The organism is Nonomuraea purpurea (assembly GCF_042650645.1).
Taxonomy (GTDB): Bacteria; Actinomycetota; Actinomycetes; order Streptosporangiales; family Streptosporangiaceae; genus Nonomuraea; species Nonomuraea purpurea.
In genome coordinates this window covers 1-108,294 of the sequence record NZ_JBHSBI010000027.1, presented here as the reverse complement: position 1 = coordinate 108,294, position 108,294 = coordinate 1, and the positions used below count along the sequence as shown (strand labels likewise).

Annotated in this window: 120 protein-coding genes, 2 tRNA genes and 1 pseudogene (1 of these 123 only partly in view); 73 read left to right on the top strand and 50 right to left on the bottom strand. The window is 67.6% G+C overall.

All coding sequences use genetic code 11. From position 1 onward, the window contains the following. Nucleotides 1-635 carry the 3' portion of a phosphoglyceromutase gene (locus ACFOY2_RS39765; RefSeq protein ID WP_379533281.1) on the top strand. Its footprint begins 109 nt before the window's first position, so only the last 635 of its 744 coding nucleotides appear in the window; the start codon falls outside the window, past its left edge; its stop codon occupies nt 633-635. A gap of 145 nt (nt 636-780) precedes the next feature. Here ACFOY2_RS39765 and ACFOY2_RS39760 read toward each other — a convergent pair whose 3' ends face one another. Both ACFOY2_RS39760 and phoU read right to left on the bottom strand, forming a co-directional pair. After that, nucleotides 781-1,047, bottom strand: a complete 267-nt coding sequence (locus ACFOY2_RS39760) for a hypothetical protein (RefSeq protein ID WP_379533280.1) — start codon at nt 1,045-1,047, stop codon at nt 781-783. 18 nt (nt 1,048-1,065) lie between these two features. Then, entirely contained in the window at nt 1,066-1,716 is a 651-nt protein-coding gene (gene phoU, locus ACFOY2_RS39755; RefSeq protein ID WP_357825153.1) for a phosphate signaling complex protein PhoU, read from the bottom strand. A 133-nt stretch (nt 1,717-1,849) separates the two neighbouring features. Here phoU and ACFOY2_RS39750 point away from each other — a divergent pair, with 133 nt between their 5' ends. Both ACFOY2_RS39750 and ACFOY2_RS39745 read left to right on the top strand, forming a co-directional pair. Next, the gene (locus ACFOY2_RS39750) at nt 1,850-3,022 is read left to right on the top strand and encodes a sensor histidine kinase (RefSeq protein ID WP_379533331.1); all 1,173 of its coding nucleotides are present in this window, start codon (nt 1,850-1,852) and stop codon (nt 3,020-3,022) included. Then, the gene (locus tag ACFOY2_RS39745; protein ID WP_379533279.1) at nt 3,019-3,711 is read left to right on the top strand and encodes a winged helix-turn-helix domain-containing protein; all 693 of its coding nucleotides are present in this window, start codon (nt 3,019-3,021) and stop codon (nt 3,709-3,711) included. The genes ACFOY2_RS39750 and ACFOY2_RS39745 overlap by 4 nt, the downstream gene beginning before the upstream one ends. 53 nt (nt 3,712-3,764) lie before the next feature. Here ACFOY2_RS39745 and ACFOY2_RS39740 read toward each other — a convergent pair whose 3' ends face one another. Further along, nucleotides 3,765-4,409 carry a copper chaperone PCu(A)C gene (locus ACFOY2_RS39740; protein WP_379533278.1) on the bottom strand — a complete coding sequence of 215 codons (645 nt, stop codon included), beginning with the start codon at nt 4,407-4,409 and terminating at the stop codon, nt 3,765-3,767. A 223-nt stretch (nt 4,410-4,632) separates the two neighbouring features. On the opposite strand from ACFOY2_RS39740, the gene ACFOY2_RS39735 reads away from it, so the two are divergent. The 4 genes from ACFOY2_RS39735 to ACFOY2_RS39720 all read left to right on the top strand — a co-directional run bounded on the left by ACFOY2_RS39735 (nt 4,633) and on the right by ACFOY2_RS39720 (nt 6,469). After that, complete coding sequence (locus ACFOY2_RS39735; protein ID WP_043624891.1) at nt 4,633-5,115, top strand: CarD family transcriptional regulator; 483 nt, start codon at nt 4,633-4,635, stop codon at nt 5,113-5,115. A 17-nt stretch (nt 5,116-5,132) separates the two neighbouring features. After that, nucleotides 5,133-5,606, top strand: a complete 474-nt coding sequence (gene ispF, locus ACFOY2_RS39730) for a 2-C-methyl-D-erythritol 2,4-cyclodiphosphate synthase (protein ID WP_379533277.1) — start codon at nt 5,133-5,135, stop codon at nt 5,604-5,606. A 184-nt stretch (nt 5,607-5,790) separates the two neighbouring features. After that, a complete protein-coding gene (locus ACFOY2_RS39725; RefSeq protein WP_379533276.1) occupies nt 5,791-6,102 on the top strand; it encodes a GlsB/YeaQ/YmgE family stress response membrane protein in 312 nt (103 codons plus the stop codon). Nucleotides 6,103-6,199: 97 nt separating this feature from the next. Next, nucleotides 6,200-6,469, top strand: coding sequence for a GlsB/YeaQ/YmgE family stress response membrane protein (locus ACFOY2_RS39720; protein ID WP_379533275.1), 270 nt, complete (start codon nt 6,200-6,202; stop codon nt 6,467-6,469). Nucleotides 6,470-6,515: 46 nt separating this feature from the next. On the opposite strand, the gene ACFOY2_RS39715 is transcribed toward ACFOY2_RS39720, so the two are convergent. Continuing rightward, nucleotides 6,516-7,442, bottom strand: a complete 927-nt coding sequence (locus tag ACFOY2_RS39715) for a DUF2637 domain-containing protein (RefSeq protein ID WP_379533274.1) — start codon at nt 7,440-7,442, stop codon at nt 6,516-6,518. 55 nt (nt 7,443-7,497) lie between these two features. On the opposite strand from ACFOY2_RS39715, the gene ACFOY2_RS39710 reads away from it, so the two are divergent. The 4 genes from ACFOY2_RS39710 (at nt 7,498) to ACFOY2_RS39695 (ending at nt 10,438) form a co-directional block, all read left to right on the top strand. Next, complete coding sequence (locus tag ACFOY2_RS39710) at nt 7,498-7,884, top strand: PPOX class F420-dependent oxidoreductase (RefSeq protein ID WP_379533273.1); 387 nt, start codon at nt 7,498-7,500, stop codon at nt 7,882-7,884. A 65-nt stretch (nt 7,885-7,949) separates the two neighbouring features. Further along, nucleotides 7,950-9,341 carry a cysteine--tRNA ligase gene (gene cysS, locus ACFOY2_RS39705; protein ID WP_379533272.1) on the top strand — a complete coding sequence of 464 codons (1,392 nt, stop codon included), beginning with the start codon at nt 7,950-7,952 and terminating at the stop codon, nt 9,339-9,341. 38 nt (nt 9,342-9,379) lie between these two features. Beyond that, the gene (gene rlmB / locus ACFOY2_RS39700; protein ID WP_379533271.1) at nt 9,380-10,345 is read left to right on the top strand and encodes a 23S rRNA (guanosine(2251)-2'-O)-methyltransferase RlmB; all 966 of its coding nucleotides are present in this window, start codon (nt 9,380-9,382) and stop codon (nt 10,343-10,345) included. 20 nt (nt 10,346-10,365) lie between these two features. Next, nucleotides 10,366-10,438 (top strand) — tRNA-Thr (locus ACFOY2_RS39695). Between the two features lie 53 nt (nt 10,439-10,491). On the opposite strand, the gene ACFOY2_RS39690 is transcribed toward ACFOY2_RS39695, so the two are convergent. From ACFOY2_RS39690 to ACFOY2_RS39680, 3 genes are all read right to left on the bottom strand, one after another. Beyond that, on the bottom strand, nt 10,492-10,659 hold the full coding sequence (locus ACFOY2_RS39690; protein WP_379533270.1) for a hypothetical protein: 168 nt from the start codon (nt 10,657-10,659) through the stop codon (nt 10,492-10,494). A gap of 79 nt (nt 10,660-10,738) precedes the next feature. After that, nucleotides 10,739-11,935: a helix-turn-helix domain-containing protein gene (locus ACFOY2_RS39685; RefSeq protein ID WP_379533330.1), complete on the bottom strand. Its 1,197-nt coding sequence runs from the start codon at nt 11,933-11,935 to the stop codon at nt 10,739-10,741. Nucleotides 11,936-11,937: 2 nt separating this feature from the next. After that, complete coding sequence (locus ACFOY2_RS39680; protein WP_379533269.1) at nt 11,938-12,234, bottom strand: putative quinol monooxygenase; 297 nt, start codon at nt 12,232-12,234, stop codon at nt 11,938-11,940. A gap of 186 nt (nt 12,235-12,420) precedes the next feature. Here ACFOY2_RS39680 and ACFOY2_RS39675 point away from each other — a divergent pair, with 186 nt between their 5' ends. Next, a complete protein-coding gene (locus ACFOY2_RS39675) occupies nt 12,421-12,849 on the top strand; it encodes an ATP-binding protein (RefSeq protein ID WP_379533268.1) in 429 nt (142 codons plus the stop codon). Between the two features lie 355 nt (nt 12,850-13,204). On the opposite strand, the gene ACFOY2_RS39670 is transcribed toward ACFOY2_RS39675, so the two are convergent. Beyond that, on the bottom strand, nt 13,205-13,936 hold the full coding sequence (locus tag ACFOY2_RS39670; protein ID WP_379533267.1) for a hypothetical protein: 732 nt from the start codon (nt 13,934-13,936) through the stop codon (nt 13,205-13,207). A 498-nt stretch (nt 13,937-14,434) separates the two neighbouring features. Here ACFOY2_RS39670 and ACFOY2_RS39665 point away from each other — a divergent pair, with 498 nt between their 5' ends. Continuing rightward, complete coding sequence (locus tag ACFOY2_RS39665) at nt 14,435-14,893, top strand: hypothetical protein (RefSeq protein WP_379533266.1); 459 nt, start codon at nt 14,435-14,437, stop codon at nt 14,891-14,893. Nucleotides 14,894-14,932: 39 nt separating this feature from the next. Here the strand turns inward: ACFOY2_RS39665 and ACFOY2_RS39660 are convergent, their stop codons facing one another. The 5 genes from ACFOY2_RS39660 to ACFOY2_RS39640 form a co-directional block, all read right to left on the bottom strand. Beyond that, nucleotides 14,933-15,136: a hypothetical protein gene (locus ACFOY2_RS39660; RefSeq protein ID WP_379533265.1), complete on the bottom strand. Its 204-nt coding sequence runs from the start codon at nt 15,134-15,136 to the stop codon at nt 14,933-14,935. Nucleotides 15,137-16,190: 1,054 nt separating this feature from the next. Next, the gene (locus ACFOY2_RS39655) at nt 16,191-17,582 is read right to left on the bottom strand and encodes an SAVED domain-containing protein (RefSeq protein WP_379533264.1); all 1,392 of its coding nucleotides are present in this window, start codon (nt 17,580-17,582) and stop codon (nt 16,191-16,193) included. 54 nt (nt 17,583-17,636) lie between these two features. Then, the gene (locus tag ACFOY2_RS39650; protein WP_379533263.1) at nt 17,637-18,077 is read right to left on the bottom strand and encodes a Mov34/MPN/PAD-1 family protein; all 441 of its coding nucleotides are present in this window, start codon (nt 18,075-18,077) and stop codon (nt 17,637-17,639) included. Nucleotides 18,078-18,091: 14 nt separating this feature from the next. Further along, nucleotides 18,092-19,654, bottom strand: a complete 1,563-nt coding sequence (locus ACFOY2_RS39645; RefSeq protein ID WP_379533262.1) for a ThiF family adenylyltransferase — start codon at nt 19,652-19,654, stop codon at nt 18,092-18,094. Beyond that, a complete protein-coding gene (locus tag ACFOY2_RS39640; RefSeq protein WP_379533261.1) occupies nt 19,651-20,664 on the bottom strand; it encodes an SMODS domain-containing nucleotidyltransferase in 1,014 nt (337 codons plus the stop codon). The genes ACFOY2_RS39645 and ACFOY2_RS39640 overlap by 4 nt, the downstream gene beginning before the upstream one ends. 348 nt (nt 20,665-21,012) lie before the next feature. Between ACFOY2_RS39640 and ACFOY2_RS39635 the strand changes: the two genes are divergently transcribed. Continuing rightward, on the top strand, nt 21,013-22,650 hold the full coding sequence (locus ACFOY2_RS39635) for a hypothetical protein (RefSeq protein WP_379533260.1): 1,638 nt from the start codon (nt 21,013-21,015) through the stop codon (nt 22,648-22,650). A 324-nt stretch (nt 22,651-22,974) separates the two neighbouring features. Here the strand turns inward: ACFOY2_RS39635 and ACFOY2_RS39630 are convergent, their stop codons facing one another. After that, on the bottom strand, nt 22,975-23,562 hold the full coding sequence (locus tag ACFOY2_RS39630) for a hypothetical protein (RefSeq protein WP_379533259.1): 588 nt from the start codon (nt 23,560-23,562) through the stop codon (nt 22,975-22,977). 710 nt (nt 23,563-24,272) lie between these two features. On the opposite strand from ACFOY2_RS39630, the gene ACFOY2_RS39625 reads away from it, so the two are divergent. After that, nucleotides 24,273-25,700, top strand: coding sequence for a hypothetical protein (locus tag ACFOY2_RS39625; RefSeq protein WP_379533258.1), 1,428 nt, complete (start codon nt 24,273-24,275; stop codon nt 25,698-25,700). Nucleotides 25,701-25,940: 240 nt separating this feature from the next. Here ACFOY2_RS39625 and ACFOY2_RS39620 read toward each other — a convergent pair whose 3' ends face one another. From ACFOY2_RS39620 to ACFOY2_RS39600, 5 genes are all read right to left on the bottom strand, one after another. Next, a complete protein-coding gene (locus ACFOY2_RS39620) occupies nt 25,941-26,423 on the bottom strand; it encodes a DUF3885 domain-containing protein (RefSeq protein ID WP_379533257.1) in 483 nt (160 codons plus the stop codon). 525 nt (nt 26,424-26,948) lie between these two features. Next, entirely contained in the window at nt 26,949-27,578 is a 630-nt protein-coding gene (locus ACFOY2_RS39615; protein ID WP_379533256.1) for a carbon-nitrogen hydrolase family protein, read from the bottom strand. A gap of 199 nt (nt 27,579-27,777) precedes the next feature. Continuing rightward, on the bottom strand, nt 27,778-28,617 hold the full coding sequence (locus ACFOY2_RS39610; RefSeq protein WP_379533255.1) for a S1 RNA-binding domain-containing protein: 840 nt from the start codon (nt 28,615-28,617) through the stop codon (nt 27,778-27,780). Between the two features lie 122 nt (nt 28,618-28,739). After that, entirely contained in the window at nt 28,740-29,393 is a 654-nt protein-coding gene (locus tag ACFOY2_RS39605; RefSeq protein ID WP_379533254.1) for a maleylpyruvate isomerase family mycothiol-dependent enzyme, read from the bottom strand. Nucleotides 29,394-29,505: 112 nt separating this feature from the next. After that, on the bottom strand, nt 29,506-30,156 hold the full coding sequence (locus ACFOY2_RS39600) for a tyrosine-type recombinase/integrase (protein ID WP_379533253.1): 651 nt from the start codon (nt 30,154-30,156) through the stop codon (nt 29,506-29,508). Nucleotides 30,157-30,187: 31 nt separating this feature from the next. Between ACFOY2_RS39600 and ACFOY2_RS39595 the strand changes: the two genes are divergently transcribed. After that, nucleotides 30,188-30,871 (top strand): GNAT family N-acetyltransferase, encoded by a 684-nt coding sequence (locus ACFOY2_RS39595; RefSeq protein ID WP_379533252.1) that lies wholly within the window; start codon nt 30,188-30,190, stop codon nt 30,869-30,871. A gap of 7 nt (nt 30,872-30,878) precedes the next feature. Then, nucleotides 30,879-31,664 (top strand): DUF5984 family protein, encoded by a 786-nt coding sequence (locus tag ACFOY2_RS39590; RefSeq protein ID WP_379533329.1) that lies wholly within the window; start codon nt 30,879-30,881, stop codon nt 31,662-31,664. Nucleotides 31,665-31,708: 44 nt separating this feature from the next. Here the strand turns inward: ACFOY2_RS39590 and ACFOY2_RS39585 are convergent, their stop codons facing one another. The 6 genes from ACFOY2_RS39585 to ACFOY2_RS39560 all read right to left on the bottom strand — a co-directional run bounded on the left by ACFOY2_RS39585 (nt 31,709) and on the right by ACFOY2_RS39560 (nt 36,347). Further along, a complete protein-coding gene (locus ACFOY2_RS39585) occupies nt 31,709-31,921 on the bottom strand; it encodes a hypothetical protein (protein ID WP_379533251.1) in 213 nt (70 codons plus the stop codon). 109 nt (nt 31,922-32,030) lie between these two features. Beyond that, complete coding sequence (locus ACFOY2_RS39580) at nt 32,031-32,726, bottom strand: hypothetical protein (protein ID WP_379533250.1); 696 nt, start codon at nt 32,724-32,726, stop codon at nt 32,031-32,033. A gap of 481 nt (nt 32,727-33,207) precedes the next feature. Next, nucleotides 33,208-33,537 carry a helix-turn-helix domain-containing protein gene (locus ACFOY2_RS39575; RefSeq protein WP_379533249.1) on the bottom strand — a complete coding sequence of 110 codons (330 nt, stop codon included), beginning with the start codon at nt 33,535-33,537 and terminating at the stop codon, nt 33,208-33,210. Beyond that, a complete protein-coding gene (locus tag ACFOY2_RS39570; RefSeq protein WP_379533248.1) occupies nt 33,534-33,920 on the bottom strand; it encodes a type II toxin-antitoxin system RelE/ParE family toxin in 387 nt (128 codons plus the stop codon). The genes ACFOY2_RS39575 and ACFOY2_RS39570 overlap by 4 nt, the downstream gene beginning before the upstream one ends. A 195-nt stretch (nt 33,921-34,115) precedes the next feature. After that, nucleotides 34,116-34,673, bottom strand: a complete 558-nt coding sequence (locus ACFOY2_RS39565; protein ID WP_379533247.1) for a DUF4037 domain-containing protein — start codon at nt 34,671-34,673, stop codon at nt 34,116-34,118. Nucleotides 34,674-35,036: 363 nt separating this feature from the next. Next, nucleotides 35,037-36,347, bottom strand: a complete 1,311-nt coding sequence (locus tag ACFOY2_RS39560) for an outer membrane protein assembly factor BamB family protein (protein ID WP_379533246.1) — start codon at nt 36,345-36,347, stop codon at nt 35,037-35,039. An 891-nt stretch (nt 36,348-37,238) separates the two neighbouring features. On the opposite strand from ACFOY2_RS39560, the gene ACFOY2_RS39555 reads away from it, so the two are divergent. Together ACFOY2_RS39555 and ACFOY2_RS39550 are read left to right on the top strand one after the other, a co-directional pair. Continuing rightward, complete coding sequence (locus tag ACFOY2_RS39555; protein WP_379533245.1) at nt 37,239-37,898, top strand: SDR family NAD(P)-dependent oxidoreductase; 660 nt, start codon at nt 37,239-37,241, stop codon at nt 37,896-37,898. Between the two features lie 345 nt (nt 37,899-38,243). Next, nucleotides 38,244-39,188 (top strand): RCC1 domain-containing protein, encoded by a 945-nt coding sequence (locus tag ACFOY2_RS39550; protein ID WP_379533244.1) that lies wholly within the window; start codon nt 38,244-38,246, stop codon nt 39,186-39,188. A gap of 238 nt (nt 39,189-39,426) precedes the next feature. Here the strand turns inward: ACFOY2_RS39550 and ACFOY2_RS39545 are convergent, their stop codons facing one another. From ACFOY2_RS39545 to ACFOY2_RS39535, 3 genes are all read right to left on the bottom strand, one after another. Next, nucleotides 39,427-40,542 carry a PQQ-dependent sugar dehydrogenase gene (locus ACFOY2_RS39545; RefSeq protein WP_379533243.1) on the bottom strand — a complete coding sequence of 372 codons (1,116 nt, stop codon included), beginning with the start codon at nt 40,540-40,542 and terminating at the stop codon, nt 39,427-39,429. A gap of 233 nt (nt 40,543-40,775) precedes the next feature. After that, nucleotides 40,776-41,543: an SDR family NAD(P)-dependent oxidoreductase gene (locus ACFOY2_RS39540; protein ID WP_379533242.1), complete on the bottom strand. Its 768-nt coding sequence runs from the start codon at nt 41,541-41,543 to the stop codon at nt 40,776-40,778. 157 nt (nt 41,544-41,700) lie between these two features. Beyond that, complete coding sequence (locus tag ACFOY2_RS39535) at nt 41,701-42,723, bottom strand: zinc-dependent alcohol dehydrogenase family protein (RefSeq protein ID WP_379533241.1); 1,023 nt, start codon at nt 42,721-42,723, stop codon at nt 41,701-41,703. Nucleotides 42,724-42,901: 178 nt separating this feature from the next. On the opposite strand from ACFOY2_RS39535, the gene ACFOY2_RS39530 reads away from it, so the two are divergent. After that, a complete protein-coding gene (locus ACFOY2_RS39530; RefSeq protein ID WP_379533240.1) occupies nt 42,902-43,816 on the top strand; it encodes a helix-turn-helix transcriptional regulator in 915 nt (304 codons plus the stop codon). 30 nt (nt 43,817-43,846) lie between these two features. Here ACFOY2_RS39530 and ACFOY2_RS39525 read toward each other — a convergent pair whose 3' ends face one another. Continuing rightward, nucleotides 43,847-44,728: an NAD(P)-dependent oxidoreductase gene (locus tag ACFOY2_RS39525; RefSeq protein WP_379533239.1), complete on the bottom strand. Its 882-nt coding sequence runs from the start codon at nt 44,726-44,728 to the stop codon at nt 43,847-43,849. A gap of 46 nt (nt 44,729-44,774) precedes the next feature. On the opposite strand from ACFOY2_RS39525, the gene ACFOY2_RS39520 reads away from it, so the two are divergent. After that, on the top strand, nt 44,775-45,113 hold the full coding sequence (locus ACFOY2_RS39520; protein WP_379533238.1) for a winged helix-turn-helix transcriptional regulator: 339 nt from the start codon (nt 44,775-44,777) through the stop codon (nt 45,111-45,113). An 82-nt stretch (nt 45,114-45,195) separates the two neighbouring features. On the opposite strand, the gene ACFOY2_RS39515 is transcribed toward ACFOY2_RS39520, so the two are convergent. Further along, nucleotides 45,196-46,566, bottom strand: coding sequence for a serine hydrolase (locus tag ACFOY2_RS39515; protein ID WP_379533237.1), 1,371 nt, complete (start codon nt 46,564-46,566; stop codon nt 45,196-45,198). Between the two features lie 8 nt (nt 46,567-46,574). After that, nucleotides 46,575-46,829 (bottom strand): hypothetical protein, encoded by a 255-nt coding sequence (locus tag ACFOY2_RS39510; protein WP_379533236.1) that lies wholly within the window; start codon nt 46,827-46,829, stop codon nt 46,575-46,577. A gap of 128 nt (nt 46,830-46,957) precedes the next feature. Here ACFOY2_RS39510 and ACFOY2_RS39505 point away from each other — a divergent pair, with 128 nt between their 5' ends. The 3 genes from ACFOY2_RS39505 to ACFOY2_RS39495 are packed head-to-tail and all read left to right on the top strand — an operon-like array spanning nt 46,958 to nt 49,679. Then, on the top strand, nt 46,958-47,926 hold the full coding sequence (locus tag ACFOY2_RS39505) for a MarR family transcriptional regulator (RefSeq protein ID WP_379533235.1): 969 nt from the start codon (nt 46,958-46,960) through the stop codon (nt 47,924-47,926). 29 nt (nt 47,927-47,955) lie between these two features. Beyond that, the gene (locus ACFOY2_RS39500) at nt 47,956-48,516 is read left to right on the top strand and encodes an RNA polymerase sigma factor (RefSeq protein WP_379533234.1); all 561 of its coding nucleotides are present in this window, start codon (nt 47,956-47,958) and stop codon (nt 48,514-48,516) included. Continuing rightward, nucleotides 48,516-49,679: a CU044_5270 family protein gene (locus tag ACFOY2_RS39495; RefSeq protein ID WP_379533233.1), complete on the top strand. Its 1,164-nt coding sequence runs from the start codon at nt 48,516-48,518 to the stop codon at nt 49,677-49,679. The genes ACFOY2_RS39500 and ACFOY2_RS39495 overlap by 1 nt, the downstream gene beginning before the upstream one ends. Nucleotides 49,680-49,691: 12 nt before the next feature. On the opposite strand, the gene ACFOY2_RS39490 is transcribed toward ACFOY2_RS39495, so the two are convergent. Beyond that, nucleotides 49,692-50,432, bottom strand: a complete 741-nt coding sequence (locus tag ACFOY2_RS39490) for a ZIP family metal transporter (RefSeq protein ID WP_379533232.1) — start codon at nt 50,430-50,432, stop codon at nt 49,692-49,694. Nucleotides 50,433-50,558: 126 nt separating this feature from the next. On the opposite strand from ACFOY2_RS39490, the gene ACFOY2_RS39485 reads away from it, so the two are divergent. The 4 genes and pseudogenes from ACFOY2_RS39485 (at nt 50,559) to ACFOY2_RS39470 (ending at nt 53,552) form a co-directional block, all read left to right on the top strand. Next, entirely contained in the window at nt 50,559-51,272 is a 714-nt protein-coding gene (locus ACFOY2_RS39485; RefSeq protein WP_379533231.1) for an SDR family NAD(P)-dependent oxidoreductase, read from the top strand. A gap of 21 nt (nt 51,273-51,293) precedes the next feature. Beyond that, nucleotides 51,294-51,702, top strand: a pseudogene (locus ACFOY2_RS39480) (IS5/IS1182 family transposase); the annotation flags it as partial. 144 nt (nt 51,703-51,846) lie between these two features. Then, nucleotides 51,847-52,359 (top strand): hypothetical protein, encoded by a 513-nt coding sequence (locus ACFOY2_RS39475; RefSeq protein WP_379533230.1) that lies wholly within the window; start codon nt 51,847-51,849, stop codon nt 52,357-52,359. A 158-nt stretch (nt 52,360-52,517) separates the two neighbouring features. After that, complete coding sequence (locus ACFOY2_RS39470; RefSeq protein WP_379533229.1) at nt 52,518-53,552, top strand: hypothetical protein; 1,035 nt, start codon at nt 52,518-52,520, stop codon at nt 53,550-53,552. A 50-nt stretch (nt 53,553-53,602) separates the two neighbouring features. Here ACFOY2_RS39470 and ACFOY2_RS39465 read toward each other — a convergent pair whose 3' ends face one another. Next, on the bottom strand, nt 53,603-53,944 hold the full coding sequence (locus tag ACFOY2_RS39465) for a hypothetical protein (protein ID WP_379533228.1): 342 nt from the start codon (nt 53,942-53,944) through the stop codon (nt 53,603-53,605). Nucleotides 53,945-54,267: 323 nt separating this feature from the next. Continuing rightward, complete coding sequence (locus tag ACFOY2_RS39460) at nt 54,268-55,047, bottom strand: class I SAM-dependent methyltransferase (protein ID WP_379533227.1); 780 nt, start codon at nt 55,045-55,047, stop codon at nt 54,268-54,270. A gap of 73 nt (nt 55,048-55,120) precedes the next feature. On the opposite strand from ACFOY2_RS39460, the gene ACFOY2_RS39455 reads away from it, so the two are divergent. Further along, on the top strand, nt 55,121-55,690 hold the full coding sequence (locus tag ACFOY2_RS39455; RefSeq protein ID WP_379533226.1) for a CGNR zinc finger domain-containing protein: 570 nt from the start codon (nt 55,121-55,123) through the stop codon (nt 55,688-55,690). Nucleotides 55,691-55,901: 211 nt separating this feature from the next. Here the strand turns inward: ACFOY2_RS39455 and ACFOY2_RS39450 are convergent, their stop codons facing one another. Together ACFOY2_RS39450 and ACFOY2_RS39445 are read right to left on the bottom strand one after the other, a co-directional pair. Continuing rightward, nucleotides 55,902-56,267: a ClpX C4-type zinc finger protein gene (locus tag ACFOY2_RS39450; RefSeq protein WP_379533225.1), complete on the bottom strand. Its 366-nt coding sequence runs from the start codon at nt 56,265-56,267 to the stop codon at nt 55,902-55,904. Between the two features lie 17 nt (nt 56,268-56,284). Next, entirely contained in the window at nt 56,285-56,644 is a 360-nt protein-coding gene (locus tag ACFOY2_RS39445) for a hypothetical protein (RefSeq protein WP_379533224.1), read from the bottom strand. Nucleotides 56,645-56,966: 322 nt separating this feature from the next. On the opposite strand from ACFOY2_RS39445, the gene ACFOY2_RS39440 reads away from it, so the two are divergent. The 8 genes from ACFOY2_RS39440 (at nt 56,967) to ACFOY2_RS39405 (ending at nt 64,238) form a co-directional block, all read left to right on the top strand. Then, complete coding sequence (locus tag ACFOY2_RS39440; RefSeq protein WP_379533223.1) at nt 56,967-58,781, top strand: glycosyltransferase family 2 protein; 1,815 nt, start codon at nt 56,967-56,969, stop codon at nt 58,779-58,781. 71 nt (nt 58,782-58,852) lie between these two features. Then, nucleotides 58,853-59,854, top strand: a complete 1,002-nt coding sequence (locus tag ACFOY2_RS39435) for an energy-coupling factor ABC transporter permease (RefSeq protein WP_379533222.1) — start codon at nt 58,853-58,855, stop codon at nt 59,852-59,854. Nucleotides 59,855-59,857: 3 nt separating this feature from the next. Continuing rightward, complete coding sequence (gene cbiQ / locus ACFOY2_RS39430) at nt 59,858-60,613, top strand: cobalt ECF transporter T component CbiQ (protein WP_379533221.1); 756 nt, start codon at nt 59,858-59,860, stop codon at nt 60,611-60,613. Beyond that, the gene (locus tag ACFOY2_RS39425; RefSeq protein ID WP_379533220.1) at nt 60,610-61,356 is read left to right on the top strand and encodes an energy-coupling factor ABC transporter ATP-binding protein; all 747 of its coding nucleotides are present in this window, start codon (nt 60,610-60,612) and stop codon (nt 61,354-61,356) included. The genes cbiQ and ACFOY2_RS39425 overlap by 4 nt, the downstream gene beginning before the upstream one ends. Before the next feature lie 205 nt (nt 61,357-61,561). Then, nucleotides 61,562-61,900, top strand: a complete 339-nt coding sequence (locus ACFOY2_RS39420) for an STAS domain-containing protein (RefSeq protein ID WP_043624827.1) — start codon at nt 61,562-61,564, stop codon at nt 61,898-61,900. Nucleotides 61,901-61,947: 47 nt separating this feature from the next. Next, complete coding sequence (locus tag ACFOY2_RS39415; protein ID WP_379533219.1) at nt 61,948-62,721, top strand: SDR family NAD(P)-dependent oxidoreductase; 774 nt, start codon at nt 61,948-61,950, stop codon at nt 62,719-62,721. A gap of 21 nt (nt 62,722-62,742) precedes the next feature. After that, nucleotides 62,743-63,507, top strand: coding sequence for a crotonase/enoyl-CoA hydratase family protein (locus ACFOY2_RS39410; protein ID WP_379533218.1), 765 nt, complete (start codon nt 62,743-62,745; stop codon nt 63,505-63,507). Nucleotides 63,508-63,614: 107 nt separating this feature from the next. Further along, the gene (locus tag ACFOY2_RS39405; RefSeq protein WP_379533217.1) at nt 63,615-64,238 is read left to right on the top strand and encodes a rhomboid family intramembrane serine protease; all 624 of its coding nucleotides are present in this window, start codon (nt 63,615-63,617) and stop codon (nt 64,236-64,238) included. 6 nt (nt 64,239-64,244) lie between these two features. Here ACFOY2_RS39405 and ACFOY2_RS39400 read toward each other — a convergent pair whose 3' ends face one another. The 3 genes from ACFOY2_RS39400 to ACFOY2_RS39390 all read right to left on the bottom strand — a co-directional run bounded on the left by ACFOY2_RS39400 (nt 64,245) and on the right by ACFOY2_RS39390 (nt 67,287). Further along, on the bottom strand, nt 64,245-64,835 hold the full coding sequence (locus ACFOY2_RS39400; RefSeq protein WP_357830861.1) for a TIGR00645 family protein: 591 nt from the start codon (nt 64,833-64,835) through the stop codon (nt 64,245-64,247). Nucleotides 64,836-64,948: 113 nt separating this feature from the next. Continuing rightward, entirely contained in the window at nt 64,949-66,088 is a 1,140-nt protein-coding gene (gene serC, locus ACFOY2_RS39395; protein ID WP_379533216.1) for a phosphoserine transaminase, read from the bottom strand. A gap of 92 nt (nt 66,089-66,180) precedes the next feature. Further along, nucleotides 66,181-67,287, bottom strand: a complete 1,107-nt coding sequence (locus ACFOY2_RS39390; RefSeq protein WP_379533215.1) for a citrate synthase 2 — start codon at nt 67,285-67,287, stop codon at nt 66,181-66,183. Between the two features lie 180 nt (nt 67,288-67,467). Here ACFOY2_RS39390 and pdxH point away from each other — a divergent pair, with 180 nt between their 5' ends. From pdxH to ACFOY2_RS39365, 5 genes are all read left to right on the top strand, one after another. Further along, complete coding sequence (gene pdxH / locus ACFOY2_RS39385; RefSeq protein ID WP_379533214.1) at nt 67,468-68,121, top strand: pyridoxamine 5'-phosphate oxidase; 654 nt, start codon at nt 67,468-67,470, stop codon at nt 68,119-68,121. Nucleotides 68,122-68,131: 10 nt separating this feature from the next. Next, nucleotides 68,132-69,364: an MFS transporter gene (locus ACFOY2_RS39380; protein WP_379533213.1), complete on the top strand. Its 1,233-nt coding sequence runs from the start codon at nt 68,132-68,134 to the stop codon at nt 69,362-69,364. A gap of 322 nt (nt 69,365-69,686) precedes the next feature. After that, complete coding sequence (locus ACFOY2_RS39375) at nt 69,687-70,391, top strand: metal-dependent transcriptional regulator (RefSeq protein WP_379533212.1); 705 nt, start codon at nt 69,687-69,689, stop codon at nt 70,389-70,391. A gap of 123 nt (nt 70,392-70,514) precedes the next feature. Beyond that, nucleotides 70,515-72,737 (top strand): ATP-binding SpoIIE family protein phosphatase, encoded by a 2,223-nt coding sequence (locus ACFOY2_RS39370; RefSeq protein ID WP_379533211.1) that lies wholly within the window; start codon nt 70,515-70,517, stop codon nt 72,735-72,737. A 16-nt stretch (nt 72,738-72,753) separates the two neighbouring features. Further along, on the top strand, nt 72,754-73,524 hold the full coding sequence (locus tag ACFOY2_RS39365) for an alpha/beta fold hydrolase (protein ID WP_379533210.1): 771 nt from the start codon (nt 72,754-72,756) through the stop codon (nt 73,522-73,524). Here the strand turns inward: ACFOY2_RS39365 and ACFOY2_RS39360 are convergent. Then, a complete protein-coding gene (locus ACFOY2_RS39360) occupies nt 73,505-73,864 on the bottom strand; it encodes a helix-turn-helix domain-containing protein (protein ID WP_379533209.1) in 360 nt (119 codons plus the stop codon). The two genes, ACFOY2_RS39365 and ACFOY2_RS39360, sit on opposite strands and share 20 nt — an antisense overlap. 20 nt (nt 73,865-73,884) lie before the next feature. Here ACFOY2_RS39360 and ACFOY2_RS39355 point away from each other — a divergent pair, with 20 nt between their 5' ends. Beyond that, nucleotides 73,885-74,397 (top strand): MarR family winged helix-turn-helix transcriptional regulator, encoded by a 513-nt coding sequence (locus tag ACFOY2_RS39355; RefSeq protein WP_379533208.1) that lies wholly within the window; start codon nt 73,885-73,887, stop codon nt 74,395-74,397. A gap of 113 nt (nt 74,398-74,510) precedes the next feature. Here ACFOY2_RS39355 and ACFOY2_RS39350 read toward each other — a convergent pair whose 3' ends face one another. After that, a complete protein-coding gene (locus ACFOY2_RS39350; protein ID WP_379533207.1) occupies nt 74,511-75,656 on the bottom strand; it encodes an acyl-CoA dehydrogenase family protein in 1,146 nt (381 codons plus the stop codon). Between the two features lie 187 nt (nt 75,657-75,843). Between ACFOY2_RS39350 and ACFOY2_RS39345 the strand changes: the two genes are divergently transcribed. Together ACFOY2_RS39345 and ACFOY2_RS39340 are read left to right on the top strand one after the other, a co-directional pair. Continuing rightward, nucleotides 75,844-77,202, top strand: a complete 1,359-nt coding sequence (locus tag ACFOY2_RS39345) for a hypothetical protein (RefSeq protein ID WP_379533206.1) — start codon at nt 75,844-75,846, stop codon at nt 77,200-77,202. Beyond that, entirely contained in the window at nt 77,199-77,981 is a 783-nt protein-coding gene (locus ACFOY2_RS39340) for a class F sortase (protein ID WP_379533205.1), read from the top strand. The genes ACFOY2_RS39345 and ACFOY2_RS39340 overlap by 4 nt, the downstream gene beginning before the upstream one ends. A 427-nt stretch (nt 77,982-78,408) precedes the next feature. On the opposite strand, the gene ACFOY2_RS39335 is transcribed toward ACFOY2_RS39340, so the two are convergent. Continuing rightward, on the bottom strand, nt 78,409-78,555 hold the full coding sequence (locus ACFOY2_RS39335) for a hypothetical protein (RefSeq protein ID WP_379533204.1): 147 nt from the start codon (nt 78,553-78,555) through the stop codon (nt 78,409-78,411). On the opposite strand from ACFOY2_RS39335, the gene ACFOY2_RS39330 reads away from it, so the two are divergent. The 4 genes from ACFOY2_RS39330 to ACFOY2_RS39315 all read left to right on the top strand — a co-directional run bounded on the left by ACFOY2_RS39330 (nt 78,554) and on the right by ACFOY2_RS39315 (nt 81,644). After that, nucleotides 78,554-78,985: a hypothetical protein gene (locus ACFOY2_RS39330; protein ID WP_379533203.1), complete on the top strand. Its 432-nt coding sequence runs from the start codon at nt 78,554-78,556 to the stop codon at nt 78,983-78,985. The genes ACFOY2_RS39335 and ACFOY2_RS39330 overlap by 2 nt on opposite strands. A gap of 5 nt (nt 78,986-78,990) precedes the next feature. Continuing rightward, on the top strand, nt 78,991-79,749 hold the full coding sequence (locus tag ACFOY2_RS39325; protein ID WP_379533202.1) for a class F sortase: 759 nt from the start codon (nt 78,991-78,993) through the stop codon (nt 79,747-79,749). 24 nt (nt 79,750-79,773) lie between these two features. Continuing rightward, nucleotides 79,774-80,436 (top strand): hypothetical protein, encoded by a 663-nt coding sequence (locus tag ACFOY2_RS39320; protein WP_379533201.1) that lies wholly within the window; start codon nt 79,774-79,776, stop codon nt 80,434-80,436. 62 nt (nt 80,437-80,498) lie between these two features. Beyond that, nucleotides 80,499-81,644 carry an acetyl-CoA C-acetyltransferase gene (locus ACFOY2_RS39315; RefSeq protein WP_379533200.1) on the top strand — a complete coding sequence of 382 codons (1,146 nt, stop codon included), beginning with the start codon at nt 80,499-80,501 and terminating at the stop codon, nt 81,642-81,644. A gap of 73 nt (nt 81,645-81,717) precedes the next feature. On the opposite strand, the gene ACFOY2_RS39310 is transcribed toward ACFOY2_RS39315, so the two are convergent. After that, nucleotides 81,718-81,849 carry a hypothetical protein gene (locus ACFOY2_RS39310; RefSeq protein ID WP_379533199.1) on the bottom strand — a complete coding sequence of 44 codons (132 nt, stop codon included), beginning with the start codon at nt 81,847-81,849 and terminating at the stop codon, nt 81,718-81,720. A 239-nt stretch (nt 81,850-82,088) separates the two neighbouring features. Here ACFOY2_RS39310 and ACFOY2_RS39305 point away from each other — a divergent pair, with 239 nt between their 5' ends. Continuing rightward, nucleotides 82,089-82,361: a hypothetical protein gene (locus ACFOY2_RS39305; protein ID WP_379533198.1), complete on the top strand. Its 273-nt coding sequence runs from the start codon at nt 82,089-82,091 to the stop codon at nt 82,359-82,361. A 99-nt stretch (nt 82,362-82,460) separates the two neighbouring features. On the opposite strand, the gene ACFOY2_RS39300 is transcribed toward ACFOY2_RS39305, so the two are convergent. Then, the gene (locus ACFOY2_RS39300) at nt 82,461-83,045 is read right to left on the bottom strand and encodes a TetR family transcriptional regulator (protein WP_379533197.1); all 585 of its coding nucleotides are present in this window, start codon (nt 83,043-83,045) and stop codon (nt 82,461-82,463) included. 97 nt (nt 83,046-83,142) lie between these two features. Here ACFOY2_RS39300 and ACFOY2_RS39295 point away from each other — a divergent pair, with 97 nt between their 5' ends. Beyond that, on the top strand, nt 83,143-83,607 hold the full coding sequence (locus ACFOY2_RS39295; RefSeq protein ID WP_379533196.1) for a hypothetical protein: 465 nt from the start codon (nt 83,143-83,145) through the stop codon (nt 83,605-83,607). 30 nt (nt 83,608-83,637) lie between these two features. Here ACFOY2_RS39295 and ACFOY2_RS39290 read toward each other — a convergent pair whose 3' ends face one another. Both ACFOY2_RS39290 and ACFOY2_RS39285 read right to left on the bottom strand, forming a co-directional pair. Next, nucleotides 83,638-85,047 carry a serine hydrolase domain-containing protein gene (locus tag ACFOY2_RS39290; RefSeq protein WP_379533195.1) on the bottom strand — a complete coding sequence of 470 codons (1,410 nt, stop codon included), beginning with the start codon at nt 85,045-85,047 and terminating at the stop codon, nt 83,638-83,640. A gap of 93 nt (nt 85,048-85,140) precedes the next feature. Continuing rightward, nucleotides 85,141-85,596, bottom strand: a complete 456-nt coding sequence (locus ACFOY2_RS39285; RefSeq protein ID WP_357830819.1) for an Lrp/AsnC family transcriptional regulator — start codon at nt 85,594-85,596, stop codon at nt 85,141-85,143. An 82-nt stretch (nt 85,597-85,678) separates the two neighbouring features. Here ACFOY2_RS39285 and ACFOY2_RS39280 point away from each other — a divergent pair, with 82 nt between their 5' ends. From ACFOY2_RS39280 to ACFOY2_RS39260, 5 genes are all read left to right on the top strand, one after another. After that, entirely contained in the window at nt 85,679-86,917 is a 1,239-nt protein-coding gene (locus tag ACFOY2_RS39280) for an APC family permease (protein WP_379533194.1), read from the top strand. 42 nt (nt 86,918-86,959) lie between these two features. After that, on the top strand, nt 86,960-88,831 hold the full coding sequence (locus ACFOY2_RS39275; RefSeq protein ID WP_379533193.1) for an acyl-CoA dehydrogenase family protein: 1,872 nt from the start codon (nt 86,960-86,962) through the stop codon (nt 88,829-88,831). Nucleotides 88,832-89,035: 204 nt separating this feature from the next. Further along, nucleotides 89,036-90,301 carry an extracellular solute-binding protein gene (locus ACFOY2_RS39270; RefSeq protein WP_379533192.1) on the top strand — a complete coding sequence of 422 codons (1,266 nt, stop codon included), beginning with the start codon at nt 89,036-89,038 and terminating at the stop codon, nt 90,299-90,301. Between the two features lie 61 nt (nt 90,302-90,362). Further along, the gene (locus ACFOY2_RS39265; protein ID WP_379533191.1) at nt 90,363-91,247 is read left to right on the top strand and encodes a carbohydrate ABC transporter permease; all 885 of its coding nucleotides are present in this window, start codon (nt 90,363-90,365) and stop codon (nt 91,245-91,247) included. After that, nucleotides 91,247-92,131: a carbohydrate ABC transporter permease gene (locus ACFOY2_RS39260; protein ID WP_379533190.1), complete on the top strand. Its 885-nt coding sequence runs from the start codon at nt 91,247-91,249 to the stop codon at nt 92,129-92,131. The genes ACFOY2_RS39265 and ACFOY2_RS39260 overlap by 1 nt, the downstream gene beginning before the upstream one ends. On the opposite strand, the gene ACFOY2_RS39255 is transcribed toward ACFOY2_RS39260, so the two are convergent. Beyond that, nucleotides 92,124-92,867 carry a class I SAM-dependent methyltransferase gene (locus ACFOY2_RS39255; RefSeq protein ID WP_379533189.1) on the bottom strand — a complete coding sequence of 248 codons (744 nt, stop codon included), beginning with the start codon at nt 92,865-92,867 and terminating at the stop codon, nt 92,124-92,126. The two genes, ACFOY2_RS39260 and ACFOY2_RS39255, sit on opposite strands and share 8 nt — an antisense overlap. A 186-nt stretch (nt 92,868-93,053) precedes the next feature. Between ACFOY2_RS39255 and ACFOY2_RS39250 the strand changes: the two genes are divergently transcribed. Then, on the top strand, nt 93,054-93,596 hold the full coding sequence (locus ACFOY2_RS39250; protein ID WP_379533188.1) for an RNA polymerase sigma factor: 543 nt from the start codon (nt 93,054-93,056) through the stop codon (nt 93,594-93,596). Continuing rightward, on the top strand, nt 93,583-94,350 hold the full coding sequence (locus tag ACFOY2_RS39245) for a hypothetical protein (RefSeq protein WP_379533187.1): 768 nt from the start codon (nt 93,583-93,585) through the stop codon (nt 94,348-94,350). The genes ACFOY2_RS39250 and ACFOY2_RS39245 overlap by 14 nt, the downstream gene beginning before the upstream one ends. Here the strand turns inward: ACFOY2_RS39245 and ACFOY2_RS39240 are convergent. Then, on the bottom strand, nt 94,339-95,361 hold the full coding sequence (locus tag ACFOY2_RS39240) for an adenosine deaminase (protein WP_379533186.1): 1,023 nt from the start codon (nt 95,359-95,361) through the stop codon (nt 94,339-94,341). The genes ACFOY2_RS39245 and ACFOY2_RS39240 overlap by 12 nt on opposite strands. Before the next feature lie 213 nt (nt 95,362-95,574). Here ACFOY2_RS39240 and ACFOY2_RS39235 point away from each other — a divergent pair, with 213 nt between their 5' ends. Beyond that, nucleotides 95,575-96,201, top strand: coding sequence for a hypothetical protein (locus ACFOY2_RS39235; protein WP_379533185.1), 627 nt, complete (start codon nt 95,575-95,577; stop codon nt 96,199-96,201). A gap of 62 nt (nt 96,202-96,263) precedes the next feature. After that, a complete protein-coding gene (locus ACFOY2_RS39230; protein WP_379533184.1) occupies nt 96,264-96,779 on the top strand; it encodes a hypothetical protein in 516 nt (171 codons plus the stop codon). 25 nt (nt 96,780-96,804) lie between these two features. Here the strand turns inward: ACFOY2_RS39230 and ACFOY2_RS39225 are convergent, their stop codons facing one another. Further along, on the bottom strand, nt 96,805-98,013 hold the full coding sequence (locus ACFOY2_RS39225) for a pyridoxal phosphate-dependent aminotransferase (protein WP_379533183.1): 1,209 nt from the start codon (nt 98,011-98,013) through the stop codon (nt 96,805-96,807). 168 nt (nt 98,014-98,181) lie between these two features. Here ACFOY2_RS39225 and ACFOY2_RS39220 point away from each other — a divergent pair. The 9 genes from ACFOY2_RS39220 to ACFOY2_RS39180 all read left to right on the top strand — a co-directional run bounded on the left by ACFOY2_RS39220 (nt 98,182) and on the right by ACFOY2_RS39180 (nt 104,298). Continuing rightward, nucleotides 98,182-98,254, top strand: a tRNA-Trp gene (locus tag ACFOY2_RS39220). A 78-nt stretch (nt 98,255-98,332) separates the two neighbouring features. Next, nucleotides 98,333-98,578 (top strand): preprotein translocase subunit SecE, encoded by a 246-nt coding sequence (secE, locus tag ACFOY2_RS39215; RefSeq protein WP_357830789.1) that lies wholly within the window; start codon nt 98,333-98,335, stop codon nt 98,576-98,578. Nucleotides 98,579-98,644: 66 nt separating this feature from the next. After that, the gene (gene nusG, locus ACFOY2_RS39210; protein WP_379533182.1) at nt 98,645-99,406 is read left to right on the top strand and encodes a transcription termination/antitermination protein NusG; all 762 of its coding nucleotides are present in this window, start codon (nt 98,645-98,647) and stop codon (nt 99,404-99,406) included. Nucleotides 99,407-99,568: 162 nt separating this feature from the next. Continuing rightward, on the top strand, nt 99,569-100,000 hold the full coding sequence (gene rplK / locus ACFOY2_RS39205) for a 50S ribosomal protein L11 (RefSeq protein WP_379533181.1): 432 nt from the start codon (nt 99,569-99,571) through the stop codon (nt 99,998-100,000). 58 nt (nt 100,001-100,058) lie between these two features. Then, a complete protein-coding gene (gene rplA, locus ACFOY2_RS39200; protein WP_379533180.1) occupies nt 100,059-100,778 on the top strand; it encodes a 50S ribosomal protein L1 in 720 nt (239 codons plus the stop codon). Nucleotides 100,779-101,805: 1,027 nt separating this feature from the next. After that, on the top strand, nt 101,806-102,627 hold the full coding sequence (locus tag ACFOY2_RS39195; protein ID WP_379533179.1) for an LppX_LprAFG lipoprotein: 822 nt from the start codon (nt 101,806-101,808) through the stop codon (nt 102,625-102,627). A gap of 239 nt (nt 102,628-102,866) precedes the next feature. After that, a complete protein-coding gene (gene rplJ / locus ACFOY2_RS39190) occupies nt 102,867-103,391 on the top strand; it encodes a 50S ribosomal protein L10 (protein WP_379533178.1) in 525 nt (174 codons plus the stop codon). A gap of 72 nt (nt 103,392-103,463) precedes the next feature. Further along, nucleotides 103,464-103,853 (top strand): 50S ribosomal protein L7/L12, encoded by a 390-nt coding sequence (gene rplL / locus ACFOY2_RS39185; RefSeq protein ID WP_379533177.1) that lies wholly within the window; start codon nt 103,464-103,466, stop codon nt 103,851-103,853. 196 nt (nt 103,854-104,049) lie between these two features. Then, nucleotides 104,050-104,298, top strand: coding sequence for a hypothetical protein (locus tag ACFOY2_RS39180; RefSeq protein ID WP_379533176.1), 249 nt, complete (start codon nt 104,050-104,052; stop codon nt 104,296-104,298). A gap of 59 nt (nt 104,299-104,357) precedes the next feature. Here the strand turns inward: ACFOY2_RS39180 and ACFOY2_RS39175 are convergent, their stop codons facing one another. Beyond that, on the bottom strand, nt 104,358-104,750 hold the full coding sequence (locus tag ACFOY2_RS39175) for a nuclear transport factor 2 family protein (protein ID WP_379533175.1): 393 nt from the start codon (nt 104,748-104,750) through the stop codon (nt 104,358-104,360). 86 nt (nt 104,751-104,836) lie between these two features. Here ACFOY2_RS39175 and ACFOY2_RS39170 point away from each other — a divergent pair, with 86 nt between their 5' ends. The 4 genes from ACFOY2_RS39170 (at nt 104,837) to ACFOY2_RS39155 (ending at nt 107,779) form a co-directional block, all read left to right on the top strand. After that, nucleotides 104,837-105,403 carry a TetR/AcrR family transcriptional regulator gene (locus ACFOY2_RS39170; protein ID WP_379533174.1) on the top strand — a complete coding sequence of 189 codons (567 nt, stop codon included), beginning with the start codon at nt 104,837-104,839 and terminating at the stop codon, nt 105,401-105,403. Between the two features lie 88 nt (nt 105,404-105,491). After that, on the top strand, nt 105,492-106,493 hold the full coding sequence (locus ACFOY2_RS39165; RefSeq protein ID WP_379533173.1) for an ABC transporter ATP-binding protein: 1,002 nt from the start codon (nt 105,492-105,494) through the stop codon (nt 106,491-106,493). A 291-nt stretch (nt 106,494-106,784) separates the two neighbouring features. Beyond that, a complete protein-coding gene (locus ACFOY2_RS39160; protein ID WP_379533172.1) occupies nt 106,785-107,285 on the top strand; it encodes a hypothetical protein in 501 nt (166 codons plus the stop codon). Then, nucleotides 107,282-107,779, top strand: a complete 498-nt coding sequence (locus ACFOY2_RS39155) for a hypothetical protein (RefSeq protein WP_379533171.1) — start codon at nt 107,282-107,284, stop codon at nt 107,777-107,779. The genes ACFOY2_RS39160 and ACFOY2_RS39155 overlap by 4 nt, the downstream gene beginning before the upstream one ends. The last annotated feature ends 515 nt before the right edge of the window (nt 107,780-108,294 follow it).

The window sequence follows — 108,294 nt, the reverse complement described above, 5'->3', positions numbered from 1 at the left end:
GACGCGGCGGCAAGCTGCTCCTGGAGGCCGGGCTGCGGCCCGACGTCGTCCACACCAGCCTGCTGACCAGGGCCATCCAGACGGCCCAGTTCGCGCTGGGGGAGGCCGACCTGCTCTGGCTCCCGGTGCGGCGGAGCTGGCGGCTCAACGAGCGCCACTACGGTGCCCTGCAGGGCAAGAACAAGGCCCAGACCAGGGAGGAGTTCGGCGACGAGCAGTTCATGTTGTGGCGCCGCTCCTACGACGTGCCCCCGCCCCCGATCGCCGACGACGACGAATACTCCCAGGCCGGCGACCCCCGCTACGCCCTGCTGCCCCCGGAGCTGATGCCCCGCACCGAGTGCCTGAAGGACGTCGTCGAGCGCATGCTGCCCTACTGGTACGACGCGATCGTGCCCGACCTGTCGGACGGCCGCACGGTCCTGGTCGCGGCCCACGGCAACTCCCTCAGGGCCCTGGTCAAGCACCTCGACGGCATCGGCGACGACGAGATCTCCGGGCTCAACATCCCGACGGGCATCCCGCTGCGCTACGAGCTCGACGCCGATTTCCGGCCCGTCAAGCCCGGCGGCGAGTACCTCGATCCCGAGGCGGCCAAGTCCGCGATCGAGGCCGTGGCCAACCAGGGCCGCTGAACCACGCGTGCGCGCCGTCGGCCGAACAGGCCTGTTCGGCCGACGGCGGCCTCCCGGAGAGCGTCGAACGCTGAGAGCGGGGCGGCGTCGACCTGCCGCCGCGACCCCGCGCTGAACGAGCGATGGCCGTCCGGCGCTGAGCTCGTCACGGCCAGGTGGGGAAGGGAGGCGGGTCGTCTGCGGCTTTCAGGGATGCGGCCCGGTCCACGCAGGCGGGGCAGACGGGCTGGTCGGCCGACCTGGCCACGGCCTCGGGCCCGGCCGGGCGCAGGGTGCCGAGGACGGAGAAGCCCGGCGGCAGGCCGGTCTGGGGGTCGATCAGGACGGTCATGACCTCGCCCGGGTCATAGGTGAACGTGCGTCCGCACGCGCAGCACCGGCCCGTCTCCGTTTTGCCCGGCTTGTCGGCCATCTGCCCCTCGAACGGTGGTCAGCTCTTCTCGGGACGGGACCCCGTGACCAGGTAGACGACGTCCTGCGCCACCCGAACCGCATGGTCGGCATACCGTTCGTAATACCGCCCGATCAACGTGATGTCGATGGCCGGCTCGACCCCGTGCTCCCAATCCTTGGACAGGATATTCCTGAACAGCCTGCGGTGCAGCCTGTCCATGGCGTCGTCGTCCTGGTCGAGTTCGAGCGCCGAGTCCACGTCCCGCGTGGCCACGCAACTGCCGGCCTTCGTGACGATGTTCTCGGCGATCTGGCCCATCTCCAGGATCGTCGAGCGGATCTGCGGCGGGATCGCCGAGTCGGGGTGGCGGAGGCGGGCGACCTTGGCGACGTGGACGGCGAGGTCGCCCATGCGCTCCAGGTCCGTGCCCATGCGCAGCGCCGTGATGACCGACCGCAGGTCCACCGCCACCGGCTGCTGCCTGGCCATCAGCTCGAAGATCGACGCCTCGATGTCGGCGAAGACCGCGTTCACCTCGGCGTCCCGGGAGATGACACTCTCGGCGAGCTGGAGATCGGAGTCGAGCAGGGCCGTGGTGGCACGGGAGATGGCCGAGCGGACAAGCCTGGTCATCTCCACAAGCTTGTCCGTCAGTGAATCAAGTTCTTCATGGTACGCGTCGCGCATGAGATCACCGTACGTGGCTCTCGATGAACGAACCCCTACCGCCAGATGAACTTTCCAGGAAAGGGCTGTTCATCCCCTGATGAGGGGGTCTGTCCCTGGGGAAACGCCGCCTACCATCAGAGGCATGAGTGAGATGGCCATGAGCTTCGCTGCCCTGGCCGGGTTCGTCGTGGGCGCCCTGGCGGTCCTTTTCTACCGCAATCAGATCGAAGCACCTCGCAGGACCGATACGACCGACGACGTCGAGTCAGGCGCGGCGCTTCCGCAGGGCGTCGCCTCCGTGCTGGCCGTGCTGCCCTCGTCCGCCGTGGTGCTCGACGCGCATGACCGCGTCCTGCGCGCCAGTTCGGCGGCTCGGGCGTTCGGGCTGGTCAAGGGCGATCGCCTGATGGCCGCAGAACTGCTCGCCCTGGCCCGGCAGGTGCGCCGCGACGGAGAGATCCGCGAGAGCGAGATCGACGTCGCCGGACACAAGTTCGGCCAGGAGACCACCAACTTCGCCGTCCGCGTGGCACCGCTCGGCACCTACGGCCAGGTGCTGGTGCTCGCCGAGGACCAGACAGAAAGCCGCCGCGTGGAGGCCGTGCGGCGCGACTTCGTCGCCAACGTCAGCCACGAGCTCAAGACCCCGGTCGGCGCCATGAGCCTGCTGGCCGAGACCATCCAGGACGCCGCCGACGACCCCGAGGCGGTCAGCCGCTTCGCCGGGCGCATGCAGCACGAGTCCGCCCGGCTCAACTACCTCATCCAAGACCTGATCACCCTCAGCAGGATCCAGGGTGCGGAACCCATCCCGACCCCAGGACAGGTCTCCATCGACGAGGCCATCCACGACGCCATCGACCACTGCAACACCAAGGCCGTCGCCAAGGACATCGCGCTCGTCTCCGGCGGCACCGAGGGTCTGCGCATCTGGGGCGACGACGAGCTGCTCGTCACCGCCCTGCGCAATCTGATCGACAACGCCGTCGCCTACAGCCCCGACCACACCAGGGTCGTGGTCAGTGTGCGGCCGGCCGGCGACTCCGTGGAGATCAGCGTCAGCGACCAGGGGATCGGCATCCCCGAAGAGGCGCTGGAACGCATCTTCGAACGCTTCTTCCGCGTCGACGCGGCCAGGTCGCGCGCCACCGGCGGCACCGGGCTCGGCCTGGCCATCGTCAAGCACGTCGCCGCCGCACACGCCGGCGAAGTGTCCGTTTGGAGCAAGGAAGGGTCCGGCTCCACGTTCACACTCCGTCTGCCCGCTTTCGGCGGGACGGCGGTGGCAGTACCACCCTCGATTCCCCTGGAGACAGCCAAATGACCCGAGTTCTAGTAGTCGAGGATGAGGAGTCCTTCTCGGACGCCCTGTCCTACATGCTGCGTAAAGAGGGCTTCGAGGTGTCGGTCGCGGCGACCGGACCCGAGGCGCTCGACACCTTCGACCGCGACGGCGCCGACCTGGTGCTGCTCGACCTGATGCTGCCCGGCCTGCCCGGCACGGAGGTGTGCAGGTCGCTGCGGCAGCGCTCCAAGGTCCCCGTGATCATGCTGACCGCCAAGGACAGCGAGATCGACAAGGTCGTGGGCCTGGAGCTGGGCGCCGACGACTACGTGACCAAGCCGTTCTCCTCGCGCGAGCTCGTCGCCCGCATCCGTGCGGTCCTGCGCCGCCAGGGCGACGTGCCCGAGGAGCTGGAGACCGCGGTGCTGGCCGTCGGCCCGGTGCGGATGGACGTCGACCGGCACGTCGTGGCCGTCCGCGGGGAGCAGGTGCAGCTCCCGCTCAAGGAGTTCGAGCTGCTTGAGGTGCTGCTGCGCAACGCGGGCCGCGTGCTCACCAGGGGCCAGCTCATCGACCGCGTCTGGGGCGCCGACTACGTGGGCGACACCAAGACGCTGGACGTGCACGTCAAGCGCCTGCGGGCGAAGATCGAGTCCGACCCCTCCAACCCCCGGTGCATCCTGACGGTGCGCGGCCTGGGCTACAAGTTCGACGCGACAGAAGAGTGAACAACCCTTGTTCCGGTGCGTTGGACGCGCCGGAACAAGGGTTTCTGCGTGTCTCAGTGACCTTCCGCCGCCTGCGTGGCCGACGGGGACGCCGAGGGCGTCGCGGCGGGGGTGGCGTTCGGGGCCGGGGGGTAGTCCTTGAACTCGCGGCTGCGCGTGACCACAGGCACGTTCAGGGACACGACACCGGCGTTGGCGAACTGGAGGTCCAGCTTGATGGTCTCGCCGCCCCTGAGGCTCCTGGGGATCGCCTCGAGCATGAGCTGAGGGGTGGGCTTGCCGGTGTTCACGAGCTGGTTGGCCGGGAGCGGCACCTGGGCCGTCATCTTCACCTTGCCCATGTTGCCCGCGGAGACGGCTTGGAGCGTGTCGGGGGCGCCGTTGGTGTTGAGGATGTTCAGGTAGATCGGGGCGGAACCGAGCCAGGCGAGCTGCGCTCCGCTGTCGGGGCCGAGGACGAACGCCTGCGGGATGTGAATGCCGCTCTTGCCGTAAGCGCCGTTATCCATCAACACTTGCGCTTCGTTGGGGGCGTACGGCTTGTTGGTGTTGGCGTCGAATCCGGCCCCGCAGCCCGCGAGCACGGGGGCTGTCAAGAACGCGGCGGCTACGACAATCCAGCGAGGGCGGGTCACGAGCGGGTACTCCTTGATCTCGCGCAGATCGCGCGCGTGCGTGATGAGCAGGCTCTCTCGCACGTTTCGCGCGTGCGTGAGCGCAGCGCCAACCATATCCACCCGAATGCATGGTCATATCCACACCCCCGCAGGTCATTAGCTATGTCCGCAATTGCCATTCATAGAGTTGAGCGCTTGTCAAGCCCTAATATGCGGCTTTGACCTGCAGTTATGATGATTTCACTGTTCCGGGAGGCTGTGGATGCGTGGTACCCTGGAGTACAGCGGAAGGGGTACTTGTCACATGACTTTCCAGGTCGGCGACACGGTCGTCTACCCCCACCATGGGGCTGCTCGGATCGAAGCAATCACGAAGCGATCCATCAAGGGTGAGGAAAAGACCTACCTGGTGCTCAAGGTCGACAAGGGCGACCTTACCGTCCAGGTGCCAGCGGAAAACGCAGAACTCGTCGGTGTGCGCGATGTTGTCGGCCAGGAAGGCCTTGAACGGGTTTTCGATGTCCTTCGGATGCCGCACACGGAAGAGCCGACCAACTGGTCTCGTCGTTACAAGGCCAATCTGGAGAAGCTTGCCTCCGGCGATGTGAACAAGGTCGCCGAAGTGGTTCGCGACCTGTGGCGGCGTGACCGCGAGCGCGGTCTGTCCGCGGGGGAGAAGCGCATGCTCGCCAAGGCGCGCCAGATCCTGGTCAGCGAGTTGGCACTGGCCGAGAAGACCAACGAGGACAAGGCTGAGGCCCTGCTCGACGAGGTCCTCAACTCCTGAACACGAACCTTCCACGGGTGGGCGTCGGAGTCGATGTCCACCCGTTCGCTTCAGGACGTCCTCTCAACCTCGCCGGCCTGCACTGGCCCGGTGAGACCGGGCTCGCCGGGCACTCCGACGGCGACGCCGCCGCGCACGCGGCCTGCGACGCCCTGCTGTCCGCGGCCGGTCTGGGTGATCTGGGCAGGTTGTTCGGCACCGCCGACCCGCGCTGGGCGGGCGCCTCGGGTGTCACGCTGCTGGAGGAGACCGCGCGCCAGGTGCGCGCCGCCGGCTATGAGATCGGCAACGTGGCCGTCCAGGTGATCGGCAACCGGCCCAAGCTGGCGCCGCGCCGTGAAGAGGCCGAGAAGACGCTCAGCGCCGCCGTGGGCGCCCCTGTGAGCATCAGCGCCACCACCACCGACGGGCTCGGGCTGACGGGCCGGGGCGAGGGCATCGCGGCGCTCGCGACCGCGCTGGTCGTCCAGGTCGACGCCAACCTTTCCTGAACCGTGCGCGTCTTATAGAGGGATACGTGAGGGTGTCCCGGCGGGCCGTCATCACGCCCGCCGAATCCGAAGGCGGCGGTTCGTCACTGGCGCGGTACGGGCCGCCGCCTTCTCTCGGGTAGTTTGCCTGCTCAGCGGGTAGATGGCCCCCCAAGACATGTGAACGTCCCGGGGGGAGATACGCATGATCGGCGCGATCATTTCCGCGATAATCATCGGCGCCATAATCGGCGCGCTGGCTCGGCTGATAGTGCCTGGCAAGCAGAACATGTCCGTCGGTCTCACGATCATCGTGGGTATCGTGGCCGCCCTGATCGGCACGCTGATCGCACAGGCGGTCGGCCTGGCGAACACGCGGGGGATCAACTGGCTCGAGCACATCATCCAGCTCATCCTCGCCATCGCCGGCGTCCTCCTCGTCACGCGGCTCGGCCCGAGGCGCACCGGCGGCACCCGCGGAACCGGGCCTGGTAGCGGACCTGGAACACCCACCTGACCTGTAGTTTCGTAAAATCGGCGCATAATCGCCGTAGATCGGGTAGCGAGCATCCCCGTGGGAGTGAACCGCTCACTCTCACGAGGAGGTTCCTGTCATGACAATCGAATCCATCCTGGGCGCCATCGTCATCGGCGCTGTGATCGGCGCAATCGGCCGGCTGCTGCTTCCCGGCAGGCAGGCCATCGGGTGGATCCTCACCATCGTCGTCGGCATCGTGGCCGCCCTGCTGGGCACCGCGCTCGCGCAGGTGCTCGGCGTGGCGACGACCCCTGGCATCGACTGGATCGAGTTGGTGATGCAGGTCGTCCTGGCGGTCGTCGGCGTCGGTGTGGTCGCCGGGCTACGACGCGGCACCAGCGCTTAGGCGGGATAGATGAACCCGCCCGGGCTCCGTGCCCGGGCGGGTTCCTTCACTCTTCTTCCGGGGGGCGGGGAGTGCTGCGGAGGCGGCCCGAGGGGGCCGGAGCGTCTTCCTTGATCACGGGGTGGGGAACGGTGTCCTCCAGCTCGTCGCCCTCTTTGTCATCGGTGACGACCGGGTGGGGCTGGGTGTCAGCGTCCTCTTTATCCTCTTTGTCGTCTGGCCGGGGGTGGACGAGGACATCGGTCGGCTTGACCCGGTCACCCCAGCGGACGGGACGCGTCTCGGGCTCTGGCTTCTCCTCCGCCTTGTCCTCCTCCCGCACCGACCATTCGCTGACCCGAGCGGAAACCGGCGGGCTCTCCTGGGACGGATGCTCCTGCTCCTGGGACGGGCTCTCCGGGGACGGTGTGGGCTCTGGGACGAGGTGGACCGGCGTCGTCGTCGTCTTCGGCGTCGGCTTCGGTGTCGTCTCGCTCGGCTGCCGGGTCCGGTGGAAGGGCACGATGTCCTGCTCCGCCGGGCGTTCGCCGTCTTCGTCGCGGGCGGAACCCCGATGGGCCTGCACGTGTTTGATCAGCAGCAGCCAGAGCCACAGCGCCACGGCCAGCATGACCCACGGCGCCAGGGCCACGCCCACGGCCGTCTGCCGCACGTCGAACCCGAACCGCACCGACGTCGCCACGTTCACCGCCGCGGCCGCCACGATGAGCAGGACCAGCACGAACGCCGCCTGGACGCGCACCACCGGTCTGGCCGAGCGCAACAGCAGCACGGCGGTCAGCGCGACCACCAGCAGCGCGTCGAAGGCGGCCGGGTAGAGGAAGGCGAGGTCCGGCCTGGCCTCGCCGGTGACGGCCAGCGTGCGCAGGTCGTCGAAGGAGAGCGCGCACGCGGCCCCGGTGAGGGCGGCGACGGCGAGCCCGGCGAGGGCGATGCCCAGGCGGCGGAGCACAGAGGGGGGAGTCACGTCCATGGCGGATTCGAGCCTACAGAAGAATGGAGGGCCAAGACCGATCAAGGGGAGAGACATGGCCGAGCTGTCCAAAGATGCCCGCGAACTCCTGGATGCCCCGAACTTTGCGACCGTGACCAGCCTCAACCCCGACGGCGGGCCGCAGTCGAGCGTTGTGTGGGTGCGTACGGACGGCGACGACGTGCTGTTCTCGACCGTGAAGGGGCGCAGGAAGCCCCTGAACTTCGAGCGCGACCCGCGGGCCAGCCTGCTGGTCATCGACCCGGCGGATCCGTACCGCTACCTGGAGGTGCGGGGACGCGTGACCGTGACGTCCGACCCCTCGGGCGCGCTCATCGAGGAGCTGTCGCAGAAGTATCGGGGACAGCCATGGGAGGACAATCCGGGCGTCGAACGGCTCATCGTACGGATCTCGCCGGACAAAGTCATCGTCCGAGGCTGAAATATCCGGCCTGACGGCGGGATTTATCGGCGTGATGACGCCTCCGAGGCGTTAGCCTTGCCATCGTGAGCCTGCACATCCACGACACCAGCACGCGCGCCATCCGTGAATTCGTTCCGGTCGAAGCCGGCCGGGCGTCGATTTACCTGTGTGGGGCGACCGTGCAGGCTCCTCCGCACATCGGGCACATCCGCTCGGGCGTGAACTTCGACGTGCTCAGGCGCTGGCTGACGCGTTCTGGCTATGACGTGGTGTTCGCCCGCAACGTCACCGACATCGACGACAAGATCATCAGGGTGGCCGCCGAAGAGGGCGTGCCCTGGTTCGCCGTCGCCGAACGCAACCAGCGGGCCTTCACCTGGGCGTACGACACCCTGGGCTGCCTGCCGCCGACCGTCGAGCCGCGCGCCACCGGGCACGTCCCCGAGATGATCACGCTCATGGAGCGGCTGATCGCGCGCGGCCACGCCTACGCCTCCGGCGGCGACGTCTACTTCGACGTCCAGTCCTACGCCGACCGCTACGGCTCGCTCTCGAACCAGAAGCTGGAGAACATGCGGGCCGCCGCCGACGCCGACGACGAGTCCTGCAAGCGCGACCCCCGCGACTTCACCCTGTGGAAGGGGGAGAAGCCGGGCGAGCCGACCTGGCCGACCCCGTGGGGCCCCGGGCGTCCCGGCTGGCACCTGGAGTGCTCGGCCATGGCGACGAAGTACCTGGGGCCGACGTTCGACATCCACGGCGGCGGCATCGACCTGATCTTCCCGCACCACGAGAACGAGCTCACCCAGTCCCAGGCCGCCGGCGACGGCTTCGCCCGCTACTGGATGCACAACGGGATGCTCAAGATCGGTGCCGAGAAGATGAGCAAGTCGCTCGGCAACTCCCTGCTGATCCCCGAAATGGTGCAGAAAGTGCGGCCCGTGGAGCTGCGCTACTACCTGGCCGTCCCGCACTACCGCTCCTCGATCGATTACTCGGAGGAGGCGCTGCTCGAGGCCGCCGCCGCCTACCAGCGGATCGAGGGCTTCGTCACCCGCGCCGCCGAGGTCATCCACGACGTCGACGCCGACGCGCCGCTGCCCCAGGGGTTCGTCGACGCCCTCGACGACGACCTCGGCACCCCGCAGGCCCTGGCCGTCGTCCACGAGGTCGTCCGCGAAGGCAACGTCGCGCTGTCGCGGGGCGACAAGGAAGCGGTGGCGCGGCTGCTCGCCGAGACGCAGAACATGCTCGACGTCCTGGGCCTCGACCCGCGCTCGCCGCAGTGGCGCGGCACCGGCTCCGACCTGACGCCGGTGGTCGACGCGCTGGTGGCGGTGGCGCTGGAGCAGCGCAAGGCGGCGCGCGAGCGCAAAGACTACGCGGCCGCCGACGCGATCAGGAACCAGCTCACCGAGGCGGGCATCGTCGTCGAGGACACCTCGCACGGAGCCCGCTGGGAGCTGAGCCGCTAGGTTCCTGGCGGTGCGCGCGCCCGAGTACCCTTGATGCCATGGCAGCAGGCGGTAGGGCATCAGGCAGGCCCGCGAAGAAGAAGGGCCCGGCCAAGGGCACCGGCGGGCAGAAGCGCCGCTCTCTCGAAGGCAAGGGTGCGACCCCGCCTGCCGAAATGCGCCACTGGTTCAAGGACAAGGCGCGGGCGCAGCGCATCGCCAAGGAGGAGCAGGGGGGCGGCAGACGTCCCACGGCCTCGCCCAGGCAGAGGCGCTCAGAAGACGCCCCCGAATACATCGGCGGCCGCAACCCGGTGCTCGAAGCCCTCCAGGCGGGGGTGCCCTCCAGCGCCCTGTACGTCGCCCAGCGCATCGACAACGACGACCGCGTACGCGACTCCATCAAGATCGCCACAGAGCGCGGCATCGCCCTGCTGGAGGCCTCCCGCGACAAGCTCGACCGCCTGACGGAAGGCGCCGTCCACCAGGGCATCGCGCTCCAGATCCCCGCCTACGACTACGCCCACCCATCGGAACTGGTGGAGCTCGCCCAGGACGCCGCCGAGACCCCCCTGATCGTGGCCCTCGACTCGGTCACCGACCCCCGCAACCTCGGCGCCATCGCCCGCTCCGCCACCGCCTTCGGCGCCCACGGCCTGCTCATCCCCTCCCGCCGCTCGGCCGGAGTCACCGGCGGAGCCTGGAAAACCTCCGCGGGCACCCTCGCGAACCTGCGCGTCGCCCGCGCCTCCAACCTGACGGCCGCACTCCGCGAATACCGCGACGCGGGCCTGTTCGTCATCGGCCTCGACGGCGCCGGCGAAACCGACCTCAGCGACGTCGAACTCCTGACCGAACCCCTGGTGGTCGTCATAGGCTCCGAAGGCAAGGGCCTGTCCCGCCTGGTCCGCGAGCACTGCGACGTCGTCACCCGCATCCCGATGCGTGCGGCGGCCGAGTCACTCAACGCGGGAGTGGCGGCCGGGGTGGCATTGTACGAGGTCGCTCGTCACAGACGCCTCTAGCGTCTACACTGATAGGCCGTGCCGACGTAGCTCAATCGGCAGAGCATCTGTCTTGTAAACAGAAGGTCAGGGGTTCGATTCCCCTCGTCGGCTCTGCAACAAGAAGCCCCTGAACTGGTGTTTCCGGTTCAGGGGCTTCATGTTTGTCATGACAATGTCGCGATCTTGCTAACACGGTGGGCGCCTCCGTCAGCGTTGACGGCTCTGGCGAAGGCGTCCGCCGCCGTCGCTGCCTGTTCGTGGACGGCGTGGGCATAGCCGCGCAGGCTGATCGCCGGGTCGGCGTGGCCGAGGCGGGCCGCGACGACCTGCACGGGGACGCTGGCCAGTAGCAGGGTCGTGGCGTGGATGTGGCGGAGAGTAATCGCTAGTACTTAAAGGGGACGTACTCTTCTACGCCCCCACTCGATCGGCCAGTTCCCGCAGTTCAGACGACGTTGGATCCTGCATCGACAGCAGGTCGGACACGAGCTGCCGCACGACCCGATGGTTACGGACCTGCTCAGGCGTGATGCTCTCGGCCTCCAGCAACTGAGCCATCGCCTCATCCACCTGACGACGCTGCGCATGCGCCCGCGCGAGTTCCATAGCCAGCCGCGCCCGCCGTTCCGCCGACAGCGTGGAGGTGTCCATCGCGGCCCCGACGCGCAGCGCATGTCCGGCGTCGCCGACCTCCACCGCTACGGCCACCTCATGCAGCGCCACGTTCGCCGGCCCGAACTCGGTGTTGTAGTCGTTGCGCCCCTCGCCGACCCGCGCCGCCATCTCACGGGCACGCGACAGGTGCTCGTACGCCACGTCGGCCTGATTTAGCTGCGAGGCGGTCACTGCCCGCTGCAAGGTGAGCCCACCCCACAGCGACATCGCCTCCACGTTGCCCTGATCGGTCAGGAACCACAGCGCTTCAGCGGCGGTGCGCGCCGTCTCCTCCAATTGATCGAAGTGACGCGCTCCCAGGAAGACGAATCCCAGCCGGAACGCCCCGGCCGCCATCATCAACGGATTGCCCGCCCGCTCGGCCGCGCCGATAGCCCGATCAGCCGCGATCCACGCCGCCTCCGGCTCGCCCAGCTTGGCGAGCGACGCCGAACACGCCTGATAGGTCACCGCCAGCAGCTCGAACAACTCGGCCTGCCGCTCTGCGGGGGCGGACCGTACCGCGCTCTCCAGGGTCGGTACGAGCCCGCGCAACAGTTCCGTCAGCTCGACGTAGCGGCTCTCGTGCGCCAGCTCCCACGCGTGGTCCACCCGCGGTTTGAGCTGGTCGGTGGCCGGTACTGGCGTGGTGTGCAACATGGCCTGTAGCGAATGGGCGCCGGACAGCACCAGCCGCAACCCGGCTGTCCCCGGCATCTCCTCGTTGGTGGCGGCGACCACGGGCGCTTCGGCGGCCAGCTCCGAGAGTGGCACATCCAGCGTCTCGGCGACCTTCTCCAGCACGGACATGCGATCGACCTTGCGCACGCCCCGCTCCACCTGCGAGATCCACGCGACCGACCGATCCACCAGCCGGGCCAGCTCGGCCTGCGACAGGCCACGCCGCTTGCGCTCCTGGGCGATACGCCGTCCGAGCGCCCGCTGATACTCCATGCTCACGACGTCGTGCCCTTCCCACTCTGCAGTCTCAGCCAGTCGACCTCAACCGAGGCCAACAGGTCTTCGCGAGCCGCGAGGAAGCGCCTGGTGTGCTCGGTCTGCTCGTGGGCGTCGAAGGCGTCCCGGTCTCGGTACAGCTCGTAGAAGATCCGCTGGAGCGGCTGGCCGTCCACCTGGTGCGAGGCGTACACGATCGTTCCCGGCTCGTGCTGGCGGATCGCCTCGATTGTCTCACCGACGAGCGCGTCGAACGCCGTAGTACTCGCCTCGTCCTTGCAGGTGAATCGAACCATTAGTCCGAACATGTACGCCCTCCTGGCTCGCCGTCACGGTCTGGGATCTCGCTGTCTTCACTCGATCAGTACTTATTGTGCGGCGCAAGTACATCAAGTCGCTTGTACTTGAAGTATAGCACTAGTACTTTAAGTACTGATAGCGGTTGGCAGTGCTTTGACCTGCACGAACGCGAGGAAACGGCGATGTCCCCAACGCTGAACAGCCCCAAAGAGATCCACCGGTGGTGTCGCAACTTCCCCGGCACCAGACCCCAGGTCCGCGAGGCACGCCAGTTCGTCATGAGCTACCTGGGCGACCGCCCCGAGACCGACACCGCCCAACTGGTCGTGTCCGAGCTGGCCACCAACGCCATCCGCCACACCCGAAGTGGACTTCTCGGTGGCCGATTCGGCGTCACCCTCCACGCGGGCAGCACTCTGCTGATCCTCGCCGTCCTCGACGAAGGCGGCCCCACCGCCCCACATCTACGCCAAGCCGAAAACGACGACCAGAGCGGACGCGGCCTCCACCTGGTGGAGACCCTGACCACGCGTTGGGGCGTCCATGGAGACGAAGTCGGCCGCACAGTCTGGGCCCTCATCCCGCTCGCCCCCGCCGGCCAAGCCGCATGAACGACTGCCTGTCTCCCCACCTGCCCGAGCCGCAACCGAACTGCACACGGCTCGTATGGCTCACCGCCCGCAAGGAGCCACGACGCAGGACACTCCTCTGGACCTGCCACTGCGATGGCGACATTTACGAACTGTGCGCCACCGGTGGCCAAGCGTTCCTTAGGCGTACCGACCCAGACTCCGGAAAGGCCTTCGAGACCCACCGCATGAGCACGCGAGAGGGGCATGCCACGTGGCAGGCCCTACTCGAAGGGTGCGTATGGTAGCCACGTGTGCGAGCGACTCATCCTCATGGAATGTGATGAGGATCCGGGCCCCAACACCGTCACCGGTCGTGGTGGGTTGGCAGATCCAGTTAGTCGCTCTGAAGAGTTTCGGCCTCGTCGTGGAGATGCCGCACCTGTTCATAGGTCAGCCGTCGGACGTCCCAAATCAACCCCGCCAGATCGGCCGCCGCTGGGTATGCCGGTGGGGGGCTCTCGGGAGGAGCGATGCCGGTCACGGCGGCCAGGTCGCCGACCGGAATGCCCAACACGGTTGCGAATCTGGCAAGCAGGTCAGGGCTCAGTTCCTTGACGCCGCGGCCGATACCGCCGATTGTGGCGCCGGCCAATCCCAGACCGGTGAGGCACAGCAGGCACTTGGCCGCACTCGTCCAGCCAAGGTTCCGATACGCGAGCATCCGGACGAGCGCCGCACCGAAGCTCGGCTCGTTCTGCTCCCACGGATGCGGCGGCGGAAACGGGCGCGTGCGGGGACGCTGCGGAAGTGACCGGGCGCGTTGCCGTAACTCGTCAACGTGTTCCGATGGCAGGCACCTGGCCTGGTTGATCAGAGACGCAACCCAACTCCCGGCACGGGCGTCCAAGGGAGTGAGTTCGTCAGGCACAGGCATCCCGGCAAACGCGAAAAGGTCCACATCGTGCCAGCCAAGCGCCGGAGCAAGCCGCAGGAGCAGCGAGGAACTAGGCTCCGCGCCGTCACGCACCTCCTGCACCTCGGCCTCAGAGACCTCGGCCAGACGGGACAGGTCATCAGGGCTCAGCCCTCGATAATCGGACAACCGCGCCAACAACACGCCGAGCATTGGGTATCCCATCATCCCGCCAACTCTGATCAGGGCATCACCGGGCAGATAGTTCGCTTGCGATCATGCCACCGTCATATCTGCAGCCGGTGATGCAAACGGACATCTACCGCGGAGGCTTTTGCCTGGACACATCAAGATCATTTTGGGTTGCGCGTTCCGCGGATGAGAACTTTCTCTACGATTTCAAGGCGGCCCGCCTGCGGCGGCCCGCGGCGCGTGGGCGCTCTGCTGGCCGCGCTGCGGCTCTCCGGCCGGTCGCGGCCAGCAGCGCCCACGCGCCAATGACCGCCAGGACGAGCAGCAGGAAGACGGCAATCCGGTGCTTAGTACGGCCGGGCGTTGGATGCCGCTGGCGTGAGCGGATGACGATCAGGGCATTGTCTCCGGCGAGAGTCTCCGGTCCCGAGGTGATCAATACGCTCAGGCAAAGTTCGTAGTACCAAGAATTCGTAGTACCGAAGGGTGAGCCTCCTGGCGAGTCCGAATGGAGAGTCAATGAATGATGACGAGCTTCCCCTGACTACCCGCTTCTACAAAGCTCTCAACGAGACACTAGAGCGCCATCTAGAGAAAATCAGACAAGAGCATCGAGGGCCGATCGCTAGGGCGGCTATCGTAATCGACTACATCGCTCATTTCTGCCCAGGGTTCAGAGCTAGTGATCAGGATATCCTCAATGCATTAACTCTTATCGAAGGAAGCAGGAAGCTGCTCGACATGGCGGAGGGCGATCTGCTAAAAAAGGCGCGAGGGCGAGGAATTTCATATTCGCGAATCTCCTCTGCTCTGGGACTCAAAAGCCGTCAGGCTGCCGAGCAGAGGTTTCTGAAACTCCAAGTCGGAGATTCAAGCGCCGAAGACGCCTATCTGGATCTCCGTAGGCGAGAGCGCCTTAACAGCGCATCTCGCCCCGCAGAGGACCGTAAGTGGTGGGCGTTGGGCGGGCTTCTCTGAACGAACGCCGCGCCGTTGCCGCTCCACCTCCTCAAATCCCTATGTGGCCTGCCTAGGCAGGTAGAACTGGGCCGCAGTAATTGCGGCAATGAGCGTGGCGATGGCCGTGATCCGCTCGCTCGCGGCCGGCGCGTAGAAGACGAGGATGATGACCAGAACGACCATCAGCGTTCCCCATGGCGAGAGGATGACGATCTTTCGACATCCTCTCTTTTTCTTGCAGAGCTTACGGCCATTGTGCATTTTTTGCTCCCTCTGTTGCGCGGGTCTTTTTTAAATTATTGATGCCTCCGAGAGTGGAGTTGCTGAGACTCAGATGGTTATCAGGAGTCAGAATTACTTACCGTAGCGACCTCGACGCGCTGACCTGCATTGATAGCACTTCGGAGTCGCGCCTGATGTCAACGAGCCGTTGACGCCTCATGGGTGGACCGGTTGGTGTGGGCCTCGGCTGGGTGGCCACGCGGCTCACTGACGAACCTTGAGTGAAGACATCGCCGTCTACCCCCAGGCCACGGCGCGTGGTCGGAGGTCGGGCTGCCGCGCCGCTTCCGGTGCTCGGGCCTGGCGGCCCTGCGCTCCGGGTCGGCTTGCCACGGGATTACGCGGGTTGCTGTGGTCTGCGGTACAGCAGAGAAGTACAGCAACGCCGCCTCACGCAGCCTGATCGTCTCGTACGGCGTCACACGGTTGAGCAGCAGCGCCGGCTCTCGACCACGGTCCTCCGCTTCACTCGTAATGAAGTGATTGGTTGAGGCCGTGACGATCGCTGACTTTGGATCTCGCCAGAAGCGGTCTGGGCCATCGGCTGCCGCGGCCCTCCTCCGTCGGGCCTTGCCACCGGATGCCCATGGCTTAGGTGAGAGCAGCGTCCATACACCGACGCATCCGCGCCACCGTCCACACGCGCCTGACCACAGTTTCGATCAGCCGGGCAGGGCTATTGCTCCGCCTGAAAGCGGAAGGTCGGTTGCAACCCTGCTGTTCGGTGCTCAGGAGCGCGCGCTCGGTCGCTGCCAGATCATCGGGGAGGCCAGTACGGGGGACTATTCGCCGATCATCAAGCTGTAGCAGGGCACGCTCAAGGCCCTCGTAGAGGTGGAACTACGCGGCAGACTGACAAACCTGCTGCAAGCCCCCTCGGCAGTGTTCGTTGGACGAGACAGTCCCCTTGACACGATGGCTCGGGCGCTTAACGCAACCTCCACTCAGGTAGCCATCAGCCAGGTGATCCATGGCATGAGAGGGGTGGGAAAAGCGAGCTGGTCGTACGCGGTTCCTGCCGATAATCCCGATTTCAGTCGACCATGATCGTCCGGGCGTAGCTGGTGCCGAGGTGTTCGTACACGGTAGTTGGTGGGATTAGGTTCCAGTGGTGACCGAGCATCAGGGCGGCGCCTGCTGGCGCGGCAAGGAACAGGTGGACCCTCGGTGCCTGAGTTTGGCTAACCGCGGTCCGAACTCGTTTGCGGGCGGCGTGTGCCCAACCGACGGCGAACGCAGCGTCGGGTATAGAGGTTTGCCCGGGACCATTGGGAGGTCCGAGCACAACCAGCTCGCGGATCGGTGCGCCAACGTGGCGAAGGTAAGCGGCGACGTCATCAGTGGCGTCATGGGTTAGCGCGACGGCAACCGCAAGATCGAGACCTTGGTTGATGCTGACGCGACTGAGCACCCTCGCGTCGACATTGGTTGGTGGCGTGTCGCTGCGCCACTCGACGTTGCGTTGGTCGAGGGACACGACCCACCCTCGGATGTCCGGCAGGCGTACGCCGACGGCGAACCAGAGGGGGAGCCGCATTGCGCCGATGATGTGCACCCGGCGGACGCTGAAGGCCTCTAAGTTGCGCACGGCCTCTCCAAGAGCGGGTGCAACGATGTTCTGCCAGTCGTCGGAGCGCCGCAGCTGACGGCGTTCGCGATCGGTGGAGCCGTCGTAGAGGTCGACAAAGTCGACCGTGAGCACGGGTTGTAGGTTGTGGGCGGGGCGGTCGATGGCGTGTACAGCGAAGACGAGGGTGCCGTGACGGGCGAGCAGGTTCGCCTCGGTGGCCTGGCGGCGGATGGCATCACGGGTCTGAGGTCCAGCGCCCGTCTTCACCCAGTCGCGAACAAGGTCTCGACCGAGGATGATGGCCTCCTCGTCGGTGCGTAGCCCGGCGCCGCGCATGGCGTCTCGGGCTTGTCGCATCCAGGATGTCTCGCCACCTTCGTGGTGTAGCTCGAAGTCGTCGAGGAAGGCCATCAGCGTCGTCTCGTCGACGCCGAGGTGGGCTGCCCAGAGGCGGCGCTGTTTTCCAGCCTTGGTGCGGGTGCTTTTCGGCGTGAGGAGCCGGGCGACGGTGTTGGTCAGTTTGTCGCGTAGCTGCAGGATCGGATCGTTGGGGTCGAAGGCTCGATTGGTGACGAGGCGGAATATCGGCTGGGGCGACTCGTGACGGTGGGCGGCCCAGGTTGTGTGGAAGTGCTGTAGCGGGCTTTTTCCGCTGGCGGTCGCCGGGGTAGTGAGCCAGACAGCGTCGATCACTATTTCGTCGGTGTTCGAGCTCTTTATCTGCTCATAGGTGCTGCGGCCGGCACGTCGAAGGACGACGACGTCGTCGAAGGCTCCTCCGCTGGTGTCTTCGACGCTGACCGAGACGATATCGGGGTCGACAAGGGCTTGGCACGCCCAGTACCAGCCGATCATGTGCTGGTAGTCGTCACCTCGAAGCGCCGCGGCGCGGGCAGGTAGGGCCATCGGCTAGGTCTCGGTGTGCTCGATCACGACGTGGGCAGGACGGCACCAGCCCGCTCGGGCGGTGTGGACGTCGAGGCTACCGTCAGGCAGGGTGACGATAAGTGCGATCGGCTGGTCGTACTGGCGGGAGGCTCGGCGTAAGGCCGCTTCGTCGGTGGGGCTGGCGCCGATGGGGGCGGGGTGGGTGTGCCAGTCTCCTACGTAACCGATTAAGGGGTCGGAGAGGGTCGCGCGGGCGTTGTCGAGTGCCCGCTGCGCTGCGGTTTCGTGTCGGGTCCACGTCGTGAAGGTGGCGCCGGGGTCCCCTACTTCAACTGCGAGCTGGATGATGATGTCACCGTGATCCCACCACCCCAGCAGTAGTCCGCCGCGTTCCCGGTTGGTCGTTGGCCGCGCGTGTCGGCGCAGCTTGTCGGTCGCCTGGGCGGCAAGCCGGACCCGCACGAGGCGGCCGCTGGTCACCGCGCGCTGCCCATGCGCATGCCAATCACGTCGAATGGCGGCTCCTGCGGGGCGAGGACGTCGAGCAGCGTAGCGGGTAACGCACAGTCAAGGATCAGCTCATCAACGGCTGCGCGACACGCCAGCTGTGCGGCGGCCACTACCGCTGCCGGAGGGGTCGGCGATACCGGGTTGTCGCAGCCATGTTCGCGGCCAAGATCAGGACCAGGGAGCGGCGGCAACGCGCTCAGGTGCTGCTCCCCACCACGCAGGGGGAAGCGGTCAACCCGTACGACCGTGCCCTGTCGCTGCGCGCACACCGTTATGACGGGTCGATCTACGTGACGGGCGGCCCAGGCTAGCAGGGCCGTGGTGCGCGGGCTGGCGGTAGCGTCGATGATCAGATCGTGGTCGCGAAGCAGCGCCATCGACTGGTCCGGGGTAACGATTTCGTCGCGCCGCGTGTTGACCCCAGAGACGTCGAATCCAAGCCCTGCCAATCTCGCCTTCACTGCGGAAACCTTGGAGTAGCCAACCAGGGCCTCACCGGCGAGATGGCGCACCAAGTTGCCAGGACGGAGGAGTTGCGGGTCGATCAGGGTGAACTGACGCACCCCGTGCCGGAACAGCAGGTCGACGACGAACGACCCGATCGCGCCGGTGCCGACCACCGCGACGCGCCGGTCGGAGAGCTTCGCTGCTGAAGCGCCGGCACGCAGTATCCGGGTCGTGACGCTCGTATCGGCGCTTTCACATGCCCGCACATCGAACCGGGCTTTGCCGGAGGTTGTACGAACCGCCATGGCCAGCACGCCGGTAGCCGAAGACCGGCGGTATCGAAGCAGCACAAAGTCGATCACACCGATCGAGACCAGCCGCCTGACCTCGCCTGCATCGGGGCCTAGCGTCGTGCAAAGTGAATCCCAGTCGTAGATCGGCTTGTCAACCTGGCCGATGTCGGTCACCCACGCCAGACGGCGCTGCTTGCGGCCGATTTTCGGTTGGCGCCGCCGGCCACGTCGCCCGTCTTGGCGCTTACTTGTTCTCCATCGGCTGGGCGGACGCTGCGATTCACCGCTGATAGTCACCCGTCCGGTGGCGGGATCGGTGAACGTGCGGACACAGCCCGATATGGCGGTAAGCACGTCGCGGTTGTAGAGCACCAGCTGGGAATCAGGGAGCAGATAGCGTTCGAGATCGCAGTCGTCGTCGCTGGGCCAGCCGGCAGCGGAGTTGGTGAGCCACACCGCCACGCGGTCCAACAGCCGCTCCGGGGCCTGCCATGGCGCATCAGAAACGTCGACGTCGGAACGCCACAGGCATAGGGAACCGTCACGTTCGCGGTGAAAGGTCAGCTCAATGGCAAGGCCAGGATCTAGGATCCGGACCTTGGGCGGGCTGAATGGGAATGACTCGGTGATGGTCACCTCGATCGTCGCGATGACTGTCCGACCGTCCGGATGTTGCCAACGCACCGGCCCACGCAGAGTGTGGCCGTCGTCGGAGAAACCAGCCGTGCCGAGTGCGGCGCGCCAGGCGTCGCACTCGGCGGCAATGTCGGCCTCCCACGCTCGCGTCACGCGAATCGGTCGCTGCCAGCCGGCACCGTGGCAGCCCCGGCGACTGTACCGGCCCCGACAACCCGGGTGGTGACTGACGCGCGACTGGTGCCGTCGGCGTTGCAGTACGTCGGCAGCGGGAACACATACTCTCCCTCGCTGGTCTTACCCAGCAGCTTCCGCCACTGCGCTGCCGCGCGGCACGAGTCCTCCTCATTGAGCGCCGCGCGGGCAAGCGTAGCCGCCTCAGCGATCTTCTTGATGGCGGCATCGAAGTCGGCGTTGGTTGCCTTCGTGCTGATCGTCTTCCCCGGCAGGGTCGGGTCATCCAGCCCGTCGTCAGCGACATCGGGCAGCGTCTCGGCGATGACCTCCAAGATCACCGTCAGGTAAGCCGCATGGCTGCTCTGGCTAGGCTTCGTGTTCTGGAACGCCCAGTAGGTCATGATCTCGAAGAAGAACCCGCCGGGCTGGTCGGCCACCCAGGTGCGGCGTACCTGGCGCACGAGCTTGACCATCGGCACGTAGATGCCGGAGCCGTTGAGCGTAAACACCTTGTTAGCGGCCGTGGTCAGTTCGTTGAGCTTGGTGGGGTTGGTCTCGACCCAGCGCGCTCGCTCGTTGGGTCGGTTCGGAATCTCCCAGTGGTCGCCGCAGGGTCGCGCGGGCACGGCGTCGACGCTCAGGTCAAATTCGGGAAAGTCGATCTTGAAGGACCTGTATTGCCGTTCCACGCGGTCGTCGTACTCCTCGTCGAGCGCCTCCCCGAACATGTCCATGGCCTTGCCGGGCGCAAGCGTGTCATCGGCCTCGGTGAGCCGTCCGAACACATCGACGTCCTTGACCCGCCGGATCGAAGCTTCACGTGCGTATGAGCCGATGAGTATCGGCTTGATGCCGAGCCGTTTCAGTTTGTCGTAGCTAGTGAGCACCTTGCTGACCTCGGCATGCGCCTCGGCCGCGTGCTTCTCGTCCTCCGTCGGCTGGATGTTGGACAGAGCGTCCCGAAAGCACGTAGGCAGCGTCGCCATACGCCCCCCTCATTGATCGAATACGCTTGACCTCTAACCCGGCGGAGTCGCCTCCCCAGAGCCACCAGCCGGTGAGAGAACGCTACAACCTCGGCCCGACAAATCCTGATGGCACAATGGCCGAACTGGCCGGAGTCAGGCGTATCCCTCACCTGCGGAGTCTCCGGCCTGGCCGCAGCGCATGATGTACTACCCGATGCAGAAGCCCAACAGTGCGAGCGCCCAGCGAGGGTTTGGTTGGGTCAGTAGGGCGCGGCCGATCGGCCAGGCACGGTGCGATGTGTAACGGAGTGAAGGGCGAACCTGCGGGCTTCCAGACCTGAGGGTGGCCCAAGCGAAGGAATCCCCTTGCCTGCGATCTTCCAGTGTGTCGAAATAGGACATGTGCAAAGTGCTGAGGAAGAAGTTAGGGAATATCTGAGAGGGCGCTGGCGCGTCGTATCAAGATTGGCGACATGGAACGGTGGAGCGGATAGGATCCTCACTATCCTCCAGGAGGCGGCGCGTAAGCGGCACAAGGAAGCTCTCCGCCTCGGAGATCCGCACGTCACGGCGGATTCGGCGCTGTGGACGAGGATTTTTGAGAGGTTGGTGCGCTGGAACGCCGAATTTCCTTATGGCGAGGGATCCTGTTCAGTCAAAGACGCTGCCCAGGTCCTGGCCATGGCTGAAGAGTTTGACGTGGTCGAACGACTTCAAACAGCTCTTGGAGTCGGCGGTTTCTCAGTCACCAAGTCGTCAGGCGGATTCAGTTTGGCCATCACACAGGATCCGTCCATCGAAGCGGCTGACGTCTATCTGGAGTTGTTGACAAGCCCGCGGAGAAGTTCGAACCACCGTGTTCCGGAGATCGACCGCTGGGTCATGAGTCTTACTCCTGCGAAGCCCGTGAGAGGGATTCCTCTACTGGTTAGAAGAGCCGCGACGCGATGGGCTAGAGCAGAGGTCGAGGCCTACCGGAAGGCCTTGCCGGAGGGGAATCTGTCCTCTGAGTTCTCTCTAGGGGGTCGGCTCAGTTTGGGTGTGGTTGTTCAACACTGGGCGAGCTTGGTTGGCATGTGCCATGTGCTGGACACCTGTGCTGCTCTCACCGGCCATCCCGGTTCCACCTTGGCATGGCTTTCTAGAGAGGAGATGGCTGCCAGGCTGGTGGAGAGCGTTGAGGATGGGGGAGATCTGAGCGTTGCTCAGGAGATGATCGATCTCCTCACATTCCGTCCGGGCGTTAGCCCGTTGGCGGCTCCGTTGATCCCCTGTGGAGACAGGCTTATCGTCAGTCCGGCTCTCATCAACGCGATCGGAATCGAGCGACTGCTGCTGCGGACCGTCGCTGCCAATCCGTCCCGTTTCGGCAAGGTAAGTAATCAGCTTGGCAAGCGGGCTAGTGAGTGGGCGGCACTATTCCGTGAGATTCCCAACGTATTGGTGGCAGAGGGAGTCAAGGTCAAAAGGCCAGACGGCAGTATCGCTGGAGATCTGGACGTGGTAGCGATCGATCCCTCCGCGGGCATAGGTCTGTGTGTGGAGGTCAAGTGGCCCATCGACGCACATACTCTAAAGGAGTCCATAAAGACTTCCGAGCTGATCCTAAGTGCTGCCCGCCAGCTTGGCGGTCTCCGAGCGGTAATTCTGACTTCAAATGCGGCCCCGGTTTTCCCTCCAAAATGGCCTAGCTTCAAAGAGATCACCTGGTTTTGGGCGGTAGGTACACCCCAGCAGCTTTATGCAGGGAAGCTGCCTGTGCTGGACTTGCATATGACGTCTCTCCGTTACCTCAAACAGTTGCCGAGAGCGGATACTCTTAAGCAGCTGATAGACGCAGTGGCGCGGCCATGCTGGCCGGAGCGGAACACTCACTTCAAAGTGGGATGCCTGCGTACACAGATCGGGAGAGTGCGCTTCGAGCAGGAAGTGATCGAGCTCGGAGGGCCGCTTCGTTGGAGACCGCAGTATCCGGTGGACGAGAATGGGACGGAACCCCACTGAGAAGACAGCCGCCGACGAGGACAGCCGCCCGCAGTTCGCGACCGCGATATGCGGGAGGGATCTCACTCATCACGGCATCGGGGACAAGAAGGCCCGCAAGGTAGAGCCCTGCGGGCCTTCTTTGTGTCTCAGCCATCTCCCCTTACCGATCGCCTTAGTCCACTGAGCGAACTGCTCGACGAATGAGAGCACCGTCTCGCGCTTGTCCTGCGGCAGGAAAGACCAAGTGACCCAAGCGAGGGCTGAGAGCAACACGACGCATAGAGACTTCTCGACGCGCATCCGCACCAGGCGCTAATAGGCGGCGACTTCGGCGCTGTGTTGTCACTCGCTTCCCGTGTTCCGCTTAAGCTCGGATGGCTCATCGGAGGCATCTACGATTCCAAGGTCACTTCGCATAGCCGTACGCATGCACTCAATTCGTTCCCAGAACCGCTCGCTGTTGGCGAAGGCCGTGTCGAGAGTCTCTCCCTCGTGGGCAATCCCTTGGTCCAATCTCCTGACCAGCCCATACCAGCTACTAAGATGGCCTCTTACTGCGCCGGCGGCCACCAGCACTTCCCTCGGAGCAGTCATCTGTGCTTCAGCGTGCCGCTCGATAAATGAGCGGCGTGCCTGTGCGAGGTCAGCTCTCACCTCTTCACCTATCTTGTCATCGCGTATACCATGTAGAAGATCGGCGATAGCTGCGTGATATTGCCTAATAGCAATGTTCAACGCCACGTAGCATGCGCGTCGCTGTTCCAGCCATGCCTTCCGCTCAATGATTTCCCGATCCTCTTTCCGCTGGGCCTGGGCTTGGTCGAAGTCCATCCGTTTCCCTCGAAGTGCGGATCGCTGAGTGTAGATCGACGCGCTCAACGTTCCCACTACGGCGATGACGGCGGCAAGGACGGGGGTGATGTAGTCCACGGAGGGGGCTCCTCTGCGATATGCGGCCAGTCCTTACAGTGGGCGTGCGTGGCCCCAAGCGTCCAGCGCCTGGCCGCTGAAGTATTGCGAAATCGTCCCATTCCCGACTGGGTAGCGTCCCTGCTCAAGCTAGGAGTTCCCCCTCTCGGCCTATCACGATCGCAGCCTAGCGGGAGCACGTTTTGAGCAGTCAACGTCTGCTTGGAGCATGGTATGCAGCGGAACTGGTCTTGCTAATGCAGTTGCTAACAACGGCCTTGGACGAACGTGGACGGAGGTGGGCGAGAGGCCATCTGAGCAGGCTGTTCTGTCCACTGTGGACGTCGTGGACGTCCATGATCCTTCTACGGATCAGATGCCGGCATCCGTCGCGCCACCAGTTGCTGTACAGCAGAGAAGTACAGCAACGTCGACGCACACCAGCTCCCACGGGCAGGCAGGGTCTGCAGCTTGACCAGGAGGAAGACCACTCAACGTAGTGACTGGCTCCCGTTTGCAAGCAGGAAGTCAGGAGTTCGGATCTCCTGGGCTCCACCAGGGAAAACGCCCCGCCGCTGATCACGTGGCGGGGCGTTCGTGCCATTAACGTGCCATTAGCCCTTGGCGATCTGCTGTTGTTCGGCCTGCACGCGAGCGCTGAGGGCGTCGGCGATTCGCTAGATCGGGCGTCGCTAGGATGCCCCTACTCGGCGATCTTCAGGCGGGCCACTATGTATGTGATCTATCGATCGTGGAATCAAGGGATATTGGGCAAGTCGGTACGGCATGTGGCCGAGCCAACGGTGCTGGACTGGGTCCGCAATGTTTGGAGTGATGCTGGCGCCCAAGACCCCTATGACTGGCTCACACGCGAGCTGGGCACGACCGCCTATGGGCTGGACCGGCTTTTCTCGGAGGGGGGCCCAGCTCCGCAAACCATGCAGGAACTGCGAACTCTGGCCAGAACGCGGCTCCCGGAGTCCTACCAGTGCAACGTCGACGAGCACAGCGTGCGCGTTCTCGCCAACGGACTGGACTACGATGTGGCCTACTATCTCGTGGACGATGCCGCCGTCGCTGCCAATCCCGAGCGGTGGTCTTTCGCCGTACACGACGGGCCGCTACCCGAGGCCGCCAGCCCTCCTTTGAGCACCACGGCGTTCACGGCGCCGCTACAGGTCACCGATTTGACCGACCACCCGCCTTCGGGGGAAGGGACCGTGTACGCCGTCCTGCTCACCTGCAAGGCGAAGCATGACAGCATCGGCTGGAATCCCACTCATGCGTTACCCGGCGTACGACTCCCACAGTTCGGCGTCGCGCTACGCGACCTCGACACCTCCACCGACGAATGGCCCCTGGAACTGGAGGTGCTGCGCGCACTGGTCGCACCCGACGAGGATGGCATCGCCGCTGCGCTGGAGCGCTGCAACCGCTGGCCCGAGTACAGGTGGCTTTCAGGGGAGCAGCCTCACCCGCCTCGCTCCCATATAGAAGCGCTGCGTCTACTGGACACCATCCCACCCGAACGAGAGCGTCATCGCGAACGCACCGTCATCCAGGTGGGCGAGCATGTGGCCCAGATGTTCATCCACGACGGTTATGACGACTTCGAGCAGTGGTTCCTTTTCGACGATCGATGGACCGGCACCCATCCTGATCTGGCCGCGTCACTGATCTGGTTCGCCTACCACTGGGATCCGCTCTGCTCACGCCGCCACATGTACCTCACCCCATGCTCCGACAACCGGATCCGGTATGTCGCCGTGGTCGGCGAAGATGGCCAGGTGCAGGTACGAGAGGCTGAGTTTCAGGACGAGCCGCGGGTGTGGGATCTTCGCCGATGGTCCTATGAGAAGCGACCATCGGGCGGCGTGACCGCCGGAGAAGTCCTCGGCACCGTGGAGATTCAGTTCCAGCAGCCGTCACTTGATTTGTGCAAGTTCACCGACTTCCGGATCACCCGCACCCGTCACGGACAGGCCGTCGCCGCGATGCTCGCCCGCCGTATTCGCCACGACCTGCAAGACGCCGGCATTACCCGCGCCACCGGCTGGCTCCCTGAGGAATACCTGTATCAGCACAGCCGCCGTTTCCTGCGCACGCTCGGCGAGATCCACGAGCCCGCTGACGGGCCCAGCGTCCTGTTCATCCAGTAACCACAACTCGTTGTGGTTACTGGCAGAGAAATTGGCCCCTTCAGATCGATGCACCCGTTTGGACGGCCCCGACAAGCCAACCAGAAGCTCACATCCGGACTCTGCGTGACAACCGGTAGAGACGATCACAAACATCAGCGGACGTTCTCACACTGTCAGCGCAGGTCACAGGCCATGCGTGACCGCCGGGAACTGGAGTTCGATTTGCTTTGCAAGTAGGACGTCGGGTAACGGGTGGGATCAGAGTCCGAGCGGGTGTGTAGAGAGCCAGTCGGCGTGAGAGTTCTTCAGGGCGTCTCGTTCTTGCGGGTTGGTCAGGATGACGTCGGCGCCGCCGTCGTAGGGGAGGTAGAGGCGTCGCAGGTCGGTGTCCATGATGATGACGCCGGGGCACTCGTCATCGGCGACCGCCCGCAGCAGGGGGTCCAGGATTCGTGGCTTCCAGCGCTGCTCGCTGACGTGTAGGTGCATGGTTCCGCCGGGATCGTCGTCGTCGTCCTCGCGGAGCCTCGTCCATGGGCGTGAGCCGGGATTGAGGGCGTGCGGATCGGTGGGGGACCACACCTCGATGCCTTCGTCGGGAACGAAGCTCATGGTCACGATGTAGACGGGGTGGCCGGCGAACAGTTCGGTGAGCACGGTGTTGTAGCGGTCGAGCAGGATCTGGTATTCGGTGGCGGTGTCGGCGTACCGCTTGGATTCCGGCAGGCTGTGAAAGCGCACCTAGCGGTCCCGATCGCAGTGGAGCTGATAAGCGATTGGGGACTATCCGGCCAGTGCGACCGCCACAGTGCTGACAGCTCGGGTAAGTCAGGGCTCGGGAGTTCTCTGAAAGGCACTCGCCCAGGGTAAAGGCTGACGACCTCGCGGCACGATCTTGCTAACACTGGTGCTAACAGCTGTTCTGGACGATCATGGATGGCTGTGGACCGCCGATCCTCCGATGCGGGGCGCGACCTGGGAACCGCGAGAGTCATGGACAGCTGTGGACGACCTCGAAGTCTCTTGTAAACAGAAGGTCAGGGGTTCGATTCCCCTCGTTGGCTCTGCAGTCGAAAGGCCCCTGAACAGGCATCACCCACGCCGTCAGGGGCCTTTCGTTTTCTGATCTTCAATTGGTGTCTCGGCGCCTTCGGGAGCCACCTGATTCTGTTTCCCGAGGAGAGCCGGAGATGGCTTCAGTTGCCGCGCGCCGGTCTCCTCCAGCAGGTGTAACGGCACCGTCGGATATTAGACCTGTCCGAATGGCTACTCTGCTGGCCTGTTCTGGTAGCGAAGGTGGACGATGTCGCGCCTCCGCTGATCGAGATACCAGTCGGAGGCCTCATCCGTGTCGATGGTTGCCCGAAGCCTGTCGGTGCTGTTGGCGGGTAGCTCGGCGAGACTCTCTCCGCGTGGCGAGATGATCATGCTGGGGCAGTGCTGGTGAGGGTCGGCGACGTTGGCGGCGAGGACGAACCGCTGGTTCTCTGCTGCCCGGCTGATCAGGTGGCTTCGCCAGACTCCGGCGGGTTCTGTGAGGTTGGCGGCGTGGGTGAGGTAGATGAAGGCTTGTGCCCCTGCGTTGGCTAGGTATTGCCATTGTTCGGGGAAGCGGATCTCGCGGCAGATTTGGACGCCGACGGTGAGGGGGCCATCAGCCAGGTGCACGGCTTTCTCGCGCACCAACGTGGTGAGATCGTCGATGGCGTGTGCGAGCGTCGTTGGGTCAAGGCGGCTGAGCACCGACAGGTCAGAGCCGTAACCCGACAGGGCGCCCTCGGGGAGCACAACGATCTCGTCCGGTTGAGCGTCGGCCAGAACCGCCGCGATGGTCGGCAGATCCTGTGCGATGTCCCAGGTGATGGGGATCTGCGCGACCGCTATCGATATTTTCATGAGTCCTTCCTTCGGCGGCGTAGGTCATCCAGTCCCCGGAGGAGGCTCGTTGCCAGGCCACGGCGGCGTCGACCTGGATGCCGAGCATGCGGGCGTGCAGTTCGGTGGTGAGTTGGAACAGGGCGGTGGAGCAGGGGTCGGCGACGGGGCTGGCGCGCTCGCATCGGTCCCGGAGCGTGCTGCCTCCGTCCAGGTGCCGTCAAGGCGACAGAGGATCAGAGTCAGCCTTCTTTCGGGAGAGGAGCAATCGGCGGGCATCGCGGTCCAGGCTGATGATGGTCACCTTGACGCGGTCGCCGACCTGAACGACCTGTTCGGGAGTCGCGACAGGTATAGAGGCGATTTCGTCCAAGGGCACCAGGCCCTCGATGCCTTCTACGATCCTGACGAAGACTCCGAACGGGACGAGCTTGGTCACGGTTCCGCAGAACTCTTGTCCCTCGCGAGCCGCGTCGGCGAACTCCTGGAAGGGATCAGGCTGAAGTGCGCGAAGGGAGAGCCTGGCTTCGCCATGGTAGGTATCGAAGCAGAGAACGGAACAGGTGACCCGCTGCCCTACCGCGACGACCTCAGAAACCTCATTGAAATGTCGCCGGGACAGCTCGGGGATCGTGATGAAACCTACTCCTGGATAGATGGGATGCGGCGGCCCATCATCCAGAGCCACGAACACACCGAACCGCTGCACGTCTGCCACTTCGCCGCTGAGTACCTCGCCAGGGCGGAGTCCTTTCAGAAATGCCCAGAGTTCGGGATTCTCGGTCGCGGCCAGGGACAGGCCAATTCTTTTCCGTTTCTCATCGACATCGATCACTTCGGCGGTGACGTGCCGGCCGACCTGTATGACCCCATCCGACCGGCGGCACCAGGAGACGTCCAAAGGCCCGATGTCCGCCGATGCCAGACCCAGGCGCCCGTCGAGCCTCACTGCAGCCCCGTGAGGACGTCCCACATGTGTGATCGTCCCCGACACGATGTCGCCGACCCGGACCGCCCTCAAGATCTCAACTATGTCTTGATCGTCCGTTGGTCTATCCACATTGCTCACTCTGTCATGACGGTCCCGTCCCGGAATCGGGCGTGATCGGTACGTCTCTGCAAGCGGACGCAGAAGATGTGTGCTGGTGCCTAGACCTTCTCCGCTGCTTGGACAGCACCGGGCTAGGGCTGGGTGGCCACTGGCAGGCGAGCACGCAGTTCGGTCATGCCGGGGCCCGATAGGCGTGTCAGGGCGGCACTTCGTCCATTCAGCAGCAGGAGGATCGCCGCGATGGAACCTTCAACTCTCTGTCCTTGTCCCACGGACCAGGCGTAGTCGGTGGCCGCGAACTCGAGTTCGTTCAACTCTTGACGGGCATGAAAGGACCATCCCATGGTGAAGGGCCATTTCATGGTCCAGATCCGGGTTGCGGAGAAGGCCGCGGCCCGCACTGGCATTGGGCGGTCTCGTCCGAGGGGGATGGCAATGTCCTGCCCGTGGACGAGGATGTCCAAGAGCGGCTGCCCGCCGGGCGCCTTCCTGCGGGAGCCCACCATGCCCCGCAACAGGGCGCTGATCTGGTGCACGGGCAACTCGGCTTGCCGTACGGCGGTGTCGTGAAGCATGCAGTTGATATCTCCGTGGACCTTCAGCAGCTCACGCGCCGCCTGCGCGACACCCATATGGGCAAGGGTCAGGTGGGCGGCAACGTCGCGCACCCGCCAGCCCGAGCACAGGGATGTGACCTCCCATTCCTGGTCGGAGAGGTCGTCAAGAAGGTCCGCGAGAGTGGACCGCTCGTGGTCGATCGCCGGCCATATCTCATCCCGGTTCATCTCAGCCCCCTGTCGACGCACCCGAAAACTTAGTGTGGTTATTCAACTCCCTTGGTATGCCGCTTCTGCCTTCGGGGGTTCCGGACTGGTGGGCTCGCTTATTCAATTGTCGTTAGTTCGGCGAGGTGGCCTGGGCAGTAGTGGCTGTGTGTGGTCGCCTGGGGTGTAGCGGTTGTAGGTGGTTCCGGTCTCGGCGGCGAGCTTGGCCGTGGTGACGGGGTGGAAGCCGAGGGCGTCGGCGATGATCGGGGAGGGGCTGTCTTGGATGTGCTGGCGGAGGGCGGCTCCGCGGGCGGGGAGAGTCATCGGGGCGTCCGTTTCGTTCGGTGAGCCAGACGCGGAGCAGGTCACGGACGGGCCCGGTGAGCGGGACGGCGCGGTGTTTGCGGCCCTTGCCTTCGCAGCGGACGTTCGCGCCGACGCCCAGGGTGACGTCGCCGCAGTTGAGGCCGGTGAGCTCGGAAACGCGCAGGCCGGTTTGGATGGCCAGGAGCATCAGGACGCGGTCACGTCGGCCTTCCCAGCGAGACGAGTCCGGCGCCGCCAGCAGCGCGTCCACCTCCGATGCGGTCAGGAACGTCACCAGCCGCTTGTCGAATCGTTTGGGCGGGATGGCCAGGACGCGCTGGATGAGCAGGGCATGCTCGGGGTGGTGCAGGGCCGCGAAGGAGATCAGCGAGCGGATCGCGGTCAGCTGGACGTTCCGGGTCCGGATGCTGTTGTTCCGCTCGGCTTCGAGGTGGTTTTGGAACGCGGAGATCACGGTGGCGTCCAGGTCGTCCCAGGTTGGTCGGGTGAGGACCTATGAGGATCTGCTGGCGGAGCTGGTGACCGAGCGGCTGCGGTTGCGGCGGTGGGTGCCGGCGGATGCTGAGGAGTACCGCGGGTTGTGGCTTGAGCGGGATCCACGATCACTTCGGCGGATTGACGCCGAGGGACGCCCGACAGCCGAGGACATCCGTGGCTGGCTCCTCGACAATCCGCTGGCGGCGGATCCGGGGCTCGGGTTGCTGCCGATCGAGCTGCGAGATACCGGCGAGTTCATCGGGTACTGCGGATTGATTGTCGGTCAGGCATCTCTCGACGAACCTGAGCTCGCATACGAGCTGGCACAACGTGCTCACGGTCATGGTTACGCGACGGAAGCCGCCCGTGCGGTCGTCGAAGCCGCGACTCGGACAGGACGTAGGCGACTCTGGGCGACTGTGCGGGAGTGGAACGCACCCTCGTTCCGCGTCCTCGAGAAGCTCGATTTCCACCGAAGCGAGCGCGTCACTGAGGACGCCGAACGCGGCAACTCGATCTGGATGACGCGCGTACTCGACCCGAGGCAGAGACCTGACATCGGCCGCGATCCACTCCTCGAAGTGCACCCTATAAAGCGATCTTGCTTTGATGCCTCCGAGCAAAAGGGTTCAGCTCTCCCTTCCACCGGGGGAGCAGGACTTCCCGCCTGTCGTCTCACACGGGAAGGATGAATAGGCGATCACTTTTCGCTTCCGGATGCGTCCGCTCTCTGAGGTCGCGCCGTGGGGCGGTGAAGCACCCGTCCTGCATTGGTTTGCGCTGACCGACGGCTGGTACTGGATCGAGATCGGCAGCCATGAGCTGTTCAGGCGCAGCGGAGACGACGACCTGCCCTATGCGGACTACTACGTGGCGCGGCTGTGGGAGGACATTCTGGGAATGGCCGCAGACGTGCTGGAGCCGGTGCCCGATGATCTGGCCTGGTTCATCGAGAGGGAGGACATCAGCGTTGAGGCCGGCTCTGAAGATCTTGATGACCTTCCCGAACCCTGCTGGACCGCTCTGAGTTGGCATGCGGGTCACACTCTTTACACCGGGCCGTTGCGTGTGGCGCCACTCATCCGTATGTGGCGTCGGGCAGGTGACCGCGATGAGGTTATCGTGACGTGGCGCAATCCTGAGGACGACGAGGTGGCCTTCGTAAGTCCTTGCAGCGGTCGGGTCGCCCTGCCTACGTCAGAGTTCGTCGCGGCGATCGAGGATTTCGGGCGGCGGGTGATAACAGCTATGGAGGAGCGGGTCGCTGAGCTTGAGCGAAGAGGGGCGCCAGATGGCGTCGAGCTGGACTTGGGACAGCTGCGCACCGAACATGTGCGTCGCGCGACCTTCCCTCAAATGGCGATGAGTCGAGTACCTGCAACTGACTGGACAACTGTGCGTTCGGGGGCGAAGAGATTGCAGGAACTCTGGTCAGGTTCCGCGGATGGGATCGAACCTCGACTCTGGCCCGGAACTCAGTCGTAGATGCAAGGGGGCCCTCAGCGTGTGGAGTACTCCCTTGATGGGATTCAGGCCATGTGCGTGAGCGCTTCGGCGGCACAATCCATCGGGAGTTTCAGGCCGGGCTTCCGGTCGATGTATCCTCCGCCGATCTGCACGTCGGCGCCTTCCAGGAGCACGGGTCCGTTGCCTGGCAGGCGTGCGCCTCGCTTTCCGTTCTCCAGGAGCGGCTCGGTGCCCTCCGGCCAGAGGAGCACGACGATGTCCGGGTTCTTAACCACCAGGCACTTGGTCGCCAGTATGTAAACGAGTTTCCCCGTGAGAGGGATTGTCCCCCAGCGAGGGTAATGGTGACGTCGGTCCTTGGAACCCTCTGAATGCCTCTGGTGATCAAGCCTTAAGGTCTTGCTCTGGGAGGTAGGGGCTGAAATGGTCGGCGACGATCTCCGCGATTGCAGCGGCGTCGCGGGAACCGTCGACTTCGATCACGCGGATGCCGAGTTGGTGGGCGGTGCGGACGGCGTCCTCGGCGACGAGGCGGTCCCGGGTGAGGCGGTTGGCCTGTGCTCGGGCCGGGTCGCTGACGCGATGCCCGAGTGAGGCGGCTCGGGGGAGTTCGTGGTGTTGGTGTTCGCGGAACTTGGGAGTGGGCACCATGACGACCATCCGGCGTGGTGAGTCGATGATGGGGGCGACGAGTTCGGGGCGGAGTCCCCAGCCTTCGGCGATGATCGGGTGGCCGGAGACGAGCGCGCGCAGGTCGTCCAGAGCCCATTCGAACCGGACAGGGAAGCCGGACAGGGTCTCAGTGGCCATTTCTTCCGGGGCGGTGTGGACCCATCCCTTGTCCGGGTCGGGCTCGGTGGTGGGCTCGCCGAGGGCGACGCGACGGGCGATCCGGCGATCGTTGTGACCGCGGGCGTCCTGGTAGTCGTAGTGGTAGACGGTGACGCCGTACTGGACGGCCAGGAGTCGGGCGACGGTCGACTTGCCGGCCCATTGGCCGCCTCCGACCCACAACGTGCGATGCAACGTGCCGAAAGGGTCCCAGACTTCACCGTTGGCAGGGGTGTTATTGCTGGTCATGTGGTCTCCTTCCGCGGCGTAGTTGGCCCAGTCACCAGCGAAGAGGCGTTGCCAGCTACGGCGATGTGGATGCCCAGGGTTCGGGTGAGGACCGCGTCGGGGATTTCGGCGGCGAGTTGAAGAGCACGGTGCTGCGGGCCTGATCGTCGGGGGAAGCGACAATTCGGGTCCGGCCTTGGGCATCCTTACGTTGTCGGCAGCGTACAGGTTTGAGTTTAGGGCGGCGGAGCAGCCCAAGACGCGCGTCAGCTTCGGGAGCTCCGGACTTCAAACGGGAAGCCCTGAACAGGCGATAGGCCGTCAGAGGCTTCTGGTTGTGGACAATGCCGCGATCTTGCCAACCTCCCGTTGCCGGTACAGCGCTACTGCAGGGGCCCTGGAATCGTCTCTTTCGATGTACGGTTGCAGGCCCGTGAGTACCGGGGCAGGCGAGCACTTCGGCGGAGCATGTCGATCCATCAACCAGGAGGCAGGCTCTTGGTCAAGCGACCCGTACCGAGAGAGGTCCAACGTTGATCGTTACATCGACGTGGCCACCGAGCGCGGCTGCGTAGGCGCGGATGGTCTCGAGTTCCATCGAATCCAGATCACCGTTCTCGATCTGGGAGACGCGTGCTTGAGAGATCCCGAGAGCAGTCGCTACCTCGGATTGTGTCTTGCCGACAGACTTGCGCAGTTCTTTCAGATGGTGGCCGGCGACGTAGGCATCCAGTTGCGCATCGGCGGCAGCCTGACGCTGTGGGTCAGCCAGTTCGGGGTGCAACCGGTGCGCTTCCGCTTTGATCTCACGCCAATTGCGTCCTGGGCTCATCGCTTGTCCTCCCTCTTCGTCTCGGCCGACTTCGCGGCGCGGTACTCGGCATAGCGTGCTTTGGCCAACGGAATGGCCTCCTCGTACCAGCGCGACCATCTACCGGCCTTGTCGCCGGCTACGAGGAAGATCGCTTCCCGGTCCGGGTCAAAGACGAACACGATTCTAATCTCGGTTCGCTTGCGCGAGCCCGGGCGTAGCTCCTTGAGGTTGCTCATGTCGCCGTCTATGAGGGTGTCCACCAACGGACGTCCGAGAGCGGGGCCGACTTCTGCAAGCCGGTCAATGGTCCTCTCGATCAGAGTGGCGGAATCTGGATCGCTCTCGCAGAGTTTGAGGAACCATGATTCGACCGGCTCAAGTAGCACGATCTCCCATGCCATACGGGCAGTATAACGTCTAGCTTATGTCCTAGTCGAGTCTGGAGGTGCGCTTGTGCTGGACGCTCTGGAGATGGCATTGTGGCGGAGCGGGAGTGCCGGTCGACCTGTCGAGCCGGTCTGATCCACCGCTTGGACGCGGGCAGCCAGCCGGCCTTGGACGAGCCGGGAGATCCGGTCACATTGCTCTCCAGGCTGTCATGAGCGGGCTGCTCGTGCCCTCAAACTACTGGCGAGCACATGGTCGGCGAAGCGCGCGATGGCGAGTCGTCGTTCATGGAGGGCGACGGTCTCCCAGATCCGCTGTTCGAGCCGAACGCCCTGCTCGTTCAGGCCGAGGTGCCGGATCCATTGGCGTAGACGTTTGGGGAAGGGAAGGTAGTGCCCTTCCAGCGCGAACCAGGCGATGTAGATCTGCTTGACCAGTCGTGCGGCAAGCTGATGAAAGAGCCACTCGTCTCCCCGGTCGGCGCAGTCGAGCAGGGCATCCCGATAACCAGGTAGTTGTTGTTCCAATGCGGCCGTCGACTTGGCGATCAGCTGGGGAGGTGGGGTACGGCTCGACTGCCTGATGGCGTGGCCGACGTGTTCGTCGTCCGCCAGCAGGGTTCCGTGAACGAAGCCGGCCACCGTGTGAAGGGGTTGGGGCCACTCCTCCTCCTGCCAGCCGTCACCGGCCTTGACCAGCGCGCACCAGGAGTCGAATCGTGTCCGCGGGTAGTGAGCGACATCGACCTCCCATCTGGAGGCGCGCATCTTGTCGAGCCCGAAGGTGAGGTCATGGAACTGGGTGGGCGTGCTGCCGGCGTCGCTGAGCTGCTCAACCGGCCGTCGTTCTGGAGGCGGCGGTTCGTCCTCACCCCAGATGATCGACGATGTCGAGGTCCGAGCGAGTGGTGAATCCGGTGAACACGGATCCTTGGCCGTAGGCGAAGTCCATCGTGCCGCAACCGGCGAAGGCCATAACTACACCTCGCGCCACTTGCTCGGCCGCGTGACCCGTAGATCCCTGCACGGGGAGTATCAAAGCACGAGAGGAGGCACTGATCACTGAGCTCAGCCCAACCGGCCACTCAGAGCGGTCGGCACCACGTGCAAAGGCATCGAGGGGCGTCGTGTTCAGGTGAATACGGCGTACACGTTCTTGTCGGGGCTGCCTACGTATACGACCCCGTCGGCGATGGTCGGCGACGACCAGATGTAACCCCCGACGTTCAGCCGCCATTGTTCTGTGCCCTTGTCGTCCACCGCGTAGAGATGTTCGTCACCGCTGCCGACGTACACCACTCCATTGGCCACGACCGGTGCGGAACGCAGTTGGTAACCGGTGGGAAATCTCCATAGTTGGCGTCCGTCGGTTGTGTTCATGGCGTACAGGCAGTTGTCGTCGCTGCCGACATAGGCTACCCCGTCCTTTACGGCGGGAGCCGTCCACAGTTCGCCCTTGACGTTGGCGATCCAGTATTGCTCGCCGTTGATCGCGTCGAACGCGTACACGTTTCCGCCGCCGTCACCGACGTACACGACGCCGTTGGACACCGTTGGCCGGCGGGCGGTTGCGAGGGTGGCACGCGTCCATAAGTGTGTTCCATCGGTTGTTACGACGGCGTGCAGTCCGTCGTCGCACCCGAAGTACACCACCCCGTTCGCCACAGCGGGCCCCCACGCGGTGCCCTTGGTGTCAATCTGCCACTGGCGTCGGCCGCTCGTGACATTGATCGAATAGAGCTGTTGGTCCTCACTGCCGACGAATACGGCCCCGCCATCCAGCACCGGCGACGACCATCCCAGCGGTCCCCCGGTCTCGTACTGCCACTGCTGTTTTCCACTGGCCGCCTGCACGGCGTAGAGGTAGTGATCATTGCTTCCCACGTACACCACGCCATTCGCCACCACGGGGCCCGACCGCGCGCGGTCGGCGGTGGGGAAGCGCCGCCGTTGTTTTCCGCTGGCCGCATCGATGGCGTAGAGATGCCGATCGTCGCTCGCCACGTACACCACACCGTCCGCCACCACCGGTTGGGAATTCACCGGAGCCTCGGTGGGGAACTTCCACCGCAGCCCGCCCGAATGGGTGCCGAACATCTTCTGGCCGGCGAGACCGAGCCCCGCGACGGCAACGACTCCCGCGGCGCCGACCAGGAGGTTGCGCCGTGACAGTCGCGCAGGCAGCTTCTTGTGGAGTACGTCCTGCGCCGTCGTCGATTCTTCGTGGCTCGTATCGCGACCGAGGGGGCCGTTGGCGACGGGTTTCGTCATGCCGTTGCCGGGGCCCTCATGATGCGGGTCCAGCAGGCGGCTCCAGGGTTCGTACTGGGCCGGCGGCCGGTCGGCCCACCTGGTCAGCACCCGGACGACCTTCATCAACTGGTCGAGGTCGCGTGGGTGATGCCGGCCGTTGAACCAGTCGCTGAGCGTCTGTTCGGACACTCCGGATTCCTTCGCGAGCAGGGATCTCGTCGAGCGTTGTCCCGTTCGAGTCCTGACCTCCTTGGCCTTTCGTTCCAGGGTCGTGAGCGCATGGACCATCGCGCTGGATCTGTCGCGTTCTTGACGTGGCTCCATTTCAGCTTCCTCCCGCCGCTACCGGCCGGTGTGTCGGCTGCACTCCCGACTTCGGTCCGGAGCTGTACGCGGATAGCCTCAGCTCTTTCACGCGCCCCAGGTGTTTCATTTCCTGTTTCAAGGCGCCACTGGACGCTGTCAGATTTGCCAGGTGGTATTTTACCCCGCTTGAAGGATCACGCGCCGTACCCCTCTTTCGGCATCCTCGGCCATTTCCGGCGCGGTTCACGTTCGTCCGGGGGGCGGACTCTCCGAATCGGACCTGTTCGGAGAACCCGGCTGACCTGGCGTAAAACGCCCCGGCCCTCCGAACCCATCCGAAACTCCTTGGCGGGCCCGCGACGTGACTGATTACTGGGAACCAGCGACAAACGCTGATCCGACAAGAGGGGGTATTCATGAAAGGCGTTCCCCGTAAACGACGTCACGGGCCGGAGGCGAAGCTGCGCGTCGGCCGGCGTCCGTACCGAATGCGGGGGAGGCCGATTCCGGCCTGCCGCTCGGGCGTCGATCGGCCGTCGGCTCGTTTCGTGGTCGCCGTGGCCACTCAGGTCTGCGGCACGTTGGTGAGGTCCGCGATAACCGCAGGGATCTTGACGCTGCTTGAGCACCTGTAACGCAAACTGGGGTTCCCAGTAGCGATCAGTCTGGCCAGACGGGCCGCCCGCATCCGTGCCTCCGCTGTCGCCCTTTCCGGATGACCATGGAGGCACGTTTGTGGGTTCGGTCCATCTTGTGAGCATACGATGATCACTCATGGGGCATGTGCTGGTGACCGGGGCCACCGGGGGAATCGGGGTGGCGCTGGTCGACGCGCTGGTGGAGGCCGGGCATCGGGTGACGGCCGTGGGGCGCGGCGTCGGACGGCTGAACGTGCCGGGGATCGAGGTTGATCTCTCCGAGCCTGAGACGGCGGCCGCCGCAGTGGGAACGCTGGGGGAAGTGCAGGCGCTGGTGCATCGTGCTGGGATCTCCCCCGTCGCGGCCGTCGCCGACGCCGGTCCCGAGACGTGGCGGCGGACGCTGGCGGTGAACGTGGCCTCCGCCGCCGAGCTGGTACGGCTGACGCTGCCCGCGTTACGGCGCAGCCGCGGTCATGTGATCTTCGTCAATGCCGCGCCCGGAACGACCGGGGTCGCTCGCTGGTCGGCCTTCGTCGCCAGTAAGGCGGCGTTGCGCGAGCTGGCCGAGTCGCTGCGTGAGGAAGAGGCGGCCTCCGGAGTCCGCGTTACCACGGTTTATCCCGGCGCGACGGCGACCGATCTGCTGGGCGAGGTCAGGAGCGACTTCGGCCGCCCGCACGATCCCGCGCTGTGCATCCAGCCGCGTTCGCTCGCTGCCATGATCGTCTGGGTGCTGAGCGCGCCCGCCGACGCCTACCCCTGCGAATTGTCCGTCCTGCCGTCGCCACGCTGACCGTAGGAGCACACGAGGCAAGCTCCTCGTTGCGAACGGTGACCGCAGCCAAAACGAATCTTTGGCCCCTCTCTGTGCGTGACGGACACGGGACGTCCTCCCGTGGATCCGGCGAGGTCGCAACCGTCAGGCGGTGCCGTGCGGGTGGCGGAGGGCGTCCGGGCCTGACATCCACCGGTTGATGGCGTTCTGGGGGGCGATGACCAGGAACTATCCGCCCTGATGACGGTTATCAACATACATGGCATGCGATATGAAAACTTTCGCCCACCGTCATGATGTGCGGCATATTGGACAATTAGTACTTTTTGACAAGGCTATGGAATGTCGTCATGCTTCCCTGTCATGATCAAAACGATCCTGGGTCAACAGGCCAGACGGTTACTCACCGTAGGCGCTGCCCTGTGCATCACCGTGAGCATGACCGGCACCGCGTCCGCAGAAGCGGAACCCGCCGGGCAGGTCATCGCCTGGGGAAGCGACTACTACGGCCAGTCCACACCTCCCGACTCCCTCCAGTCAGGTGTGACCGCGGTCGCCGCCGGGCTCAACCACGCGCTCGCGCTCAAAGACGGCGTGCCGATCGCCTGGGGCGACCGCGATATGGACAAAACTTTCGTGCCGATCGATCTGCGCCGGGGAGGCGTGACGGCGATCGCCGCCAACAACGACCACAGCCTGGCGGTCAAGAACGGCAAGGTCTGGTCCTGGGGCGGCTACACCCAGCCGGGCGGCCGCCTGGCGCCGCCTCCCGAGACGGAATCCGGCGTCACCAACGTGGCGGCCGGATATCTGCACAGCCTCGCCCTCAAAGAGGACGGCAAGGTCGTCGCATGGGGCTTCGGCGACCGCGGAGAGACGAAGGTCCCGGAGGAGGCGCAGTCAGGCGTCGATGCCATCGGCGCGGGCGTGTACTACAGCGTGGCGCTGAAGGACGGCAAAGTCCTGTGCTGGGGACACAGCGAACACGGGGAATGCGCCATCCCGGAAGAGGCGCAGTCAGGCGTGACGGCGATCGCCGCCGGCTCCCACTTCGTCCTCGCCCTCAAGAACAACACGGTCATCGGCTGGGGCACCAACAACTATCACCAGCTCGACATGCCCATCGAGGTTGATGACGGTGTCGTGGCGATCAGCGCCGGCTCCCAGCACAGCCTGGCCCTGAAGGACACCGGGGAGGTCGTCGCCTGGTGGCACAACACGCTGGGGGAGAGCACGGTGCCGACCGTGGCGAAGTCCGGAGTCAAGGCCATTTCCGCAGGCGGGTACTTCAATCTGGCCGTGAAGTGAACGGCGCCTGAGGCATCTTCGGGCCCTGGACGCTGAGCCGGCGGGTCTCCCGGCGACAGCGTGGCTGAACGATATTCGGCCCGGGTCCGCCGTCCCACGCCGATGATCGGCGTGGGACCGGACAGCGGCGACTCTGGGTTGTCGTGGACATGATCGAGCGGATGGCGGACGTGGTCACGTTGCATGCCCGGACGGCACCCCGAACCGATCGAGGGGACGATCGGCCGTGCGGATGGGATTACCGGGCTGGGAAGCGCAGGATCCGGTCGTCGCCGTCGCGGAGGTCGCCGCGGCCGTCGGTGTTGGACGTGGTGACCCACAGGGCGCCGTCCGGTGCGACCTGCACAGTGCGCAGCCGGCCGTATCGCCCGGCGAGTTGTGCGACCGGTTCTCCCACCGTGTCACCGTTGAGGGGCAGGCTCCAGAGTCGTTCGCCGCGCAGTGCCGCGACGTAGGCGGTGGTGCCCGCGATCGCGATTCCGGACGGGGACGCCTCACGGACGGGCCAGGTGATGAGAGGGTTGGTGTAGCGGCCGCCGGCGGTGTCACCTTCGCCTTCGACGTTGGGCCAGCCGTAGTTGCGTCCGGGCTGGATGAGGTTGACCTCGTCGAGGTCGTTCTGGCCGAACTCGGTGGCGAACAGGCGTTCCTCGGTGTCCCAGGCCAGGCCTTGGACGTTGCGGTGGCCGAGGCTGTAGACCGCAGAGTCCGGCGTGGGGTTGCCGGGTGCCGGCTCGCCATCGGGGGTCAGCCGCAGGATCTTGCCGTTGGGGCTGTCCGGGTCCTGCGAGAGTGCGGTGTCGCCGGCGTCGCCCGTGCCGGCGTAGAGCATGCCATCCGGGCCGAAGGCGATGCGGCCGCCGTTGTGATAGCCGGCCTTGGCGATGCCGTCGAAGATCACCTCCGGGTCGCCGCCGTCGAGCCGGAACCGGATGATGCGGTTGTCGTCGGGGGCGGTGAGGTAGGCGTAGATGAGATTGTCGGTGGCGAAGTCGGGAGAGGCGGCGAGGCCGAGCAGCCCGCCTTCGCCGCCCTCGGCGACGCCGGGGACGTCGGCGACCTGGCGGGGTTGGCTGCCCGGCGTCAGGCGCAGAATCCGGCCGGTGTCGCGTTCGGCGATCAACGCGTCACCGCCGGGCAGGAACGTCAGCCCCCACGGCACGTCGATGCCGCGTGCCAGTTCCTCCGCGGCGTCCAGATCGGGGGTGGCGGAAGGGGAACTGGCCGCCGTGCTGGTCACGACGGCGGTGGGTGCCGCGTCGGCGGGGGTGGCATCACCGCCGTTGCCGCACGCGGCGACACCTGTGCCCAGCATGACCGCCACTACCGAGCCGGCCCACAGCGTCGTGCGCATTCGTCTCCATCTTCCGATCAGTCGCGGATCGTGCCACACGGACATCAATTCATCACAGCGGCGCGAAAAGAGGTGTAAAGATCAGCGACTGGCGTCAGCCGGTCCCGGGCGGTCCACCAACGTCAAGCAGTAGGCCCTGCCTCCTCGACGATGGTCTTCAGGTGGGTGGCCCTCATCGTGGTGGCCGGTCAAGAGGTCTGCCCGCCGTACTGGAGCATCGGCGGGATCCGGTGTCAGCGAGCGACGTAGCCGCCGTCGACGGGCAGGGCGACGCCGACGACGAAGCTCGCTCCCGGGCTGCACAGCCACAGGACCGCCGCAGCGATCTCGTCGGCAGTCCCGAGCCGGTTGATGGGCAGGTCGGCTATGGCCCGCTCGCGGTCGAGCTCACCCTTGGCGATCATGTCGCTGACCATGGGGGTGTCGATGGTGCCGGGGCAGACGGCGTTGATGCGGATGTTGCGCGGCGCGTATTCGAGCGCGGCGCTCTTGGTGAGGCCGATGACGCCGTGCTTGGTGGCGTGGTAGGAGGCGCGGCCGGGGATGCCGACGAGGCCGCCCAGCGAGGAGCAGTTGACGATGGCTCCGCTGCCCTGGGCGCGCATGTGCCGCAGCTGGTGCTTCATGCACGCCCACACGCCGCGCAGGTTGACGGCATTGACGCGGTCGAAGGCCTCGATGGACTCATCGGCGGCGTCACAGGGCGGGATCTGGATGCCGGCGTTGTTGAAGGCCATGTCGAGACGGCCGAAGGTGGCGACGGTGCGGTCGACGGCGGCGGCGACCTGGTCCTCGTCGCTGACATCGCACGTGAGGGTCAGGACCTGGTAGCCGGCGTCGGTGAGATCCTTCGCCGCGGCGTCCAGGGCCTCCGCGTTGACGTCGGTCAGGGCGACGGCGGCCCCGGACTCGGCGAAGGCGCGGGCGGTGGCCAGCCCCATTCCGGAACCGGCACCGGTGACGAAGGCGACCTGGTCGGTGAAGTCGTAGGCAGGGTTCATGTCGTGTCCTGTCGTTTCGTTCGGCTGCTGAGCGTGAGGTAGGCCGGTCGGCGTCACAGAAGGGCTTCGATGGTGATGGGCAGGTCGCGGACGCGGCCTGCTCGCCTGCGGCCGCGCGTGGCGGCGCGGGCTCGAACCGGCCGGTCAGCGGGGTGGATCAGGGCTGGAGGAGGACCTTGATCGCGCGGCGTTCATCCATCGCCGCATACCCTTCGGCGGCCTGCTCCAGCGGCAGGGTCAGGTCGAAGACCTTGCCGGGGTCGATGGCACGCCGGTAGATCAGGTCGATGAGATCGGGCAGGTACCGGCGTACCGGGGCGGGCCCGCCGTGCAGGTGAACCAGGGAGTCGAACAGCTCCTCGCCCGGCAGCGCGACGTCGTGCGTGACGCCGACGAAACCGACATGCCCGCCGGGGCGGGTGGAGCGGATCGCCTGCGTCATCGACTCCTGAGTGCCGACCGCCTCCAGGACGCTGTGCGCGCCGAGCCCGTTCGTCAGCTCCTTGATCACCGCTACGCCGTCGTCGCCGCGCTCGGCGACGATGTCGGTGGCGCCGAACCGGCGGGCGAGCTCCTGCCGGGGGGCGTGGCGGCTCATCGCGATGATGCGCTCGGCGCCGAGTTGCCTGGCGGCCAGCACCCCGCACAGCCCGACCGCGCCGTCACCGACGACCGCGACGGTCTTGCCCGGCCCGGCCGCGGCGGCGACGGCCGCGAACCAGCCGGTACCCAGCACGTCGGAGGCGGCCAGCAGGCTCGGCACCAGGTCCGCGTCCGGCAGGCCCGGGGTCGCCACCAGGGTGCCGTCGGCCAGCGGCACCCTCGCCAGCTGGGACTGGGTGCCGATCGTGCCCATCAGCACCCGTTGCACGCACGCGCACTGGTAGCCGGCCCGGCAGATCTCGCAGGTGTTGTCGCAGGCCCAGAACGAGCCGACCACGAACTGGCCTGGCCTGATCGTGCGGACCTGGCTGCCGACCTCCTCCACGACGCCGACGTACTCGTGCCCCATCGGCATGGGCCCATCCGGCTTGTCCACCCCGCGGTAGGGCCACAGGTCGGAGCCGCAGACGCAGGTGGCGGTCAGGCGGATGATCGCATCCGTCGGCTCGACGATCGCGGGGTCCGGACGGTCCTCAACGCGGACGTCGCCCGGGGCGTAAAGAACTGCTCCACGCATGGTGGATCTCCTTCGGACATGGGTGTTCAGCGGCGGGTGCGGGAGCGCGCGGCTCCGGGCGTCACCGCGCGTGACCATCTCCAGCAAACCGGCTCCATCGCATGCGCGGGAGGTCGCGTTTATCGGGGGGACAACCTCAACCCCCTTCCGCCCCCGGCCGCTGCCTACAGTGGGGAAGGTGGACAACCGAGACGAGATCCGCGACTTCCTCGCCAGCCGGCGCGCCCGCATCACCCCGCAGCAGGTCGGGCTGGCCCCCGGCGTGCGGCGCCGGGTGCCGGGCCTGCGCCGCGAGGAGGTCGCGGTGCTGGCGGGCGTGAGCACCGACTGGTACACCCGTCTCGAAAAGGGCCACATCAGCGGCGTCTCCACTGACGTCCTGAACGCCGTCGCGCGCGCCCTGCAGCTCGACGACGCAGAACGCGCCCACCTGTTCGACCTGGCCCGCGCCGCCGACGCCCGCCCCCGCCGCCCCGTCCGCAAGGTTCGTCCAGGGCTGCAGCGCATGCTGGACGCGATGACCGACGCGCCCGCGATCATCCGTAACGGCCGCATGGACATCGTGGCCGCCAATCGCCTCGGCCGCGCCATGTACTGGCCGGTCTTCCACGCCTCGCTGTCGAGCGCCGATCAAGGTCAGGCCCGGAGCCGGCCGGCCAACATCGCGCGCTTCCAGTTCCTCGACCCGGCCGGGCCCGGCTTCTTCCCCGACTGGGACAGCGCCGCCGACGTCACCGTCGCCCTGCTGCGCACCGAAGCCGGCCGCGACCCCTACAACAAGGAGCTCACCCAGCTGATCGGCGAACTGTCCACCCGCAGCGACGACTTCCGCGGCCGCTGGGCCCAGCACAACGTCCGCCTGCACCACACCGGCACCAAGACTTTCCACCACCCCGCGATCGGCGACCTCACCCTGGACTACGAGTCCATGGACCTGCACGCCGACCCCGGCCTGAACCTGACCGTCTACACGGCCGCCCCCGGCACTCCCTCGTGCGATGCCCTGCGGCTGCTGGCCAGCTGGGCCGCCACCACCCTCGACCAGGTCGAGCAGCCGCAGGACGCGGAGGCAAGCTCTCCGCGCAGCTCATAGACACTCCCCACGGATCGCCGAGGGACGGTGTCAGGCCGTTCCCAGGGCCAGGGTTTCGGTGATGCGCAGGAAGCTGCTCGTGCCGTGACCTCGGCCGATGGTGCGGCGGGCCAGGCCCTCCGCGGCGCGCATCACGCTCGCGTCGATGCCGTGGCCTTCGGAGGTCTCCACGATGTGGGCCATGGAGGACACGGAGGAGGTGATGGGGTTGCCCTCGCCTGAGTACGTGCCGTCGTCCACGTCCTCCGCACCCTGTTCGAACATCGGCGGGAGGATCGCGCCGATTCCCTTGGCGAACGGCGCCAGTTCCCGCGCGGTGATTCCCTCGGCCCGCGCCACCGCCAGCGCGTGCGCGTAGCCCGCCATGGCGGTCCAGAAGATGTCGAGCAGGGCGATGTCGTACGCGGCCGCCCTGCCGACGTCCGTGCCGAGGTGGGTGTGGGTGCCGCCCAGGGTGTCCAGCGCCGGCCGGTGCTCCTGGTAGAGGTCCTCGGGGCCGCTGTGGAGGAAGACCGCGGCGGGGGTTCCGATGGTGGTGGTCGGCGTCATGATGGCGCCGTCCAGGTAGCCGATGCCGTGTTCGGCCGCCCAGGCCGCGGTGTCGCGGGCTCGGCCGGGGGTGTCGGCGGTGAGGTTCACGAGGGTGCGTCCCTTGAGCGCGTCGGCGACCGCGCCGGGGCGCACGACGGCGTCCACCGCCTCGTAGTTCACCACGCACACCACGGTCAAGCTGCTGGCGGCGACCGCCGCTTCAGGAGATTCCGCGGCGATCGCGCCGCGCCGCAGCAGCTCACCGTCCTTGCCCGGGGTGCGGTTCCAGACCGTGGTACGCAGTCCGGCGTCCAGGAAGGCGCCGGCCAGGGCCCGTCCCATTGGGCCCAGGCCGAGTACGGTGACGGCAGACTGGTTCATGGTTCAACTCCTGAATCATCGACGAGCGTTAGTGAATGGGGTGCAGATGACGCGCAGCCGTGCCCAGGATCCGAACGTCTGCGGGGTCACCGCCGCGATCGCCGTGATCGACGGCAAGTGGAAGACGATCCTGCTCTGGCTCCTGGAAACGCGTCCGCACCGTCCCGGCGAGCTGCGCCGGCGGCTGCCGGGGCTCACCGAGAAGGTGCTGACGCAGACACTTCGGGAGATGGAGGCCGATGGGCTGGTCCATCGAGAGGTGCACGATGGACGACCGCTGAAGACGGTGTACTCGTTGACCGCGTTCGGCCGCGAACTCTCCGACGCGTTGGCGCCTCTTTCGGACTGGGGGCACCGCCGTTTGGAGAAACTGGCGGCCTCCTGACACCTCCCCGCGCCACCCACGACCAAGCTTCGGGCCGTCGTCGCCCGGCCGGCAAGTACCCACTAAAAAGTGGGCATGGCGGCTACCCGGTTCTCGGATTCACCCGGCAGTTGGTGTGCAGGAATTGCGCGACCCCGTCCTGGAAGTCGTAGATCGCGATCGTCTGAGGATCTTCGAGCGGATCGCTCGGCGGCATCAGGAAATGCGTCTCGCTGATCGGGAGCAGTTCGTAGGTGATGCGCTCCGGTTTACCGAGGAATTGCGCCTCCATCGAGTTCATGACGAATGTCAGGGAGAGTTCGCCGCCTTCCGCCGTCACCTCGTAACGGGCGCCGGGACGTTCGTAGACGCCCGTGTACCTCGACAGGTCGAGGTTCCGGGTGGGGTCGGGTTTCGGCAGGTCGGGGATGGTGGATGCGCCGAGTTCGGCCAGGATGTCGTTGAACACCCTGCGGTAGAAGGTGTCACGGGGGCCGGCGTTCGTCAGCATGGCGACGGCGATGCCGGAGTCGGGCAGGATCCGGAGGCGGGCGTTCTGGCCGATGGTGCTGCCGTCGTGGGCGTAGACGGTTTCGCCGTGCCAGTCGCACACGATGAGGCCGAGGGCCCATTGCGGGCCGAACGTGTAAGGGTCCGGAATGGGAACCCGGGATTCCATCATTTCGCGAACGGCGTCGGCGGAGACGATTCTGGTGCCGTTACGCGCCTTTCCCTCGTTCAGGAAGACGTGCGCCAGCGCGAGCACTTCCCTGGCCGTCGAGTTGATGAGGCCGCTCGGGCCGAAGGTGCGCGGCAGGTGGCTCACCGGGGAGACGACGGGGTCTTCGTCGAGTGACAGGACCAGGTGTCCCGTCGCCGCGCGATCCTGGTCCACGTCTTCTGGCCGGCTGCTCGTGGCGGTCAATCCCAGCGGGTCGAAGAGACGATCCTTCATGATGTCGTCCCACCCTTTGCCGTCGATCACCTCCATGATGCGCGCGAGAATCGCATATCCCAGGGCGGCGCTGTAGCCGTGGGTGCGGCCAAGGGGGTGAACCTGGGGTGCGTGGGCGAGGTTCGCGACCATGCGCTCGTATATGTCGTCGTCCTCGCGGGGGGCGCCGAAATCCTCCTCGATGCCGTTGGTGTGGTTCAGGAGATGGCGGGGCGTGACGTGGGCGCTGACCTCGGGGTCGGCGACCCGGAATTTCGGGAGGTAGGTCCGTACCGGTTCGTCCAGAGCGGCTTTTCCCTCGTCGACGAGTTGCATGAAGGCGAGGGCGGTCCAGGTTTTGGTGAGGGACCCGCACTGGTAAATGGTGTCGGTGGTCGCGGGGGCCCGGGTCGAAAGTTCTTTGACGCCCACGGCGAAGTCGGTGATCCGGCCGTCGTGGAGAACGCCGATCGCCGCGCTCGGGATCCGGTACTCGGCGAGAAGTTCGGAGACCCGGGCCTTGATCCGGGGGACGTCCATGGGGCCGCTCACTTCGGCAGGCCGACCGCGTTGGCGGCGTCGGCCTCGAAGTACTCCGTCGCGGCGAACTGCCCGGCGTATTCCTCCAAGAAGTCGCGTACCGCGTCGACCGAGTCGTGAACGATGACGTTCACGGCCTTGGACCCGTCGGCGGTCGCCACCGCCAGGGTCCACCTCGCCCCCTTGGGCAGCCGTCCGTGGGCCTTCTTCAGCGAGCCCCAGAACCCGTCGTCGGAGATCGCGGAAATCGCCATCACGTGCATTGTCGTGCTCCTTCGCAAAGTCTTTCCGAACGGGAAAAAGCTACGTTGCATTTCAAAAAGTGTCAACGAGTTCGTCGCAGGTAGACGGCAATCGTTGCAACAGAATTGTCGGTAAATGCAATAGGCCGTTGCACTGTATTGTTGGTGAACGCACCCAGGACGACAGAGAGGCCGAGCAGATGCCCGGAGGCAGGCTGACCCACGAAGACCGCGGGCAGATCGCGATCTGGCTGGCCGAGGGGCTGGGGTATGCCGAGATCGCCAGACGGCTGGGCAGGCCGACGTCCACGATCAGCCGCGAGGTGGCGCGCAACGCCGGGGCCGGCGGCTACGCGGCCGACGGGGCGCAGCGGGCCGCCGGGCGGCGGGCCCGCAGGCGCAGGCCGATCCAGGCCGTGGAGCAGCCGTCCGACGACGGCTTCGTCGAGCGGTTCGCGACCCTGCTGGCCGGCACCGGCCTGCCCCGGATGCCCGCCCGGGTGTTCGCCTGCCTGATCACCGCCGACTCCGAGAGCCTGACCTCGGCCGACCTGGTACGCCGCCTGCAGGTCAGCCCGGCGTCGGTGTCCAAGGCCATCGCCTACCTCGAAGCGATGGACCTCGTGCGGCGCGAACAGGATCCCCGCGGACGCCGCGAGCGCTACATCATCGACGACGACGTCTGGCTCCGGGCGTGGCGGACCGACACAGGAGCGCACGCCGAGGTCGCCGATGCCACACGGCAGGGAATCGAGATCTTCGGCGCCGACACGCTCGCGGGCGCCCGCCTGAGCCGGATGGGCGGGTTCTTCTCCCAGCTCAGCGAGCAGATGAACGGCGGCGGCCTCGCCGAGGCCCTGGCCCGCGATGTGCACACGGTGCTCGCCGCGCTGGTGTACGCCGGCCGGCCGCTCACCGTGGACGCACTCGCCAAGGCTCTGGACTGGCCGCGCGGGCGCGCCGCCGACGCCTTGGACGCGGTCGAACGCCGTCCGGACATCGCCGACCCGCTCGCGCTGCGGCGCGGCGAAACCGGCGCGTACACCATCACGACGCGGCAGGACCGCCTGAGCCCGGCGCAGCGCGAAGCACTCCTGAAATTCCAGGAGCCGACGTAATCCTGGGGCTCCTGGGAGGACTTCTCCATGTGAACGATCCCGAAGAACGATTCACCGACCTCTACGACCGCCACTACCGGGCGGTGCTGAGGTTCGCGCTGCTGCGGGCCGACCACGGCCTCGCCGAGGACGTGTGCAGCGAGACGTTCCTGGTCGCCTGGCGACGGCTGGCCGACCTGCCGGAGCCCGAGCTGCCGTGGCTGCTCGGCGTGGCCCGCAACCTGCTGGCCAAACAGCGGGACTCGCGGGTCAGGAGGCAGGCGCTGGTCGACCGGATCACCGCGCTCAGCACCGAACGCGACCACGTGGCCTGGGACGTCGCCGAGCACGTCGTCGACAGGGACACCGCGCTGGCCGCACTGGCGACCCTGCCCGAGCAGGACGTGGAGGCGATGGCGCTGGCCACCTGGCACGGCCTGCCGCCCGAGCAGGCGGCCGCCGTGATGGGGTGCTCGACCCGCACCTACAACGTGCGGCTGCACCGTGCCCGCAAGCGGCTGGGCCAGGCGTTGCGCGCCGAGGCGTCGAAGAGCGCCGGGCGGCGCGCGCGGGCGGGCGCCGCCCGGCAGCGGTTCGCGGAGGAGGCGTGATGGCTTCCGAGCGCTTTCGCAGGATCTCCGAGGAGGAACGCATGACCGACCGTACGTTCGCCCAGCTCAAGCCGGAGGGACTGGACGAACTCACCGAAGAGGCTCACCGGCGCCGCCGCGCCGCCGACCTCGCCCTGGCATTCCAGACCCCGCGTAGGTCCCCCAAAGCGCGTCTCCCGCTCTTCATCACCGGTGGCGTCGTCGCGGCCGGCCTGGCCGCGGCGGCCGTGGTCATCCTGCCCGGCGCCGACCCCGGCGGGCCGGCGCGGCCCGGCACGGGCGCCCCGCCCTCCGCCGCCCGACCCGCTGTCACGATGCTCGACGCCCAGGCCGTGCTGCTGGCGGCGGCCGAGAGCGCGGGCAGGACCGAGGCGGGCACCGGCCGCTACTGGTACACCCGCGAGCGGGTCGCCAGCCTCATCCAGGTGGATCTGGACGAGTACGCGGCCAGGCTGAAGGCCCTGGGCGCCGACTCGAAGAAGCAGGAGGAGGCGGTGGGCAAGCTGAAGCCGTCCCCGCTCCCGTACGCGGCTTTCTCCGGCAGCACGGACGAGAGTTGGCGGGCACGTGAGCGGGGGGAAGCCGGCCGCAACGTCAGGAAGCCGGATGCGGCGCTCACGTTCGGTTCGGCGCAGGACGAGCAGAAGTGGCGTCAGGCCGGCTCGCCCCGCCTCGTCCGGGGTGGCGAGAGCACCCGCGACGACAGGACCGAGCGCGTTCTGTCGATTGACAACCCCTCGCTCACCATGCGCAACGTGGACGAACTCCCCACCGACGAGGCGGGCCTCAAGCGACGGCTGCGCGAGCTGTACGGCGACCGTGCGGCGAGCGGGTTCTCGGTGTACCTGTGGCAGACGGGTGTGGACCTGCTCGGCGCGCCGATCACGCCGGGGACGCGTTCCGCGCTGTTCCGCGTCATGGCCGAGGAGAAGGGGATGACCGCGAGGGGCCAGGTCAAGGACGAGTTGGGACGCACGGGGGCGGCTCTGATCACGACCGGTTCCGGCGACCGGGGCAAGGCCGTCGAGTACCGGATCATCGTAGATCCGGAGTCGGGCGAGTTGCTGCAGTACGAGGTGGCGGAGGAGGGTGCTTCGGCTCCGCTGCTGCGGGTCGCGCTGGAGGAGACCGGCTGGGTGAACGAGCTGGGCAAGCGGCCGTAAGGCGACCGGCCGTCAGCCGTTGAGGCGTTCGATGGTGAAAGCCGACAGGAATCCCAGCGTGGTGATGAGCCCCGTGAGCGCGTGATTCCGCTCGAACGCCTCAGGGATCATCGTGTCGGCCACCGTCGCCAGGATCGCCCCTGCGGCGACGGCCGTGATCGTCGCGACCGCGGCCGGCGAGGCGTCACTCAGCACGAGGTTGCCGAGCACCGCGGCCAGTCCGCTGGCCGCGGCGATGCCGCCCCAGACGCCGAAGACGTAGCCGGGGCCGCGTCCCGCCCGTTTCATCCCGGCCGCGCTCGACAACCCCTCCGGCACGTTGGAGACGAACACGGCGGCCAGCACCGCGACGCCGCCGCCGTTCAGCAGGGACAGGCCGAGCACGATCGACTCGGGGATGCCGTCGAGCAGCGCCCCGACGGCGATGGCCAGCCCGCTGCCCTGCTCGCCGGCCTGCTGGTCGCCGGAGCGTTTGCGGTGCCGCGCCCCGTATCTGGCCAGCAGGACGTTGGCCCCGACGTATGCGCTGGCCCCGGCCACGAAGCCGATCGCGGTCGGCCCGAGCCCGCCGGACCGCTCGGCCTCGTCGATCAGCTCGAAGGCCAGCGCCTCGATCAGCACCCCGGCCCCGAACGCCATGATCCCGGCGATGATCTGCGCGGGAACCCGTACCAGCCAGGCGATCCCCGCTCCGAGCACCAGGGCGCCTCCCGCGAGGGAGCCCCATAACCCCGCCTCAAGCCACTGTGGCACGGCGGCATCTCCGTTCTTTTCGCGTTTTCCGCAACGCGCGAAATCATCCCAGAGGCACCCGGAGCACACGAGGACGGGCGGGCTGTCAGATCATGGGAGACGTTCGCCGATCAGAGGAAGCAGGTCATGGAGATCACGAACGCTGTCGTCACCGGTGCCGCGGGCGGGATCGGGAGGGCTCTGGCCACGCGTCTGCGGTCGGCGGGCGCGCGACTGGTGCTCGCCGACGTCGACGTGACGGCGCTGGCCGGCGTCGCCGCGGAGCTGGCGGCCGAGGCCGTCGGGACAGACGTGTCGGACCAGAAGGCGATGGACGCGCTGGCTGCCGCCGCGCCGGACGCCGATCTGGTGTGCCTGAACGCGGGCATCGTCGGCCGGGACCTGGGGTCGCCATGGGAGGTCAGCCCCGAGGACTGGGAGCGGGTGTTCGCGGTGAACGTCGGCGGCGTGGTCAACGGGCTGCGGGCGTTCGTCCCGAGGCTGCTCGAACGGGGGCGGCCCGCGCACATCCTGATCACGGCCTCGCTGGCGGGGCTGGTGACGTTCCCCGCCGGGGGCGCGTACGCGGCCTCCAAGCACGCCGTCGTCGCGGTGGCGGAGCAGGCCGCGCTGGCGCTGGCCGGCACGCCTGTCGGGGTGACGCTGCTGTGCCCGGCCCTGGTTCGTACGGGGATGTCCGCAGAAGGGGAGGACCCCGCGGTCGTCGCGGAGGCCGCGCTCGCGGCCGTGCGCGAGGGGACGTTCGCCGTCGTGCCGGACGGCTGGGACCTGGCGGTCGCGGAGCGTGGGCGGCTGCTGGCCGAAGGAGCCAGGCCCGTCCTGCCGGCGCCGCGCGGTTAGGAGCGCCCGGCGGTAGGGCTCGTGCCTGTCCTGCCATCATGCCTGCTCGAACCACTGTGGGTTCGCGGCGCTGCTGCCCGAACACGTCGACACCCACCCGCTCGGCTGCCACAACCCGCGCATTCCCGACCGGGTGGTCTTCGATCACGTCATCGCCGCCCTGGTACACGGCTCCGGCTACGAGCGCATCGCGAGCGCTGACTGCTCGGACCGCACGATCAGACGCCGCGTCAAGTACTGGGCCCAGCTGGGGATAGCCGAGCAGATCCACGCGCTGGCCCTCCAAGCGTACGACCGCATGATCGGCCTTCAGCTCGACGAACTGTCCGTGGACGGCTGCCTCACCAAGGCCCCGTGTGGCGGCGAGGCCGCCGGGCGCTCTCCGGTGGACCGGGGCAAACATGGCCTGAAGCGCTCGGTCGCCACCGAGGCGATCGTCACACTGCGTATGCTCATCCGCCGCGCGACCCCGCGCTATCGCTGGGGCAGCCGACCCACGACCAAGCGCCTGAAGTAACGCCTGCTGTCGGGCATTCTTAGACTCAGGTCTATGCCCCGGCGCAGCCTCGCCCAAGTGACCCATTCCGTGGCCTCCTGCCCGGTCGGCTGGCTGGTCGCCGGTGACGGCTGGCGTGCCGTCGCGCTGTCCTTGCTGCGCCTGGGCTGCGATTGGCCCGCTCTCGAGGAGCTCGCCGCGGCGGCGCCACCGCAGACCGAGGGCGACGTGGTCGCCCGTATCGCCGTCCAGGCACGCGAAGAGATGGGGGAAGTGGCCGCGCTGCCCTTCTGGGACACCGTCTGTGGGCTTGTTGCCCGTTCCTGGCGTCTCGGAGCGTGCGACGCCATCGACGCGCTGTACAGCCTGGACGCACTGTGGTTCACAGCCCGCGACTTCGACACGTCCACCTGCAGGTCCACCGGCCTGGGCCTTCAACTCATCGGGGAGGGCGTGGGGCTCAAAGAGAGCATCGCCCACGTCGACGTCACCCGCGACGCCATCACGCTGCTGACCGAGGCGGACCAGCTCATCCCCGCCGATGTGCGCGACGCCCAGCTCTGCGAGGCCCTCCTGGAAACCCTCCGATGACAGCCCCCAGCCCAGCGCCGAAGTCTGGGGCAGCCAATCCACGACCAAGCGCTGAAGAAGCGCCTACTGCCGGGCGCTCTAGGCAAGCGCCGCCACTTTGCTTGGGCGACCACCGCTGTTCACAAACAGGTAGCAACCAGGCCATAGGTTCCGATTTCGTGAAAATTGATGACAGAAGCACCCTCTCCCGGCGTTCCCTGCTCACCGGCGCGCTCTCCGGCGTCGGCCTCGCCGCCCTGGGCGGCACCGCGGCCCACGCGGCGGCCCCGCCCAGAGGGCCGCGCGTCCTGATCGCCACGAACGAGCCGTGGGGCACCTACCACGCGGCCCCGCTCCTTCCCGAGGTCCGCCGGCTCGGGTGGGAGCTGACGCAGTTGGTTCCCGACCGGTCCGGCATCAAGCCGGGCGACCCGGTCCAGGTCGCCACGCCCGACGAGGTCACGCAGGCCGACCTGCTCGTGGTGACGGGCGCGGGGGACTGGCCCGCGGACTGCGCAGCCCGGTTCCACCGGCTGCCGTTGATCGCCAGTTCACTGGCCTACCAGTTGCCCGTCGAGGCGGCCAGGGCGGCGGAGTTCCGCTCGCGGCTCAGGGCGATCACCGCGTCGTCGCCCGCGGAGGCGAAGGTGTTCGACGACTACCTCGGCACGCGGCGGCCCATCACGGTCGTGGGCACGCCACAGACCGACGACCTGCCCAGGCACGCGCCCGAGCGGGGAACGGTCCTGGTGCTCACGAGCGTGACCAAGTCCGGCGAGACCGGCGGCTCCGCCCCGGGGACCGAGCTGCTCCTGGCCGCCGCCGAGCGGCTCGCGGCGGCGGGCAAGCACATTCTGGTCGGACTGCATCCGCGCGAGGACCGATCCCTGTGGGAGCGGTACGAGATCAGCACCGTCCCGTCGGTCCAGGCGTCGGCGCGGGCCGAGGCGGCCATCGGCATCCCGGGAACGGTCTTCCCGGTCGTCGCCTCGGTGGGCGTGCCGTTGGTCGGTTGTACGGATCCGCGCCTGCAGATCCCCGACTACCTGCTCAGCGTCTGCTCGCACACGATCACCACGGCGGACGACGCGGTGAGCGCCGTGACCGAGGCCAAGCCCGTGTCACGGAAGGTGCTGCATGAGGCCGTCGGGCCGATCGGCGGCTCGGCCCGGCGGCTGCTCAAGGTGTGGAGGAAGGCGGGCGTCCGCGCCTGAAACGAGACCTTGCGGGGGCCCCGTGGCGCGGGCCCGGGGCTCCCGAGGGGTCAGTTGTTGCGGTTCTGCAACTGGTCGAGCCGCATGCCCAGGTACATCACTTCGCACTGCAGCGCGTCGTACATCTGCTGGAACTTGGCGCGTGTGATGGCCTCCTGCTCGTCGCTCGCCTTCTGGAGGGTGACGAGTTGCTCGCGGACCAGGTTGCAGCTCCGGGAGACCGTTATCTGGAGGTCGACGAGGTCGGCGCGTATTTCGGCGAGCGCCTGGACCGGTGAGGTGTACTCGCCTTCCGGGTCGTCCATGTGCACGGTGATCTGCCCGGGGACGTTCTCGTCCCCGCTTGGCAGCCCCAGGCAGCCCGACCTCAGGGTGGTTTCGATGGCTGCCACGCGGAACCTCATCGCGCGAATTTCCGCTTCAACGTCCACGTACCCCTACCTTCCCGATCGACGGAAGGGATCCGGCGTCACTGTCCGCCGACTCCCGCTTGCTGTGAGTACATGCACATGGTCGCAAGCCGCCCCGATCGATCTCGCCGGGAGGCCGCGGCCGGGTGTGGTTTTTTCCGCCCCGGTGTGGTGGGGATCGGCGGCGGAGGTAGATCTCCCGCAGAGTGCCGTGATGGGGGGACGATCTGCGCGGTGACCCGCAGGAACTCTACAGGCGGGCGGGATCGGGCGTGAGGGAATCCGGCCAGGTCATCGGGTACGCCTCAGGCGGTGCTTTCGGCTGGTTCGAGGGCGCGTACGGCGCACAGCAGCCGGTTGTTCCCGCGCTGCCAGAGCGTCCCGATCTCGGAGAACCCCGCTTCCTTCAGCGCCTCCACGTGGTGCGACAGCAGGTGCGACTCGGAGCCGTGGTGGTCGGCGCCCGCCGTGGTCCGCTCCTGGTTGAGGGCGGCGAAGGCCGGGTCGGCCGTGATCGCCTCCCACCAGGTCCGCCAGTCCTCCGGCCGGTTCGTGCCGAACGTCCGCGCGGTCTCCCGCTCGTGCACGGTGTGCTCCAGCCGTGACAGCGTGGGGGTGGTGTCCTCGGTGTCCAGGTGGTCGCCGTTGAGCAGCAGCCCTCCCGGCCGCAGCACGGTCGCCAGTTCCGCGTAGACGCCCTTCAGTTCGGTGCCCGAGATCCAGTGCAGCGCCGTGGTGCTGACCGCGACGTCGGCGGGCCCGTCCAGGCCGAGCAGGCCCGTCCAGCCACTCGTACGCAGGTCGGCCGCGACGAACGTGAGCCGAGGATAGGCCGCCCGTCCGAGCCCGAGCAGCAACGGGTCGGCGTCGACCGAGACCACGGTGGCCTCGGGCAGCCGTTCGAGCAGCCGGGCGGAGAGCGAGCCCGGCCCGCAGCCCAGGTCGATCACCACCGGGTCGGGGCGTCCCAGTGCCTCGACGGCGTCGATCAACGCGGTGAACCGCTCTTCGCGGTCGGGCAGGTAGCCCTCCTGCTGGCGATCCCAGCGCGCGATCCAGTCCAGTGCGGCATCGTGAGTGAGCACGAACGACCTCCATGTAACCGTCTTTTAGAATTTGGGCAGTTACAACGTAGAACATGAAGGTGTAACCGGTCAATTGGATTACAACAGTCACACGGATGCGGTGGTCCGGGTCGCGGTCGCCATCGTCAACGCCCTGACCCCGGGTGAGCGGCGCGGGCGCGCCTTCCTCGCGCCCACCGACCTCGGGGCTGCCGCCACCGAGGGCCTGCGCACCGTCTATCCCGCCTACCGCGACCTCTCGGCGCCGGAGGGCGCCGACCTGGCCGGGGTCGCCGGGCGCCTGCGCGCGGTCTTCTCCGACGTCGCCTCCGGCGACATCGACGGCGCGGCTACACGGGTGAACGCGCTGCTGGAGGAGACCGACGCCAGGCCCACGCTCGAAAGGCACGACGGCGAGCCGTGGCACCTGCACTTCCACGGCCGCGGCGGTACCGCGGCCGGCCAGTGGGCGGCCTCCTGCGCCACCGGGCTCGCCATCGTGCTGGGCAGTGAGTTCAACGACCGTCTCGGCGTGTGCACGGCTCCCCACTGCGACCGTGTCTACGTGGACGTCTCACGCAACGGCACCAGGAGGTTCTGCTCGACCGCCTGCCAGGGCCGGGTCAAGACGGCCGCGTTCCGCGCCAGGAGCAGATCCGAGTGAGCCCCCTGCTCCAGCTCCCCGGCGCGGCCGGCCAGGGAGCTGGAGCCCGTTCATTCGGCGGCCAGGCGTTCCGCCTCCTCGTGCAGCGCCAGGATGAGGACGAGTTCCAGATGGAGCTCGTCGAGATCAGACATCGCGAAGCCGGGTAGGACGCGCATGCGGGCCTCCTTGATGGTTGGACGCCCCACGTGTCACAAAGGTTCACCGCATGTCAGGTCTCACTCCTGAAACGTTCCCACGCGGACTGCCGCGTCATGCCGAGTGCGGCGCCGACGCGTTCCCAGCTCACGTCTCTGCCGCGCAGGTGTGCCACCCAGTCACGCAGGTTGTCGTCGACCTGTGACTGCACGGCCGCGATTTTGGGGAGGTGGTCGAGGATTTGCTCTTCGGTCATGGTTTCCCACATGGGAAGCCGGGGCTCGGTCGAGGAGGCGAGCCGCTCTCCTTCGAGGATTTCATTGCAGAGTCCGACGCACTGGTCGCAAATGTGCACGCCGGGGCCGGCAATGAGCTTGCTCACCTCCGTGCCCTTCTTGTGGCAGAAGGAGCAACTGAGCTTCTCTTTCCAGTCAGGCATGGCCTGACACTAGCTCGTCAGGCTACTCCTGACAACCCTGGCGGTCGCTCCCGCCGGAGTTGTGTCCGGAAGATCTCCTGGCGCTCCCCGGCGATCTTGTCGTTGAGGGTCACGTAAGCGGTCAGCACCTGGCCGTACAGGCTGCGGGCCTTCTCGTACTGCTCGCGCAGCTCATGGACGCGGTCGTCGTCGCCGCTCCGCTCCGCCTCGGCCAGCAGCGCGCGGGCCTCGTCCACGATCTCTTCTGAGCGCATCCTCGTGCGGCGCAGCAGGGCCGAGCACTCGCGCAGCTCTCCCAGTCGTGCCGAGGAGACGATGAACTCTGCGGAGTGCACGGCGTTTTCGCCGGCGGCCAGTCCGCGGAGATCCGATCCCATTTCGCGCCACCTCCCGGTCAAGGTCGCCTAACTGTAGACGCGCGGTCCCTGACGGAGGGTAGCCCGCGCCGGTGGGGGGTGTGCCAATGCTCCCGGCGGAGAGGTTTCTCTATCCCCGGGAGAAAACTGCATTCCTGAAACCCATTCGGTGCGGGTTGTAAATGGTGCTAGGGGCTAGGTCGTTGCTTATTGGGGGAATGCCGCAAATCTCCGTTCCCCGCAAAAACAGGAGGGCGAAGACGCCCGATCGGCCCCCATAGAGACGCCGGCTCGTCACATACTGGGATCGAGCGAGAGCACACCGTGACGATGGGTGGTGGCGATGTCGGACCCGGGGAACGATGACGACGCGGTCGACGTCAGCGTCGTCATCCCCGCGCACAACTGCCGGGCCTATCTCGATCGATGCCTGACCGCCGCGCTCGTCCAGCGGGTGAAGAAACAGATCGTGGTCGTCGACGACGGCTCGACGGACGGCGGCTCCGAGCTCCTCGACCTCTACGCCGCCTACCACAGGGCCAGCGTGAAGGTGATCCACATCGAGGGCGGGCGCGGCGCCGGCCGGCCGCGCAACGTCGGCATCGAGCACGCCACCGGCCGCTACGTGTTCTTCTGCGACGCCGACGACTACCTCGGCCCCGAGGCGCTGGAACGCATGGTCGCCATGGCCGACAGGAACGCCTCCGACATCGTGCTCGGCAAGGTCGTGGGGCACGGCAGGCGGGCGCCGGCGTCGATGTTCCAGCAGAGCGCCGACCGGGTGGAGCTCGGCGGCAGCGCCGTCTACAACAGCCTGAGCTGCTTCAAGCTGTACAGACGGGAACTGCTCGAACGCCACCGCATCAGGTTCGGCGAGAACATGATGGTCGGCGAGGACATCCTGTTCAGCGTGCACGCCTACTGCCACGCCGAGGTGATCTCCGTGGTGGCCGACTACGAGTGCTACAACCTCGTCTCCAGGCCCGACGGCACCAGCATCATGCAGCAGGCCGCCAGCAGGGACCCGCTGGCCTGGCTGGCCATGATCCGCGGGCCGATCAGGCTCATGGCCGAGCACGTCGAACCGGGGCCGCTCCGCGACCACCTGCTGCGCAGGCATTTCAGGCTGGACGTCTTCGCGCAACTCGGGGCGGTGTTCCTGGAGAGCGACGACGTACGGCGCAAGGACATCGCGCGCGAGGTGGCCGCGCTCTGCGACGAGTGGTACACCCCCGGCGTGCACGATCAGCTCAACGCCATCGACAGGCAGCGGGCCACCGCCCTCGACGACATCGAGCGCCTGGTACGCCTGGCCCGCATCGAGAACGCCACCGTCCGGCGCAGGCTGACCGGCCTGCGCTGGGACGGCGACGTCCTGGTGGTCACGGGTGCGGCCGGGCTGGACGGCATCACCAGGGACGACGGCATGGCCGTGGTGCTGCGTTCGCGGCTCGACCCGGCCGGCGAGATCGTCATCCCCGCAGAACGCACGGGCGGCGAGTTCACCGTCCGCGTGGACGCGGGCGCGCTCCGCTCTGGCATCTGGGACCTGCGGGTGGCGGTCGAGATCGAGGGCGTGATCCGCATGGGCAGGCTGGGCGCCCAGCGCGACAGCGGCGTCACCAGGCCGGCGCCCCGGCTGATCGGCGGCGCGGTGGTGCTGCCCTACTTCACCAGGGACAACGGCAACCTCAGCATCGACGTCGGCGGGCACGTGGTCGCGGTGCCCGGCTCGGTCCGGCTGATCAGGACGCGGTGGGCGCTGGGTCACCGGCTGCTCGTCGACGGCGAGATCGCCGTGGCGGGCGTCGCGCCGGCGGCCACGGCGGTCAAACGCATCGTCTGGCGCGAGCGGCGCAGCGGCTGCGAGCGCGCCGACCGGGTGACGGCGCTGCCCTCGGGCGGCTTCACGGCCAGGCCCGCGGTGGGCAGGCTCTCGCCCGGCACCTGGGACGCCTATCTGGAGCTCGATCTGGGTGGGCCGCCCGCGCGGTTCAGGATCGAGACCGACGCCGCGACGGTCGCCGCGCCGCGTCGATGGCAGGCTGCGGCCCTGCTCAGGAGCGTGCGGCCGTACGCGACGTCGGGGAAGGGGCGGCTGAGCGCCGTGGTGCGGCGGCTGACGGCGAGGACGGTGTTGAGAAGGATCTTGCGGTAATTGCCATCTATTTGCAGGTGCAAGGCGATGTCCTAAAGTAGGAACGTTTGTTTCCTTTGGGAGGTAGTGCCGTGCACGTACCTGACGGATTCTTCAATGCCGTGACGTCCATCTCCGCCGGGGCCGTGGCGGCCGCGGGGGTCGCGGTCTGCCTGCGCGGCGCACGACGCGAACTCGACGACCGCACCGCTCCCATGGCCGGCCTCGTGGCCGCCTTCATCTTCGCCGTCCAGATGCTCAACTTCCCCGTCGCGGCCGGCACCAGCGGGCACCTGCTGGGTGGGGCGCTGGCCGCGATACTCGTCGGGCCCTACACAGGCGTGCTCTGCATGGCCGTGGTGCTGCTGGTGCAGGGCGTGTTCTTCGCCGACGGAGGGCTGACGGCGCTCGGCGTCAACATCACCATCATGGGCATCGTCACGGTGATCGTCGGCTGGGCGGTCTTCCGGTTCGTCGCGGGGGCGACCAGGGGGCGGGTCGTGGCGGCGGCGTTCCTGGCCGCGCTGATCTCCGTGCCCGTGTCCGCGCTGGTGTTCACGCTGCTGTTCTGGATCGGCGGTACCGCGCCGATCCAGGTGGGCGCGGTGGCGGCGGCCATGGGCGGCGTGCACGTGCTGATCGGCATCGGCGAGGGCCTGATCACGGCAATGACCGTCGGCGCGGTGCTGGCCGTGCGTCCCGACCTCGTCTACGGGGCCCGCGGCCTGGCCAGGCCGCTGGTCCTGCGCGGCGCGGACGGCGCGACCACGACCGTGGGCGAGCCCGAGCCCGTCGCCGCCCGGGGGGCGCTCAGGCCGTTCCTGCTCGGCGGCGTCGGACTGACGCTGGTGCTGGCCGGGGTCGTGTCCTTCTTCGCCTCTTCCTCACCCGACGGGCTCGAGTCCGTCGCCGAGAGCAAGGGCTTCCTCGACCAGCAGGCGGACCACATGTTCGTCGGCTGGGCGCTGGCCGACTACGGCGAGGTGGGCGGCATCCCCGTCGGGGTCGCCGGGATCGTCGGCGTCGGGATCGTGCTGCTGATCACCGGCGCGGTGGCCTACGCCGCCCGGAGCCGCGGCAAGACAAGGGTGTGACCCGTGGGCGCAGGCCATCATCACCAGCTCTACCTGCCGGGCGACTCGCCCGTGCACCGGCTGCCGCCGCAGTGCAAGCTGCTGGCCGTCTTCGCCTTCGCCATCGTGGTGGTGGCCACGCCCCGCGAGCGGTTCTGGGCGTTCGCGCTCTACGCGGTCCTGCTCGGGCTCGTGGCGGCGGTCGCCAGGGTGCCGCCGGCGTACGTCCTGCGGCGGATGGTGATCGAGACGCCTTTCGTGCTGTTCGCCTTCCTCATCCCGGTCGTCGGGATGGGGGAGCGGATCACGGTGCTGGGGGTGTCGCTGAGCGTGCCGGGGCTCTGGGCGGCCTGGAACATCCTGGCCAAGGCCACGCTCGGGGTGGTCGCCTCGATCCTGCTCGCGGCCACCACGGAGCCGAGGGTCATCCTGATCGGCGCCCAGCGGCTCAGGCTGCCGAGCCTGCTGGTGCAGATCGCCATGTTCATGCTGCGGTACATGGACGTGATCGTGGAGGAGATGCGCAGGATGCGGGTGGCCAGGGAGTCGCGTGGGTTCGAGGCGCGAAACCTCCGGCAGGTCCCGGTGATCGCCCGGTCGGCGGGGGCGCTGTTCATCCGGTCCTACGAGCGGGGTGAGCGGGTGCATCTGGCGATGTTGAGCCGGGGCTACTCTGGCCAAATGCCGATAATTCAAGATTTTTCGGCATCCGCCCGCCAATGGGGGATCGCTCTCGCCCTCCCCGCCGTGGCCCTCGCAGTGTTGGGACTGTCCTGGTGAACGCAAGCGTGAACTCCCTCGACGTCAGACAGCTCGCCTACGCCTATCCCGACGGCACCCAGGCGCTGTTCGGCGTCGACCTGTCGATCGCCCGCGGCGAGCGCGTGGCCCTGCTCGGCCCCAACGGCGCCGGCAAGACCACCCTGGTCATGCACCTCAACGGCATTCTCACCGCCGGGCACGGAAGTGTCACCGTGGCCGGCACGCCGGTGCGCAAGGACACGCTCAAGGAGGTCAGGCAGCGCGTCGGCCTGGTCTTCCAGGACCCCGACGACCAGCTCTTCATGCCCACCGTCCGGGACGACGTGGCCTTCGGCCCGGCCAACGCCGGCGTCGGCGGCGAGGAGCTCGACCGCGTGGTCAAGCACGCCCTTGAGCGCGTCGGCATGCTGGAGGCCATCGACCGGCCGCCGCACCACCTGTCGTTCGGGCAGCGGCGCAGGGTGGCGGTGGCGACCGTGCTGGCGATGTCGCCGGAGATCCTGGTGCTCGACGAGCCCTCGTCCAACCTGGACCCGGCCGCGCGCAGGGAGCTGGCCGAGATCCTGCGCTCGCTGGAGGTGACGGTGCTGATGGTCACGCACGATCTGCCGTACGCGCTGGAATTGTGCGAACGCTCGCTCATTCTGTCCGGCGGCGTGATCGCGGCCGACGCGCCCACGCGCGAGTTGCTGGCCGACGCCGACCTGCTGAGCAGCCACCGCCTGGAGCTCCCGTTCGGCTTCGCGATCCCCGCCACCTGAACCCCCGTGAATCGTGTGAGACCAACCTGGCCTCCCAGGCTGCGGAGCGTGCTCTGGTGTGGGTAGAAAATCAAAGCATGGCTTTCAGCGGGTGTTTCATACGTATTTAGGCCAGACTTGTCCCCCTACGTCAGACTTTTCCCGGTTTGTGGATGCTCGGTACCCGGGGATGTCGAAGTACAGTGGCTCATCGAGGAGGGGCCAAATGAAGCTGCGGCTTGCGCGACACGCCCTCGGTGACGCCGTGGTGGTGGCCGTCGAGGGAGAGCTTGACCTGTTCACCGCACCGTTCCTGCGCGATGAGGTGCGTGATGCCATCAAGCAGGACGGCGCCAGGCTCGTGCTCGACCTGCAGCAGTTGTCGTTCATGGACTCCAGCGGCCTGTCGGTGCTGATCGAGGCCTGGCGGCTGGCGACGGGCGAGGGCGGCGGCGTGTCCCTGGCGGCGCCACAGGCCCCGGTCGCGCGCATCCTGCGCACGACGGGCCTCGACCGGAGAATCAAGGTCTACTCCGACGTCGACACGGCTGTGGGCGAGATTTAACCACCCCGAGTAGAACTTCATTCGGTTGCCGGGTTAGGGTCCGGGATATGGACGTGAACGGATCTGCAGCAATCATCTCCGGCGGTGCCAGCGGGCTCGGCGAGGCCACCGCCCGAGAGCTGGCCAGGGCGGGCGCCACCGTGGTCGTCGCCGACCTCAACGAGGAGCGCGGCAAGGCCGTCGCCGACGAGATCGGCGGCGTCTTCGCCAGGACCGACGTGGCGGACGACGACCAGGTGCAGGCGGCCGTGGACGCCGCCGTGGCCACCGGCAAGCCGCTGCGCGTGGTCGTCAACAGCGCCGGCATCGGCTGGGCCGAGCGCACGGTCAACCGCGAGGGCAACCCGCACAGCCCGGCCTCCTACCGCAAGGTCATCGAGGTCAACCTGATCGGCACGTTCAACCTCATGCGCATCGCGGCCGCCGCGATCTCCAAGACCGAGCCGGCCGACGCCGACGGGCAGCGCGGCGTGGTCATCAACACGGCGTCCGTGGCGGCGCTGGAGGGGCAGACCGGGCAGCTCGCGTACTCCGCCTCCAAGGGGGGCATCGTGGGCATGACGGTGCCCGCGGCGCGCGACCTGGCCGCGATCGGCGTCCGCGTGAACACGATCTGCCCCGGCATCATCGACACGCCCATCTACGGCTTCTCGGGCGACGCCGAGGCGTTCAAGGCCAAGCTGGTGGCGCCGGTGGTGTTCCCCAAGCGCATGGGCCGGGCCGACGAGTTCGCCCATCTGGTCCGGTCGCTGATCGAGAACGACTACATGAACGCCGAGGTCGTCCGCTTCGACGGCGGCATCCGCTTCCAGCCCAAGTAACGTCCGCCCTGGAGGGTTCCCGTGTCCGACGAAGTGCTCGTCGAGGAGTCCGGCAACGTCGCCGTCATCACCATCAACCGGCCGAAGGCGCGCAACGCCGTCAACGGCGCGGTGGCCCGCGGGATCGCGGAGGCGCTGGACACGCTCGATGCCCGTCCTGATATTTCCGCTTACGTTCTGACCGGCGCCGGTGGGTCCTTCAGCGCGGGGATGGACCTGAAAGGCTTCCTGGCCGGGGACTTCCCGGTCGTGGAGGGGCGCGGCTTCGGCGGCGTGACCGAGGCGCCGCCGAAGAAGCCGCTCATCGCGGCCGTGGAGGGGTACGCGCTCGCGGGCGGCTTCGAGCTGGCCCTGGCGTGCGACCTCGTCGTGGCCTCGTCAGAGGCCGCCTTCGGCCTTCCTGAGCCCAAGCGGGGGCTCGTGGCGGGCGCGGGCGGCATCATGCGGCTGCCGCGCAGAATCCCGTACCACGTGGCCATGGAGATCGCCCTGACCGGCGACCACTACCCGGCCTCCAGGCTGTACGAGCTCGGCCTGGTCAACCGGGTCACCGAGCCGGGCGCGGCCCTGGAGTGCGCCCTTGAGCTGGCCGGAAAGATCGCCGGCAACGCCCCGCTGGCGCTCGCCGCGACCAAGCGGGTGGTCATCGAGTCGCAGGACTGGTCGCTGGAGGAGATGTTCGCCAAGCAGAGCGCGATCGTCGGCCCGGTGTTCGGCTCGAAGGACGCCATGGAGGGAGCAGCCGCCTTCGCCGAGAAGCGCCGGCCGCAGTGGAAGGGCGAATAGCCCGTTTCCCCTCCCGATTCCCACGGAACGGGAGGGGCTTCCTTTAGCGCACGCATAGCTCTTCCTGCGTACGGTAAAGAAGAGGAAGACACCTACCGGGAGAGCGCATGAGCGACTATTCGGGTTCCAGGTTCGATTCGGCCAGGCGCGGCGCCGGGGCCCTGCTTTCCGGTGCGCTGAGCGCGTTGATCATTGTGGTTGCCATGCTGGCCGTGATGTGGGCCGTGGAGGGCGTCGACTTCTTCCTGGACGGCGCGCTCGACCGGCAGTTCGGCATCTACGGCTGGGAGCCGGACGGGCTGGTCGGCATCATTTTCGCGCCGTTCCTGCACGGCGGTTTCGGCCACCTCATGGCCAACTCACTGCCTCTGCTGATCCTCGGGTTCCTGGCCGGGCTGCGCGACGTGCGCAAGTTCCTGTGGGCGAGCGTGCTGATCATCCTGATCGGCGGCCTGGGCACGTGGGCGACCAGCCCCGGCGTCTACACGGTCGGGGCCAGCGGCCTGGTCTTCGGCTACTTCGGCTACATCCTGGCCAGGGGCGTGTTCGACCGCCGCCTGCTCGACATCGCCATCGGCATCGGCGTGGGCGTCGCCTACTACGGGATCCTGGCGGGCCTGCTGCCCAACCAGGAGGGCATCTCCTGGCAGGGGCACCTGTTCGGCCTCGTCGGCGGCGTGGTGGCCGCCTGGGTGCTGCGGCGCAGGAAGCGGGCCGAGCTGGCGTTCTAGAGCGTTCTAGAGGTGGGAGCGGGTGTGCTCGGCCGGTGAGTTCGACAGCAGGCGGTCGATGAGGGCCAGGCCCACGGCCGAGGCCACGAAGGCCAGGTGGATGACCGTCTGCCAGAGGATCTTGTCGTTGGGGATCGCCTGAATGCGGATGAACGTCTGCAGCAGGTGCACCGACGAGATGCCGATGATGGCCGTGGCCAGCTTGACCTTCAGCACGTTGGCGTTGACGTGGGAGAGCCACTCCGGCTCGTCGGGGTGGTTGTTGAGGTTGATGCGGGAGACGAAGGTCTCGTAACCCCCGATGATCACCATGATCAGCAGGTTGGAGATCATCACCACGTCGATGAGCGCCAGGACCGTGAGCATGACCACGACCTCGGGCGAAGGGCTCGAAGCCGACGCCGCCGGCTCGGTGTGCAGGAACACCGTCTGGATCAGGTGCCACAGCTCCAGCAGGAACTGCCAGACGTAGACCGCCTGGGCCACGATGAGGCCCAGGTAGAGCGGGACCTGCAGCCAGCGGCTGGCGAACATCACATAGCCGAGGCTCTTCGGCCGCCTGGCGGTCGCCGGGGGGAATGGGGGTTGTTCGGACAACAATCTTTCCTAGTGTCGGGCCGCCGGTGCGAAAGCGCCTGCTCGTGGGGCGAGCGTGCGCGGCCGGCGCCGGCTGCGGGGCCGGCGCCGGCCGAGGCATCGCGCGGGACGGGTCAGAGACGCTCGACCACGTGGTCGACGCAGACCGTCAGGGCCTCGACGTCGGCCGGGTCGATGGCGGGGAACATCGCGATGCGCAACTGGTTGCGGCCCAGCTTGCGGTAGGGCTCGGTGTCGACGATGCCGTTGGCGCGCAGCACCTTGGCCACGGCCGCGGCGTCGACGTCGTCTGAGAAGTCGATCGTGCCGACCACCTGCGAGCGGAACTCCGGCGCGGCGAACGGCGTGGCGTAGGACGACTTCTCTGCCCAGCCGTACAGGCGCTGGCTGGAGTCGGCCGTGCGGGCGGTGGTCCAGGCCAGGCCGCCGTTGCCGTTCATCCAGTCGAGCTGGTCGGCCAGCAGGAACAGCGTGGCCACGGCCGGGGTGTTGTAGGTCTGGTCCTTGGCGGAGTTGTCGATCGCGACGGGAAGGCTGAAGAACTCGGGCACGTAGCGGCCGGTCGCGGCGATCTCCTCGACCCTGGCCAGGGCTCGCGGCGACATGATCGCGAACCACAGGCCGCCGTCGGAGGCGAAGCTCTTCTGCGGCGCGAAGTAGTAGACGTCGGTCTCGGCGATGTCGACGGGCAGGCCGCCGGCGCCGGAGGTGGCGTCGACCAGGACCAGGGAGTCGCCGGAGCCCACGCGCCTGATGGGCATCGCGACGCCGGTCGAGGTCTCGTTGTGGGTGAGCGCGTAGACGTCGACGCCGTCCTCGGCCACCGCGGTGGGGTGGGTGCCGACCTCGGAGGTGATGACGCTCGGCTCGCCCAGCCACGGCGCCTTCTTGGTGACCGTGGCGAACTTCGAGGAGAACTCGCCGAACGACAGGTGCTGCGACCTGTCGCGGACCAGCCCGAAGGCCGCGATGTCCCAGAAGGCGGTGGTGCCGCCGTTGCCCAGCACGACCTGGTAGCCCTCGGGCAGCGAGAACAGGTCGGCCAGCCCGGAGCGCACGCGGCCGACCAGGTTCTTGACCGGCTTCTGGCGATGGGAGGTGCCCATGAGGCTCGCTCCGGAGGCGGCGAGCGCGGCCAGTTGCTCGGTGCGCACCTTCGAGGGCCCGCAGCCGAATCGGCCGTCGGCGGGCTTGATGTCAGCGGGAATCACGATGTCAGCCACGCAATGGAGCCTACCGAGGGACGTGGGCATGCTCGAACGGGGACCCGCTGAAGCGGCACGTAAAAACGGCTACCGCGCGGATGTGGGGCCGCGCGGTAGCCGTGGGGTGCGAGATCGAGGGCTCAGTACTCGCCGACGACCTCGTCGGCGCCGGGGACCTCGCTGAGTGGGCGAGAGGCCGGGCCGATGTAGTTGGCGCTCGGGCGGACCAGCCGGCCCGTGCGCTTCTGCTCCAGGATGTGCGCGGCCCAACCGGCCGTGCGGGCGCAGGTGAACATCGAGGTGAACATGTGGGGAGGAACCTCGGCGAAGTCGAGGACGACGGCCGCCCAGTACTCCACGTTGGTGGCCAGAACCCGGTCGGGCTTGCGAGCGTGCAACTCCTCGAGCGCGGCCTGCTCCAGCGCCGCCGCCACCTCGTAACGCGGGGCGTCGAGCTGCTTGGCGGTGCGGCGCAGCACACGGGCGCGCGGGTCCTCGGCACGATAGACACGGTGGCCGAAGCCCATGAGGCGGTTGCCCTTGTCGAGCTCGCTCTGGACGTACTTCTTGGCGTCGCCGAGCTGCTCGACGCCCTCGATCATGTGCAGCACACGGGCGGGGGCGCCGCCGTGCAGCGGGCCTGACATGGCTCCGACGGCGCCGGAGAGCGCGGCGGCCACGTCGGCGCCGGTGGAGGCGATGACGCGGGCGGTGAACGTCGAGGCGTTCATGCCGTGCTCGGCCGCGGAGGTCCAGTAGGCGTCGATGGCCTTGACATGCTTGGGATCAGGCTCACCGCGCCAGCGGATCATGAAACGTTCGACGATGGTCGTGGCCTCGTCGACCCGGCTCTGGGGCACCATCGGCAGGCCGAGCCCGCGCGCGGATTGCGCGACGAAGGACAGCGCCATCACCGAGGCGCGCGCGAGCTGGTCGCGGGCCTCCTCGTCACTGATGTCGTGCAGGGGCTTGAAGCCATAGGCCGGAGCCAGCATGGCCAGCGCGCTCTGCACGTCTACGCGGATGTCACCGGAGTGGACAGGGATGGGGAACGGCTCCGCCGGGGGGAGGCCCGGCTGGAACTTGTTGTCGACCAGCAGGCCCCACACGGCCCCGAACGGGACGCGGCCGACCAACTCTTCGATGTCGACGCCCCGGTATCGAAGGGCGCCCCCTTCTTTGTCCGGTTCCGCGATCTCGGTTTCGAAAGCCACGACGCCTTCGAGCCCGGGTTTGAAGTCGGACATGCGTGGCCGCCTCCCTTTCTTCTTGCCATGTTTGGGCAATGCCTTGATGTCGAGATACCGGCGGGTCAATTTAACCCCCTCGCAGCTCATGGTCGGTCTCGGGACCCGCCGTTAGGCCAAACCCGCTGGTCGGGAGCGGTGCATGAGATCAGCTACGCAAGCACGCAAGAATGTCGTCTCGTGGATGCCACCCCGCGCCCGCCCGTGCTGGCGGGGCTACGCCGTACGTACGAGGGCGAGCCGCTGCTCGAATCAGACGTCGCGTCCGATCCCATCGCGCAGTTCACCGTCTGGTTCCAGGAGGCGCTCGACGCCGGCTTGCCGGAACCCAACGCCATGGTCCTGGCCACCGCCTCCGCAGGGGGGCGGCCGAGCGCCAGGACAGTCCTGCTCAAGGGCTACGACGAACGCGGATTCGTCTTCTACACCAACTACGAGTCGCGCAAGGGCCGCGACCTGGCCGAGAACGCCCGCGCGTCCCTGCTGTTCCCCTGGCACCCGATCCGCCGCCAGGTGCGCGTCGAGGGCGCCGTCTACCGCATCTCCCACGAGGAGTCCGCCGAATACTTCAACTCCCGCCCGTACGGCTCGCGCATCGGGGCCTGGGCCTCGCGGCAGTCGGCCGTCGTGCGTTCCAGAGAGGAGCTGGACGCCCGTTACGAGGAACTGGCCGCCCGCTGGCCGGAAAATCCGCCCGTGCCCGATTTCTGGGGCGGTTACCGGGTGGTCCCCGTCGAGATCGAGTTCTGGCAGGGGCAGCTCGACCGCATGCACGACCGGCTCCGCTACCGGCGGATGCGACCCGGCTGGGCCTTGGAGAGACTTGCCCCTTAAAGTGCCCTAAGTGGCAATCGGGGATCTGATCAAGCGTCATTTGCTGGACACCCGGCCGCTGGGCGTCCCCGCGTACCGGCGGCTGTGGTTCGGTCAGGCGGTCTCCCACATCGGCGTCGGCACGACCGTGGTCGCCGTCATGCAGCAGGTGTTCGAGCTCACACAGTCCTCGTTCTGGGTCGGGCTGCTCGGCATGGCGAACTTCGTCCCGCTGGTGATCTTCGGTCTGTGGGGAGGGGCGGTCGCCGACGCCGTCGACCGGCGCAAACTGCTCGTCGCCGGCTCGGTGATCGCCTGGGCGGCCACGCTGTTCATCCTGCTCCAGGCGCTCCTGGGCCTGAACAACGTCTACCTGATCCTCGCCGCGGTCGCGCTGAACGCCACCGGCTTCGCCATCACCGGGCCGACCAGGGGCGCGATCATCCCCAGGATCGTGGAGCCGGAGCTGGTGCCGGCCGCCAACGCGCTCAACTCGCTCGTCTTCAGCATCGGCGCGGTGGCGGGGCCGATGGTGGGCGCGGCCATGCTCGTCTTCGGCGGGTACCCCGCGGCCTACGCGGTGGACGCCCTGCTGTTCACAGGAAGCCTCTACGCGGCCCTCAGACTGCCCTCACTGCCTCCTTTGGGCGAAGTGCGGCCTCCGGGTGCCAAGGCCGTGATCGAAGGGCTCAGCTTCATCATGAGGAGCCCGGTGCTGCTGATGTCGTTCGTGGTGGACCTCATCGCGATGGTGTTCGCGATGCCGCGGGCGCTCTTCCCCGAGGTGACCAACGAGAAATTCGGCGGCGATCCGGTGGCGCTGGGCTGGCTGAACTCCGCCATGGCGATCGGCTCGGTGGTCGGCGCGCTGTTCTCCGGCTGGGTCGGGCGGGTCTCGCGCCAGGGCGTGGCCCTGGTCGTCGTCATCGCCGTCTGGGGCCTGGCCGTGGCCGCCGCCGGGCTCGCCGGCGAGTTGTGGCTGGTCGTGGCGTTCATGGCCGTCGGAGGCGTCGCCGACGTCATCTCCTCGGTGTGGCGGCAGTCGATCCTGCAGTTGCACGCCCCCGACGAGATGCGGGGGCGGCTGCAGGGGGCGTTCATGGTGGTCGTGGCGGGCGGGCCGCGCCTGGGCGAGCTGCGGGCCGGGGCGACCGCGGCGTTCGGGCTGACCGGGGCGTGGGTGGGCGGCGGGCTGGCGTGCGCCGTGACGGTGTTGATCGTCGGCCTGTCGGTGTCGCGCTTCAGGAACTATCGGGCGCGTTAACGGCGTTTCTCCGGTCGATGAACGCGAATGGATCAGCACCCTTCTTCGGATATACGTCATCTCGCCTTCTCCAGACCTTTGTCCAAAATGCTCCTGGCTGGACGGGCGCCGGCGCAGGCCCGTCCCCGGCGGCGTTCCCGCAGGTGAAGGCGGTCGCCTCGGGGCTCTTCTCCGCGTCGGGAAGCAACCGGGCGGCCCCGTTGTTGCCGTCCTTAACCATCGTCGGTCGTTCTCCCAATAGGGTTCTCCTGATTCCTGTGCCCGATGCGGACGGGCCCGGTCCGCGCCCCGACCGGCGTAACATTCAGTTAGGAGGACTGCCTTGACCGCACACGGCCTGATCGACACGACGGAGATGTACCTCCGCACGATTTACGAGCTCGAGGAGGAGGGCATCGTCCCCCTTCGCGCCCGCATCGCCGAGCGCCTGCAGCAGAGCGGCCCCACGGTGAGCCAGACGGTCGCCCGCATGGAGCGTGACGGGCTGGTACGCGTCGAGGGAGACCGCCACCTGTCGATGACCGACCTGGGCCGCACGCTCGCCACCCGCGTCATGCGCAAGCACCGGCTCGCCGAGTGCCTGCTCACCCAGGTGATCGGCCTTCCCTGGGAAGAGGTGCACATCGAGGCCTGCCGCTGGGAGCACGTCATGTCGGAGTCCGTCGAGTCGCGCCTGGTGACGCTGCTCGACAACCCGACCGTCTGCCCGCACGGCAACCCCATCCCCGGGCTCGGCGAGCTGGGCGCCAAAGAGCCGGCCGAGGGCGGCGCCAACGTGCTGACCTCGATGTCCGACCTCGCGGGGCCGGGAGACACCGCGGTCGTCGTGCGCCGAATCAGCGAACAAGTGCAAAGCGATCCCGTTGTGATGCTTAAACTCAAGCAAGTTGGGATACAACCCGGACGCGAGGTGACGCTCGCGGCGAGCGACGACGGTGTGCGGGTGACAGGTGACGGAGACGCAAACGACACTCCCGCGGAGCTACCGCGGGACGTCGCCGCGCACGTTTTTGTGTCCAAGCGCTGACGCGCGCGCGGCCGCTTGGTTGAATCCCTCCTGGGAGGCCCTCCACTCTCCCCTGGCCAAGACTGTTGCAGGAGCGCCCGTGGTCCATCTTGCATACACGCCACCCCGAGGAGTGGTCTCCGGATGAAGCGTTGGGGGGAACTGTCACCAGAAACGGTTGATCATCTTGCTGCCGGGTCCGTGCTCGACCACGCCGAGATGGCGGTGGTCGTCACCGATCGGTTTAGCAATCTCCTGTATTGGAACCCGTTCGCCGAAAAGCTCTTCGGCCGTCCGGGCAAGGCGCCCTCGCGTGACGCGTCCGTCCTGTCCCTCGGGATCATGGAGAAGGATCATCCGCTGGCGATCGAGCTGGCCAAGCACGTGCTCAAGGGCGGCGTGTGGGAGGGCACGTTCGACATCAGGCGGGCCGACGGCACCATCATCTACGTCCGCGCCCAGGCCGTGCCGCTGCGCCACTCGGCGGGCTCGGTGACGGGCATCGTCGTCCTGGCCCGCGAGGCGCTGCGCAGCAACGAACGGGAGAAAGACCGTTTCGGGCTGCTGGAGCGCATCGGCGAGCGGCTGGCCGGCTCGCTCTACGTCGAGGAGACGCTCAAGCGCGTCGCCGAGATGCTGGTCCCGCAGTTCGCCGACCACTGCTTCATCGAGCTGATGGAGGGCGACCGGCTGGTGCGCCGGGTCTCGCAGCACGTCCAGGGGTGGAGCCCGCCGGCGGGAACGTGGAAGCCGGTGGGCGCGGAGATCCGCTACCCCTCCGGCCACTACGCCGACACCGCCCTGCGACGCCAGGAGACCATCCTCGTCGAAGACTTCTCCACCAACAGCTTTCCCAGCCCCAACGAGGACAGCGCGCGGCTGTGCGGCGAGATCGGCATGACCTCGGCCATCGTCGCCCCCCTGCTGGTGCGCGGCGAGATGCTGGGGCTGATGTACCTCGGCCTGTCCAACCTCACCGACCGGCGCAGCCCCCACTACGACGCCTTCGACCGCGACTTCGTGGGCGCCATCGCCACCAGGGTCGCGCTGGCGATCGACAACGCGCTGCTGTTCGAGGAAGAGCGCCACACGGCCGAGTCGTTCCAGAAACACCTGCTGCCGAGGGCGCTGCCGCAGTTCGACGGCCTGCAGATCGCGGTGCGCTACTACCCCGCGGCCCCGCTGGTCTCCCACGGCCAGGGCATCCAGACCCAGGTCGGCGGCGACTGGTACGACGTGATCCCGCTGTCGGCGGGCCGCGTCGGCATCGTGATCGGCGACGTCGAGGGCAGGGGCGCCAAGGCCGCCGCCATCATGGGCCAGCTGCGGGCGGCGCTTCGGGCCTTCGCCCAGGACGACAAGTCGCCCGCCGACATCCTGGCCAGACTCGACGAGTGGACCCGCATCATCGCCACCCCCGAGTACGACGACAACGGCGCCGAGATCAGCATCCCGCCCATCGTGACCTGCCAGTACCTCGTCTACGACGCCTGGTCCCGCCAGCTCTCCTTCGCCAACGCCGGCCACGCGCCGCCGCTGCTCCTGGTCGATGGCCAGTGCTGTGAGCTCGACATCGAGGAGGTCGGCCAGCCGCTCGGCGTCCGCGCCAAGGGCCTGCACGCCGACCTGGTCTACAAGGAGGAGACCCGCACCCTCCCGCCGGGCGCGGCGCTGATCCTCTACACCGACGGCCTGGTCGACCGCCGTCCGGGGCGCGACGGAGAGATGCCGAGCGACCAGGAGACGCTCGGCGTGCTCTGCGACAAGCTCGCCAAGGTGTCAGGAGCCGAGGTCGAGCGCGTCGCCGACGCCGCCACGGTGGCGGTGCCCGGCGAGATCGACGACGACATGGCGATCTTGGTCGTCCGCTCCAGCGACGTCGACCTCGACGTCGAGGAGCGCACGTTCCCCGCCAAGCCGATCATGGTCGGCGAGGCGCGCCGCATGGCGTCGCAGGCGTTCTCGAGCTGGAACGTGCCCGAGGAGCGGGCCGAGCTGGCCTGCCTGCTCGTCTCCGAGGTCGTCACCAACGTCGTGCTGCACGCGGCCACCGCCACCGTGCCGCGCAGGGAGCTGGTCGTGGAGGGGCCGCCGCTGCCGTTCGAGGAGTCCTGGGACACACCCGGCTTCGAGGACGAAGTGGTCGGCGACAAGGAGTTCACGCTCCGGCTGCGCAGGGGCGAGGAGTCGGTCTGGGTCGAGGTGTTCGACCAGGACCTGCGCCTGCCGCGCATTCGCAGCGCGGGGGAGAACGACGAGGGCGGGCGCGGCCTCTACCTGGTCGACCAGCTCGCCAGTCGCTGGGGATCGCGACCTACCAGGGAAGGCAAAGCCGTCTGGTTCGAGATTCCCACCCGCGGCAGGTGAATGATTCACTGGCGCTATGGAGCTGGCCTTCGAACGCCGGGGCGCCGGGGCGCCGCTGATCCTCATCCACGGCATCGGCCACCACTGGCAGGGGTGGCTGCCGGTCATGGACCGGCTGGCCGCCTCCCGTACGGTGATCGCGATTGACCTGCCCGGATTCGGCGATTCGCCGGACCTGCCCGACGGCACGCCCTACACGGCCGAGTCGCTGGCCGACGCCGTCGAGTCGTTCTGCGCGCTGCTCGGCGTGCGCGAACCACACGTCGCGGGCAACTCGCTCGGCGGCTACATCGCCCTTGAGCTGGCCTCGCGCGGCGTCGTCCGTACGGCTGCCGCGCTCTCGCCCGTCGCCTTCTGGTCGCGCTCCGAGTTGCTCTACTGCCAGTCGATGCTGCGTGCCCTGCGGGGCTCGGCCCGTGCCATGCCGCCCGAGCGGACCGCCATGGCCGTCGAGAACCCGGTCCTGCGCGCCCTGTCGGCCGGGCTCCTGGTCGCTCGCCCGTCCAGGCTGGAGCCGACCGCGCTGCTGGCCGCCATACAGGCGCTGGGCCGGGCGAGCGGGTTCGAGGAGACGCTGGAGTCGTTCGCCGGGCTGATGCCGCCCGTGCCGCCGAAGTCGCCCATCACGATCGCCTGGGGCGAGCGCGACCGGCTCCTGCCGCGCCGCCAGGCGGTGCGCGCGGCCCGCTGGTCGGGGCAGCGGGTCAAGCTGCTGAAAGGCTGCGGCCACCTGCCGATGAGCGACGACCCCGAGCTCGTGGCGCGGGTCATCCTGGGAGCGGGCTGAGGTTGGCGGCCATCCGGCGCAGCACGTCGACGGTCGCCTGATACTCCTGCGGGCTCACGCCCTCGATCGCCTGCCGCCTGAAGCGGCCGACCTGTTCGGCGATCCGCGCGTGCGCGGCCCTGCCCGTGTCGGTCAGCAGGCCGTCCGCCAGCCAGCCCTTGGCGGTGAGGCGTTCGGCGGCCTCCCGCACGCCCTCGAACGGCATGGGGTCCGTGCTGCCCTGGGCTGCGGCGTTGAGGACCTGCCACTCCCGGCGCGAGGTGGTCTGGAGCGCCTCGTCCATCGAGTTCTCCAGCAGGTTGTCGAGGTGCTTCAGCCAATAACCGATGGGTTTTTCCATGCATGTACAATAGCAACTATATGTATAAAGACAACGATATTGCCGCGGTCGAGCGGGCCATGGTCACGATCAGGCGCAGGCAGAGCAGGCGGGTGCTGGCCAAGCAGCAGGAGGCGTACGGGCCCGAGCACGACGTGCTCGACGTGATCGAGGGCGCGAGCGGGCCCGTCACGGTGTCCACGGTCGCGGGGGCGCTGAGCGTCGATCAGCCGAGGGCGAGCAGGCTGGTGACGGCGGCCGTGACGGCGGGCCTGGTCAGACGCGAGGCCGACCAGGCCGACGGGCGGCGGTCGCGGCTGCTGCTCACCGAAGCCGGACGGGCCGCGCTGGAGCAGGCGCACCGCGCCAGGCAGGCGGTCTTCGCCCGGGCGATGGCCGGATGGCCGGCGGGCGAACGGGCCGAGTTCGCCCGGCTGCTCACCCGCTTCGTCGAGGACACCGGGCGGCTAACGCATGGTCTGGCCCCAGACGAGCAGCATGGCGATGATGAACACGATCATCACGCCGGCGTAGCCGACGGGTCCGAAGCGTAGCGCCCGGCGCACCCGGTTGAGGCCCCAGGCGAACAGCAAGGCGAGGAAAACCAGGAGGATCAGGCCGCCGTCCATGGTCTCCAGTATGCGGTGCGAGCCCGATCCCCGCGCGGTCAGAACCCGAACGACCGCCCGATGATCTCCTTCATGATCTCGGTGGTGCCGCCGTAGATCGTCTGGACGCGGCTGTCGATCCACGCCTTGGCGACCGGGTACTCCATCATGTAGCCGTAGCCGCCGTGGAGCTGCAGGCAGCGGTCGATGACCTTGGTCTGCAGTTCGGTCGTCCACCACTTGGCCTTGGCCGCGTCCACCGCGCTGAGCTCGCCCGCGTTGAGGGCGAGGATGCACTTGTCGACGTAGTGGCGGGCGATCTCGGTCTCGGTGGCCAGCTCCGCCAGGACGAAACGGGTGTTCTGGAACGAGCCGATGCTGCGCCCGAAGGCCTGGCGGCCCTTGCAGTACTCGATGGTCTGCTCCAGCACGGCCTCGGCCGCGGCCACCGCCCCCACGGCGATCGACAGGCGCTCCTGAGGCAGGTTGTTCATGAGCTGGACGAAGCCCTCGCCGTCCTTGCTCCCCAGCCGGTTGGCGACCGGCACGCGGACGTTGTCGAAGAACAACTCGGCCGTGTCCTGCGCCTTCATGCCGATCTTGTCGAGGTTGCGTCCCCGGCCGAAGCCCTCCATGCCCCGCTCCACCACCAACAGTGTGGTGCCCTTGGCGCCGGCGTCCGGGTCGGTCTTGGCGACCACGACCACGAGGTCGGCGTTGATCCCGTTCGTGATGAACGTCTTCTGCCCGTTGACCACGTAGTGGTCGCCGTCGCGGACGGCGGTGGTCCTGATCCCCTGCAGGTCGCTGCCGGCCCCCGGCTCGCTCATCGCAATGGCGGTGATCAGCTCGCCGGCGGCGAACCCCGGCAGCCACCGCCGCTTCTGCTCGTCGTCGGTCAGCTCCACGACGTACGGCGCCATGACGTCGTTGTGCAGCGAGAACCCGAGCCCCGTGGCGGAATGCCGGATGATCTCCTCGACGATGACCGTGTTGTAGCGGAAGTCCGTGACCCCGGAGCCGCCGTATTCTTCGGGCACCGAGAACCCGAACATGCCCATTTCGCCGGCCTTCTTCCAGACCTCGCGCGGGACGATGCCGTCCTTCTCCCACTGTTCGTGGTGCGGCACGACCTCTCGTGCCATGAACTCGCGCACGGTCTCCCTGAAGAGCAGGTGTTCCTCGTCGAAGAGGTCTCGCCGCATAGGTCCTCCACCCAGTGCCAGAATACAATTCTGTTACTCAGAGGTATACCCGCTTTCCCCGTGCGGCGGGCAGCGCTGGACACGGCTTCATCACAAGTGCCGGAGGTTGCCGGAATCCGCATGTGTCGGGGGAGTTTTCAGCCCTAAGATCTACGCTCGGTCTATTTGTGGCTGATCGGAGTCTCCCGTGAGTCGGTTACGCAAGGCGTTGATCGCCGTATCGGTGGGCATGGCGGCATCAGCGGCGTTCATCATGACGCCGGCGGACGCCGATTCGTTCAACCTCGTGGTCAATTACAGCTGTACGGGCGGGATCGCGGGAACTCAGCCGGTGACGCTCCAGGCGCGGGTGAACGTCCCCACTGTCCTGCAGGTCGGCAGCTCCCTGAACCTCGGCTGGAAACTCGACTACACGGGGACTCGCAGGTTCATCTCACCGGGCTACTTCGAGGCCGGAGCCCTCACTTCCATGGTCGGCAGCATTAAGCTCACCGGCGCGTGGAGCGGCTCGCTGGAAGCCCTGGGTACCAAGGAGCAGGTGGGGCTGGCGTCCACCGTCCCGCTTGAGATACCGGAAGCGCTCAGCTATTCGGCGCATCTGACCAAGGCGGGCGTGATCAAGCTCCGCCCCCAGAACCTGACCATGGACTTCCTCCCGCCGAAGAGCGAGATCACCGTCAATGACGACGCGGCCGGCGTGAAATACGACGACAGTTGGATGCACGACCCCAACACTCGCGACGAATACGGCGACCATGGGGGTGACGTGCACACCAGCACTACGAAGGGCGCCAAGGCTGGCATCACCTTCACCGGCACCGGGTTCGAGTACATCGGTCGGCGCATGCCGGATGTGAGCCGGGTCAGGGTGACCGTGGACGAAGACGCCTCTGGTGAGGTCGATCCCAAGCTCAAGGACGGCAAGCCGACAAACGCGACTGAGGGGAACATCTCCCTCTGGAAGCGGATGGACCTGCCCTACGGCGAACACACGGTCACAATCGAGAGCCTTGACGCCGCCCCCATCCACCTCGACGCGTTCAAGCTGCACACGAAGGCGATGGTCGAGGCGCCGACCCTGCACACGAGCACCTGCGTGCCGTCCAGCGACACGGACATCGTCGAGATCACAGTGAAGGATGGCTCCTTGTCGCCCAGCCCGACGGGCGACCAGACGACCCCGCCCCCGACGACCCCGCCCCCCACGAACTCCGGGAGCCCGACGGCGATCCCCACGGGCACGACGCCGACGCCCGGGCCCCAGTCCACCTGGCCGACGGACGGGCTCGTGAGCGTGGTCCCCAGGGGCAGTTCGACGCCCACCACCACGCGGTCCGCGACCCCGACGGCGACGAAGTACGTACGGGCGCAGGTCGCCAAGATCCCCAAGGGTGGGGTGGAGACGGGTGAAGCGCCCGATGATCCATCGAACGCCGGGGCGTTGGGGCTGATCCTCAGCGGGTCCGTGATGATCGCGGGCAGCGCCACCGGAGGTCTGCTGCTCTGGCGCCGACGCGCCGCGCATGCCGGAGGAGACAAGCGATGACCGAGCAGAAGCCGACGCGGAACAAGGCCCTGCCCGGCCTGCTGGTCGCCGGTTCGCTGGCCGGGGTGGGTGCCGTCATGGCGGGCCTGCTCTCCCTGGCGCCGCCGCCGGTGGACGACGGCTCGGGGCCGAACCCGGTGTCCATGGACGAGCCGTCGAAGATCCAGATGGAGAACGCGGGCGCGTTCGTGCTGCCGCCCAGCGTCGGCCCCGGAGGCTCGGCCGGTCTGACCCCCGCCCGCCCGGAGGCGCCGCCGCCGCTGGCCGCGGTGCCCGCCGTGGCCCCGATCCCGGCGGCCAAGACCAAGGTCGCCAAGGCCAAGGGCAAGCCCACGCGGATCAAGATCCCCAAGATCAAGGTCAACGCACCTGTGGGCCAGGTGACCGTGGACATCAAGGGCAACCTGGGCGCGCCCTCCCTGGCCAAGCAGAACCTGACCGGTTGGTACCGCTTCTCCCCGCTGCCCGGGGAGAACGGGCCGACCGTCATCAACGGCCACGTCAGCACCCGCAAGGGCCCCGCGGTCTTCGCCCGCCTGTCGGAGCTGGTCAAGGGCGACCAGATCTACGTGTACCGGGGGGACCGCAAGATCGCCCGCTACACGGTGAGCGGGATCGAACAGGTCAGCAAGTCGACGTTCCCGACGGCGCGGGTCTACGGGAACACCAGCGGGTCACAGCTCAGGCTCATCACCTGCGGCGGCGTCTTCAACAGGAACGCGCACAGTTACAAGGACAACATCATCGTGTACGCAACGTTGTCCAAGAAGAAAGTGTGATGAGGAAGTTATGGCCGATTTGGCTGTTTACGGGAAGTTGACAGGGACAGTTCGTAAGATCTCAACCTAACCGTGACCAACGGCTGGGATTCTGGTGCGACTGTTGATACTGCGCTGAAATGGAGATGGAAGTGCTGACGTCCAAGGCGCGGCGCCGCCTCGCCCTCAAGACATCCGCCATGGCCGTCGTAGGCGCAGGGATCTTCGGTGCGATGCCAGTGGTGGCCGCGATGGCGGCTCCGGTTGATGTGCTTTACAACTGCGGGCCGACAGGAGCGCAGGCAGGGGCGCAGTCTCCCTACTGGTTCAACATGGAGCTGAGGACCCCGGCCGCGGCTATCTCCCCCAACGCCACGGTAACGGTCACATGGGACATCCGCCCGCCGACGGGCACTCCCTCGCACACTCCGGCGCTGACCGCGACTGCTCAGATCACGCCGAGCAGCAACATCACGGCATCGGGTGCCGTTAGCCCGAGTGGGTCGCCGGTGCCTGCGGCATCGATACCTGCCGCCGGTGCCGTCACGCAACAGTCGACGGTGACACCCGGCGCCACCATGCCGGTACCGGCCATGACCATGGTGATCAGGCCGACTGCGACGGGCACGGTCGCGCTCGAGGGCGGTAGCTTCAACCTGGCGGTCAATGGCGCGACCTGGTTCCAGTGTGCGCCGGGCCCCTCCGGCGGCCCCTCGGCCAACCTGGTCGTCGCGACGGGCACGCCGACGTCGGGCACTCCGACCCCCACGCCGACTCCCACGCCGACCCCGACCCCCACCCCGACCCCCACCCCGACGCCCAAGCCCACGAAGACCAGTACCGTCTTCAAGACCGTCACGCCCAAGGAGAGCAAGTCCCAGACTCCCAAGGCCGGGGCCGACACCGGTGCCGGTGGGACGATGGGGCCCGACGGGCGGATGTTCATCCTGACCGGCACCGCCCTGATCGGGGCGGCGGCCGTGGGCGGGCTCGTGATGCGCCGGCGTAACGCGGCCAAGGGCTGACGGGCGTGTCCGGGCACTATCCGTACGGCGGCGGTCCCGCCGACGTACCGCCGCCGCAGGACAAGGGGAGCACGGCGCTCAGGGCCGCGCTGATCCTGGCCGCTGTCGCCGGTGTCGTCACGGTGGTGGCCGGACTGCTGATCGTGTTCAGGTCTCCTGACGAGTACGGGCTGGAAAACAAGCGGGACGCCCTGGAGTTGTCGTCGCAGCAGAAGCCGGGCCAGCCCGAGCAGGCGATGTTCCAGGCGGCCCCGGACGTGCCGCCGCCGCTGCCGGAGATCACCGCGGCGCCGGCGATGTTGCCGTCCACGCCGAAGCGCATCGTGATCAAGAAGCTGGGCATCAACGCGCCGATCAGCCAGGTCGGGCTGGCCAGGGACGGGACGATCCAGGTGCCCCCGTCGGAGAACCCGAACCTGGTCGGCTGGTACCGGAGCATGTCCGCCCCCGGCCAGGCCGGCCCCGCGGTGCTGCTCGGCCACAAGGACACCAGGACGAGACCCGCCGTCTTCAACCGGCTGCCCGAGATCAGGAATGGCGACACCATCGAGGTCAAGCGCCAGGACGGGACCACCGCGGTGTTCACCGTGGGCGGCGTCGAGCAGGCGAGCAAGAAGACGTTCCCGACCGAGCGGGTCTACGGTCCCCAGGACAACGCTCAACTGCACCTGATCACCTGCGGTGGGACCTACGATCGGCGCACTGGGCACTACACCGACAACGTCATCGTCTACGCGACGATGACGAGCTCCTATCGAAGCTGAGCGCGGAGGCGGGCAATGGGCTGGATGGCGAAGCGGAGACTGCGTACTGGCCCGACGGCGGCGTTGCCCGCCAAACCCGACGCGGCCGAGCTGCTGCGCATCGTGCGGCTGGCCGATCCGACCGCCAGGACCGAAGGCGACGACATCGTGGCGTCCGACGTCCGGGTCTACGCGCCGGTGGAGGCCGACGCCGACCTGGCGGGTGGCGAGCTGGAGAAGGTCTGGGCGGTCAGGGTGGCTGCCGAGGGGCCGCTGCCGCTCGACTACTTCGACCGCTACCTGGCCGAGGGCCTCGCCTTCCGGCTCAAGGGGCTCGCGGTGTGCCGGGGCGAGGTGAGCGATCCCGCCGACGCCGAAGGGGTCGGCCCGGCCGTCATCGTGCCGGTGCGCCCGACGGCCGAGGAGCTGGCGCCGCTGCTGGAGCCGGACGAGGACGACGAGTTCACGTTCACGGCCGGTGACATCAGGGCGGCGTTGGTGCCGCAGAAGGGGCAGCCTCCGGCCGCGCAGGAGCTGCTGCCGTTCGCCACGGAGCTGACCGCGATCGAGTTGCGTGGTGAGGAGCCGGTCAAGCTGGGCGCGCTGGCCCTGGAGCTGTCGGAGGCGTTGAACGGGCTGGTGGTGGACCGGTGGCGGTTCCGGGTCGAGGCGGCGGAGGAGCTGGCGCCTCCGGCCGAGGAGTCGTAGAACGTCGTTCTGTTGTACTCTGCACCTAGTAACCGAATAATGCTCGGTTTCCAGGAGGCACTGTGGCAGAGGCGTACATCGTCGGGGCGGTCCGCTCCCCGGTCGGCAAGAAGAAGGGCGGCCTTTCCACCGTCCACCCCACTGACCTGGCCGCGCACACGTTGAAGGCGCTGATCGACCGCACCGGCGTCGACCCCGAGGCGGTCGAGGACGTCATCATGGGGTGCGTCATGCAGTTCGGCCCGCAGAGCATGGACATCGCGCGCAACGCGTGGTTGTCGGCGGGCCTGCCCGAGACCACCGCCGGAGTGACGATCGACCGGCAGTGCGGTTCCTCGCAGCAGTCCATCCACTTCGCCGCCCAGGGCGTCATGTCCGGCACCCAGGACCTGGTGGTGGCCGCCGGCGTCGAGTCGATGAGTGTCGTGCCCATGGGGTCGTCGATCACGACCGCGCTGGAGAAGGGCATGCCGTTCCCGTTCGGCGACAAGTGGGTCGAACGGTACGGCAAGCAGGAGATCTCGCAGTTCCGCGGCGCCGAGTTGATGTGCGAGAAGTGGGGCTACACGCGCGAGGTGCTGGAGCAGTACGCGTTCGAGTCCCACCAGCGGGCCGCCAAGGCCATCGCCAACGGCCACTTCAAGGACCAGATCGCGCCCATCAACGGCGTCGAGGACGACGAGGGGCCGCGCGCGGACACCACGCTGGAGAAGATGGCCGCGCTGAAGACCCTGAAAGAGGGCGGCCAGATCACCGCGGCCACCTCCTCGCAGATCTCCGACGGCTCCGGCGCGGTGCTGATCGCCTCCGAGCAGGCGGTCAGGGAGCACGGCCTGACGCCGCGCGCCCGCATCCACCAGCTCGCGCTGCTCGGCGACGACCCGGTCTACATGCTGACGGCGCCGATCCCGGCCACGCGGCAGGCGCTGAAGAAGGCCGGCATCACGATCGGCGACATCGACGTCGTGGAGATCAACGAGGCGTTCGCGCCGGTGCCGCTGGCCTGGACGAAGGAGCTCGACGCCGACCCTGCCAGGGTCAACCCGAACGGCGGCGCGATCGCGCTCGGCCACCCGCTGGGCGGCACGGGCGCGATCTTGATGACCAAGCTGCTGCACGAGCTGGAGCGCACCGGCGGACGCTACGGGCTGCAGACGATGTGCGAGGGCGGCGGCCAGGCCAACGTCACGATCATCGAGCGACTGTGAAGAAACGCGAGCGCCGCCTCCAGGCGTATGGGGGAGGCGGCGCTCGCTCTAACTACCCATCCTGGTAGTTGTCTCAGCGGCCCTTGGGCGGGATGCGCCGGGGCGGCGCGATCGGGCGCTGCGGCATCTTGGGCAACTGTCGCGGCGCGGGCATACCCGGATGCCCTGGGGCGTTCTTCTTCTTTTTACTGGCACGAACTCGCATGCGAGGCTCCTTTACGCAGATCGACGACGCGGCCCGCGAGGCCGGTCGGCAAGCTCAGCTGCCGCGTCTGGGACGGACGGAGACGGCGTGAATGATCGCCGTCGGACGATTTCGCTGAGTCGGCTGGGACAGCCGTTACTGGTAAAGGCGCATGTCCATGACGGTACGCGGCGCCCGAAACCCCACGCAACCGAATTAATTCACGACCGGAACGAGGGCGGAGGCGGCATCATGCTGCCATGACCAACAGCTACACCGAGGCTCGCGCGCAGGCGGTTCCCGAGGGCGGTGGCTGGTCCATCTTCATCCCCGGGCTGCCGCTCGCCGCGGACGGCCGGACCTTCGACGAGGCTGTCACGGAGATGGTGGGTGCTCTGCGTGAGTATGCCGAAGACTGGCAGGACCACCTGCTCGATGCGCCGAACCACCGCGACAACTGGGGGCTGGTGCAGATGACCAGCCTTTGCGATGACGATCAGCTGCGTGAATGGCTGGTGGGGAACGCTCGGTGACCTGGCCCCAGCCCGCCCGTGAGGGGGCACATTCTTCGTGATCAGCTACAGGTGGCTGAGGCGACGGCGTCTGATACGGCCGCCGGGCAACAGCGCGAGTCAGTCGGCGAGCTTGTGTTCGAAGCCGGTCACCATGGCGCTCAGGCCGGTGTCGAACCACTGGTCGAAGAAGGCCGCGGCCGCCTCGTCGCCTGGTGCGGGCGGGGTGCCGACCTGGGCCAGGGCATGGCCGAGGACGTACACGGTGACCGACTGCACGGCTGTGATCGCCTCGCACCGCGCGATGCCGACGGCCTCGAAACGGGTCAGCAGCTCGGTGAGCAGCTCTATCCCCAGGTCGACATCCACGGGATGGGTGGCGAGCAGCGGCACGGCCTGCGGGTGGGCGAGCAGGACCCGGCGGTAGGCCACCGCGAACCCCGCCAGCGCCCGCTGCCAGGCCGCGTCCGGTGCGTGGCCGGTCATGGCCTCGGTGAACAGCCGGTTGACGACCTCGGCGAGCAGCGCCTCCCGGTTGGGCACATGGCGATAGAGCGACATGGCCGCCACTCCGAGCCGGGCGCCGAGGCGGCGCATGGTCAGCGCGTCCAGGCCCTCGGCGTCCAGGACCTCGATGGCCGCGGTCACGACGCGCTCGGTGGTGAGCACCGCGGGCCGTCCCGCGCGTCTCCTGCCTTCGTTCACCCGGTCAGCGTAACGACGAGCGTGCTCCTCATTTGTGTACTCTGTAAGCTTACAGGGTACACAAATGAGGCCGACCTCGACGGTGAAGGAGCCGCTGATGACCGCCGACCCCACGATGGCCCGGATCGGCCAGGGGGTGGAGTTGCATCACCACCAAGGCCGACGGGAAGCCGCTCGCGACCTGTTCGCGCAGATCTGGGATGACATCGGCGGCGAGCAAGGCGAGCCGCTGCATGTTTGCGTTCTTGCCCACTCGATGGCCGACACGCAAGACGACGTGCACGAGGAGCTGATGTGGGATCTGCGAGCGCTTGCCGCCGCTGATCGGGTCACCGATGAGCAGGTGGCGCAGGTTGGGGTGGCGCTTCCGGTGGCGGGCCTGTATCCGTCGTTGCACCTGAACTTGAGCGAGTGCTATCGCAAGCTGGGCGATCTCGATCGCGCCCGCGAGCACCTCCAGCAGGCCCGAGCCGGGATCGGCGCGCTTGGCGACGACGAGTACGGGCAGCTCATCAAGGGTGGCCTGGAGCAGCTGGCCGAGCAGTTGGGTGAGACTATCTGACTGCGAGCCTGGCGAGTGTCCGCACTCGCTTCAGGCGTCTGCCCCGGCCGTCGGCGCCGGGGCACGCCTGCGCAGCGCCCGCAGCCGGGCTCCCGCGACCGCCCCCCCGGCCAGCGCCGCTACCACCAAGGCGATCGACAGGGGCGCGGCGAAGTAGGTGAGCTGGGCCCACGTGACCGCCCTGCCGTTCATGAGGAACGAGATCAGGTCCGGGTAGGCGGCCAGCACCGCCACCGGCGTCAGCACGGGCGCCAGCCGCAGCGCCGTCCGCCACCCTGTCCGGCCCGCCCGCCTGGCGGCCCAGCGCCCGGCCCGCAGCACGCCCATGACGCCCAGCCCCGCCGCGGCGGCCGCGACGGCGGCCAGCACGAGCTCGTACAGCTGCCGGTCGCCTCCCGGCGGCTCCGGGGTCCTGCCCTCGGTCAGCGCCGCCAGCCCGAGCATGATGGTGTAGGTGTCGTCCTGCAGTGCGGCGCTGTTGGTCATGACGGCGAAGCCGTAGCCGGTCTTGGGGGAGATGGCCTCCACGGCGTTGTAGGTGAACAGGTTCCCCGAGTGCGTGAGCAGACCGGCGTCGTCCTCGGCGCTCCACCCCATGCCGTAGTCGCGGATCTCGGAGGGACGGTGCATGGTCTCCAAGCTGCTCCGCTTCACCAGCGGGCCGCCGTCGCCGGTCTGCGTGATCAACCAGCGGCCCATGTCGGCAGCCGTGGTGATGATCCCGCCGGAGCCGCTGTCGTTGAGGAAGCCGGGCAGTTCGGCCCGGGGCAGCCAGGCGCCGAAGATCGAGTTGTGGCCGTTCGCCGGCCTGACCACCTGGTCGCTGACCGCGCTGGACTTCATGCCGAGCGGGCCGAAGATCCGCTCGCGCATGAAGTCGCCGAACGGCCGCCCGCTCGCGACCTCGACCAGTCTGGCGGCCAGGTTGTAGTTGACGTTGCAGTACTCCCAGTCGGTGCCGGGCTCGGAGGCGAGCCGGGAGTCCGCCAGACGGGCGGTGTAGTCGGCCGGCGACGTGGCCTCCGCCACCGAGGCGATGTCGACCGTGGTGTCCGACAGGCCGGAGGTCTGGTTGAGCAGCTGCCGTACGGTGATCTTCGCCGCGCGCGGGTCCGCCATCCTGAACCCCGGCAACTGCGCGGCCACCGGCGCGTCCAGCTCGATCGCGCCGCGTTCCACCAGCGTCATCACGGCCATCGCGGTGAACGACTTGCTGACCGAGGCCACGCGCATCGGCGTGGTCGCGGTGATCGGGCGGCCCTCGGAGTCGTGACCGTAGCCGGCCGCGTGCACGACCCGACCGCCGTGTGTGACGACCACGGACATGCCGGGCAGCCCGGTGGACTCCATGGCCTGTCGCAGGTATGCGTCGATGTCGCCGGACTGCGGGGCGGGGCCGAGGGTCAGCGCCGCCGCGAGGCTGACCAGGATGGTCTTCACAGGTTTCTCCGTTTCGTGTGGAACGGCAGCACCCTAGAAAGCGGCGGCCCCTTTCCGTATCCGCCGACCGTCCAGTACCACCCCTGACGAAAGTCAGGTGAGGCGCTCGGGGACGGTGTCGTGCACCTGCTCGAAGATCACCGACGTGCGGAAGCCCACGATCTCCTTGCGCTTGCTCAGCTTGTCCAGCAGGAACGCGTGCAGGTGGTCCAGGTCCCGCACGGCCACGTGCAGCAGGAAGTCGTCCCCGCCGGCCAGCACGAACACGCTGATCACCTCCGGCATCTCGGCGGCCGAGGACTTGAAGGCGTTGATGACGGCCCTGTTCAGCGGCCGTACCTGGACCGAGACCATGGCCTGGACGGCGCGGTTGAGCGCGGCGGGGTCGATGTCGGCGTGGTAGCCGCGGATGACGCCGCGGCGGGTCAGCGCCCGCACCCGTTCCAGGCAGGTGGAGGGCGCGATGCCGAGCTGACGGGCCAGTTCCCTGTTGGACTGCCGCGCATCCGTTTGGAGCAGCCGTACGATCGCCGAATCAAGTTCGTCCATGAACGTAGGTTTACCCGAGATTCCGGCTATACGTTCGGCCGAGCCCTGTTGGCACCGAATGACTGCATTAGTTTCTGGCGCTATGACAGAACGCACGCAGGGACACATGGGCGCGGCCCAGGGCACCGCGCTGCTCGTGGGGGCGGTGCTGGGGCCGGGCATGCTGGTGCTGCCGCACCTGGCGGCCGCCGCCGCGGGGCCCGCCTCCGTGCTGGCCTGGGCGGGGCTGCTCGCGCTGAGCGTCCCCGTGGCCCTGACGTTCGCCGCGCTCGGCGCGCGCTATCCCGGCGGAGGAGGAGTGGCGAGCTTCGTCGGGCTGGCCTTCGGGCGGCACGCCGCCGCCGTGGCCGGATGGTGGTTCTACGGCGCCGTGCCCATCGGCACCGTCGCGGGCGCGCTGGTCGGCGGCCAGTACGTCGAAGCGTGCCTGGGCCTGGACGCCACCCTGGCCGCCTGCCTGATCCTCGCGGCCGCCTTCGCGGCCAACGCCGCGGGCCTGCGCACCTCGGGAGGGCTGCAGATCGGCTTCGTCGCCCTGCTCGTCGTGTTGCTGGCGACCGCCGTGATCACCGCGGCGCCGCACGCCGACCGGGCGAACTTCGTGCCCTTCGCCCCGAACGGCGCGGCGGGCGTGGTCAGCGCGGCCGGCGTGCTCATGTTCGCCTTCGTGGGCTGGGAGGCGGCCAGCCACCTGTCGGCCGAGTTCGCCGACCGCCGGCGCGGCCTGCTCAGGGCCACCGTGGTCACGCTGATCGTGATCACTCTCCTGTACGCGGGCGTCTGCGTGACCTCCATCGGCGTGCTCGGACCCGGCATGCCCGGTGTGCCGCTGACCGCCATGCTGGAAACCGGCATGGGCGCGGCGGCCAGGCCCGTCACCGGGGTCGCGGCGGTGCTGCTGACCTTCGGGGCCGTCAACACCTACCTCGCCGGAGCCTCCCGGCTGGGAGCGGCCCTGGCCAGGGACGGCGCGCTGCCCGGCTGGTTCGCCGCGGGAGGGGAGCCGGGGCGCACGCCGTACCGGAGCCTGGGGTTGCTGGCCGTGCTGAGCGTGCCGGTGCTGGTGTGGGCGGTGGACCTGGACCTGCTGATGCGGGCCACGTCGGCGTGCCTGGCCGCCGTCACGGCGGCGGGCGTGATGGCGGCGGTGCGGATGTTGCCCCCCGGACGGCACCGGACGACGGCCGTGGTGGGCGCCGGGTTGTCGGTCGTGGCGCTGGCGTTCTGCGGGCTCTACCTGGTGGTGCCCGTCGTGCTGGCCGTCGTGGCGGTGACGGTGCTGAGGGTCAATGCTCGTCGTTCATACAAAATCAAGCTATAAGCGGCGCAGGCGGGCAGTACCCCTAGCACAAGGGGAGGTGCTATGACCGAGCACGCCAAGTACGCGGAGTCCAGAGAGGTCGGCGAGCAGGCCCGCGAGAAGGAATGGACGCGGCCGAGCTTCGCCAAGCAACTCTTCCTCGGAGACTTCCGGCTGGATCTGGTGTATCCGGCGCCCACGCTGAGCGACGAGGCGACCAAGCGGGGAGAGGAGTTCGTCCGGGCGGTGCGGCGCTATCTGGACACGCACGTCGATCCCGCGCTCATCGAGCGGACCGCGCAGGTGCCCGACGAGGTGGTCAAGGGGCTGGCGGCGCTCGGGGCGTTCGGGATCACGATCGGCGAGAAGTACGGCGGACTCGGCCTGCCCTACCTGTACTACTGCCGCGCGCTCATGCTCGTCGGCGCCTACTGCCCGGCGCTGGCCACACTGTTGTCGGCGCACCAGTCGATCGGGGTGCCGCAGCCGCTCAAGCTGTTCGGCACCGAGGAACAGAAACGAGAGTTCCTACCAAGGTGCGCGGCGGGCGAAATTTCGGCGTTTCTGTTGACTGAGCCTGACGTCGGCTCCGACCCCGCCCGCCTGTCCACCACCGCCGTCCGCGACGGCGACGACTACGTCCTCGACGGCGTCAAACTCTGGACCACCAACGGCGTCGTCGCCGACCTCCTGGTCGTCATGGCCAGAACGGGCAAGAAGATCAGCGCGTTCGTGGTCGAGGCCGACTCGCCCGGCATCACCGTCAAACGTCGCAACGCCTTCATGGGCCTGCGCGGCATCGAGAACGGCGTGACGGAGTTCACCCAGGTCAGAGTGCCGGCCAAGAACCTGATCGGACGCGAGGGCGAGGGCCTGAAGATCGCCCTGACCACGCTGAACACCGGCCGCCTGTCGCTGCCCGCCACCTGCGCGGGCAACGCCAAGTGGGCCGTCAAGATCGCCCGTGAGTGGGGCAGCGAGCGCGTGCAGTGGGGCCGCGAGGTCGGCAAGCACGAGGCCGTGGCCACGAAGATCGCCTTCATCGCCGCCACCGCGTACGCCCTCGAAGCCGTCATGGAGCTGACCAGCCGCCTGGCCGACGACCAGCGCAACGACATCAGGATCGAGGCGGCGCTGGCCAAGCTCTACGCCTCGGAGCTGTCGTACCAGGCGCTGGACGAACTGGTCCAGATCAGGGGCGGGCGCGGCTACGAGACCGCCGAGTCGCTGGCCGCCAGGGGCGAGCGCGGCGTGCCCGCCGAGCAGATGCTGCGCGACGCGCGCATCAACCGCATCTTCGAGGGCTCCTCGGAGATCATGCGACTGATGATCACCCGCGAGGCGGTGGACGCGCACCTCACGGCCGCGGGGGAGCTCATCAACCCGGAGGCCACCCGCCAGGAACGCACCCGGGCCCTGCGCCGGGCCGGCCGCTTCTACTCCAGGTGGCTGCCCACGCTGGTGGCCGGCACCGGCAACCTGCCCACCGCCTACGCCGAGTTCGGCCCGCTGGCCGCACACCTGCGCTTCGTGGAGCGGACCGGCAGGAAGCTCGCCAGGTCCACCTTCTACGGCATGTCCCGCTGGCAGGGCAGGCTGGAGCACAAACAGGGCTTCCTCGGCAGGATCGTGGACATCGGGGCCGAACTGTTCGCCATGACGGCCGTCTGCGTCAAGGCCGAGGAGGACGCCAAGGACCTGGGGCGGCGGCCGTACGAGCTGGCCGACACCTTCTGCCGGCAGGCGCGGCACCGCGTGGACGCGCTGTTCGAGCGGCTGTGGGACAACAGCGACAACCAGGACGTTCGGCTGGCCGGTTACGTGCTCGACGGCCGCTACGGCTTCGTCGAGGAGGGCGTGCTCGACCCGTCCATCGAGGGCCCGTGGATCGGCACGCCGCAGGGCGGGGAGAGCGTCCGGAGGAAGATCACCTGACACCCGGTCTAGACCGGATGTGCGAGCCACAGGGGCGCGGTGTTGTGAAACCGATACAGTCCGGTATAGACCGGCCGCTGAACCCAGGCTTACGCTGACGCAAACGCGTCGGGCTCTGGCTCGCGCGCCCCAATCCCCCTGGGCGGAGTCCGTCGTGCTGGTACGGACCAGCGTCACCCGCCCGACGAGAAGGCGGTATCACCGGTGAACATCAAGCTTGCGGGCGGCGCCGCTCTCGGCCTCGCCACGATGCTGGTCCTGTCCAGTTGCGGCTCGGGCGGCGGAGGAGGAGAGAGCCAGAGGTCGAGCGACGGCCAGGTCACGCTGATGATGGTCGCCGCCGACTACGGCGACGGCCCCGGCAAGCCCAACTCGGGCGAGACGTTCTGGAAGGGCGTCACCGACGAGTTCACCAAGGCCAACCCGAACATCAAGGTCGACGTCCGGGTCATCAACTGGAACGACATCGACAAGCAGGTCGCCACCATGGTCCAGAACGGCCAGGTGCCCGACATCCTGCAGACCGGCGACTACTCCGGCTTCGTCAAGGACGGGCTGCTCTACAAGGTGGACGAGGTCCTGTCCCCGAACGTCTCCGGCGACATGCTGCAGAAGTTCGCCGACTTCGGCAAGGTGGACGGCACGGCGTACGGCATCCCGTTCGTCTCCTCCGCCCGCGCCCTGTTCTACAACAAGGACCTGTTCACCAAGGCCGGCGTCGCCGAGCCGCCGAAGACGTGGGACGAACTCAAGGCCGCAGCCGAGAAGCTGAAGGCGGCCGGCGTGACGCAGCCGTTCGGCCTGCCGCTCGGCCAGGAGGAGGCCCAGGCCGAGTCGTTCCTGTGGATGATGGGCAACGGCGGCGGCTACAAGGACGCCTCCGGCAAGTGGACGATCAACTCGCCGCAGAACGTCGAGACGTTCACCTACCTCAAGGGCCTGGTCGACGCCGGCCTGACCAGCCCCAACCCCGGCACCAAAGACCGCAAGACGGTCTGGGAGGACTTCGGCGCCGGCAAGGTCGGCATGGTCAACGGCGGCCCCATGTCCATCCCGATCTTCGACGCGGCCGGGCTGAAGAACTACGGCGTCGTGCCCATTCCCGGCAAGGCCGGCCCGCTCGACACCACGCTCGGCGTCATGGACTGGATCATGGCCTTCAACAAGAACGGCCACGCCGCCGAGATCAAGAAGTTCTTCGACTTCTTCTACACCGGCTCCGCCGCCCAGAAGATCTCCGACACCTACAAGCTGCTGCCCGTCACCAACGGCGGCATCGAGAAGCTGTCGGGCGACGAGAAGCTCAAGCCGTTCCTCGACGCGCTGCCGAACGCGAGCTTCTACCCGTTCCAGGACCCGAAGTGGGCCACGCTGAACCCGGCGATCAAGCAGACCATCGGCGGGGCCGTCAAGGACGACCCGGCCAAGGTCCTCGGTGAGCTGCAGAAGACGGCGGAAGCGGCCGGCTGATCCGGCGAGGGCACGTGCGGCCGGCGCTGTCGTCGGCCGCACCGTCTTTGGAAGGTTGCTCATGAGAAGGTTGCGCGCCCTCGAACCCCTCGCCTGGGTCGGGCCCGCCGTGGTGCTGATCGCGCTGGTCGTGCTCTGGCCCGTGGTCGAGATGATCAGATCGTCGTTCCTCAAGATCAGCCGGTTCGGCGTGGTCCAGGGGGGCAACGGCCTGGCGAACTACGACAAGCTGTTCGCCGAGAAGGACTTCGCCGACATCATGGTCCGCAGCGTGATCTGGGTGGTCGCGGTCGTCGTGCTCACCGTGCTGGTCTCGCTGGCCCTCGCCCAACTGTTCAACCAGCGTTTCCCGCTGCGCAAGCTGGCCCGCTGGGCGCTGATCGCCCCGTGGGCGGCGTCCGTGCTGATGACGGCGATCATCTTCAAGTGGATGCTTGACCCCGAGGTCGGCGTGATCAACCAGATCCGCCTGAAACTGGGGCTGATCGACGCGATGGGCGGCGCCGCCGCCGACCAGCTCGGCGACGCCGCGACGGCCATGCCGTGGCTGGTGTTCGTCGCGGTGTTCGTGTCGGTGCCGTTCACCACGTACGCGCTGCTCGCCGGCCTGGCCACGATCCCCGCCGACGTCTACGAAGCAGCCAGGATGGACGGCGCGGGACGGCTCAGGACGTACTGGTCGATCACGCTGCCGCTGCTGCGTCCCGCGCTCACCGTGGCCGCCCTGATCAACGTCATGAACGTCTTCAACAGTTTCCCGATCATCTGGGCGATGACCCACGGCCAGCCCGGCTACTCCACGGCCACCTCGACGATCCTCATGTTCATCCTCAAGGGTTCCGACATCGGCGAATCGGCGGCCATGTCCGTCGTCAACTTCGGCATGGTGATCGTGCTGACCGTGGTCTTCCTCAAGGTCTCCCGCTGGAACAAGGAAGTGGCGTGATGGCCGTCAACACGATGCGGAAGACCAGGCCCCGTCCCCCCGTCAACCGGCGAAGGGCCGCGCCGCGCCGGATGCCCAGGCTCAAGACCGTCCTCATCGCGGCCGCGGCCTACCTCGTCTCGTTCGTCTTCCTGTTCCCGTACCTGGTGATGCTGCTCACCTCGCTGCGCTCCCAGGACTCGCTGCGGGACGTGACGTTCTGGCCGCAGGAGTGGGTGTGGTCGAACCTCGCCAACTTCTGGACCAGCGGCCTGGCGGGCAACCTGTGGGTGACGCTCAAGGTCGCCGCGGGCTCCACCGTGCTCGTGCTGCTGGTGGCGCTGCCCGCGGCCTACTACTCCGCCAGGCACAACTTCAGGGGGCGCACCGCGTTCCTGATCCTCGTGCTGATCACCCAGATGTTCCAGCCCACGGCCATGCTCGTCGGCATCTACCGCGAGTTCTACCAGTTCGGGCTGGTCGACTCGATCTGGTCGCTGATCCTCGTCAACGGCGGGTTCAACCTGGCGTTCGCGGTGTGGATCCTCAACGCCTACTTCGCCTCGATCCCACGCGAACTGGAGGAAGCGGCCTTCATCGACGGGAACGGTCGCTTCGGCGCGCTGTTCAGGATCACGCTGCCGCTGGCCATGCCGGGCGTCATCACCGCGCTGATCTTCACGTTCATCGCCGCGTGGAACGAGTTCGTGGTCGCCCTGACCCTCACCACGACGCCGGAGAACCAGCCCCTGACGGTGGCGCTGAACTCCTTCATCGGGCAGTACCAGGTGGACTGGCAGAACCTGTTCGCCGGGTCCGTGATCGCCACCATCCCGGTGATCATTCTCTTCGCGCTGATCGAACGGAAGGTGGTGGGCGGGCTGACCGCCGGCTCGATCAAGTAGCCGGCTTGGGCACCCTGGCCACGCAGAACACCGTCTGGCCGAACGGTGGCCTGATGAACCGCTCGATGAAGCGGGTCGTCGGGACCACCGTCCGGTCGTAGATCTTGACCAGCCTCGGGTCGGGGTAGCCGACGCCGCCCCGGCGCACCGCCGCCCACCAGGCGATGCCGCCCAGGAAGTTGATCGGCTTGAGCACCTCGGCGTCCAGCCCGGCCTTGGCGACCGTCGCGCCCAGCGTCTTGGGCGTGTAGCGCTGCACGTGGCCGACCTTGCGGTCGAAGTCTCCGTAGAGCTGGGGGTAACCCGGCACCCAGATGATGATCCGCCCGCCGGGCTGCGTGACCCTGGCCAGCGAACGCAGCGCCTCGGCGTCCTCCTCGATGTGCTCCAGGACGTTCATCATGACGACCGTGTCGACCTTGTTCTCCAGCGGGATCTCCGTCGGGAGCCCGAACTGCAGGACGTCGATGTCGTCGCGGTCGGCGAAACGCTTTTCGAGCTGCTCGACGCAGTAGGGGTCGAAGTCGCTCACGACCAGCCTGTCGAGGCGCGGCATGAACTGCTCGGCGAAGTGGCCGAGCCCCGAGCCGATCTCCAGCATCGAACGGCCGACATGCGGGGCGACCATGTCGAACTCGTACTGCCGATAGTTCCTGGCCTCGTCGCCACCTAGGTGGTTCTCCAAGGCCTCGTCACCGGCGGCCGGTTGTACTACACGGTCGTACCCAGAAGACATAGTCCCGTTCTCTCCAACTGATCGAGTTCGCCGCACCTTGGACGCTTCAGGCACCCGTTCGGCTCCCTCTCCTTCGAGAGGGCTCATGGATTGCCCGAGTCTAATGCCCAGATCAGGGCCGAGGGGCACCTGATGGAGAAAGACACTTCCCCGTAAGCCCTCCGATGCGGTGGAATCTGACTCGCCATGGACGACGACGAGGCGATCACCCGCGCGCTCGGCGGTGACCTAGCCGCTTACGAAGTGCTGGTCGCCCGCTACAGCGCGCTCGCCCACCGTACCGCCGCCATGCTCGGCGCGGGCGACGAAGCGGAAGACGTGGCGCAGGAAGCGTTCGTCAAGGCGTTCCGGCACCTGGCGAGCTTCCGCAGGGACGCGCCGTTCCGTCCCTGGTTGTTGCGGATCGTGGCCAACGAGACCCACAACCTGACGCGGTCGCGGGGACGCAGGTCCGAGCTGGTGCTCCGGCTCGGCTCCGCCGCCTCCGACGGGAGAGCGCCCGACGATCCCGAAGGGGCGGCGCTGGCCGGCGACCGGCGGTCCCGGCTGCTCGCCGCCGTACGTCGGCTGCCCGAGCGGGAACGCCAGGCCGTCATCTGCCGGTACTTCTTACAACTGAGCGAAGCGGAGACCGCCCAGGTGCTCGACTGGCCCGTCGGCACCGTGAAGTCCAGCACCCATCGGGGATTGGCCCGGTTGAGGGAGGAGGTGGGCGATGAGCTCGGATGAGCCTTTCGACGGATTGGAGGCCGAGTTGACGGCGCTCGGCGATCTCATCGACGTTCCCACCCCGCCGCCTTCCGACGTGGCGGCCGCCGTCCGCGCCCGCCTCGCCTCCGACCTGCCCTTCTCCACCGACGCCCCGGCTGATCCGGCGCATAGCCCTGGGGCTTCCGCGCGTCGGCGCAGGCGGTGGACGATCGTGGCGGCCGTGCTCGCGGTCGTCATCGCCATCACGGCCGCCACCCCCCAGGGCCGCGCCGCGGTGGCGAGGATCCTCCGCTTCGCCGGGATCGAGCTCCAGCTGGGCGACGCCCCGCCCGCGCCCGTCATCACCACGGCCCCGCTGCCGGGCGAGCACTCCGTGCCCCCGGGAGAGGCGGCAGGGCAGGCCAGGTTCCCGGTCAGAACCCCGTCCGCGCTCGGCCCGGCGCAGCGTGTCACGGTGGCCGACGGCGGCAGGGTGGTGTCGATGTTCTGGGCGGACGGCATCAGGCTCGACCAGTTCGACGGCGGCATCGACCCGGTGTTCTTCAAGAAGCTGGGCCCGCCGATGCCCGACTACGCCAAGGTCGGCCCGTACAGCGCCTGGTGGCTGCCCGGCGCGCACCCTCTCGGCTACATCAGTCGCCAGGACGGCACCCAGGTGCCCCTGCGCCAGGCCGGCCCGACCCTCATCTGGCAGCAGAGCGGGCTCAACTACCGCCTGGAGGGCATGGCGGGCAAGGAGGAGGCCATCCGGGTCGCGGGCTCACTCCGCTGAGCTCGTCAGCCAGTCGTCCACACCCTTGAGCAGATCTTTGCGTACGGACTCCGGGGCGGCCGACGACCGTACGGACTGCCGTGCCAGCTCGGCCACCTCGGCGTCACTGAAGTCGTAGACCTCGCGGGCCAGCTCGTACTGCCGCAGAAGCCGCGTACCAAACAGCAATGGGTCATCGGACCCCAAAGCGATCGGCACGCCCGCGTCGAACAGCCGCCGCACCGGCACGTCCGCGGCTCGTTCCACCACCCCCAGCCCCACGTTGGAGGTGGGGCACACCTCGCAGCAGATCTGCCGGTCGGCCAGCCGTTTCATCAGCCACTCGTCCTCCGACGCGCGCACGCCGTGGCCGACCCGGTCGGCGCCCAGATCGTCCACGCACTGGGCCACGCTGCGCGGCCCCATCAGCTCGCCCCCGTGCGGGACGGCCAGCAGGCCGCCGCGCTTGGCGATGCGGAAGGCCCGTTCGAAGTCGCGGGCCTGCCCCCGACGCTCGTCGTTGGAGAGCCCGAACCCGATCACGCCCTCGCCGGCGTACTGGCAGGCGAGCCTGGCCAGGGTGTTCGCGTCGAGGGGGTGCCGGGTCCTGTTGGCGGCCACGATCACCGCCATCCCGATGCCCGCGTGCTCGGCCGCTTTCGCCACGGCGTCCAGCACCAGCTCCAGCGTGGCCGTTAGCCCGCCGAACCGCTGCGCGTACCCCGACGGGTCGACCTGGATCTCCAGCCACCGCGACCCGGCCGCCGCCTCGTCCTCGGCCGTCTCGCGCATCAGCCGGTAGACGTGCTCGGGCCGGGCGAGGACGGACCTGGCGATGTCGTACAGCCGCTGGAACCTGAACCACCCACGCTCGTCGGTGGCCCGCAGCCGGGGCGGCCAGTCCTGCTCCAGCGCGTCCGGCAGGTGCAACCCCTGATCCCTGGCCAGCTCGATCAGCGTGGAGTGCCGCATCGAGCCGGTGAAGTGCAGGTGGAGATGGGCCTTGGGTAGCGCGGTGAGCGGTCTTGCCATCCGAACATTTTGCCACTCAACCTTGGGCCGGGATCGCGCGTCGGGGAGGGCGAAAGGGGTCACTCGCAGATGACAGACGATGACGAAGCGGCGTTCGACGAGTTCCTGGCCGCGCGGGGGCTCGCCGGCCGAACTCAAGAAGATCGCGGAAGGCGTCAAGGCGATCAAGTGAACCCGTGATACGGACGGGGCTGAACGGGGGATCAACCAGGCGTGATCCCTGAAGAGCGCGAGATCGGGCAGGGGCGGCGTGCGGCGCTCGCGGCGCTGGCGCTCGGAGCGGCGACATTGATCATCTACGCGCTGTTCGCCTCTGGCTTCGGCCGGCCCCTGCCCGCGGAACCGGTCGATCGTCCGGGTGTCGTCCCTGCCCGGGTGGCCGACGACAGTGTTCTCGCCGTGGTCACGGGGGATTTCTGGCTCACGTACCTGCCCGCGGGGCTCAAAAGGAGCGGCGGGGGAGTCGTCGACCGCGAGGACGGCTCGGGGCGTCAGGGCGGTGTGGGGACGGCGGGGCGCCGGAGCAGTGGGGGAGCCGGCGGCCCGGCAGGCGGCGTCGAGGGCGGCTGGGCCAGGTTCGGGACGGCGGACAGGTACGTCGAAGCCCGGATCGAGCACGGCGCCGTGGCCACCACGTGGAAGGGTTACCGCGATCGGGTGGCCCTGCTGGACACCCGCGCCACCGTCGTACGCGGCAGGCCCGCCGTGGTGGGGCGGCATCCCGGGGGCGGCCGGATGATCGTCTGGCTGGAACGCGCGGGCACGGGAGCATGGGTCAGGGCCAGCGATTCGCTCAGTAATGAACTGGTCGCCGTTGCCGCCTCGGCCAAGCTTCTGTAGGAGACTGGGAGCCTTTTCCCGATCCTTTTCGCGGGACAAACCACATACGTCATGGGGGGTCGATGCGGCGGCTGACAGCGGTGCTCCTCATGTTCCTCACGCTTACGGCCTGCGGGGGCGGGGACGAGGTGCCGGAACCTCCGACCCAGGAGGCGGCCCACGTCACACCCGCGCCGGTCAGACCGGCGCCGGTCAAGGGCTCCTCGCTGTCCTGCGGGGCCGCCAAGGTGGTCTTCCCCGCCATGCCCGAGGGAATGGCCAGGGAGGGCTCGTTCACGCGTCTGCGGTCCCTCTCCCGCCCGCTCAGGGTCAGGGGGGTGACCTGGCGGGAGAGCGACGAGGAGGTGCGCGTCGGGGTGGTGTGCGGGGTGCGCACCGCCGAGCAGTTCGCCACCCTGGTCTCCAGGTCGTCCCTGACGGTGTACCGGGGGCGGCCGGCGCTGCGGTGGAACAGCCGGGGCGGGCTGCGGAACTTCATGTGGCTGGAACGCCCGGGAACGGCCGTCTACATCGCCACGACCCCCGGCCTGGCCACCGAGATCAGACCGATCGCCGCCGGCGTCACCATGGCCCCCTGACAACCTCGTCGGCGGTCCGCTGGGCTCAGTGGGCTTCTGAGAGGAGCTTGGCCAGGCGGCTGACGCCCTCGACGAGGTCGTCGTCGCCCAGCGCGTACGACAGCCGGAAGTAGCCGGGCGTCCCGAACGCCTCGCCGGGCACCACGGCGACCTCGGCCTCCTCCAGGATCAGCTCGGCCAGCTCTGCGGACGACTGGGGACGCCTGCCACGGAGCTCCTTGCCGATCAGCTCCTTGACGGAGGGATATGCGTAGAAGGCCCCCTTTGGTTCCGGGCACAACACGCCCGGGATCTCGTTGAGCATCCGAACCATCGTCTGGCGCCGCCGATCGAAGGCGGAACGCATCTCCGCCACCGCCGACAGATCACCGGAAACCGCCGCCAACGCCGCCATCTGGGCCACGTTCGAGACGTTCGAGGTGGCGTGCGACTGCAGGTTGGTGGCGGCCTTGACCACGTCGGACGGGCCGATCATCCAGCCCACGCGCCAGCCGGTCATCGCGTACGTCTTGGCGACCCCGTTCAGGATGACGACCCGGTCACCCAGCTCGGGAACGGCCGTGGCGATGCTGGTGAACTCGGCGCCGCCGTAGACGAGGTGCTCGTAGATCTCGTCGGTGACCACCCACAGGCCGTGCTCGGCCGCCCAGCGGCCGATCGCGACGGTCTCCTCGCGCGAGTAGACGGCGCCCGTCGGGTTGGACGGCGAGACGAACAGCACAACCTTCGTCCGCTCGGTGCGCGCGGCCTCCAGCTGCTCCACGCCCGCCAGGTAGCCGGTGGACTCGTCGGCCACCACGTCGACCTGGACGCCCCCGGCCAGCTTGATCGCCTCGGGGTAGGTGGTCCAGTAAGGGGCGACGACCAGGACCTCGTCGCCGGGGTCGAGCAGCGTCGCGAACGCCTCGTACACGGCCTGCTTGCCGCCGTTGGTGACCAGCACCTGCGACGCCTCGACCGCGTAGCCGGAGTCGCGCCGCGTCTTGGCGGCGATCGCCTGCTTCAGCTCGGGGAGGCCGCCGGCCGGGGTGTACTTGTGGAAGCGCGGGTCGCGGGCCGCCTCGATCGCGGCCTCGACGACGTAGCCGGGCGTCGGGAAGTCGGGTTCGCCCGCGCCGAAGCCGATGACGGGCCGCCCGGCCGCCTTCATGGCCTTCGCCTTGGCGTCGACGGCGAGCGTGGCGGACTCTGAGATGGCGGAGATTCTTGCTGAGATGCGGCGTCGGGTGGACATGCGTCCATGCTTTCACGCGGCCGCGACGCGCGCGTGACCTGGGCGATCAGCAATCGGTTCGACGTACCCGGCAATCCCCCGTATGCTTTCGCCTGGTCCTGCCGTCGCATGTCGTTGCGCGGTTCGGTCCATGCAGTGAGTCGATCAGGGTAGTCTGGTCGATGACATAGGGCACTGGCGCAATTGGTAGCGCACCGGTCTCCAAAACCGGCGGTTGGGGGTTCGAGTCCCTCGTGCCCTGCGAGTGCGGTCCGCGCAATAATTGGCGTGTAAGCGCGCCGCAAAACTGCGTTGGATACGACAGATTCAGGTGAGGACTGTGGCGATCGACACGCGCGGCGAGACCGCAGACAAGCCTAGTGGCGACAAGAAGACACGCACTTCGCCTGCCCTTTTCTACCGGCAGGTCGTCAACGAGCTTCGTAAGGTCATCTGGCCGACACGCAAGGATCTCATCACCTATACGACGGTCGTTCTGGTATTTGTTCTGATCATGGTCGCGATCGTGTATGGGCTGGACAGCGCCCTGGGCTGGGCGGTCCTGCGCATCTTCGGCGGGTCCTGACCCGGACGTCGCCGGCGCCGCCTGACGGAGTCGCCATTTCGATACGACGAAAGAGGAAGAGTCACCGTGTCCGAGTCTTCATTTCCGGCGGAGGAGTCCCGCGACAAGTGGGGCGACGAGCTGGAAGAGGCCACTGAGGAGGCCGCCGAGGCGGCCATCGAAGAGGCTGAGCTCGCGAAGAGCGACGAGGCAGCCGAGGATCAGGCTTCCGCCGTCGAGGACGGTGTTCTTCCTGACGTCGACCCCGTCGAAGAGTTCAAGAGCTCGCTTCGCGGCCAGCCCGGCGAGTGGTACGTGATCCACTCCTACGCCGGCTACGAGAACCGCGTGAAGTCCAACATCGAGAGCCGCAACGTCTCGCTCAACATGGAGGACTACATCTACCAGGTCGAGGTGCCCACGCACACCGTCCAGGAGTTCAAGAGCGGCAAGAAGGTGCCGGTCAAGGAGCGGGTGCTGCCCGGCTACGTGCTGGTGCGCATGGAGCTGACCGACGAGTCCTGGGCCGCGGTGCGTAACACGCCCGGCGTGACCGGTTTCGTCGGCCTGTCCAACAAGCCGAGCCCGCTCAGCCTCGACGAGGTCGCCAAGCTGCTCGCGCCGGAGCCGACCGAAGAGAGCAAGAAGGCGGCCAGCAAGGCGTCGGCCGGCCCGACGGTCGAGTTCGAGATCGGCGAGTCGGTCACGGTCATGGACGGCCCGTTCGCCACACTGCCGGCCTCGGTGAGCGAGATCAGCCCCGAGTCGCAGAAGCTCAAGGTGCTCGTCTCGATCTTCGGCCGTGAGACCCCGGTCGAGCTCTCGTTCAACCAGGTCTCGAAGATCTGAGACGATCACATACACTTAGACGTTCGGTCGGCCGCCGCTCACGACCACCGGGAAGCCCGTACGTGGACGGGTTCCCCGCTGGACGGGCGGCCTTCCGATGTGTTCAGGACCGCATCCCCGCGACCCTGACAGGCATCGCAATCAGGACCCGGAGAAGGACTCATGCCTCCGAAGAAGAAGATCGCCGCACTGGTCAAGGTGCAGCTTCCGGCTGGTCAGGCCACGCCGGCGCCGCCGGTGGGTACCGCGCTCGGTCCCCACGGCGTCAACATCATGGACTTCGTCAAGCAGTACAACGCTGCGACGGAGGCCCAGCGGGGCAACATCATCCCCGTTGAGATCACCATTTTCGAAGACCGCAGCTTCACCTTCGTCACCAAGACGCCGCCGGCGCCTGAGCTGATCAAGAAGGCTCTCGGCATCGACAAGGGCAGCGCGGTCCCGCACCGCGACAAGGTCGGCAAGCTCAGCCGCGAGCAGCTTCGCGGCATCGCCGAGACGAAGATGCCCGACCTCAACGCCAACGACATCGAAGCGGCCGAGAAGATCATCGCCGGCACCGCCCGGTCGATGGGCATCACCGTCGCCGACTAAGTTCTTTCCCTAACCGTGGGAGGGCCTCCACGCGGCCCGTGCACCACAAGGAGTCATCATGCAGCGCAGCAAGGCGCACAAGGACGCGACCGCCAAGGTCGACCGCGACAAGCTCTACTCGCCCGCCGACGCCGCGAAGCTGGCCAAGGAGACGTCGACCACCAAGTTCGACGCCACCGTCGAGGTCGCTCTGCGGCTGGGCGTCGACCCCCGCAAGGCCGACCAGATCGTGCGCGGCACGGTCAACCTCCCGCACGGCACCGGCAAGACCGCCCGGGTCCTGGTCTTCGCGACCGGTGACCGTGCCGAGGCAGCCCGCGAGGCGGGCGCCGACATCGTCGGCGCCGACGAGCTGATCGACGAGATCGCCAAGGGCAACCGGCTCAACGAGTTCGACGCCGTCGTGGCCACGCCCGACCTGATGGGCAAGGTCGGCCGCCTGGGCCGCGTGCTCGGTCCGCGCGGTCTGATGCCCAACCCCAAGACCGGTACCGTGACGCCCGACGTCGTCAAGGCCGTGACGGAGATCAAGGGCGGCAAGATCGAGTTCCGCACCGACCGGCAGGCCAACCTGCACTTCATCATCGGCAAGACGTCGTTCGACGAGCGCCAGCTCATCGAGAACTACGCCGCCGCCCTTGACGAGGTGCTGCGTCTCAAGCCGTCCGCGGCCAAGGGGCGCTACCTGAAGAAGGTCACCTTCTCCACGACGATGGGCCCCGGCGTCCCCGTCGACCCGAACATCACCCGCGGCCTCGTCTCCGACCTGCCCGAGTAGCGGATCCTTTCTCTTTATTAGAAATAGCCTCGCCGCGGCATCAAGAATAGCCTTGCCCCGGCATTAGAAATAGCCTCGCCCAGCGGCGGGGCTATTTTCTTTTTCGGGGTTCTTGGGTTCTGTACGGCGCGGGACCTTTCGGTTCTGTACGGCGCGTCGGGCTTCACGGTTCTGTACGGCGCGGGACCTTTCGGTTCTGTACGGCGCGTCGGGCTTCACGGTTCTGTACGGCGCGGGACCTTTCGGTTCTGTACGGCGCGTCGGGCTTCACGGTTCTGTACGGCGCGGGACCTTTCGGTTCTGTACGGCGCGTTGGGCTTCACGGTTCTGTACGGCAAGCGGTGGTTGCCCGCCACCCGCTGCACGTGGCCGGGGGCCTCCAGGAAAACGGCCTCTGACCCGCACGTGTCTGAGCGCCGTTACGTGCGCATCGGAAGTTCGTCCCACCCTTGCCCGCCAGCCCCCGTGCCCCCAGCCCCGCGCCCCCCAGCCTCCCGTCCGAAGCCCGTCCGGTGGCCGAGCGGTTCGTGGCGCGGCATCCGTCCGGGACTCGCCTGGCCGGGGCTCAGCCTTGCCGTGTATCGGTGCGCTTCGCCGGTTGCGTGCCCTGACTGCCTCGTTGTTCGGTGCTGTGCCTTGCCTTGGTCCCCACGTTCGGTCGTGGCTTGGCGTGCTCCTGGCTGGCTTTCAGCGCGTCTTGTGGCCCGCTGGGCGGGTTCTCGGCCTCGCCTTGGACCTGAGCCAAGCTTGCCCCGGCGGCCGGCCTTTCGAAGTTTGCCCGGTGGCCGGGCAGTTGTGTTTGCGGTGTAACCGCGTGCTTCTTCGTTGGCCCCTTCCCGGTGCCTCAGCGCCTTGGCCGGGGGCCTGCGGAGGGTGGCGGGGTGGTGAGAGTTTTGTGGCTGGAGAGTGTGGGCTGGTGAGGTGGGTTGTGGAGGAAGTGTGCAGGCTTGTGAGGGATAACCCTGGGTTTTCCCTTAGTTGTGCGGGAATGCGCCACAACGGGGAAGCCTAAAGTTAGGGTCAAGTCATGCTGAAGCGCACGATAACTCTCACCGCGGCCGGAGCCGCGCTCGTTGTGGCGGCGGTCGCCGGTTGCGGATCGAACGCCCAGCCCATCCAGGTCAACCTGGCCGCCTCCGAGGTGCTCGCGCAGGCCGCGCAGAAGACCGCCGAGGTCACCAGCTACACGGTCGACGCCGTGGTCAACGTGACGCACCCGCAGGAAGGTAACGGCAAGGTGCAGGGCCGCATGCTCTACCAGAGCAAGCCCCAGCTCGCCGTCGACCTCACCCTCGACAGCATCGACATGGGCGACAGGAGCCTGCCTGGCGGCGTCCGCGCCGTGCTGCAGGGCGACACCGTCTACGTCAAGGTCGAGGCGCTGAAGGAGCTCGTGGGCGGCACCAAGCCCTGGATCAAGGTCCCGCTCAAGGAAGCCGGTGACTCCGGCCAGGTGGACCAGTACCTGGGCCAGATCCAGCAGTTCGATCTGGGCAACATGACCAAGCTGGTCACGGCCTCCCAGGACGTCAAGTCCGTCGGCAACGAGAGCGTCAACGGCACGGACACCACGCACTACAGCGGCACGTTCCCGGTCGACGTGGCGCTGGGGCAACTGCCCGCCGACAAGCAGGAGCAGGCCAAGAGGGGCCTGGCGGAGCTCAAGGACGTCAAGTTCGACATCTGGGTGGCCGCCGACGGCCTGCCGCGCAAGCTCGCCATGAACGGCGCCAAGGAGGGCGCGACCCTCGACGCCACCCTGCTGTTCAAGGGCTTCAACGAGCAGGTGAACATCGCGGCCCCGCCCGCCGACCAGGTTGGAGAGCTGCCCAAGGGCACGACTAACTGAGAACGATTTGGAAACTCGGCGGCCAGCCCGTACTCTGGTCGTTGCCGAAGACCGCCGGTCGTCGTCAGGTGCTCAAATCCTGGCGACCGAAGGATCCACATCATGTGGACGGCCTGCGCAGGTGTGATGCGAGTTTCCCATATGGTCTGATCCATGTGTGTGAAGCCCCGTGCGCTCCTGCGCTCGGGGCTGTTCTCATTTCTGGGGCCTTCGCCGGTGGCACATCTGGAAGGAGGCCCATGGCGAGGGCGGATAAGGCGACAGCGGTTGCCGAGCTCAAGAGCGAGTTCGAGGGCAGCGCCGCCGCCGTTCTGACCGAGTACCGCGGTCTCACCGTCGCGCAGCTCAAGGAGCTGCGCATCTCTCTCGGTGAGAATGCGAAGTTCGCCGTGGCGAAGAACACCCTGACCAAGATCGCGGCCGACCAGGCCGGGCTCGCGGGTCTCGCCGACCTGCTCGCCGGGCCGACCGCGATCGCCTTCGTCAACGGTGACGTTGTCGAGGCGGCCAAGGGTCTGCGTGACTTCGCCAAGGCCAATCCCCTTCTGGTGATCAAGGGTGGCGTCCTCGACGGCAAGACGCTTGACGCCAACGAGATCACCAAGCTCGCCGACCTCGAGTCCCGCGAGGTTCTCCTCGCCAAGCTCGCCGGTGCGATGAAGGCGAAGCAGAGCGCTGCTGCCGCGGTGTTCGCCGCGCTGCCGACGCAGATGGCTCAGCTTGCCGAGGCCCTGCGCGCCAAGCGCGAAGAATCGGGCGAGTAAGACGGGGGTTGCCGCAACTTTCCGCGGTCCCGTTCCCAGTTTTCAGCAAGTCCCAAACGTAAGGAAACCATCATGGCGAAGCTCAGCAACGACGAGCTGCTCGACGCGTTCAAGGAGATGACCCTCCTCGAGCTGTCCGACTTCGTGAAGCAGTTCGAAGACCTCTTCGACGTCAAGGCCGCCGCCCCCGTCGCGGTTGCCGCCGCCCCGGCCGCCGCCAGTGGCGAGGCCGCCGCTGTTGAGGAGCAGGACGAGTTCGACGTCGTCCTCGAGGCTGCCGGCGACAAGAAGATCCAGGTCATCAAGGAGATCCGCGCCCTCACGTCCCTGGGCCTCAAGGAGGCCAAGGACCTGGTGGACGGCGCTCCCAAGGCCGTCTTCGACGGCAAGGTCAACAAGGAGCAGGCGGAGAAGGCCAAGGCTGCCCTCGAGGGCGCCGGCGCCACCGTGACCGTGAAGTAACTTCCCCTTCACGCACAGCTCTTCGAAAAGAGGCGGACACACCCTGGTGCCGGGTGTGTCCGCCTCTTTTTGCATTCCTGGCCTCTTGAGGGGCATGTACTTCTCGTCGCCCCCAGAACGAACTGACCGCACTGCTGAAGAACGATGCCGCCGCCTACACACGGCCTCCTGCCAGTTCGCCGGCGGCCTGCCGGTGATGGCTGTGGGCGGGGTCAACGGCACCGACCCGGCGTGCACGCTCGAACAGTTCAAGCGGTACGTCGCCGAGAAGAAGATCCGCTACGCCGTCGACACGGGCATGGGCGACTTCGGCGGGAGCGCGGGCGGGAGCGCGGGTGGGAGCGCGGGTGGGAGCGACGACGCCGCCAGGATCGCCGAATGGGTGCGGCACACCTTCACCGCCAGGACCGTCGACGGTGCCACGATGATCGATCTCGCTCCGTGAGGCCTCGCTCCGTGAGGCCTCGCTCCGTGAGGCCTCGCCAAGCGAGCCGGGCCCGGGGGTCAGCTGGCTGCGGCGCGCACTCGGGCGATGGCGCTGGTGTCCATGTAGTCCCTGGTGTGGATGATCTCTCCGTTCCTGACCCGGAGTATCAGCAGCCCGGGTACGTCGACCGACTGTCCGGCTGCCGCGACGACCGTGGTCTGTTCCACCACCACGACCTCCGGGTCCTCGGTCCTGTGCAGCGCGACCCGCCGTACCTCCCGGGCGTCGAACGCGGTTCCGCCCCACATCGCCTGACAGCCCGCGCGGACCTCCTCCCGCCCCTTGAACGGCGGCAGCCCGCCGAACGGGAACTCGTGCAGCCCGTCCTTCGCGTAGAGATCGGCCAGTTCGTCGGCGGACTTGTGGAGCATGGCGGCGTGGTAGCCGGTGACGACGTCCTCGATGGACATGGAGAAACCCCCTCGCTCAACGTGCGTTGACTCAACGAGCGTAGAGCGAATCTGCCCGCTCGGTCAACGCATGTAGAGTCGGGTGCGTGGAGGAGAGATCGCTTCCGCGTGCCGAACGGCGGCGCAGGACCGAGGGCAGGATCCTCGACGCGGCCAGGGCGTTGTTCGCCGACGTGGGCTACGAACGCACCACCATCAGGGCCGTCGCCAAGGCGGCCGAGATCGATCCCGCGCTGGTCATGCAGTACTTCGGCAACAAGCAGGAGCTCTTCCGCCAGGCCGTCCGCGTGACGCCCGTCCCAGAAGCGGACCTCGACGCGGACGAGTTGGTCGAACGGCTGCTCGGCACGATCAACCTGAAGATGGCCAAGCTGCCGCAGAGTTCGCTGGCCATGATGCGCTCGATGCTCACCCATCCCGAGGCGGCCGTGTCGGCGCGGGAGGTGCTGAGCGGGCAGATCGACCGGCTGGCCGAGTCGCTGCCCGCCGAGGACGCCCGGGTGCGGGCGGCGCTGGTGATGACGATCATGCTCGGCGTGACCGTCGGCCACCAGCTCCTGGAACTGGACGAACTGCGCGACTTGCCCCAGGAGGAGATCGCCAAGGTGCTGCGGCCGGCCCTGCGGGCGATCACCGCGCCGGACGGCTCATAACCGCGGAGTAACAAGTTATTGGATCGGGTTCCAATTCGGCGCGGCGCCGCTACCGTGATGGCATCTTCCGACTGGAAGGGGTGGCCAGGTGGGCGTCGAGGTCGTGGTCGACGGGTTGACCAAGTCGTTCGGCCGGCAGGTCATCTGGGAGGACGTCTCGCTCACCCTGCCGGCGGGCGAGATCTCGGTGCTGCTCGGCCCCTCCGGCACGGGCAAGTCGGTCTTCCTCAAGACGCTGGTCGGCCTGCTGCGGCCCGACCGAGGCCACATCTGGATCGACGGGTACGACCTGGCCGGCTGCGACGAGAACAAGCTCTACGAACTGCGCCGGCTGTTCGGCGTGCTCTTCCAGGACGGCGCCCTGTTCGGCTCGCTCAGCCTCTACGACAACGTCGCCTTCCCGCTGCGTGAGCACACCAAGAAGGGCGAGGCCCAGATTCGTCGGATCGTGATGGAGAAGATGGAGCTCGTCGGCCTGCTCGGTGCCGAGGGCAAACTGCCGGGGGAGATCTCCGGCGGCATGCGCAAGCGGGCCGGGCTGGCCAGGGCGCTGGTGCTGGATCCGGAGATCATCCTGTTCGACGAGCCGGACTCCGGCCTCGACCCCGTCCGCACCGCGTACCTCAACCAGCTCATCGTCGACCTCAACGCCGAGATCGAGGCGACGTTCCTGATCGTGACCCACGACATCAACACCGCCCGCACGGTCCCCGACAACATCGGGCTGCTGTTCAGGCGCGAGCTGGTCATGTTCGGGCCGCGCGAGATGCTGCTGTCCAGCGACGAGCCGGTGGTCAGGCAGTTCCTGAACGCCAGGAGGCACGGCCCGATCGGCATGTCGGAGGAGAAGGACGTCTCGGAGCTGGAGGCCGAGGCGCAGCTCGGGCAGGATCCCGGGGCGCTGCCGCCGATCCCGCCGCAGCTCATGCCGACAGGAAACAGGCTCCGCCGCACCCAGCAGCCGCCCGGCACCTGGCTGGCGGCCAACGGCGTCCTCCCGCCGCAGGGCTCGTTCGTGGACGAACGCGGACGCAACTGGCTGGACGAGTACCCGCGCTTGATCAACGTCCACTTCCACGGCACCAGATAGCCCAAGGCGGCGCACCGCCCGCTGGGGCTCTTCCGGACGGGGAGAGGCGTGCGAGACGCTCAGCGGGCCTCTGAGGGCCACGTGGAGGTATTCGCGGGAGATCTGACGCCGCATGACCGGTTCGGTCATGTGGCCTCCTTCGTCGGCCTCATGATTCCTTTCTCATTGATGACCTCGACAAGCTCGATCATGAAGGCATCCGGCTCCCAGACCCGCTCGGTTGATTGCGGGGCTACGTGAGCGGGTGTCGCGTTATGATCCCGGCGACCGGCCGGGAAGGAGTGAGCAGACGTGGCGGGACTTCCTGTTCGACCCGCTCGCATCCTGATCGCGGCGCTCAGCGGGGTGCTGGCGGTGCTGGTCGGCACCGGCGTGTGGATCGCCGCACAGGCGCGCGAGGAGCAGGGCAGGGCTGGCGACAGGCGGGCGGCGCTGCAGGCGGCGGGCATCCACGCGAAGAACCTGGTCTCGCTCGACTACCGCACGGCAGAGGCCGACGTGCGGCGTATCCTCGACACCTCCACCGGCGAGGCCAGGCGGGAGTACGACTCCACCACGGCCAAGCTCAAGGCCACCACGGTCGAGAACAAGGTCGTCCAGCACGGCGTGCTGCGCGCGACAGGGCTGGTCTCGATGACGGACACCGTGGCCAAGGTGCTGGTCGTGGCCGATGTGGAGATTCGCTGGGACGGCTCGAAGAGCGCGCCGCAGGAACGGTACTACCGCTGGTCGATGGACGTGACCAAGATCGGCGGCGGCTGGCTGGTGTCCAAGGTGGTGCAGGTGATGTGAGAACGTTCGTGATCGTGTTGCTGGGCGTCCTGGTGGTCGTGGGGGCCGTGCTGGTGCCGACGATGTGGTTCGACCTGCGTAACCTGCGCGATGCCGACGTGGCTCGCGTTCAGGCGCTGGCGGCGGCCAAGGAGGCCGCGCCCGATCTGCTCTCCTACGACTACCGGACGGTGGAGGAGGACCTGGCGCGGGCCGGGCGGCACACCACGGGGGAGTTGACCAAGCACTACGAGGAGCTGACGACGTCGCTGGCGTCCAGGGCCAAGGCTCAGAAGATCGTCCAGACCGTGGCCGTGGCGGGGGCCGGGATCGAGCGGGCGGAACCTGATCGCGTAGAGGTTTTGCTTTTCGTTAACACTGGTACGGTCAAGGAGATCCCCGGCAAAGCCGAGCCCCAGCAACAGTTCACCCAGAATCGGGCCAGGTTCGTCATGGTGTGGCAAGACGAGCGCTGGCTGGTGGCGGACCTGTCGACCCTGCTGGGGGCCGCCTGAGGCGCCGGGCGCGCCGGTTACTTCAATTGTTACCAAAAATCAGGTTTAGCGAAGCCTTTGACCCGGGTAACTCAGTCACTGCGACACCGGTTGTCGGCATGGGTTCGACCCCGGATGTGACAGAGCGTTAACCGCCCACGATCGCGGGTATCGTCTTGGGCCGGGCGGTAGGCGACTGCTCACACAGGGGAGAAAACCCAGCGTCCGGGCCCCTAGTCGGCTAAAAGTCGGGGTTGTGGGCTTGACGTTTGCGCTCGAACGGGCGATGCTGCGACCAACGTGGAGCATGCAGCGAGAGCGAAGTGGACAGGCGTGTGCCGTTCGGCTACACTGCCCCTTTGCGCTGCCCTTTGACGACCCGCGATGCTTGCTCACGTTGCGAGGTTGTCTGGCGTGCGTGTAGTCAGTCCGCCGCGAGCCCTCGGAAGGACATCTGTTGGCAGCCTCGCGCAACGCCTCCGCCGTACCCGCTGGTCCCCGTCGCGTCTCTTTTGCGCGCATCCAGGAGCCCCTCG

Bases quoted from the DNA above. Each gene is read 5' to 3' on its own strand.
- ACFOY2_RS39515 (WP_379533237.1), bottom strand. From the start codon at position 46,566: ATGGACGTCCCCCGGATCAAGGCCCGGGTCTCCGAACTTCTCGCCGAG.
- ACFOY2_RS39405 (WP_379533217.1), top strand. From the start codon at position 63,615: ATGAGCGACTATTCGGGTTCCAGGTTCGATTCGGCCAGGCGCGGCGCC.
- ACFOY2_RS39355 (WP_379533208.1), top strand. From the start codon at position 73,885: ATGTATAAAGACAACGATATTGCCGCGGTCGAGCGGGCCATGGTCACG.
- ACFOY2_RS39660 (WP_379533265.1), bottom strand. From the start codon at position 15,136: ATGCACAATGGCCGTAAGCTCTGCAAGAAAAAGAGAGGATGTCGAAAG.
- rplL (WP_379533177.1), top strand. From the start codon at position 103,464: ATGGCGAAGCTCAGCAACGACGAGCTGCTCGACGCGTTCAAGGAGATG.
- ACFOY2_RS39555 (WP_379533245.1), top strand. From the start codon at position 37,239: ATGGGGCATGTGCTGGTGACCGGGGCCACCGGGGGAATCGGGGTGGCG.
- ACFOY2_RS39330 (WP_379533203.1), top strand. From the start codon at position 78,554: ATGACCATGGTGATCAGGCCGACTGCGACGGGCACGGTCGCGCTCGAG.
- ACFOY2_RS39280 (WP_379533194.1), top strand. From the start codon at position 85,679: ATGACAGAACGCACGCAGGGACACATGGGCGCGGCCCAGGGCACCGCG.
- ACFOY2_RS39535 (WP_379533241.1), bottom strand. From the start codon at position 42,723: ATGCGTGGAGCAGTTCTTTACGCCCCGGGCGACGTCCGCGTTGAGGAC.
- ACFOY2_RS39310 (WP_379533199.1), bottom strand. From the start codon at position 81,849: ATGCGAGTTCGTGCCAGTAAAAAGAAGAAGAACGCCCCAGGGCATCCG.
- ACFOY2_RS39720 (WP_379533275.1), top strand. From the start codon at position 6,200: ATGACAATCGAATCCATCCTGGGCGCCATCGTCATCGGCGCTGTGATC.
- ACFOY2_RS39540 (WP_379533242.1), bottom strand. From the start codon at position 41,543: ATGAACCCTGCCTACGACTTCACCGACCAGGTCGCCTTCGTCACCGGT.
- ACFOY2_RS39680 (WP_379533269.1), bottom strand. From the start codon at position 12,234: ATGGTTCGATTCACCTGCAAGGACGAGGCGAGTACTACGGCGTTCGAC.
- rplK (WP_379533181.1), top strand. From the start codon at position 99,569: ATGCCTCCGAAGAAGAAGATCGCCGCACTGGTCAAGGTGCAGCTTCCG.
- ACFOY2_RS39225 (WP_379533183.1), bottom strand. From the start codon at position 98,013: ATGTCCACCCGACGCCGCATCTCAGCAAGAATCTCCGCCATCTCAGAG.
- ACFOY2_RS39485 (WP_379533231.1), top strand. From the start codon at position 50,559: ATGGAGATCACGAACGCTGTCGTCACCGGTGCCGCGGGCGGGATCGGG.
- ACFOY2_RS39495 (WP_379533233.1), top strand. From the start codon at position 48,516: ATGGCTTCCGAGCGCTTTCGCAGGATCTCCGAGGAGGAACGCATGACC.
- ACFOY2_RS39370 (WP_379533211.1), top strand. From the start codon at position 70,515: ATGAAGCGTTGGGGGGAACTGTCACCAGAAACGGTTGATCATCTTGCT.
- ACFOY2_RS39665 (WP_379533266.1), top strand. From the start codon at position 14,435: ATGAATGATGACGAGCTTCCCCTGACTACCCGCTTCTACAAAGCTCTC.
- ACFOY2_RS39260 (WP_379533190.1), top strand. From the start codon at position 91,247: ATGGCCGTCAACACGATGCGGAAGACCAGGCCCCGTCCCCCCGTCAAC.
- ACFOY2_RS39340 (WP_379533205.1), top strand. From the start codon at position 77,199: ATGACCGAGCAGAAGCCGACGCGGAACAAGGCCCTGCCCGGCCTGCTG.
- ACFOY2_RS39240 (WP_379533186.1), bottom strand. From the start codon at position 95,361: ATGGCAAGACCGCTCACCGCGCTACCCAAGGCCCATCTCCACCTGCAC.
- ACFOY2_RS39365 (WP_379533210.1), top strand. From the start codon at position 72,754: ATGGAGCTGGCCTTCGAACGCCGGGGCGCCGGGGCGCCGCTGATCCTC.
- ACFOY2_RS39685 (WP_379533330.1), bottom strand. From the start codon at position 11,935: ATGGAGTATCAGCGGGCGCTCGGACGGCGTATCGCCCAGGAGCGCAAG.
- ACFOY2_RS39360 (WP_379533209.1), bottom strand. From the start codon at position 73,864: ATGGAAAAACCCATCGGTTATTGGCTGAAGCACCTCGACAACCTGCTG.
- ACFOY2_RS39265 (WP_379533191.1), top strand. From the start codon at position 90,363: ATGAGAAGGTTGCGCGCCCTCGAACCCCTCGCCTGGGTCGGGCCCGCC.
- ACFOY2_RS39575 (WP_379533249.1), bottom strand. From the start codon at position 33,537: ATGAGCCCAGGACGCAATTGGCGTGAGATCAAAGCGGAAGCGCACCGG.
- ACFOY2_RS39545 (WP_379533243.1), bottom strand. From the start codon at position 40,542: ATGCGCACGACGCTGTGGGCCGGCTCGGTAGTGGCGGTCATGCTGGGC.
- rlmB (WP_379533271.1), top strand. From the start codon at position 9,380: ATGGCAGCAGGCGGTAGGGCATCAGGCAGGCCCGCGAAGAAGAAGGGC.
- ACFOY2_RS39675 (WP_379533268.1), top strand. From the start codon at position 12,421: ATGTCCCCAACGCTGAACAGCCCCAAAGAGATCCACCGGTGGTGTCGC.
- ACFOY2_RS39520 (WP_379533238.1), top strand. From the start codon at position 44,775: ATGACGCGCAGCCGTGCCCAGGATCCGAACGTCTGCGGGGTCACCGCC.
- ACFOY2_RS39445 (WP_379533224.1), bottom strand. From the start codon at position 56,644: ATGGGATCGGATCTCCGCGGACTGGCCGCCGGCGAAAACGCCGTGCAC.
- ACFOY2_RS39510 (WP_379533236.1), bottom strand. From the start codon at position 46,829: ATGCACGTGATGGCGATTTCCGCGATCTCCGACGACGGGTTCTGGGGC.
- ACFOY2_RS39715 (WP_379533274.1), bottom strand. From the start codon at position 7,442: ATGGACGTGACTCCCCCCTCTGTGCTCCGCCGCCTGGGCATCGCCCTC.
- ACFOY2_RS39525 (WP_379533239.1), bottom strand. From the start codon at position 44,728: ATGAACCAGTCTGCCGTCACCGTACTCGGCCTGGGCCCAATGGGACGG.
- ACFOY2_RS39415 (WP_379533219.1), top strand. From the start codon at position 61,948: ATGGACGTGAACGGATCTGCAGCAATCATCTCCGGCGGTGCCAGCGGG.
- ACFOY2_RS39565 (WP_379533247.1), bottom strand. From the start codon at position 34,673: ATGCGCGCCTCCAGATGGGAGGTCGATGTCGCTCACTACCCGCGGACA.
- ACFOY2_RS39335 (WP_379533204.1), bottom strand. From the start codon at position 78,555: ATGGCCGGTACCGGCATGGTGGCGCCGGGTGTCACCGTCGACTGTTGC.
- ACFOY2_RS39230 (WP_379533184.1), top strand. From the start codon at position 96,264: ATGCGGCGGCTGACAGCGGTGCTCCTCATGTTCCTCACGCTTACGGCC.
- ACFOY2_RS39390 (WP_379533215.1), bottom strand. From the start codon at position 67,287: ATGTCCGACTTCAAACCCGGGCTCGAAGGCGTCGTGGCTTTCGAAACC.
- ACFOY2_RS39580 (WP_379533250.1), bottom strand. From the start codon at position 32,726: ATGACCAGCAATAACACCCCTGCCAACGGTGAAGTCTGGGACCCTTTC.
- ACFOY2_RS39760 (WP_379533280.1), bottom strand. From the start codon at position 1,047: ATGGCCGACAAGCCGGGCAAAACGGAGACGGGCCGGTGCTGCGCGTGC.
- ACFOY2_RS39625 (WP_379533258.1), top strand. From the start codon at position 24,273: ATGTATGTGATCTATCGATCGTGGAATCAAGGGATATTGGGCAAGTCG.
- ACFOY2_RS39440 (WP_379533223.1), top strand. From the start codon at position 56,967: ATGTCGGACCCGGGGAACGATGACGACGCGGTCGACGTCAGCGTCGTC.
- ACFOY2_RS39295 (WP_379533196.1), top strand. From the start codon at position 83,143: ATGACCGCCGACCCCACGATGGCCCGGATCGGCCAGGGGGTGGAGTTG.
- ACFOY2_RS39605 (WP_379533254.1), bottom strand. From the start codon at position 29,393: ATGAACCGGGATGAGATATGGCCGGCGATCGACCACGAGCGGTCCACT.
- ACFOY2_RS39710 (WP_379533273.1), top strand. From the start codon at position 7,498: ATGGCCGAGCTGTCCAAAGATGCCCGCGAACTCCTGGATGCCCCGAAC.
- ACFOY2_RS39175 (WP_379533175.1), bottom strand. From the start codon at position 104,750: ATGTCCATCGAGGACGTCGTCACCGGCTACCACGCCGCCATGCTCCAC.
- ACFOY2_RS39180 (WP_379533176.1), top strand. From the start codon at position 104,050: ATGGCTGTGGGCGGGGTCAACGGCACCGACCCGGCGTGCACGCTCGAA.
- rplJ (WP_379533178.1), top strand. From the start codon at position 102,867: ATGGCGAGGGCGGATAAGGCGACAGCGGTTGCCGAGCTCAAGAGCGAG.
- phoU (WP_357825153.1), bottom strand. From the start codon at position 1,716: ATGCGCGACGCGTACCATGAAGAACTTGATTCACTGACGGACAAGCTT.
- ACFOY2_RS39195 (WP_379533179.1), top strand. From the start codon at position 101,806: ATGCTGAAGCGCACGATAACTCTCACCGCGGCCGGAGCCGCGCTCGTT.
- ACFOY2_RS39255 (WP_379533189.1), bottom strand. From the start codon at position 92,867: ATGTCTTCTGGGTACGACCGTGTAGTACAACCGGCCGCCGGTGACGAG.
- ACFOY2_RS39350 (WP_379533207.1), bottom strand. From the start codon at position 75,656: ATGCGGCGAGACCTCTTCGACGAGGAACACCTGCTCTTCAGGGAGACC.
- ACFOY2_RS39670 (WP_379533267.1), bottom strand. From the start codon at position 13,936: ATGCTCGGCGTGTTGTTGGCGCGGTTGTCCGATTATCGAGGGCTGAGC.
- rplA (WP_379533180.1), top strand. From the start codon at position 100,059: ATGCAGCGCAGCAAGGCGCACAAGGACGCGACCGCCAAGGTCGACCGC.
- ACFOY2_RS39655 (WP_379533264.1), bottom strand. From the start codon at position 17,582: ATGATCGGCTGGTACTGGGCGTGCCAAGCCCTTGTCGACCCCGATATC.
- ACFOY2_RS39750 (WP_379533331.1), top strand. From the start codon at position 1,850: ATGGCCATGAGCTTCGCTGCCCTGGCCGGGTTCGTCGTGGGCGCCCTG.
- ACFOY2_RS39320 (WP_379533201.1), top strand. From the start codon at position 79,774: ATGGCGAAGCGGAGACTGCGTACTGGCCCGACGGCGGCGTTGCCCGCC.
- ACFOY2_RS39550 (WP_379533244.1), top strand. From the start codon at position 38,244: ATGATCAAAACGATCCTGGGTCAACAGGCCAGACGGTTACTCACCGTA.
- ACFOY2_RS39570 (WP_379533248.1), bottom strand. From the start codon at position 33,920: ATGGCATGGGAGATCGTGCTACTTGAGCCGGTCGAATCATGGTTCCTC.
- ACFOY2_RS39735 (WP_043624891.1), top strand. From the start codon at position 4,633: ATGACTTTCCAGGTCGGCGACACGGTCGTCTACCCCCACCATGGGGCT.
- ACFOY2_RS39745 (WP_379533279.1), top strand. From the start codon at position 3,019: ATGACCCGAGTTCTAGTAGTCGAGGATGAGGAGTCCTTCTCGGACGCC.
- ACFOY2_RS39285 (WP_357830819.1), bottom strand. From the start codon at position 85,596: ATGGACGAACTTGATTCGGCGATCGTACGGCTGCTCCAAACGGATGCG.
- ACFOY2_RS39450 (WP_379533225.1), bottom strand. From the start codon at position 56,267: ATGCCTGACTGGAAAGAGAAGCTCAGTTGCTCCTTCTGCCACAAGAAG.
- ACFOY2_RS39420 (WP_043624827.1), top strand. From the start codon at position 61,562: ATGAAGCTGCGGCTTGCGCGACACGCCCTCGGTGACGCCGTGGTGGTG.
- ACFOY2_RS39640 (WP_379533261.1), bottom strand. From the start codon at position 20,664: ATGGCGACGCTGCCTACGTGCTTTCGGGACGCTCTGTCCAACATCCAG.
- ACFOY2_RS39615 (WP_379533256.1), bottom strand. From the start codon at position 27,578: ATGAAAATATCGATAGCGGTCGCGCAGATCCCCATCACCTGGGACATC.
- serC (WP_379533216.1), bottom strand. From the start codon at position 66,088: ATGCCCACGTCCCTCGGTAGGCTCCATTGCGTGGCTGACATCGTGATT.
- ACFOY2_RS39725 (WP_379533276.1), top strand. From the start codon at position 5,791: ATGATCGGCGCGATCATTTCCGCGATAATCATCGGCGCCATAATCGGC.
- ACFOY2_RS39250 (WP_379533188.1), top strand. From the start codon at position 93,054: ATGGACGACGACGAGGCGATCACCCGCGCGCTCGGCGGTGACCTAGCC.
- ACFOY2_RS39245 (WP_379533187.1), top strand. From the start codon at position 93,583: ATGAGCTCGGATGAGCCTTTCGACGGATTGGAGGCCGAGTTGACGGCG.
- ACFOY2_RS39305 (WP_379533198.1), top strand. From the start codon at position 82,089: ATGACCAACAGCTACACCGAGGCTCGCGCGCAGGCGGTTCCCGAGGGC.
- ACFOY2_RS39275 (WP_379533193.1), top strand. From the start codon at position 86,960: ATGACCGAGCACGCCAAGTACGCGGAGTCCAGAGAGGTCGGCGAGCAG.